Origin of the sequence: Sphingomonas sp. TDK1 (assembly GCF_001650735.1) — a bacterium.
Classification (GTDB): domain Bacteria; phylum Pseudomonadota; class Alphaproteobacteria; order Sphingomonadales; family Sphingomonadaceae; genus Sphingomonas.
This window is the reverse complement of sequence record NZ_LXVY01000034.1, coordinates 230687-344458: the sequence shown is the minus strand read 5'-3', so window position 1 is coordinate 344458 and position 113772 is coordinate 230687. Positions and strand designations below refer to the sequence as shown.

At 65.9% G+C, this 113772-nt stretch carries 104 protein-coding genes and 2 riboswitches (2 of these 106 only partly in view); of the genes, 59 read left to right on the top strand and 45 right to left on the bottom strand.

The window, feature by feature from the left end; translation table 11 throughout:
- The 5 genes from A7X12_RS18260 to hflX all read left to right on the top strand — a co-directional run.
- Positions 1-1930, top strand: the 3' portion of a protein-coding gene (locus A7X12_RS18260) for a sensor histidine kinase NtrY-like (RefSeq protein ID WP_064312865.1). Its footprint begins 338 nt before the window's first position; only the last 1930 of its 2268 coding nucleotides appear in the window; the start codon falls outside the window, past its left edge; it ends in the stop codon at positions 1928-1930.
- Positions 1927-3306, top strand: coding sequence for a nitrogen assimilation response regulator NtrX (ntrX, locus tag A7X12_RS18255; protein ID WP_064312864.1), 1380 nt, complete (start codon positions 1927-1929; stop codon positions 3304-3306). Before A7X12_RS18260 ends, ntrX begins: the two co-directional genes overlap by 4 nt.
- 142 nt (positions 3307-3448) lie before the next feature.
- Positions 3449-3613: a hypothetical protein gene (locus A7X12_RS25665; protein ID WP_157105640.1), complete on the top strand. Its 165-nt coding sequence runs from the start codon at positions 3449-3451 to the stop codon at positions 3611-3613.
- Positions 3614-3839: 226 nt separating this feature from the next.
- On the top strand, positions 3840-4331 hold the full coding sequence (gene hfq / locus A7X12_RS18250) for an RNA chaperone Hfq (protein WP_064312863.1): 492 nt from the start codon (positions 3840-3842) through the stop codon (positions 4329-4331).
- A 7-nt stretch (positions 4332-4338) separates the two neighbouring features.
- Positions 4339-5631: a GTPase HflX gene (gene hflX / locus A7X12_RS18245; protein WP_064312862.1), complete on the top strand. Its 1293-nt coding sequence runs from the start codon at positions 4339-4341 to the stop codon at positions 5629-5631.
- 97 nt (positions 5632-5728) lie between these two features.
- On the opposite strand, the gene mazG is transcribed toward hflX, so the two are convergent.
- Both mazG and A7X12_RS18235 read right to left on the bottom strand, forming a co-directional pair.
- Entirely contained in the window at positions 5729-6481 is a 753-nt protein-coding gene (gene mazG, locus A7X12_RS18240) for a nucleoside triphosphate pyrophosphohydrolase (protein ID WP_064312861.1), read from the bottom strand.
- A 75-nt stretch (positions 6482-6556) separates the two neighbouring features.
- Entirely contained in the window at positions 6557-7888 is a 1332-nt protein-coding gene (locus A7X12_RS18235) for an MFS transporter (protein WP_064312860.1), read from the bottom strand.
- A 134-nt stretch (positions 7889-8022) separates the two neighbouring features.
- Between A7X12_RS18235 and cyoA the strand changes: the two genes are divergently transcribed.
- Genes cyoA through A7X12_RS18200 form a run of 7 tightly spaced genes read left to right on the top strand, consistent with a single transcriptional unit; the run spans position 8023 to position 14642 of the window.
- Positions 8023-9150: a ubiquinol oxidase subunit II gene (gene cyoA / locus A7X12_RS18230; protein WP_064312859.1), complete on the top strand. Its 1128-nt coding sequence runs from the start codon at positions 8023-8025 to the stop codon at positions 9148-9150.
- Between the two features lie 8 nt (positions 9151-9158).
- Complete coding sequence (gene cyoB / locus A7X12_RS18225) at positions 9159-11156, top strand: cytochrome o ubiquinol oxidase subunit I (protein WP_064312858.1); 1998 nt, start codon at positions 9159-9161, stop codon at positions 11154-11156.
- Positions 11157-11160: 4 nt separating this feature from the next.
- Positions 11161-11787, top strand: coding sequence for a cytochrome o ubiquinol oxidase subunit III (cyoC, locus tag A7X12_RS18220; RefSeq protein WP_064313059.1), 627 nt, complete (start codon positions 11161-11163; stop codon positions 11785-11787).
- Entirely contained in the window at positions 11784-12161 is a 378-nt protein-coding gene (cyoD, locus tag A7X12_RS18215; RefSeq protein WP_064312857.1) for a cytochrome o ubiquinol oxidase subunit IV, read from the top strand. The genes cyoC and cyoD overlap by 4 nt, the downstream gene beginning before the upstream one ends.
- Positions 12162-12184: 23 nt before the next feature.
- The gene (locus A7X12_RS18210; RefSeq protein ID WP_064312856.1) at positions 12185-12850 is read left to right on the top strand and encodes an SURF1 family protein; all 666 of its coding nucleotides are present in this window, start codon (positions 12185-12187) and stop codon (positions 12848-12850) included.
- Entirely contained in the window at positions 12847-14118 is a 1272-nt protein-coding gene (locus tag A7X12_RS18205) for an ATP-binding protein (protein ID WP_064312855.1), read from the top strand. The genes A7X12_RS18210 and A7X12_RS18205 overlap by 4 nt, the downstream gene beginning before the upstream one ends.
- Positions 14115-14642 carry a response regulator transcription factor gene (locus tag A7X12_RS18200; protein ID WP_064312854.1) on the top strand — a complete coding sequence of 176 codons (528 nt, stop codon included), beginning with the start codon at positions 14115-14117 and terminating at the stop codon, positions 14640-14642. Before A7X12_RS18205 ends, A7X12_RS18200 begins: the two co-directional genes overlap by 4 nt.
- A 24-nt stretch (positions 14643-14666) precedes the next feature.
- On the opposite strand, the gene A7X12_RS18195 is transcribed toward A7X12_RS18200, so the two are convergent.
- Both A7X12_RS18195 and A7X12_RS18190 read right to left on the bottom strand, forming a co-directional pair.
- Positions 14667-15470 carry a fructosamine kinase family protein gene (locus tag A7X12_RS18195; protein ID WP_064312853.1) on the bottom strand — a complete coding sequence of 268 codons (804 nt, stop codon included), beginning with the start codon at positions 15468-15470 and terminating at the stop codon, positions 14667-14669.
- A 13-nt stretch (positions 15471-15483) separates the two neighbouring features.
- Positions 15484-15762 carry a metal/formaldehyde-sensitive transcriptional repressor gene (locus tag A7X12_RS18190; RefSeq protein WP_064312852.1) on the bottom strand — a complete coding sequence of 93 codons (279 nt, stop codon included), beginning with the start codon at positions 15760-15762 and terminating at the stop codon, positions 15484-15486.
- Between the two features lie 97 nt (positions 15763-15859).
- Here A7X12_RS18190 and A7X12_RS18185 point away from each other — a divergent pair, with 97 nt between their 5' ends.
- Positions 15860-17185 carry a carbohydrate porin gene (locus A7X12_RS18185; protein ID WP_064312851.1) on the top strand — a complete coding sequence of 442 codons (1326 nt, stop codon included), beginning with the start codon at positions 15860-15862 and terminating at the stop codon, positions 17183-17185.
- A 7-nt stretch (positions 17186-17192) separates the two neighbouring features.
- On the opposite strand, the gene A7X12_RS18180 is transcribed toward A7X12_RS18185, so the two are convergent.
- The 10 genes from A7X12_RS18180 to A7X12_RS18135 form a co-directional block, all read right to left on the bottom strand.
- The gene (locus A7X12_RS18180) at positions 17193-17957 is read right to left on the bottom strand and encodes a phosphoadenylyl-sulfate reductase (protein ID WP_064312850.1); all 765 of its coding nucleotides are present in this window, start codon (positions 17955-17957) and stop codon (positions 17193-17195) included.
- Positions 17950-18375, bottom strand: coding sequence for a DUF934 domain-containing protein (locus tag A7X12_RS18175; protein ID WP_064312849.1), 426 nt, complete (start codon positions 18373-18375; stop codon positions 17950-17952). Before A7X12_RS18175 ends, A7X12_RS18180 begins: the two co-directional genes overlap by 8 nt.
- Positions 18368-20002 (bottom strand): nitrite/sulfite reductase, encoded by a 1635-nt coding sequence (locus tag A7X12_RS18170; RefSeq protein ID WP_064312848.1) that lies wholly within the window; start codon positions 20000-20002, stop codon positions 18368-18370. The genes A7X12_RS18175 and A7X12_RS18170 overlap by 8 nt, the downstream gene beginning before the upstream one ends.
- Before the next feature lie 3 nt (positions 20003-20005).
- Positions 20006-20302, bottom strand: coding sequence for a DUF2849 domain-containing protein (locus tag A7X12_RS18165; protein ID WP_010542971.1), 297 nt, complete (start codon positions 20300-20302; stop codon positions 20006-20008).
- Positions 20299-21096: a uroporphyrinogen-III C-methyltransferase gene (cobA, locus tag A7X12_RS18160; RefSeq protein WP_064313058.1), complete on the bottom strand. Its 798-nt coding sequence runs from the start codon at positions 21094-21096 to the stop codon at positions 20299-20301. The genes A7X12_RS18165 and cobA overlap by 4 nt, the downstream gene beginning before the upstream one ends.
- 83 nt (positions 21097-21179) lie before the next feature.
- Positions 21180-21653: a cyclic pyranopterin monophosphate synthase MoaC gene (gene moaC / locus A7X12_RS18155; RefSeq protein WP_064312847.1), complete on the bottom strand. Its 474-nt coding sequence runs from the start codon at positions 21651-21653 to the stop codon at positions 21180-21182.
- Complete coding sequence (trpC, locus tag A7X12_RS18150; protein WP_064312846.1) at positions 21650-22420, bottom strand: indole-3-glycerol phosphate synthase TrpC; 771 nt, start codon at positions 22418-22420, stop codon at positions 21650-21652. The genes moaC and trpC overlap by 4 nt, the downstream gene beginning before the upstream one ends.
- Positions 22417-23412, bottom strand: a complete 996-nt coding sequence (gene trpD / locus A7X12_RS18145) for an anthranilate phosphoribosyltransferase (protein WP_064312845.1) — start codon at positions 23410-23412, stop codon at positions 22417-22419. Before trpD ends, trpC begins: the two co-directional genes overlap by 4 nt.
- Positions 23413-23467: 55 nt before the next feature.
- Positions 23468-23872, bottom strand: coding sequence for a hypothetical protein (locus A7X12_RS18140; RefSeq protein WP_064312844.1), 405 nt, complete (start codon positions 23870-23872; stop codon positions 23468-23470).
- A 45-nt stretch (positions 23873-23917) separates the two neighbouring features.
- Complete coding sequence (locus tag A7X12_RS18135; RefSeq protein ID WP_064312843.1) at positions 23918-24502, bottom strand: anthranilate synthase component II; 585 nt, start codon at positions 24500-24502, stop codon at positions 23918-23920.
- Between the two features lie 113 nt (positions 24503-24615).
- Between A7X12_RS18135 and A7X12_RS18130 the strand changes: the two genes are divergently transcribed.
- The gene (locus A7X12_RS18130) at positions 24616-25026 is read left to right on the top strand and encodes a hypothetical protein (RefSeq protein ID WP_064312842.1); all 411 of its coding nucleotides are present in this window, start codon (positions 24616-24618) and stop codon (positions 25024-25026) included.
- A gap of 165 nt (positions 25027-25191) precedes the next feature.
- Here A7X12_RS18130 and trpE read toward each other — a convergent pair whose 3' ends face one another.
- Together trpE and A7X12_RS18120 are read right to left on the bottom strand one after the other, a co-directional pair.
- Complete coding sequence (gene trpE, locus A7X12_RS18125) at positions 25192-26679, bottom strand: anthranilate synthase component I (protein WP_064312841.1); 1488 nt, start codon at positions 26677-26679, stop codon at positions 25192-25194.
- Positions 26676-28619 (bottom strand): SurA N-terminal domain-containing protein, encoded by a 1944-nt coding sequence (locus tag A7X12_RS18120; protein WP_064312840.1) that lies wholly within the window; start codon positions 28617-28619, stop codon positions 26676-26678. Before A7X12_RS18120 ends, trpE begins: the two co-directional genes overlap by 4 nt.
- 118 nt (positions 28620-28737) lie before the next feature.
- Between A7X12_RS18120 and tpiA the strand changes: the two genes are divergently transcribed.
- Positions 28738-29493 (top strand): triose-phosphate isomerase, encoded by a 756-nt coding sequence (gene tpiA, locus A7X12_RS18115; protein WP_064312839.1) that lies wholly within the window; start codon positions 28738-28740, stop codon positions 29491-29493.
- Between the two features lie 4 nt (positions 29494-29497).
- A complete protein-coding gene (locus A7X12_RS18110; protein WP_232318568.1) occupies positions 29498-31495 on the top strand; it encodes a putative bifunctional diguanylate cyclase/phosphodiesterase in 1998 nt (665 codons plus the stop codon).
- Here the strand turns inward: A7X12_RS18110 and A7X12_RS18105 are convergent.
- The 3 genes from A7X12_RS18105 to A7X12_RS18095 form a co-directional block, all read right to left on the bottom strand.
- Positions 31473-32867: a leucyl aminopeptidase family protein gene (locus A7X12_RS18105; RefSeq protein ID WP_064312838.1), complete on the bottom strand. Its 1395-nt coding sequence runs from the start codon at positions 32865-32867 to the stop codon at positions 31473-31475. The two genes, A7X12_RS18110 and A7X12_RS18105, sit on opposite strands and share 23 nt — an antisense overlap.
- 85 nt (positions 32868-32952) lie before the next feature.
- Positions 32953-33594 (bottom strand): hypothetical protein, encoded by a 642-nt coding sequence (locus A7X12_RS18100; protein WP_064312837.1) that lies wholly within the window; start codon positions 33592-33594, stop codon positions 32953-32955.
- The gene (locus A7X12_RS18095) at positions 33591-34988 is read right to left on the bottom strand and encodes a serine hydrolase domain-containing protein (protein WP_064312836.1); all 1398 of its coding nucleotides are present in this window, start codon (positions 34986-34988) and stop codon (positions 33591-33593) included. The genes A7X12_RS18100 and A7X12_RS18095 overlap by 4 nt, the downstream gene beginning before the upstream one ends.
- Before the next feature lie 108 nt (positions 34989-35096).
- Between A7X12_RS18095 and A7X12_RS18090 the strand changes: the two genes are divergently transcribed.
- Positions 35097-35888: a hypothetical protein gene (locus A7X12_RS18090; protein ID WP_064312835.1), complete on the top strand. Its 792-nt coding sequence runs from the start codon at positions 35097-35099 to the stop codon at positions 35886-35888.
- On the opposite strand, the gene rimO is transcribed toward A7X12_RS18090, so the two are convergent.
- Positions 35867-37198, bottom strand: a complete 1332-nt coding sequence (gene rimO / locus A7X12_RS18085; RefSeq protein WP_064312834.1) for a 30S ribosomal protein S12 methylthiotransferase RimO — start codon at positions 37196-37198, stop codon at positions 35867-35869. The genes A7X12_RS18090 and rimO overlap by 22 nt on opposite strands.
- 189 nt (positions 37199-37387) lie before the next feature.
- Here rimO and A7X12_RS18080 point away from each other — a divergent pair, with 189 nt between their 5' ends.
- Both A7X12_RS18080 and A7X12_RS18075 read left to right on the top strand, forming a co-directional pair.
- The gene (locus tag A7X12_RS18080) at positions 37388-38599 is read left to right on the top strand and encodes a GGDEF domain-containing protein (protein ID WP_198162072.1); all 1212 of its coding nucleotides are present in this window, start codon (positions 37388-37390) and stop codon (positions 38597-38599) included.
- Between the two features lie 67 nt (positions 38600-38666).
- Entirely contained in the window at positions 38667-39182 is a 516-nt protein-coding gene (locus tag A7X12_RS18075) for a GNAT family N-acetyltransferase (RefSeq protein ID WP_064312832.1), read from the top strand.
- A gap of 39 nt (positions 39183-39221) precedes the next feature.
- On the opposite strand, the gene A7X12_RS18070 is transcribed toward A7X12_RS18075, so the two are convergent.
- Together A7X12_RS18070 and A7X12_RS18065 are read right to left on the bottom strand one after the other, a co-directional pair.
- Positions 39222-40658 carry an AMP nucleosidase gene (locus tag A7X12_RS18070; protein WP_064312831.1) on the bottom strand — a complete coding sequence of 479 codons (1437 nt, stop codon included), beginning with the start codon at positions 40656-40658 and terminating at the stop codon, positions 39222-39224.
- A gap of 76 nt (positions 40659-40734) precedes the next feature.
- Entirely contained in the window at positions 40735-41217 is a 483-nt protein-coding gene (locus A7X12_RS18065; RefSeq protein ID WP_064312830.1) for a peroxiredoxin, read from the bottom strand.
- Between the two features lie 112 nt (positions 41218-41329).
- On the opposite strand from A7X12_RS18065, the gene A7X12_RS18060 reads away from it, so the two are divergent.
- Complete coding sequence (locus A7X12_RS18060; protein WP_064313056.1) at positions 41330-41890, top strand: YqgE/AlgH family protein; 561 nt, start codon at positions 41330-41332, stop codon at positions 41888-41890.
- A 120-nt stretch (positions 41891-42010) separates the two neighbouring features.
- The gene (gene ahcY / locus A7X12_RS18055) at positions 42011-43429 is read left to right on the top strand and encodes an adenosylhomocysteinase (protein WP_064312829.1); all 1419 of its coding nucleotides are present in this window, start codon (positions 42011-42013) and stop codon (positions 43427-43429) included.
- A gap of 233 nt (positions 43430-43662) precedes the next feature.
- On the opposite strand, the gene A7X12_RS18050 is transcribed toward ahcY, so the two are convergent.
- Entirely contained in the window at positions 43663-46581 is a 2919-nt protein-coding gene (locus tag A7X12_RS18050; RefSeq protein ID WP_084445687.1) for a TonB-dependent receptor domain-containing protein, read from the bottom strand.
- A 333-nt stretch (positions 46582-46914) separates the two neighbouring features.
- Between A7X12_RS18050 and A7X12_RS18045 the strand changes: the two genes are divergently transcribed.
- Genes A7X12_RS18045 through A7X12_RS18030 form a run of 4 tightly spaced genes read left to right on the top strand, consistent with a single transcriptional unit; the run spans position 46915 to position 51426 of the window.
- Positions 46915-49254, top strand: a complete 2340-nt coding sequence (locus A7X12_RS18045; RefSeq protein ID WP_064312828.1) for a sensor histidine kinase — start codon at positions 46915-46917, stop codon at positions 49252-49254.
- An 11-nt stretch (positions 49255-49265) separates the two neighbouring features.
- Positions 49266-49709: a tRNA (adenosine(37)-N6)-threonylcarbamoyltransferase complex ATPase subunit type 1 TsaE gene (tsaE, locus tag A7X12_RS18040; protein WP_064313054.1), complete on the top strand. Its 444-nt coding sequence runs from the start codon at positions 49266-49268 to the stop codon at positions 49707-49709.
- The gene (locus A7X12_RS18035) at positions 49706-50677 is read left to right on the top strand and encodes an aminoglycoside phosphotransferase family protein (protein ID WP_198162082.1); all 972 of its coding nucleotides are present in this window, start codon (positions 49706-49708) and stop codon (positions 50675-50677) included. The genes tsaE and A7X12_RS18035 overlap by 4 nt, the downstream gene beginning before the upstream one ends.
- Positions 50674-51426: a nucleotidyltransferase family protein gene (locus A7X12_RS18030; protein WP_064312826.1), complete on the top strand. Its 753-nt coding sequence runs from the start codon at positions 50674-50676 to the stop codon at positions 51424-51426. Before A7X12_RS18035 ends, A7X12_RS18030 begins: the two co-directional genes overlap by 4 nt.
- Positions 51427-51435: 9 nt before the next feature.
- Here the strand turns inward: A7X12_RS18030 and A7X12_RS18025 are convergent, their stop codons facing one another.
- The gene (locus A7X12_RS18025) at positions 51436-53280 is read right to left on the bottom strand and encodes a sensor domain-containing phosphodiesterase (protein WP_064312825.1); all 1845 of its coding nucleotides are present in this window, start codon (positions 53278-53280) and stop codon (positions 51436-51438) included.
- A gap of 212 nt (positions 53281-53492) precedes the next feature.
- Between A7X12_RS18025 and A7X12_RS18020 the strand changes: the two genes are divergently transcribed.
- From A7X12_RS18020 to cobJ, 9 genes are all read left to right on the top strand, one after another.
- Positions 53493-54251, top strand: a complete 759-nt coding sequence (locus A7X12_RS18020) for an acid phosphatase (protein WP_064312824.1) — start codon at positions 53493-53495, stop codon at positions 54249-54251.
- 74 nt (positions 54252-54325) lie between these two features.
- On the top strand, positions 54326-55630 hold the full coding sequence (locus tag A7X12_RS18015; protein WP_064312823.1) for a DUF5690 family protein: 1305 nt from the start codon (positions 54326-54328) through the stop codon (positions 55628-55630).
- Between the two features lie 29 nt (positions 55631-55659).
- Positions 55660-55875, top strand: a riboswitch (cobalamin riboswitch).
- 173 nt (positions 55876-56048) lie between these two features.
- Positions 56049-57071, top strand: coding sequence for a HoxN/HupN/NixA family nickel/cobalt transporter (locus A7X12_RS18010; RefSeq protein WP_232318567.1), 1023 nt, complete (start codon positions 56049-56051; stop codon positions 57069-57071).
- Between the two features lie 22 nt (positions 57072-57093).
- Positions 57094-57312, top strand: a riboswitch (cobalamin riboswitch).
- A gap of 182 nt (positions 57313-57494) precedes the next feature.
- Entirely contained in the window at positions 57495-58532 is a 1038-nt protein-coding gene (gene cobW / locus A7X12_RS18005) for a cobalamin biosynthesis protein CobW (RefSeq protein ID WP_064312821.1), read from the top strand.
- 12 nt (positions 58533-58544) lie between these two features.
- On the top strand, positions 58545-61817 hold the full coding sequence (cobN, locus tag A7X12_RS18000; RefSeq protein WP_064312820.1) for a cobaltochelatase subunit CobN: 3273 nt from the start codon (positions 58545-58547) through the stop codon (positions 61815-61817).
- Positions 61814-62938: a cobalamin biosynthesis protein CobG gene (locus A7X12_RS17995; RefSeq protein WP_064312819.1), complete on the top strand. Its 1125-nt coding sequence runs from the start codon at positions 61814-61816 to the stop codon at positions 62936-62938. Before cobN ends, A7X12_RS17995 begins: the two co-directional genes overlap by 4 nt.
- On the top strand, positions 62938-63567 hold the full coding sequence (locus A7X12_RS17990) for a precorrin-8X methylmutase (RefSeq protein WP_064312818.1): 630 nt from the start codon (positions 62938-62940) through the stop codon (positions 63565-63567). The genes A7X12_RS17995 and A7X12_RS17990 overlap by 1 nt, the downstream gene beginning before the upstream one ends.
- A complete protein-coding gene (gene cobI, locus A7X12_RS17985) occupies positions 63564-64289 on the top strand; it encodes a precorrin-2 C(20)-methyltransferase (RefSeq protein WP_064312817.1) in 726 nt (241 codons plus the stop codon). The genes A7X12_RS17990 and cobI overlap by 4 nt, the downstream gene beginning before the upstream one ends.
- Positions 64286-65044, top strand: a complete 759-nt coding sequence (gene cobJ / locus A7X12_RS17980; RefSeq protein ID WP_064312816.1) for a precorrin-3B C(17)-methyltransferase — start codon at positions 64286-64288, stop codon at positions 65042-65044. The genes cobI and cobJ overlap by 4 nt, the downstream gene beginning before the upstream one ends.
- Here the strand turns inward: cobJ and A7X12_RS17975 are convergent.
- The gene (locus A7X12_RS17975; protein ID WP_064312815.1) at positions 65011-65769 is read right to left on the bottom strand and encodes a cobalt-precorrin-6A reductase; all 759 of its coding nucleotides are present in this window, start codon (positions 65767-65769) and stop codon (positions 65011-65013) included. The two genes, cobJ and A7X12_RS17975, sit on opposite strands and share 34 nt — an antisense overlap.
- Between A7X12_RS17975 and A7X12_RS17970 the strand changes: the two genes are divergently transcribed.
- Genes A7X12_RS17970 through A7X12_RS17935 form a run of 8 tightly spaced genes read left to right on the top strand, consistent with a single transcriptional unit; the run spans position 65768 to position 71817 of the window.
- Positions 65768-66964: a bifunctional cobalt-precorrin-7 (C(5))-methyltransferase/cobalt-precorrin-6B (C(15))-methyltransferase gene (locus A7X12_RS17970; protein WP_064312814.1), complete on the top strand. Its 1197-nt coding sequence runs from the start codon at positions 65768-65770 to the stop codon at positions 66962-66964. The two genes, A7X12_RS17975 and A7X12_RS17970, sit on opposite strands and share 2 nt — an antisense overlap.
- Positions 66961-67308 carry a cobalamin biosynthesis protein gene (locus tag A7X12_RS17965; protein WP_064312813.1) on the top strand — a complete coding sequence of 116 codons (348 nt, stop codon included), beginning with the start codon at positions 66961-66963 and terminating at the stop codon, positions 67306-67308. The genes A7X12_RS17970 and A7X12_RS17965 overlap by 4 nt, the downstream gene beginning before the upstream one ends.
- Complete coding sequence (gene cobM / locus A7X12_RS17960) at positions 67305-68090, top strand: precorrin-4 C(11)-methyltransferase (RefSeq protein WP_064312812.1); 786 nt, start codon at positions 67305-67307, stop codon at positions 68088-68090. Before A7X12_RS17965 ends, cobM begins: the two co-directional genes overlap by 4 nt.
- Positions 68087-69409, top strand: a complete 1323-nt coding sequence (locus A7X12_RS17955; RefSeq protein ID WP_064312811.1) for a cobyrinate a,c-diamide synthase — start codon at positions 68087-68089, stop codon at positions 69407-69409. Before cobM ends, A7X12_RS17955 begins: the two co-directional genes overlap by 4 nt.
- Positions 69406-70146, top strand: coding sequence for a precorrin-6A synthase (deacetylating) (gene cobF, locus A7X12_RS17950; RefSeq protein WP_064312810.1), 741 nt, complete (start codon positions 69406-69408; stop codon positions 70144-70146). The genes A7X12_RS17955 and cobF overlap by 4 nt, the downstream gene beginning before the upstream one ends.
- Positions 70143-70745 carry a cob(I)yrinic acid a,c-diamide adenosyltransferase gene (gene cobO, locus A7X12_RS17945; RefSeq protein WP_064312809.1) on the top strand — a complete coding sequence of 201 codons (603 nt, stop codon included), beginning with the start codon at positions 70143-70145 and terminating at the stop codon, positions 70743-70745. The genes cobF and cobO overlap by 4 nt, the downstream gene beginning before the upstream one ends.
- Entirely contained in the window at positions 70742-71386 is a 645-nt protein-coding gene (gene bluB, locus A7X12_RS17940) for a 5,6-dimethylbenzimidazole synthase (RefSeq protein ID WP_064312808.1), read from the top strand. The genes cobO and bluB overlap by 4 nt, the downstream gene beginning before the upstream one ends.
- Before the next feature lie 20 nt (positions 71387-71406).
- Positions 71407-71817 (top strand): DUF1636 domain-containing protein, encoded by a 411-nt coding sequence (locus tag A7X12_RS17935; protein ID WP_064313053.1) that lies wholly within the window; start codon positions 71407-71409, stop codon positions 71815-71817.
- Here the strand turns inward: A7X12_RS17935 and A7X12_RS17930 are convergent.
- From A7X12_RS17930 to A7X12_RS17890, 9 genes are all read right to left on the bottom strand, one after another.
- Positions 71814-72632 (bottom strand): Cof-type HAD-IIB family hydrolase, encoded by an 819-nt coding sequence (locus A7X12_RS17930; protein ID WP_064312807.1) that lies wholly within the window; start codon positions 72630-72632, stop codon positions 71814-71816. The two genes, A7X12_RS17935 and A7X12_RS17930, sit on opposite strands and share 4 nt — an antisense overlap.
- On the bottom strand, positions 72629-74068 hold the full coding sequence (zwf, locus tag A7X12_RS17925) for a glucose-6-phosphate dehydrogenase (protein ID WP_064312806.1): 1440 nt from the start codon (positions 74066-74068) through the stop codon (positions 72629-72631). The genes A7X12_RS17930 and zwf overlap by 4 nt, the downstream gene beginning before the upstream one ends.
- Complete coding sequence (gene gnd / locus A7X12_RS17920) at positions 74065-75051, bottom strand: phosphogluconate dehydrogenase (NAD(+)-dependent, decarboxylating) (protein WP_064312805.1); 987 nt, start codon at positions 75049-75051, stop codon at positions 74065-74067. Before gnd ends, zwf begins: the two co-directional genes overlap by 4 nt.
- A 24-nt stretch (positions 75052-75075) precedes the next feature.
- Positions 75076-77880 (bottom strand): bifunctional transaldolase/phosoglucose isomerase, encoded by a 2805-nt coding sequence (locus A7X12_RS17915; protein WP_064312804.1) that lies wholly within the window; start codon positions 77878-77880, stop codon positions 75076-75078.
- Positions 77877-79952, bottom strand: coding sequence for a transketolase (gene tkt / locus A7X12_RS17910; RefSeq protein ID WP_064312803.1), 2076 nt, complete (start codon positions 79950-79952; stop codon positions 77877-77879). The genes A7X12_RS17915 and tkt overlap by 4 nt, the downstream gene beginning before the upstream one ends.
- A gap of 58 nt (positions 79953-80010) precedes the next feature.
- Positions 80011-80709: a ribose-5-phosphate isomerase RpiA gene (gene rpiA, locus A7X12_RS17905; protein WP_064312802.1), complete on the bottom strand. Its 699-nt coding sequence runs from the start codon at positions 80707-80709 to the stop codon at positions 80011-80013.
- Between the two features lie 126 nt (positions 80710-80835).
- Positions 80836-81564 (bottom strand): 2OG-Fe(II) oxygenase, encoded by a 729-nt coding sequence (locus A7X12_RS17900; RefSeq protein WP_064312801.1) that lies wholly within the window; start codon positions 81562-81564, stop codon positions 80836-80838.
- Positions 81565-81677: 113 nt separating this feature from the next.
- On the bottom strand, positions 81678-82574 hold the full coding sequence (locus A7X12_RS17895) for an RcnB family protein (RefSeq protein ID WP_332308560.1): 897 nt from the start codon (positions 82572-82574) through the stop codon (positions 81678-81680).
- Positions 82575-82695: 121 nt separating this feature from the next.
- Positions 82696-83169: a (2Fe-2S)-binding protein gene (locus A7X12_RS17890; protein WP_064312800.1), complete on the bottom strand. Its 474-nt coding sequence runs from the start codon at positions 83167-83169 to the stop codon at positions 82696-82698.
- 77 nt (positions 83170-83246) lie between these two features.
- Here A7X12_RS17890 and A7X12_RS17885 point away from each other — a divergent pair, with 77 nt between their 5' ends.
- Positions 83247-84047, top strand: coding sequence for a DODA-type extradiol aromatic ring-opening family dioxygenase (locus A7X12_RS17885; RefSeq protein ID WP_064312799.1), 801 nt, complete (start codon positions 83247-83249; stop codon positions 84045-84047).
- Here A7X12_RS17885 and A7X12_RS17880 read toward each other — a convergent pair.
- Entirely contained in the window at positions 84044-84805 is a 762-nt protein-coding gene (locus A7X12_RS17880; protein WP_064312798.1) for a class II aldolase/adducin family protein, read from the bottom strand. The two genes, A7X12_RS17885 and A7X12_RS17880, sit on opposite strands and share 4 nt — an antisense overlap.
- 66 nt (positions 84806-84871) lie before the next feature.
- Complete coding sequence (locus A7X12_RS17875; RefSeq protein WP_064312797.1) at positions 84872-86299, bottom strand: helix-turn-helix domain-containing protein; 1428 nt, start codon at positions 86297-86299, stop codon at positions 84872-84874.
- A 103-nt stretch (positions 86300-86402) separates the two neighbouring features.
- On the opposite strand from A7X12_RS17875, the gene A7X12_RS17870 reads away from it, so the two are divergent.
- From A7X12_RS17870 to A7X12_RS17835, 8 genes are all read left to right on the top strand, one after another.
- Entirely contained in the window at positions 86403-87929 is a 1527-nt protein-coding gene (locus A7X12_RS17870) for an acyl-CoA carboxylase subunit beta (RefSeq protein ID WP_064313051.1), read from the top strand.
- 23 nt (positions 87930-87952) lie between these two features.
- Positions 87953-88372 carry a methylmalonyl-CoA epimerase gene (mce, locus tag A7X12_RS17865; protein WP_064312796.1) on the top strand — a complete coding sequence of 140 codons (420 nt, stop codon included), beginning with the start codon at positions 87953-87955 and terminating at the stop codon, positions 88370-88372.
- An 87-nt stretch (positions 88373-88459) separates the two neighbouring features.
- Positions 88460-90598 carry a methylmalonyl-CoA mutase gene (gene scpA, locus A7X12_RS17860; RefSeq protein ID WP_064312795.1) on the top strand — a complete coding sequence of 713 codons (2139 nt, stop codon included), beginning with the start codon at positions 88460-88462 and terminating at the stop codon, positions 90596-90598.
- A complete protein-coding gene (locus A7X12_RS17855; protein WP_064312794.1) occupies positions 90595-91539 on the top strand; it encodes a heme-dependent oxidative N-demethylase family protein in 945 nt (314 codons plus the stop codon). Before scpA ends, A7X12_RS17855 begins: the two co-directional genes overlap by 4 nt.
- On the top strand, positions 91536-92546 hold the full coding sequence (bioB, locus tag A7X12_RS17850; protein ID WP_064312793.1) for a biotin synthase BioB: 1011 nt from the start codon (positions 91536-91538) through the stop codon (positions 92544-92546). Before A7X12_RS17855 ends, bioB begins: the two co-directional genes overlap by 4 nt.
- A 1-nt stretch (position 92547) precedes the next feature.
- Positions 92548-92742 (top strand): hypothetical protein, encoded by a 195-nt coding sequence (locus A7X12_RS26385; RefSeq protein WP_064312792.1) that lies wholly within the window; start codon positions 92548-92550, stop codon positions 92740-92742.
- The gene (locus A7X12_RS17840; protein WP_064312791.1) at positions 92742-94754 is read left to right on the top strand and encodes an acetyl-CoA carboxylase biotin carboxylase subunit; all 2013 of its coding nucleotides are present in this window, start codon (positions 92742-92744) and stop codon (positions 94752-94754) included. Before A7X12_RS26385 ends, A7X12_RS17840 begins: the two co-directional genes overlap by 1 nt.
- Positions 94755-94922: 168 nt before the next feature.
- On the top strand, positions 94923-95582 hold the full coding sequence (locus A7X12_RS17835; RefSeq protein WP_064312790.1) for a hypothetical protein: 660 nt from the start codon (positions 94923-94925) through the stop codon (positions 95580-95582).
- Positions 95583-95588: 6 nt separating this feature from the next.
- Here A7X12_RS17835 and A7X12_RS17830 read toward each other — a convergent pair whose 3' ends face one another.
- Entirely contained in the window at positions 95589-96068 is a 480-nt protein-coding gene (locus A7X12_RS17830) for an RNA pyrophosphohydrolase (protein ID WP_064312789.1), read from the bottom strand.
- A gap of 78 nt (positions 96069-96146) precedes the next feature.
- On the opposite strand from A7X12_RS17830, the gene A7X12_RS17825 reads away from it, so the two are divergent.
- From A7X12_RS17825 to A7X12_RS17805, 5 genes are read left to right on the top strand one after another with little or no spacing between them, the layout of a single operon-like run.
- Positions 96147-97088, top strand: coding sequence for a histone deacetylase family protein (locus tag A7X12_RS17825; RefSeq protein WP_064312788.1), 942 nt, complete (start codon positions 96147-96149; stop codon positions 97086-97088).
- A complete protein-coding gene (gene hemB / locus A7X12_RS17820; RefSeq protein WP_064312787.1) occupies positions 97085-98071 on the top strand; it encodes a porphobilinogen synthase in 987 nt (328 codons plus the stop codon). Before A7X12_RS17825 ends, hemB begins: the two co-directional genes overlap by 4 nt.
- Positions 98068-98592 carry a GNAT family N-acetyltransferase gene (locus A7X12_RS17815; RefSeq protein ID WP_064312786.1) on the top strand — a complete coding sequence of 175 codons (525 nt, stop codon included), beginning with the start codon at positions 98068-98070 and terminating at the stop codon, positions 98590-98592. The genes hemB and A7X12_RS17815 overlap by 4 nt, the downstream gene beginning before the upstream one ends.
- A complete protein-coding gene (locus A7X12_RS17810; RefSeq protein WP_064312785.1) occupies positions 98589-99113 on the top strand; it encodes a GNAT family N-acetyltransferase in 525 nt (174 codons plus the stop codon). The genes A7X12_RS17815 and A7X12_RS17810 overlap by 4 nt, the downstream gene beginning before the upstream one ends.
- Positions 99110-101329, top strand: a complete 2220-nt coding sequence (locus A7X12_RS17805) for a spermidine synthase (RefSeq protein WP_443029310.1) — start codon at positions 99110-99112, stop codon at positions 101327-101329. The genes A7X12_RS17810 and A7X12_RS17805 overlap by 4 nt, the downstream gene beginning before the upstream one ends.
- Before the next feature lie 4 nt (positions 101330-101333).
- On the opposite strand, the gene rsmA is transcribed toward A7X12_RS17805, so the two are convergent.
- From rsmA to A7X12_RS17785, 4 genes are all read right to left on the bottom strand, one after another.
- Complete coding sequence (rsmA, locus tag A7X12_RS17800; RefSeq protein WP_064312784.1) at positions 101334-102158, bottom strand: 16S rRNA (adenine(1518)-N(6)/adenine(1519)-N(6))-dimethyltransferase RsmA; 825 nt, start codon at positions 102156-102158, stop codon at positions 101334-101336.
- Positions 102155-103168: a 4-hydroxythreonine-4-phosphate dehydrogenase PdxA gene (gene pdxA, locus A7X12_RS17795; RefSeq protein ID WP_064312783.1), complete on the bottom strand. Its 1014-nt coding sequence runs from the start codon at positions 103166-103168 to the stop codon at positions 102155-102157. Before pdxA ends, rsmA begins: the two co-directional genes overlap by 4 nt.
- Before the next feature lies 1 nt (position 103169).
- On the bottom strand, positions 103170-104528 hold the full coding sequence (locus tag A7X12_RS17790) for a peptidylprolyl isomerase (RefSeq protein ID WP_064312782.1): 1359 nt from the start codon (positions 104526-104528) through the stop codon (positions 103170-103172).
- A 98-nt stretch (positions 104529-104626) separates the two neighbouring features.
- Positions 104627-106927 carry an LPS-assembly protein LptD gene (locus tag A7X12_RS17785; protein WP_232318584.1) on the bottom strand — a complete coding sequence of 767 codons (2301 nt, stop codon included), beginning with the start codon at positions 106925-106927 and terminating at the stop codon, positions 104627-104629.
- A 138-nt stretch (positions 106928-107065) separates the two neighbouring features.
- On the opposite strand from A7X12_RS17785, the gene A7X12_RS17780 reads away from it, so the two are divergent.
- Both A7X12_RS17780 and ndk read left to right on the top strand, forming a co-directional pair.
- Positions 107066-107506: a DNA polymerase III subunit chi gene (locus A7X12_RS17780; RefSeq protein ID WP_064312780.1), complete on the top strand. Its 441-nt coding sequence runs from the start codon at positions 107066-107068 to the stop codon at positions 107504-107506.
- Between the two features lie 74 nt (positions 107507-107580).
- On the top strand, positions 107581-108003 hold the full coding sequence (gene ndk / locus A7X12_RS17775) for a nucleoside-diphosphate kinase (RefSeq protein WP_064312779.1): 423 nt from the start codon (positions 107581-107583) through the stop codon (positions 108001-108003).
- A gap of 165 nt (positions 108004-108168) precedes the next feature.
- Here the strand turns inward: ndk and A7X12_RS17770 are convergent, their stop codons facing one another.
- From A7X12_RS17770 to A7X12_RS17755, 4 genes are all read right to left on the bottom strand, one after another.
- Positions 108169-109551, bottom strand: coding sequence for a sensor histidine kinase (locus tag A7X12_RS17770; protein WP_064312778.1), 1383 nt, complete (start codon positions 109549-109551; stop codon positions 108169-108171).
- Positions 109548-110267, bottom strand: a complete 720-nt coding sequence (locus A7X12_RS17765) for a response regulator (protein ID WP_064312777.1) — start codon at positions 110265-110267, stop codon at positions 109548-109550. The genes A7X12_RS17770 and A7X12_RS17765 overlap by 4 nt, the downstream gene beginning before the upstream one ends.
- A gap of 159 nt (positions 110268-110426) precedes the next feature.
- Positions 110427-110921 carry an EF-hand domain-containing protein gene (locus A7X12_RS17760; RefSeq protein ID WP_064312776.1) on the bottom strand — a complete coding sequence of 165 codons (495 nt, stop codon included), beginning with the start codon at positions 110919-110921 and terminating at the stop codon, positions 110427-110429.
- A gap of 126 nt (positions 110922-111047) precedes the next feature.
- Positions 111048-112262 (bottom strand): MFS transporter, encoded by a 1215-nt coding sequence (locus A7X12_RS17755; RefSeq protein WP_198162071.1) that lies wholly within the window; start codon positions 112260-112262, stop codon positions 111048-111050.
- 294 nt (positions 112263-112556) lie between these two features.
- On the opposite strand from A7X12_RS17755, the gene A7X12_RS17750 reads away from it, so the two are divergent.
- Positions 112557-113772, top strand: the 5' portion of a protein-coding gene (locus A7X12_RS17750; RefSeq protein ID WP_064312775.1) for a TonB-dependent receptor. Its footprint extends 1520 nt past the window's final position; only the first 1216 of its 2736 coding nucleotides appear in the window; it begins with the start codon at positions 112557-112559; the stop codon falls past the right edge of the window.

Genomic DNA, 113772 nt, shown 5'->3' with positions numbered 1-113772 from the left:
GCTGGCGGTGATTGCCGCCTCGATCATGTTCCAGTCGGGCATCCAGCTCTGGGGATCTGAGCGGGCCCGCAGCGCGCTCGCCTCCACCCAGGCGCTCGCCAATGAGGGCAAGGCGCTGGTGATCCAGCGATGGCGGCGCGAGGCGCTGCAGATGGTGAGCGACATGCTCCAAACGGCGCCCAAGGTGCCCGAGCGCTCGCCGGTGTTCGAAGACTGGTTTCTGCGCCAGACCTATTTCCGGCAATTCTTCCAGTCGGTGTTGTTCCGGGTGGTAGACGGCAAGCGGGTCGATGCGCTCTACGCCTATGAGCCGCCGTCCGCACCGACCTTCACGCGCCGTGTCTCGGGCAAGGTGCTGCAGGTGCTGCGGAACGAAGACACCTACATCAATTACGATGCCGAGATGGTGTGGGTGGTGACCCCGGTCGATCGCTCGGCGAACCTGTTTCTGTATGTCGCAACCCCGAACAATGTCGACTTTCTCAACCGCCAGAATCTCGCGTCGGATCGGATCGGCCATGAATATACCGCGCTGATCGCGCGTTCGCGCGCGCTTCAGTTGCAGTTCAACGCGGTGCTGTTCGGCGTCGCGCTGCTGATCGTCGGCATCGCGACGTGGATCGCGCTGGCGGTGGCGGACCGGCTGGTGCGGCCGGTGGATCAGCTCGTCCAGGCCGCCGGCCAGGTTGCGGATGGCGACCTGAGCGCCCGCGTGCCGACACCCGAGACCATCGACGAAATCGCCACGCTCGGTATCGCGTTCAACAGCATGACCGAGCGGCTGCAGGACCAGACCAACGCGCTCGTCACCGCCAATGCCCAGCTGGACAGCCGCCGCGCACTGATCGAGGCGGTGATGTCCGGCGTGTCGGCCGGCGTGATCGCGATCGGCGGCGATCACCGCGTGCGGCTGATCAATGCTTCCGCCAACGCGCTGCTGCGCCACAAGGCGGAGGACCCCGTGGGGCAGCCGCTGGAAGCGCTGGCGCCGGAACTGGAGGCGATGCTGATCAGCGGCGATCGGGAAGGGATCGTCCAGCTGGCCGCGGGCGGCGAGGCGCGCACGCTGGCGGTGAAGGTCACCTCGGATGAAGGCGGCCAGGTGCTTACCTTCGATGACATCACCCAGCAGCTGAACGATCAGCGCCGCGCTGCCTGGGCCGACGTCGCCCGCCGCATCGCCCATGAGATCAAGAACCCGCTGACCCCTATCCAGCTTGCGGCGGAACGGCTTCAGCGCCGCTATGGCAAGCAGGTCGACCAGAGCGACGGGGTGTTCGGGCGGCTGACGGAGACCATCATCCGGCAGGTGGGCGACCTGCGGCGGATGGTGGACGAGTTCTCGTCCTTCGCGCGCATGCCCAAGCCGATGTTCCGTCGCGAGTCGTTGCTCGATATCGCACGGCAGGCCATGTTCCTGCACGAGGTGGCGCATCCGGCGCTGCGGTTCACGCTCGACGCCCCCGACCCTGCGCCTTCGCTGGTCTGCGATCGCCGCCAGGTCGGCCAGGCGCTCACCAACGTCGTCAAAAATGCCGTAGAGGCGATCGAGGCGCGCAACGAAGCCGCCGGGCAGGGGGCCGACCTGCCGCAGGGTGAGGTCCACCTGACCATCCAGCCCGAGGCGGACGACAAGCTCATCCTGACGCTGTCCGACAATGGCGTCGGGCTCCCGGTCGAGCGCGACCGGATCGTCGAACCCTATATGACCACGCGCAGTCGGGGCACGGGCCTCGGTCTCGCGATCGTGAAGAAGATCGTCGAGGAGCATTGCGGAACGATCGGGTTTGCTGACCGCCCAGGCGGCGGCACGCTCGTGACGCTGTGCTTCGATACCGCGATGCTCGCCACCGTTGCCCTTACCGACACGCCGGATGACGCGAAGGACGCGCGTCCGGCGATGCTCACCCGAACCGGAAGCAGAACATGAGCCTGGATATTCTCGTCGTTGACGACGAACGCGACATTCGCGAACTGGTAGCCGGCGTGCTGGAGGACGAGGGGTACGCCACCCGCAACGCCGCAGACAGCGACTCGGCGCTCGAAGCGATTGCCGAACGGCGGCCGAGCCTGGTGCTGCTCGACGTGTGGCTGCAGGGCTCCCGGCTCGATGGCCTTGAACTCCTCGACGAGATCAAGCGGCGCGATCCATCGATACCGGTGCTGGTGATTTCCGGCCATGGCAATCTTGACACCGCGGTCGCTGCCATCCGGCGCGGCGCTTCCGACTTCATCGAGAAGCCGTTCGAGGCCGAGCGGTTGTTACTGATGGTAGCGCGTGCGACCGAAACCGAGCGACTGCGCCGCGAAGTCGCCTCGCTGCGTGCAGTGGCCGGGCGAGGCACGGACCTGCACGGCACGTCCACGGCCATCAACACCGTTCGCGCCACGCTCAAGCGCGTCGCGTCTACCGGCAGCCGCGTGCTGATCACCGGCGGCGCGGGCGTGGGCAAAGAAGTGGCGGCGCGACTGCTGCACGGCTGGAGCCAGCGCGCGGACGCCCCCTTCGTCATCGTCAGTGCCGCGCGGATGACGCCGGAGCGGGTGGACGAAGAACTGTTCGGCGTGGAGGAGGGTGGCGACCTCGTCCGGCCCGGTCTGCTCGAACAGGCGCATGGCGGCACGCTTTTCCTGGACGAGATCGCCGACATGCCGGTCGCGACCCAGGCGCGTATCCTGCGCGTGCTGACCGACCAGAGTTTCAGCCGCGTCGGCGGCACCCGGATCGTGAAGGTGGACGTGCGCGTGGTCTCCGCCACGGCGCGCGATCTGATGGAGGAAATCGCCGCGGGGCGTTTCCGCGAGGATCTCTATTATCGCCTGAACGTCGTTCCCGTGCCCATCCCGTCGCTTACCGACCGTCGTGAGGACATTCCGCCGCTCGTCGAACATTATGTCGCGCACTATGCGTCCGAGCGCCGCGTGCCGACCCCCGAGATCGCGTCCGACGCCATGGTCGCGCTGCAAAGCTATGACTGGCCCGGCAATGTCCGGCAGCTCCGCAACGTGGTCGAGCGCACGGTGATCCTCGCACCCGGCGACCGGATCGGCCGCATCGATGTCGACCTGCTGCCGCCCGAGGTGCTGGGCCGCCAGGGAGACAGCGGCGGCGGCATGGCATCGAACGCGATCATGGGCGCACCGCTCAAGGAAGCGCGGGAGAGCTTCGAACGCGAATATCTGCGCGTTCAGATCCGGCGCTTCTCGGGCAACATCTCGCGAACTGCCAGCTTCATCGGCATGGAGCGTTCGGCGCTGCATCGCAAATTGAAGCTGCTGGGCATCACCGACGCGCGCGACGACTGAGCCTAGCGATAGGCCAAGTGGATGCGCGCTTTGGGGGTATGGAAGTTGGGGTAGGTCGGCGTGCGAAGCGCGGTCTCGTGCCGTGCGGCAAACGAGGGGGAGCCGCCACAGGCAGAAACTTCGAGCCGTGGCGGACTCTTAAATGCGAAAGATGACCGGTATTTTTTCGAAAGCCCTTGGCGTCGCGGCAAACACGTTGCCGATACCCCTGCTGTACCGCGCGCCGCCGGTTACCACAATTTCGTTGTCGGCACTGGTGGTGTTCCATGCCGTCTATGGCGAAGCGTACAAGCTGTCGAAAGGGTGACTTCAATAATAGTGCGCATCAATTTCTCCCCGGGGTCTATTCCTTGCACCGGGGAGATTTGGTTAAAGTGCGACGCGAGCATGTCTCGAACCGATCACCGCGCGCCTATGGACGCGGACCGGCGAACGTCCTAGATTGGATCCCGGCGCCGGGGTGGCGCCGACCCTGACGCCGGGAACGGCGCATCGCGGGACAAATCCCGCCAAGAATAAATGGAGCCAACCATATGGCAGAGAAGCAGACCTCGCTTCAGGACCTGTTCCTCAACTCCCTGCGCCGGTCGAAGACGCCGGTGACGATGTTCCTTGTGAAGGGCGTGAAGCTCCAGGGCATCGTGACCTGGTTCGATAATTTTTCGGTGCTGCTCCGCCGCGACGGCCAGTCGCAGCTGATCTACAAGCATGCCATTTCCACCATCATGCCATCGGGCCCGATGGATCTCGCCGCGCTGCTCGATGCGGCGGGCGAATATCAGCACAAGAACCCGGTGCTGCAGGAAATCTTCCTCAATGCCGTGCGCAAGGCGCAGGAAAACGTCACGATGTTCCTGGTGAACGGCGTGATGCTGCAGGGCCAGATCGCCGCGTTCGACCTGTTCTGCATGCTGCTCCAGCGCGAGGGCATGGCACAGCTGGTGTACAAGCATGCGGTATCCACCATCCAGCCGATGCACCCGCTGAACCTCGCCGAGGAAACCAACGGCGGCGACGACGATTGACCTTCGCATGAGCACTGGTTTCGAGCGCGACCCCGACGAATTCGCGCGGGGCGCACGCGCGCTCGTCGTCTATCCCGACATGGGCGGAAGCTCGCGCGATTCCGAGGCGCGGCTGGAGGAAACCGCCGGCCTTGCGGCGGCGATCGGCGTGGACGTCGTTGAACGGGTAGCTGTTCGGCTGCGCCAGCCCAAGCCGGGCACGCTGATCGGCTCAGGCCAGGTGGAAGCCCTGGCCGAGACGGTCCGCGACGGCGAGCTTCAGCTTGCCGTATTCGACGCGGCACTCACACCGGTGCAACAGCGCAACCTCGAGACCGCGCTCGGCTGCAAGGTGATCGACCGTACCGGCCTGATCCTGGAGATCTTCGGGGAGCGGGCGCGCACCGCCGAAGGTCGGCTGCAGGTCGAGCTGGCACACTTGGATTATCAGGCGGGCCGGCTGGTGCGCAGCTGGACCCACCTTGAGCGCCAGCGTGGCGGCTTCGGCTTCCTCGGCGGTCCGGGCGAGACCCAGATCGAGGCGGACCGCCGGCTGATCCGCGACCGCATGGCGCGGCTGCGGCGCGAGTTGGATCAGGTCAGTCGCACCCGCACGCTCCACCGCGACCGGCGCCAGCGGGCGCCCTGGCCGGTGGTGGCGCTGGTCGGCTATACCAATGCGGGCAAATCCACACTGTTCAACCGGCTGACCGGTGCCGAAGTGATGGCGGAGAACCTGCTGTTCGCGACCCTTGATCCTACGCTTCGGCAGATTTCGCTGCCGGGTATCGACAAGGCGATCCTGTCGGACACCGTGGGCTTCGTGTCGGAATTGCCGACGCAGCTGGTCGCCGCGTTCAAGGCGACGCTGGAGGAAGTGGTTTCGGCCGATCTACTGATCCATGTCCGCGACATTGCGCATCCCGATACCGAGGCGCAGCGGGCGGATGTCGAGAAGGTGCTTCAGGAAATCGGCGTGTCCGAGCATACGCCGCGCTTCGAGGCGTGGAACAAGCTGGATCTGCTTGACGAGGAACAGCGTGACGAGGCCTTGGCGATGGCCGCGCGGCGCACCGATGATGTCCGGGTGATCTCCGCGTTAACCGGCGAGGGCGTCGACTCGCTGGTCGACGCCGTGGCGGCACGATTGACCGAGGGGCATCGTCGCTACACGCTGCGGCTGGATCCTGCCGATGGTGCGGCGGCGGCATGGCTGCATCAGCATGGCGACGTGATCGAGCAACATATCCAGGACGAGCAGGCGGTCTACGAAGTCCGGATGGCGCCGCGCGATTACGAGCGGTTCATGACGCGGGGGTAGGGGGTAGGCAGCGCCTGTCCCGCCGCCGGCCTCGCATCGAGCTTGAGTCGTGTCATCTGGACGAACGCGCGGGTGACGGCTGAGAAACGCTGGGTGCTCAACCGCGCTTCACCGCCTGCCACAGCGCTTCCTTGCCGTCGAGGTCGAGCCCCACGAACGCCTCGCCGGCCCGTTGCTCCATCGCCTTGAAGCGCCGTTCGAACTTGCCGTTTGCCGCCCGTAGTGCGGCTTCCGGCTCGATGCCCAGCTTGCGGGCATAGTTTACGACTGCGAACAGCAGGTCGCCGACTTCCTCGGTGCGATGCGCATCATTCTCGGCCTCATCGACTTCGACCAGCTCTTCCAGGATCTTCTCCCGCGCGCCGGACGGATCCGGCCAGTCGAAACCGGTACGCGCTGCGCGCTTCTGGAGCTTTTCGGCGCGCAGCAGGGCGGGCAGTCCGATGGCGACACCGTCGAGCGCGCTGGATGCGCCCTTGGCGCCGCGCTCTTCCGCCTTGATGGTTTCCCACAGGTGATGGCCGCCTTCCGCCACATCACCGAAGATATGCGGGTGGCGGCGCTCCATCTTGTCGCTGATCGACGTCACGACGTCCGCCAGCGCGAACTGACCCGCTTCCTCTGCGATGCGGCTGTGGAACACGACCTGGAGGAGCAGGTCTCCCAACTCGTCCTTGAGGTCGGATACGTCGCCGCGTTCGATCGCGTCCGCCACTTCATAGGCTTCCTCGATCGTGTACGGCGCGATCGTCGCGAAGGTCTGGGCAACGTCCCATTCGCAGCCGCGCTCGGGATCGCGCAGGCGCGCCATGATGGCCACGAGGCGATCGATTCCGGTGGGAGATGTCATGAAAAGGCCTCCTGGACGCGGGTGCGTGCAGGAGGCCATGGAGATACGCGGCGGCTTAGGCAAGCCGCGCGGTCGTCAATCGAGGCGTCGACCGAGTTCCTTGTTGTAGTAGAGCGCGATCAGCGTGCCCGCCGCACCGGAGAGCAAGTACAGCCCCGAGGCGATCACCCCCCAGTTCGCGGCCAGCAGCAGGGCAGCCAGCGGGGCGAAGCCTGCTCCGAACAGCCAGGCCAGGTCCGAGGTCAGCGCGGCCCCGGTATAGCGTGCGCGCTTCGGGAAGTTGCTGGCGACCGCACCCGAGGACTGGCCGAAGGCGAGGCCGAGCAGGATGAAGCCCAGGATCATGAACACGGCCTCGCCCGTGTTGCCCTGCTCCAGCAGCTGCGGCGCGAAGCCCGAATAGGCGGCGATCGCAGCGGCGGTATAGCCGAGCAGCGAGCGGCGCCCGATACGATCGGCCAGAATGCCGGAGATCACGATGGCGACAACGCCGCACGCCGCACCGCCCACCTCGATCCACAGGAAGCGGGTGAGGTCTTCCGTGGTGAACAGCGCTACCCACGAGAGCGGGAACACGGTGACCATGTGGAAGAGTGCGAAGCTTGCCAGCGGCGCGAAGGCACCGATGATGATGTTCCGCCACTGCGCTTTCACCGTAGCGGTGACGCGCGAAGGGGTGAGTTCGCGACTTTCGAACAGCTTCACATATTCGGGCGCGACCACCATGCGAAGCCGGGCGAACAGTGCGACCACATTGAGCGCGAACGCGACGAAGAACGGATAGCGCCAGCCCCAGCTCATGAAATCGGCAGAGTCGAGCGCGCCCAGGAAGTAGGCGAACAGGCCGCTCGCCACGATGAGGCCGAGCGGGGCGCCCAGCTGCGGCACCATCGCATACCAGCCACGACGATCCGCCGGCGCATTGAGCGCAAGCAGCGAGGCCAGACCGTCCCAGGCGCCGCCGAGCGCAATCCCTTGAAGAATGCGAAGCATTGCCAGCAGGATCGCCGACCACGTGCCGATCTGCGCGTAGCCGGGCAGGAACGCCATGGTCACGGTTGCGGTGCCGAGCAGGAACAGAGCCATCGCAAGCTTCGCGCCGCGGCCATGCCGACGGTCGACGCGCATGAAGATTTGGGTACCGATCGGACGGGCGATGAAGGCGAGGGGGAAGAGTGCGAACGACCAGAGCGTGCCAGTGACGCGATCCATGTACGGGAAGACCAGCGCCGGGAAGACCAGCACCGACGCTATCGCGTACACGAAGAAGTCGAAAAACTCGGATGTTCGGCCGATGATCACGCCGATGGCGATATCGCCGGGGCGGAGGTGATCTTCACCGTGCGAGGTGTTGATCAGGCGGGCGTCATGTTCGATCTGTGTCGAACCAAGCTGAGCATTGGCCATAGGATATGTCTACCGCAAAGCTTTGGGGAAAGCACCTAGAGAAAACCACGGGTTGTGACCATGGGACAAATTGTCCTATTTCGCACCCGCACAACCCCTCCTAACTCGCGGCCGCTATGTTTCGATCCATGCCCATGCTGCGTCGTGCCCTTAGGCCGACGGCCCTGATCGCATCTCTTGCCGCCCCGCTGATCCTCGGCGGGTGCGACCTTGTCGTGATGAATCCATCCGGCGATGTTGCACGGCAGCAGGCCGACCTGATCCTCTGGTCGGTCTTTTTGATGCTCCTCATCATCGTCCCGGTGATGGTCCTGATCGTGGTTTTCGCGATCAAGTACCGCGCCAGCAACACCGAGTCGGAGTACAAGCCGGACTGGGATCACTCGACGCGAATCGAGCTGGTGATCTGGTCGGCTCCGCTGCTGATCATCATCGCGCTGGGCGCGATGACTTGGTTGGCGACGCACCAGTTGGATCCCTATCGCCCGCTCGATCGCATCGCTCCGGGCAAGCCGATTCCTGCCGGCCAAAAGCCGCTCGAGATCCAGGTCGTGTCGCTCGACTGGAAGTGGCTGTTCATCTATCCGGAGCAGGGCATCGCGACGGTCAACGAGCTGGTGCTGCCGGCCGACCGCCAGGTGCGCTTCCGCATGACCTCGTCCAGCGTGATGAACACCTTCTATGTCCCGGCAATGGCGGGCATGGTCTACACCATGCCGGGCATGGAAACGAAACTCCATGCGGTGATGAACAAGGTTGGCACGTTCGAGGGCGTGAGCGCCAACTATAGCGGCGCGGGCTTCTCGGACATGCGTTTCCCGACCCTGTCGGTCGACTCGAACGGCTTCGACCAGTGGGTCGCCAAGACCAAGGCCGGCGGCGGTTCGCTGGATGCGACCCAGTATCTCACGCTGGAAAAGCCCAGCGAGAAGGTGCCGGCGATGCACTTCGGCGCGATCGAGAGCGGCCTGTTCGATCGCATCGTCCAGATGTGTGTGAAGCCTGGCACGCCATGCGGCGACCAGATGATGCACCATGGTGCGGGTGCCCAGGAAGTCGCGCCTGCGGTAAACAATCGTCCGGGCGAGGGCGCTGATGGCGCGCTGATGAAGTCGCCGGACGAAATGAAGACCAGTCCGCACCTGACCCATCCGCACGGCGCTCCCGCCGGCCACAGCGAACCCGGCGCGGATTCGAACCGTAACATGACCCGCTTGCATGCGCCGGCCTATCCCGGTCGCGCGGCGGCGGGCGAGGCTTGAGCACTGCCATGTCTGACACTTTGAAGATGATATTCGGTCGGCTCTCCATCGAGAGCCTGCCGATCCACGAGCCGATCGTCGTGGCGACCTTTGCGGGCGTCGCACTCGGCGGCATCGCGCTTCTCGGCGCGCTGACCTATTTCCGCCTGTGGGGCTATCTCTGGAAGGAGTGGTTCACCACCGTAGACCACAAGCGCATCGGCATCATGTACATGGTGCTGGGCCTGGTAATGCTGCTGCGCGGCTTCGCCGACGCGATCATGATGCGGCTCCAGCAGTCGATGGCGTTCGGCGCCAACGAAGGCTATCTCAACGCGCACCATTACGACCAGATCTTCACCGCGCACGGCGTGATCATGATCTTCTTCGTGGCGATGCCGTTCGTCACCGGCCTCATGAACTTCGTGGTGCCGCTGCAGATCGGCGCGCGCGACGTCAGCTTCCCGTTCCTGAACAATTTCAGCTTCTGGATGACGGCGGCGGGTGCAGCGCTGGTGATGGCCAGCCTGTTCATCGGCGAGTTCGCGCGGACCGGCTGGCTGGCGATGGCGCCGCTGTCGGGCCTCGACTATTCGCCGGATGTCGGCGTCGACTATTATATCTGGGCCCTGCAGATCGCGGGTGTGGGTACCTTGTTGTCGGGCGTCAACCTCGTCGCCACCATCGTCAAGATGCGCGCGCCGGGCATGGGCCTCATGAAGATGCCGGTCTTCACCTGGACCGCGCTTGCTACCAACATCCTGATCGTCGCCGCCTTCCCGGTGCTGACCGCGGTGCTCGCGCTGCTCAGCCTGGATCGTTATGTCGGCACGCACTTCTTCACGAACACCGCGGGCGGCAACCCGATGATGTACGTGAACATGATCTGGATCTGGGGTCACCCGGAGGTGTACATCCTGATCCTGCCGGCCTTCGGCGTCTTTTCTGAAGTCACCTCGACCTTCTCCGGCAAGCGCCTGTTCGGCTACACCTCGATGGTCTACGCCGTGCTGGTCATCACCATCCTGTCGTACCTCGTCTGGCTCCATCACTTCTTCACGATGGGCTCGGGCGCGAGCGTGAACAGCTTCTTCGGTATCACCACGATGATCATCTCGATCCCGACGGGTGCGAAGATTTTCAACTGGCTGTTCACCATGTACAAGGGCCGCATCCGCTACGAACTGCCGATGATGTGGACCATCGCGTTCATGCTCACCTTCGTCATCGGCGGCATGACCGGCGTGATGCTTGCAGTGCCGCCGGCCGACTTCGTGCTGCACAACTCGCTGTTCCTGGTCGCGCACTTCCACAACGTGATCATCGGCGGCGTGCTGTTCGGGATGTTCGCGGGCATCAACTACTGGTGGCCCAAGGCGTTCGGCTTCAAGCTCGACAAGAAGTGGGGCCTGGTTTCCTTCTGGTGCTGGGTCGTGGGCTTCTGGGTGGCGTTCATGCCGCTCTACGTGCTCGGCCTGATGGGTGTGACCCGCCGTCTGCGCCATTTCGAGGATCCCAGCCTGCAGATCTGGTTCGTCGTCGCCGCGATCGGCGCTGCGATCATCGCGGTCGGCATCGCCGCCTTCCTGCTCCAGATCTTCGTCAGCATCCGCAACCGCGAGGCGCTGAAGGACGATAGCGGCGATCCGTGGAACGCGCGTACGCTGGAATGGGCGACCTCGTCGCCGCCGCCGGCCTACAACTTCGCGTTCACGCCGATCGTCCACGATCTGGATGCCTGGTACGACATGAAGTCGCGCGGCGCGCAGCGTCCGGTCACCGGCTATCTGCCGATCCACATGCCGAAGAACACCGGCGCCGGCATCATCCTGGCGGGCCTCTCGCTGGTCGTCGGTTTCGCGATGATCTGGTACATCTGGTGGCTCGCGGCAGCGGCCTTCCTGGGCCTGATCGTCACCGCGATCGCCCATACCTTCAACTATGATCGCGACTTCTACATTCCTGCGGAAGAAGTGACCGAAACCGAGAATGCGCGCACCCAGGTGCTGGCGCGGCTGGGAGCTTGAGGCGATGAGCGCCACTACCGTACGCAAGGGTAAGACGCCCGTCTTCTACCAGCTCGAGGAGGAGCATCACGAACCCGGCGGCAGCACGCTGCTCGGCTTCTGGATGTACCTGATGAGCGACTGCCTCATCTTCGCGATGCTGTTCGCGGCCTGGGGCGTCTATGGAACCAGTTTCGCGGGAGGCCCGACCTCCCACGAACTGTTCGAGCTGCCTCTGGTGGCGGTGAACACGGCCATGCTGCTGTTCTCGTCGATCACCTACGGCTTCGCGATGATTGCAGTGCAGGAGCAGCGCAAGGGCGCGGTGCAGGTCTGGCTGCTTCTCACGGCGCTGTTCGGCGCCGCGTTCCTCGGCATCGAGCTCTACGAGTTCTCGAACCTCATCCATGAAGGTGCGGGTCCGTGGCGTTCGGCGTTCCTCTCCTCGTTCTTCACCCTGGTGGGCACGCACGGCCTGCACGTCACCTTTGGTCTGATCTGGCTGTTCACGCTGATGGTGCAGATCGGCCGCAAGGGCCTGATCCCGGCCAATGTCCGTCGCCTGCAATGCCTGTCGCTGTTCTGGCACTTCCTCGACGTGATCTGGATCGGCGTGTTCACCTTCGTCTATCTGTTTGGAGCCATGCGATGAGCGCGGACACCCACACCCACGCCCACGGGCATGATCATGGCCATGACGCGCCGCACTCGACCCGCGGCGGCTACATCACCGGCTTTCTGCTTTCGGTCGTTCTCACCGCGATCCCGTTCGGGATCGTGATGGGCGGATGGATCGCCGACACCACGCTGGCGGTCGGCATCTGTGCAGCACTGGCGATGGTGCAGATTGTCGTGCACATGATCTACTTCCTCCACATGAACAGCAAGTCGGAGCAGGGCTGGACCCTGATGGCGCTGGTGTTCACGATCATCATCATCGTCATCGCGCTGGCGGGGTCGTTGTGGGTGATGTTCAACATGAACCTCAACATGATGCCCGGGATGGCTTCCGGCGCCGGCATGTGAGCCGGCCGGCTTCCCGCTCGTGGATGGCGATCGCGCTGTTGCCGCTGATCGCCATCCTCCTCGGCCTCGGCATCTGGCAGGTCGAGCGGCGCGCCTGGAAGCTGGCATTGATCGACCGGGTAGAGAGGGGGCTGGCCGCAGCGCCGGTTCCCGCCCCCGGGCCCGCCGAATGGTCGGGTGTAACTGCCGAAGCGACCTATCGCCGCGTCCGCGTGACCGGTTATTTCCTGCCCTGCCGCACGAAACTCGCCCAGGCCGTCACCGAGATCGGTCCCGGCAAATGGGTGATGACGCCCCTCGTCACCTCGCGCGGCTTCAGCGTGTTCATCAATCGCGGCTTCTTGCCGGAGGGTCAGTCCCTGCCGGACTGCAGGACCGCTCGGCCGGCCGCGACCACGGTCACCGGCCTTTTGCGGCTCAGCGAGCCCAAGGGCGGGTTCCTGCGGGCCAATGATCCCGGCGCCGACCGCTGGTACTCCCGCGACGTGGCAGCGATGGGGCAGGGGATCGCCCATCTAGCCCCCTATTTCGTCGACGCCGATCGCAGCGGCGATGGCTGGCCGCGGGGCGGCATGACGGTCATCCGCTTCCCGAACAACCACCTCGTCTACGCGCTGACCTGGTTCGGGCTCGCGATACTGACGGCGTGGTTCGCCTGGCGCGCCTGGCGAGGCCGGTTCGGCGAATGAGGGTTTCCGGGCCGGACGAAGCTGCCCGCCGCAACCTCGTACTGCTCGCCCAACTGCGCTGGCTGGCGGTGCTGGGGCAGCTCACTACCATCCTGGGCGTACACCTGCTGCTCGGTGTCCGCCTGCCGCTGGTGCCGATGCTGGCGACGGTCGGCGTGCTCATTGCCCTAAATCTCGCAATGGTCCCCGCGCGGGCACTGCGCCCGGCAAGCAATGCGCAGGTGCTGGGCGGACTTCTGGTGGACGTCGCGTGTCTGACCGTGCTGCTCTATCTGAGCGGCGGCGCGACCAATCCCTTCATATCGTTATACCTCCTGCAGGTCGTTCTCGGCGCGGTGCTGCTGGAAACGGGGTCGAGCTGGGCGCTGGTGCTGGTGACCAGCGCGGCCTTCGCGCTGCTCGCGATCGTCCACCGGCCGCTGGCCTTGCCGCCGCTGCTGCAGACGACGCTGTCCGGCCCATTCCTGTTCGCCCTCTGGTTCAACTACACGCTCACCGCGACTCTGATCGTGCAGTTCGTCACCCGCATCGCCCGCAACCTGCGGGATCGCGACGCCCGGCTCGCGGAGCTGCGCCAGCGCGCGGCCGAGGAGGAGCATATCGTGCGCATGGGGCTGCTCGCCAGCGGCGCAGCGCATGAGCTGGGCACGCCGCTCGCCTCCATCTCCGTGGCGCTCGGCGACTGGCGGGCCGACCCGAAGATCGGCGGCGATCCCCAACTGGCGGCCGAGGTCGCCGACATGCAGGCCGAGGTGGCGCGCTGCAAGGCGATCGTCGCCGGCATCCTGTTCGCTGCGGGCGAGGTGAGCGGCGAAGCGCCCGAACGCACGACGTTGCGCCGCTTCATCACCGGTTTGATCGAACAATGGCCGCGCAACGACAGCGTGCTGCTCGACTATCGATTGGCGAGCGACCTGCCGATCGTGGCCGATCGGGCGCTGGCCCAGTCGATCGTCAATCTGCTCGACAATGCGGTGGAAGCCGGAGCCGCGCGCATCCGCCTGTCGGTCAGCGCCGAAGACGACGAGCTGGAAGTGGCGGTGCGGGACGACGGCCGCGGGTTCCCCGACGATATCCTCCCGCGCATCGGCAATCCGTACAACAGCAGCAAGGGCCGCCAGGGGGCGGGACTGGGCCTGTTCCTCGCGCACAACGTGCTGCGGACGCTGGGCGGCACGCTGGCGGCGACCAATTTCGAAAGCGGTGGCGCGGAGGTTCGGCTGCGCGTACCGGTGGCGGCGCTGGCACTGCAGGACGAGGCGGAATGACCGAGCACCGGTTGCTGATCATTGAGGACGACGTGGTGTTCGCGCGCACGCTTGCGCGTTCCTTCGAACGGCGCGGCTATACGGTGGAGGTGCTGAACGGCCCGGAGGAGGTGGAGACCCGCGCCAGAGCCTTTGTTCCGACCCGCGCCGTCGTGGATCTGCGGCTTGGCGGCAGTTCCGGGCTGGTCTGCGTGAAGCAGCTGCACGACATCGACCCGACGATCCGCATCGTGGTCCTTACCGGCTTCGCCAGTATCAGCACGGCGGTGGAAGCGGTGAAGCTTGGCGCTACCAACTATCTGATGAAGCCGGCCAATACCGACGACGTCGAAGCTGCCTTCGATCGCGTGGACGGCGATGTGGAAACGGAATTAAAGGCGCGACCGACGTCGATCAAGACGCTGGAGTGGGAGCACATCCACCAGACGCTGGCCGATACCAACTACAATCTCTCCGAAGCTGCACGGCGATTGGGTCTCCATCGTAGGACGCTGGCGCGCAAGCTCGACAAGAAACATCTTTGAGGCCGCGGGCGGCGTCGACGCCGCTCACTCGACCTCTTCCAGCGCCGCCTCCACCGATGCCGCATAACTGGCGCCGAACAGCCGGAGATGCACGAGTAGCGGCCACAGCCGGTATATAGGCTGCCGCGCCCGCCACCCCGGCGCGAGTGCGAGCGCATCGAACAGGCGGTCGGGGGGCGAATCGAAAAGGGTCAGCATCGCTGCATCCACTTCGCGGTCGCCATGATAGCAGGCCGGGTCGATCAAGGCGGTGAGGCGCCCGCCCAGCACCAAGATGTTTCCGCCCCACAGGTCGCCATGCAGCAGCGCCGGCGCAGGGTGCGCGGGCAGCAGATCGGGCAGCCTTGTGGCAAGCCGCTCCAGCCGGCGCGCAAGGGATGCGGGAATGTGCGGCATATGGCAGCACAGCCGTCGCTCAGCCCAGAAGCTTGGCCAATCCGGGAGCGCGCCATTGGGAATGGCGACCCGACCAAAGGCATAGTCGGCCTGCCAGCCATAGCCGGATCGCCGGGTGGCATGCAGCATGTTCAGCGTATCGGCGATGCTGTCCCAGCTGGCGGCAAGGCGGCCGTCATTGGGCATTTCCTCGATCAGCAGCAGGTCTTCGGTGACCGCCAGCACGGCAGGGGCCCGTGCGCCGCTTCGGGCGATGGCGGCGAGCATCTCGGCTTCCTGCGATACCAGGGGGCCCTGTTTGGCGATCGCGCTGCCGCCGTTGCCCAGGCGCAGCCGATGTACGGCCGAAAGATCACCGCCGGAAAGCGCCGCGGCGCCGACGACGGCGGTGCCGAGCAGCGCGGCGGCGCGGTCGGCGAGGCTGGTCTGCATGGGGAAACTCCGTTCAGAGGAGATAGCTGCGCAGGATGGCGACCAGTTCCTCGGCCGCCTGGACCTTGGGATCGTTCGGAGCGGCCTCCGGTTCCAACATGTGTTCGCGGATATGGTCCTCGATCACCTCGGCGATGAATCCGTCGAGCGCACCCCGGCACGCTGTCGCCTGCTGGAGCACGCGCGCGCACTCCGCATCCGCCTCCACCGCGCGTTCGATCGCCTCGACCTGTCCGCGCAATCTTTTCAGGCGGTTGAGCAGTTTCTGCTTCTCGCGGGCGACATGGCCCATTCCGGCATCTCCCAATAGGCTTGCAAGATACCCCCCTAGGGTATAGTGGCGCCGCCGTCGAGTCGGCGACCTCCGCCGCGCTTCGGGGTGACATTGCATGATCCACGCCTTCCCCAAGGCTGCCGCTGGTGCGGCGGCGCTGTTCCTGATGCTGCCGTTTGCAGCCCAGGCGCAGGACAGCGACGATCCGCAGACGCTGGCGGTACACGGGCAGGCGACGATGGTGGTGCAGGGCGTGGGCGGCTTTGCCGATCCATATCGCGGCACCAACAGCCTGGCGCCGCACCAGGTGCGTGAGACGATCGACGTTACCCTCTATGCCGGCGTGCGCCCATGGGACAGCGGCGAGCTCTGGGTGAATCCGGAGATCGACCAGGGCTTCGGCCTGTCGAACACGCTGGGCGTCGCGGGTTTTCCCAGCGCCGAGGCCTATAAGGTCGGCAGGGACGAGCCTTATCTGCGGCTCCAGCGGCTGTTCTTCCGCCAGACCATCGCGCTAGGCGGGGAAAGTGCAGTGGTCACGCCAGCGGCCAACCAGCTTGGCGCCCGCCAGACGGCAAATCGAGTGGTGCTGACGCTCGGCAAGTTCGGCGTCGGCGACGTGTTCGACACCAATCGCTATGCGCATGATCCGCGCGGCGATTTCCTGAACTGGTCGGCGGTGGATACCGGCAGCTTCGACTATGCCGCCGATGCGTGGGGCTATTCGACCGGCATCGCGGCCGAATGGTATCAGCGTAGCTGGACGCTTCGCGCAGGCCTGTTCAATCTCTCCAAGATACCCAATGGTGAGACCCTGGAGCGGGGTTTCCAGCAATATCAGATCGACGTCGAGGTCGAGCATCGCCACAGGATCGGCGGCCAGCCCGGGGCGATCCGCGTCACGGCGTTCCGCAACCGGGGCCGCTTCGGACGGTTCGACGATGCCTTGGCATTAGGTGCGGTACAAGGGCAGCCCGCGGATACCGCGCTTGTCCGCCAGCGCACGACGCGCATGGGGGTGGGCGTGAACATGGAGCAGGCCTTGACCTCGACGCTGGGCGTCTTCGCGCGTGCCGGCATCGCTGACGGGGCGATCGAACCCTATGACTTCACTGACATCGACCGCACCGCGCAGCTAGGCGTAGCGCTGAACGGTGCGGGATGGGGGCGCGCGAACGACCGCATCGGACTGGTCGGCATCGTCAACGGGATCTCGCACGACCATCAGCGGTATCTCGACGCGGGAGGCATCGGCGTGCTTGTGGGCGACGGTCGACTGCCGCATTCGGGCAGCGAGGCTATCGCCGAGGCCTATTATGACTGGCAGCCGCGCAAGAATTTGGATGTGACGCTCGACTATCAGTTCGTCGCCAATCCGGGATACAACCGCGATCGCGGGCCGGCCAACGTGTTCGCACTGCGATTGCACGGCGGCTTCTGAAGAGGAATCAGAATACCGGTTGATTGGCGTCGTCGTCGCCGGTCGGCGTGTGGATACCGCACTCCGTCTTGTCCCAGCCCCGCCAGCGGCCGGCGCGGGGATCCTCGCCCGGCTTGACCACGCTGGTGCAGGGCGCGCAGCCGATCGAGAGATAGCCTTGCGCGACCAGGGGATGCACCGGCAGATCGTGGGCGGCGAAATAGGTGGCGAGATCGTCCTTAGTCCAATCCGCCAGAGGATTGATCTTGAGCCGGTCGCCGTCGCGCTCGAAACGCGGCAGGGCGGCGCGGGTGCTCGCCTGGAACGCCTTGCGGCCGGTGATCGTCGCGTCGAAGCCGGCCAAGCCTGCTTCGAGCGGCAACACCTTGCGAATTTCGCAGCAACCGTCGGGATCGTAGGACCAGCGCAGCTCGGTGCCGTCGCGCTTGGCCAGCAGCTGGGGATCGGGGCGGAGGTTGCGGAAGTCGCTGAGGCCCAGTCGTTCGACCAGCAGGTCGCGATAGGCGAGCGTCTCGGGGAAATGCTTGCCGGTATCGAGGAACAGCACCGGCACCGACCGATCGACGCTGGCGACAAGGTGCAGCAGCGCCGCCGACTCCGCGCCGAAGGAGGAGACGATGGCTGTTTCGCCGGCAAGCTTTTCGGCCAACACCGCGCGCAGCATCTCCAGCGTGGGCACGCCGAGGAACCGCGTGTTCAGCCGCACGACGTCCGCGTCAGCGAAGCGTGGCGTGACGTCGATCCGGTCGATCTGGCGCGCCGGCTCAGCCATGGCGGAGTTTCCACACGGGCACGATGGCGTCGGCTGCCGCCTGGTAGCGGAAGTCGTAGCGGTTGAGCGCAGCCGCGAGCGTTTCCGCGTCGATAGGGGCGTCGGGCGCGAAGCTGTCAAAGCCGCAGCGGCGCATCAGCGGGATCTGGTCGACCAACACGTCGCCCTGCGCGCGCAACTCGCCCTTGTACCCGGACTCGCGCAGGATGCGGGCGGTGGAATAGCCGCGACCGTCGCGGAAGCTGGGGAAGCTCACCTCGACCAGCGCGATGCGGTCCAGATGCGGCAGCAACGCCCGGGCATCCTCGCCGGACTCGATCCGGACCGCGGTGGCATTGGACTGGCCGAAGAAGCTGTCGAGCGTCACGGCCGGCTCGTCATGCGCCTCGTCGTCGCGGTAGCGCAGGAACTCAACCATAAATGGCCTCCTTGAACGGTGCCATGCCGATGCGGCGATAGGTATCGACGAAGCGCTCGCCGGGGGTGCGCTCGCGGACATAGACGTCCGTGGCGCGCTCGATCGCGTCGACCACGCCGTCCTCGCTGAAGCCGGGGCCGGTGATGTCGGCCAGGCTGACATCCTCCGCGCCCGAGCCGCCGAGCAGCAGCTGGTAGTTCTCAGTGCCTTTCCGGTCGACGCCGAGGATGCCGATATGGCCGGCATGATGGTGGCCGCAGGCGTTGATGCAGCCCGAGATCTTGAGCTTGAGCTCGCCGAGATCGCGCTGGCGCGCCGGATCGGCGAAGCGTGCGCTGATCTTCTGCGCGAGCGGGATCGAACGCGCATTGGCGAGGCTGCAATAGTCGAGGCCCGGGCAGGCGATGATGTCGCTGATCAGGTCGAGATTGGCCTCGGCGAGACCAGCTTCGCGGAGCGCGGTCCAGACGGCGTACAGGTCGGCCTTGCGGACGTGCGGGAGCACGATGTTCTGGGCGTGGGTCACCCGCAGCTCGTCGAAGCTGTAGCGCGCGGCGAGGTCGGCCATCACGTCGATCTGGTCGGCCGAGGCGTCTCCGGGGATGCCGCCGATCGGCTTGAGGCTGATCGTGACGACAGCGTAGCCCGGGGCGTGGTGCGCATGGACGTTCTGGTCGAGCCAGACGGCGAAATCGGGATCGCTGCGGTCGACGGTGTCGGGGGCATCAGGCTCGAACGCCGGCGGCGCGAAATAGGCGGCGATGCGGTCGAATTCGGCCTGGGGTGGATCGATGCCCAGGGCCTTCACCGCCTGAAACTCCTCTTCCACCTGGCGCGCATATTCCGCCGCACCGATCGCATGGATGAGGATCTTGATCCGCGCCTTGTAGATGTTGTCGCGGCGGCCGTGACGATTGTAGACGCGCAGGCACGCCTCCAGATAGCTCACGAAATCGGCGAAGGGCACGAACTCCTTGATCAGCGAGCCGATCATCGGGGTGCGGCCCATGCCGCCGCCGGCATAGATGCGCGCACCGAGTTCGCCCGCATCGCTGCGGACGATCTGGATGCCGATATCGTGCAGCCGCATCGCCGCGCGATCGGTGTCGCTGGCGATTACAGCGATCTTGAACTTGCGCGGCAGGTAGCTGAATTCGGGGTGGAAGCTGCTCCACTGGCGGAGCAACTCCGCCCAGGGGCGCGGATCGGTGATCTCGTCGGCCGCAGCACCGGCGAACTGGTCCGAACTGATGTTGCGGATGCAGTTCCCGCTGGTCTGGATCGCGTGCATCTCCACCGTCGCCAGCTCGGCGAGGATGTCGGGTGCGTCCTCCAGCTTGATCCAGTTGTATTGGAGGTTCTGGCGGGTGGTGAAATGGCCATAGCCCCGGTCATACTTGCGGGCGATGTGCGCCAGCATGTGCATCTGCCGGCTGTCGAGCGTCCCATAGGGCACCGCCACGCGGAGCATATAGGCGTGCAGCTGGAGATAGAGCCCGTTCATTAGCCGCAGCGGCTTGAACTGGTCCTCGGTCAGGTGGCCGGCGAGGCGACGCTGCACCTGGTCGCGGAATTCCTCGACGCGCGCGGCGACGATCGAGGCGTCATATTCGTCATACTTGTACATGGTTCAGATCACCCAGCTTCCGGCCTGCGGATCGGCGGGCTTGAGGGTCAGGTCCGCGCGGACCGTCGGGCCCAGGGCGCGGATGCGGTCCTTGATATGCGCAGGGCGGGGGCCTTCCGGGGTCGCCTCGGCGTCGATCACATAGGGTACGTTAACCCGCCGTGCGGCCACTTCGGTGGCGGCGATCAGGTCGCCCTTGTCGCCCACGTCCACCGCCTCGGCGACATGGCGCGACCAGCCTTCGCCGGTCCACCAGACAACGTCGCCAGTGGGAAGATCATTGCCGGTCAACAGCTTCATGCCTGATCCTCGCCCAAAGTCTCAGCAGCGCGCGCCCAGCGGGCGAGCTTGTCCTCGGCATCGGCCAGCAGCGTCACTTCGCCGACGACGATGATCGCAGGGCTCTGCACGTCCTCGCGCTCGACCATCGGGCCGAGATCGGCGAGCAGCGTACGGATCGCCCGGTGGCCCTCCAGCGTGGCGCGCTCCAGCACGGCAACGGGCATATCCGGCGCGACGCCGTCGGCCATCAGCTTGTCGGCGATGGCGGAGGCGGTGGCGACGCCCATATAGATCACCAGCGTGCGGCCCTTGCCGGCGAGGCCCGACCAGTCCTGGTCGGTCAGCCCCTTGCACTGGCCGGCGACGAAGCTCACCGCGCTGGACCAGTCGCGATGGGTGAGCGGCAGCATCGCCTCGGCGGCGGCGCCGAGCGCGGCGGAGACGCCGGGGATGACTTCCACCGGCAGCCCGGCTTCGCGGACCGCTTCAACTTCCTCGCCACCGCGACCGAAGATGAACGGGTCACCGCCCTTCAGGCGGACGACGACGGCGCCGGTCTTCACATGCGCGACGATCAGGGCGTTGATCGCTTCCTGCGGCAGCGTGTGCTTGGAGCGCCGCTTGGCGACCGAGATACGGTGTGCCTGGGGAGCGAGATCGAGCACGCGATCGTCGACCAGCCCGTCATGGACGAGCACGTCGCAGATCTTCAACGCCTCGACGGCGCGAACGGTAAGGAGGCCGGGGTCACCAGGACCGGCGCCGACGAGGATCACGCGGCCGCGCGAAAGAGGGTCGAGAAGCGATGCCATGATGCCGCACATGGCCCGGTGGCCGCTGCGGGGCAATGGAGGATCGGTTTGGGGCGGCTAAGGGATTCTTTGCCGCCCCGGCCTCAGCCCCGGGCGCGCCAGTCGCCGGACTTGCCGCCGGTCTTGGCGAGCAGGCGGATGTCGCCGAGCACCATGCCCTTATCGAGCGCCTTGGCCATGTCGTAGAGCGTGAGCAGCGTGACCGACACGGCGGTAAGCGCCTCCATCTCCACGCCGGTTTTGCCCTCGGTCGCGGCGGTGGCGGTGGCGGTGACGCCGGTATCGTCCAGATCGAGGTCGATCGCGACGCGGGTGAGGGGCAGGGGATGGCAGAGCGGGATCAGCTCGGCAGTCTTCTTCGCCGCCATGATGCCGGCAATGCGCGCGGTGGCGAGTACGTCGCCCTTCTTCACGCTGCCGTCGCGAATCGCCGCAGCGGCCTCGGCCGACATGGTGATGCGACCCTGCGCCACGGCCTCGCGTGCGGTGACCGACTTGCCGCCGACATCGACCATGTGTGCCGCGCCGGTTTCGTCCAGATGGGTGAGGCCGCTCATCCGACCAGCGCCCGCGTCGCCGCCTCGACATCGGCCTGGCGCATCAGCGATTCGCCGATCAGGAAGCATCGAATGTCGTGCGCGGCCATCGCGTCGAGATCGGCGCGGTTGTTGAGGCCGGACTCCGCCACGAAGGTGCAGTCCTTGGGGGCATGGCGCACGAGGTCATACGTCTTCTGCACGTCCACCTCGAAGGTCTTGAGATTGCGGTTGTTTACGCCGATCAGCCGCGATCTAAGCTTAAGCGCGCGTTCCAGCTCGTCGGCGTCGTGCACCTCGACCAGCGCGTCCATGCCATGTTCGATCGCGGCAGCTTCGATCTCGCCCATCTGGCCGTCGTCGAGCGCCGAGACGATGATCAGGATCGCATCCGCCCCCATCGCCCGCGATTCCGCCACCTGCCACGGGTCGATCAGGAAGTCCTTGCGGATCACCGGCAGATCGCAGGCAGCGCGGGCGGCGACCAGATAGTCCTCGTGCCCCTGAAAATACTCATGGTCGGTCAGTACCGATAGGCAGGCCGCCCCACCGGCGGCATAGGCGCGGGCATGGGCGGGCGGGTCGAAGTCCGCGCGGATCAGGCCCTTGGACGGGCTCGCCTTCTTGATCTCGGCAATCAGGCCGTAGCCACCCGCCGAAGCACGCGCATCGAGTGCCGCCTTGAAACCGCGAGGGGCAGATGGTGTCGGCCAGGCGTGCGGGCTCGCCTTGCGGGCGGTGACCTCGCTGCGCTTGGTTTCGATAATCGTGTCGAGAATGGTGCTCATGCGAAGGCGATCCAGCAGTCGAGAAGGGCATTGGCAAGCCCGTTGTCGAGCATCTCGGCCGCTTCCTCCACCCCGTCCCGTAGGTCATCGGCGCGACCCGCGACCATCAGTGCGGCTGCCGCGTTGAGCAGCACCGCATCGCGATAGGCGCCGTGCTCGCCCTGGAGCAGGCGGCGCAGGGCAAGGGCGTTGTATTCGGGATCGCCACCGCGAATCGCCGCCAGCGGATGGCGCGGCAGTCCGGCGTCCTCGGGAGTGATGCGGGTGGGCAGCTTGGCGCGGCCGACATTGATGACGACGCTCGCCGCTTCGGTAGAAAGCTCGTCGAGCGAATCCTCGCCCGAGACGATCGCCGCCGCCTCGACGCCGAGCTGCTCCAGCGCCTCTGCATAGACGGGCGCGTAATCGGGCCGCGCGATGCCGATCAGCTGATAGCGGACATGCGCCGGGTTGGCGAGCGGCCCCATCAGGTTGAAGATCGTCCGCCGCGCAATCCGCCGCCGGATCGGCGCGATCCGGGCGAGCGAGGGATGATGGTGCTGGGCGAACAGAAAGGCGATGCCGATTTCGTGCAGGCTCTCCTCGGCCCGCGCCGCCGCCCGATCGAGGTCGAGGCCCAGTGCCTCCAGCGTATCCGCAGCGCCGGCCTTGGAGGAGGCGGCGCGGTTGCCGTGCTTGGCTACTGGAACGCCGGCGGCGGCCACCACCAGGCTGACCGCGGTCGAGACATTGAGCGTGTGGTGCCCGTCGCCACCGGTGCCGCACACATCGATCGCACCTTCGGGCGCCGTCACGGGGATCAGCCGATTGCGCAGCGCGCGGGCGGCCTCGGCGATTTCGATGCTGGTCTCGCCGCGCACCGAGAGCGCGATGAGGAACGCCTCGATCTCCGCCTCCGGCGCAGTGCCGTCGAGAATGTCGACGAACGCCTGCGCGGCGGTTTCGCGGGCAAGCGGGGAGGACGGATCGGGAAGCAGGCTGAGGCTGGTCACGCCGCCTCTATTCCGGGACGCGGCCAGACTGTCGAGCAAATCCTGCTTGCGCGGCTTAGTTGCTCTTCTTCGGCTTGGTATAGGGCACGAATTCGCCCAGCGAGACGAAGCCGCGCGGGAAATAGGAATTGCGGTCGATCAGCCGCACCGTATCGATGCTGCACAGCTGGGACCCGAAGGTGTTGGTCACCAGGATCGAATTGTCGTCCAGCTGATCGGCACCGCCACGCGGCTGGTTGACGTACAGCGTGTTGCCGACGGTGTAGACGATCGCCTTGCCGTCGATGATCTGGCTGGAACCGGTGCGGACCAGGCTGATGCAATCGACCGGCTTGCCGGCGACTCGGCCGTCGAGCAGCTTGGCGAGCTGCTGGTCCGGCGTATCGCGGTGACGAGCGTTGGCGACAGGTGCCGCAAGCAGCGCGGCACCGGCGAGCAGGGAGGCGAGGATCGGTTTCATGGTGTGGCTCCTGGCACGACTGCGATGAACCGAGGCTGAAGCAGGTCAGGCGGTGGCCGTCGCCTCGATACCGGCCAGGCGCAGGAAGTTGGCGAGCATGGCATGGCCGTGCTCGGTGGCAATGCTCTCCGGGTGAAACTGCACGCTGTGGATCGGCAGCGATGCGTGCCGGAAGCCCATCACCGATCCGTCCTCGGCGGTGGCATTCACCACCAGGCTGTCGGGGATGTCGGTGACGATCAGCGAGTGGTAGCGCGTCGCTGTGAAGGGTGAGGGGAGATCGGCGAATAATCCGGTGCCGTCGTGCGAAACCGGCGAGGTCTTGCCGTGCATCAGCCCACCGCGCACCACGCTGCCTCCGAAATGCTGGCCGATCGACTGATGGCCCAGACACACGCCGAGCAGCGGCTTGCCCAGATCGGCGCAGGCTGCCACCAGATCCAGGCTGATCCCGGCTTCGTTCGGCGTGCACGGGCCTGGCGAGATGAGAAAACCCTGTGCGTTCGTGGCGATCGCTTCGTTTGCGGTGAGGGCATCGTTGCGTACCACCTGCACCTCCACCCCTAATTCCATCAGATAATGGACGAGGTTCCAGGTGAAGCTATCGTAATTGTCGAGAACGAGGATCATGGGCGCAGACCTAGGCGCTCAGGCGCCGATGCACAATCCGGCCTTGCGCGCGCCACAGTGCGGCGGCACCGCGGCGGGGCAGGGACGTTGTGTCACCTCCAGGAGTATCCCCGATGCTTGCCCGTTTGATGATTGCCACCGCCCTGCTTGCCGCACCGGCGCTCGCCCAGCCCCAGGATCAGACCGCGCCGGACGGGCCGCCCAAGCGGGTGCGCAGCATCCTGCTCTATGGCGATCAGAGCTGTCCCAAGCCGGCGAATCCGGACGAGATCGTCGTCTGCTCGAACGCGGGCGAGTCACCGTATCGCATTCCGAAGCGCTTCCGCGATCAGCCGAAAGAGGACGCACCCTCGACCAGCTGGTCGCGCCGGATGGAAGTGGTGGAAGATTTCAACAGCGCTGGCCTGCCGAACAGCTGCTCGCCGGTTGGCTCCGGTGGCCAGACCGGATGCACGCGGCAGATGCTGCAGCAATGGTATCAGGACAAGCTGGACAAGGAAGCGAAGGCCTCGCGCGTGCCCTGATCGCGCCGCGCGCGCCGCAGTACGCAGCCGTCATCCCGGCGAAAGCCGGGACCCATTGGCACTTCCGCTCCGATTCTTGCCGAAGCCAAGCGGCCACCCGGTTTCGGCTTCGCCGGGATGACGATCAGGATCGAGGGTCGGCTTCGCAGGGGCTGGCGGACCGGCCTATTGCCCGAAGCCCGCCTCGCTGGCGCGCGCGATCGCCTCGCGCGCGGCGGCGAACAGTGCGCCCGATTTGGCTTCGCATTCGCGTTGTTCATAAACGGGATCGGAGTCGGCGACGATCCCGGCGCCGGCCTGCACGTGCATCACACCGTCCTTCACCAGGGCGGTGCGTAGCACGATGCACGAATCCATCGAACCATCCGGCGAAAAATAGCCGACGCCGCCCGCATATGGACCGCGCGTCTCCGCCTCCAGCTCGGCGATGATTTCGCAGGCGCGGACCTTCGGCGCGCCGCTCACCGTGCCTGCGGGAAAGCCCGCGAACAGCGCGTCGATCGCATCGGCATCGTCCCGCAGGCGGCCGACCACGTTCGATACGATGTGCATGACATGGCTGTAGAATTCGACCGTATAGCTGTCGGTCACCCGAACGCTGCCAGGGGCTGCGGCGCGGCCGACGTCGTTGCGGCCCAGATCGAGCAGCATCAGATGCTCGGCGCGCTCCTTGGGGTCGGCCAGCAGCGAGGCGCGGTTGGCCTCGTCCTCGGCGGCGGTGCGGCCGCGTGGACGGGTACCGGCGATCGGACGGATCGTAATCTCGCCATCGCGGGCACGGACGAGGATCTCGGGGCTCGATCCGGTGAGCGCAAAGCCCGGCAGGTCGAGATGATAGAGAAAGGGCGAGGGATTGATCCGCCGAAGGGCGCGATAGAGCTCGAACGGGGGCAGCGGAAACGGTGCGGTGAAGCGTTGGGCAAGCACCACCTGAAAGATGTCGCCAGCCGCGATATAGTCCTTCGCCGCGGCGACCATCTCGGCATAGCGCCCTTCCGCGAGCACCGGCGTCGGCTGGATGGCGCGTGGCTCCGCCCGGACCGGGGCGGGGAGGGGGGTGCTGGCGAGTTGCGCGGCGACCGCATCGATGCGCTCGGCCGCGGCTTCCGGGTCGGCGCCGGGCCAGACCGGCGCGACGAAGAACAATTTGTCCGCCAGCCGGTCGAACACGAGCAGCACCGTGGGCCGCACGAAGATCATGTCCGGCACCCCGACGGGGCTCTGCGGGGGGCGGGGCAATTTCTCGACCAGCCCGACGGTCTCGTAGCTGAAATAGCCTACCAGGCAGGCGAGCGCGCGCGGCAGCTCCGCCGGTACGTCCATACGGCAATCCGCGACCAGCGTGCGAAGCGCGGTAAGTGGATCGGCGGATAGCGGCTCGAACGCAGTGCGATCCGTCATCCAGTGGGGGTTCAGCTCCGCCTCCGTGCCGGTCGCACGGAACACGAGGTCCGGTGCCAGCCCGATCAGGCTGTGCCGCCCGCGCACCGAGCCGCCCTCGACCGACTCGAGCAGGAAGTCGCCCCGGCCCGGCTGTATCAGCTTGAGTGCGGCGGCGACCGGCGTCTCGGTATCCGCGACCTGCTGGCGCCAGACCAGCGCAGGCCGGCCAAGGGCGAGCGCTGCGCGGGCGGCGTCGAGACCCTGGATCACTGGGCGCCGTTGCGCTGCAGGTCGGCACGGAGCCGCGCGATGGCGGCTTCGTTGCGGCGGACCTTGAGCTCGCTCACCAGTGAGGCGGCGAACTGGCGCTCATATTCCTGCGCACCGACCTGTCCCAGCGCCTGGGTGATCGACTGCAGAATCTGCGGCCCCTGCGGGTCGCCCGCCACGTTGCCCGGCTGGATGGTATCGACATAGACGACATAATAGCCGGCACGGTTCGGTGCCTCGACCAGTCGCGCGGTCTTGGCGGGCATGTCGAACGCCAACTGGATGAAGTTCTCCTTGCCGCGCAGTTCGCTCCGCTTGAAGTCGAACGGCTTCGGCGGTGCGCCCTTGTTTGCGCCTACCTCCGCCAGCGCCTGCGCCATCGGCACGCCCTTCTGCAGCTTCGGGAGCATGGCGGTGGCGGCGGCACGCGCCTTGGCGAGGGCCTGATCCAGCAAATAGTCTGCCTTCACCTTTTCGGTAATCTGGGCGAGCGGACGCGGTGCGGCGGGCACGATCTTCTCGAGCGAGACGAGCGCGAAGCTGCCGTTCGCGCCGACGGGGATGACCTGGGGCTCGTCGCCCGCCTGTTCAAAGCCGAAGCCGGCCTTCATCACGGCGGTAACGGTGGCGTCGGGCTGATACGCGGCGTTGTCCGGGTCAGTGCCGTTGGCAATCAGCGCGGAGCTGCGGACGGCGGTCAGCTTGGCCTTGGCGACCGCTTCGTCAAAGGTCGCGCCGTCCCCGATCGCATCTTCGATCGCCTGGCGCGATTCGGCCAGCAGCGCGGCAAGCTTGCGCTTGCCTACTTCGTCGGTGAGTTCGGTGCGGACCTGCTCGAGCGTGCGGGCGGCGATCTTTTCGACCTTGGTCACGCGATAGACGAACCAGGCGCCGCCAAGCTGCACGGGACCCTGCAGGCCGGTGGCGGGGGCGGTGAAAGCGGCATCTGCAAAGGCAGCGGAAACCTGCTTCGCGAGCCCGGCCTTGTCGGTCGCATCGATCGTGCGGGCTTCCAGGCCGGCAGCCTTGGCGGCAGCGGCAAGGTCTCCGGCCTTGGCGGCCGTGGCAACCTTTGCGGCCACCGACTGGCTGATCGCCTGCACCAACTCTACACCGCGCTTTTCGCTTGCGGCGTACTTCGCGGCCTCTTTCTTGTAGGCGGCTGCAATCTCGGCGTCGGTCGGGGTGACCTGCGCCTTCAGCACATCGGGCTGGGCGACCGCATAGCGGACAATGCGGCGCTCGGGCACCTGATAGCGGCTGCGATTCTGGGCATAATAGCCGGCGAGGGTGTTCGCGTCCGGCGCAGGGCCCGGATCCATTGCCAGCGACTGGACGAAACCGACGATGCCGGTGCGGCGCTCCAGCAACGTCGCGACATAGGGCGTCACCACGCCGGCGGGGGCCGGTGCGCGAAGCGCGACCGGGCCGACGAGCCAGGCAGCATAGCGCTGCGTGGTCATGCCTTCGCGGAACTGCGCCGGGGTCAGGCGATTCTGCGCGAGCAACTGCTCGAACGTCTGCTGACTGAACTTGCCGTCCATGCCGGCGAACTGGGGATTATTCGCGATATCGGTGTCGATCAGCTTCTTGCCGACCGCCATGCCGTTCTTGTTGGCGAAGGCTTCGATCGCGGCGGTGTTGACGGCATCGTTCAGCGCGGCCTCGAACCCGCCCTGCGCCAGCAGCTGCGCCATGGTAATGTTCTGGCCCTGCGCCTGCGCATTGCGAACATAGCGTTCCAGCCGGTCGCGGACCTGCTGCTCGGTGACCTTCTGGCCGGCGACTGTCGCGAGCGTGCCGCTGTTCGCGCCGGTGATGCCGGCACGCATGCCGGTGACGTCACCTGCCGCAAAGGCGATCGCGAGCAGGCCCAGGAAGATAAAGACGATGATCAGGCCGTAGCGCGACTTGGTGAAGTTCCGGAAGGCGTTGAGCATGGAGAGCCGTTCGTTCGAGGAATTTGGGCCCGCTTTAGGGCCGGTGCGGCGCGCCTTCAAGCTTGTGCCGCGCGGCACAATCGGTATCGACTGTGCCGAAACATTCGGGGAGTGATGAATGCGCCGCAAGCTGGTCGCTGGAAACTGGAAGATGCACGGCACCCGTGCCCAACTGCCGGAGATCGCCGAAATCGCAGCGGCGGCGCGGGAACACCCGCAGGTCGATGCGCTGCTGTGCGTGCCGTTCACGCTGATTGCGCCGGCTGTCGAGATCGCCCGCGACTTCGTCATCGGTGCGCAGGACGTGCACGAGAATGATGCGGGGGCACATACCGGCAACGTCTCCGCCCCGATGCTGGTGGAGGCCGGCGCCAGGGTGGTAATCGTCGGCCATTCCGAGCGCCGCGCCGACCAGGCCGAGACGAGCCATCACGCCTGGGCCAAGGCTGCCGCCGCGCGACGGCACGGCCTGAACGTCATCCTGTGCTGCGGGGAAACCGAGGCGGAGCATGACGCAGGCCGCGCCGAGCGGATCGTGCAATCCCAGATCGAGAAATCGCTGCCGGACGGCGCCGCGCCTGATTGGCTGACCATCGCCTACGAACCGCGCTGGGCGATCGGCACCGGCAAGACGCCCACGCTTGACGAGATCGCGACCATGCACGCCATTCTCCGCGCCAAGCTGCGCGGGATGATCGGGCTTTCGGCCAATGATATGCGTATCCTGTATGGCGGTTCGGTAAGCGGCGCCAATGCCGCATCGATCCTCGCGGTAGACGATGTCGACGGGGCGCTGGTGGGCGGGGCGAGCCTCACCGCGGCCAAGTTCGTGCCGATTATCGAGGCGGCTGCCGAAATAGCGGCAGGGGATTAACCTGTTGTCGGGGGTCTATCGCTACAAGGCCTCCATGCTGCCGCAGATTCACCTTGTACGATCGGGAAGGACGAAGCTCGATAGAGCGATCCTGACCGAACAGTATCGGGTGCTCAGCCGCCAGATTCCGCTGATGTACACGCTCGTCTTCCTGGACGCGATGTTCCTCGGCTTTGCATCCTACGGATCGGTGCACCCGCGACTTAGCGTACTCGCCCCGAGTCTGCTGGGGATTGCGGCGGCGGTACGCAGCATCATGTGGGTGGCGCGGCGCGGCGACTCGATGCCCAACCTCCGTCGTATCCGTCGCTACCTGATAGGTACGATCGTTGCGGCCGCCGTGCTCAGCCTTGCCTTTGGCGGCTGGGCGCTCGTCCTGTTCGACCAAGCGGATCTGGCGCGGCGGACCTGCATCGCGCTGTATATCTTCATCGGCGCGGTGACCTGCTGTTACTGCCTGCAGACCTTCCCGATCGCGGCGTGGTTGGTCATGGCCTGTGGCGCCTCGCCGGTGATCTTCTGCCTTGTGGTCTCGGGAGACCGATTCCTGGTCGGTCTGGGCGTCAACATCATCCTCGTATCTGCCGTGGTTCTGCGAATGTTCGGCGCGACGCATGCCGGCTTTGTCGACGTGCTCGCCTCGCGTGCGGAAATGGCGGCAGGACAGCGGCGCGCGCGGCTGGCCGAGCAGCGGGCGCACCAGCTCGCCTATCACGATCCGCTTACCGGCCTGCCCAATCGGCGCGCGCTGACGGAATATCTTCGCCGAGCCGAACCCAATCAGTTCGGACTCATGCTTGTCGATCTGGATCGCTTCAAGTCGATCAACGACGTCCATGGCCACCCGGTGGGTGACCAGCTGCTCCGTGCGGTAGCCGGTCGGTTGAACTGGGTCGTGGGAGAGGGGGGCGGCAGCTATCGCCTGGGCGGCGACGAATTCGCCATCACGCTTCCTTATGCCGACGGAGAGGTCGATCGCGTCCGCAGCATCGCACATGCCATTGTCCGGGAAGTCGCGCGGCCGTTCCTGATCGACGAGCGCATGCACCATATCGGCGCCAGCGTCGGCATTGCGCTCTATCCCGATGATGCCACCGATGCAGACACGCTGATGCGCCGGGCGGACGTCGCGCTGTATCAGGCGAAGGAGGCCGGCCGCGGTTGCTATTGCGCTTTCGCATCGCAGATGGACGCGGAAATTCGCCGCCGTTCCACAATCGAGGCGGAGATGCGCGAGGGGCTGGAGCAGGGGCTGTTCTATCCCCGGTATCAACCCATCGTCGATCTGCGGTCGGGCTGTGTCACCGGGTTCGAGCTGCTCGCCCGCTGGCGTCGCGACGATATCGAAATAGGCCCCGATCAGTTCATCCCGATCGCGGAAGAATGCGGTTTGCTCAATACGCTGATGCTGGATCTGCTGGATCGCGCCTGTGCCGAGACGCGCGACTGGCCGGTTCCTGCCAGCATCGCGATCAACATTTCCCCGGGCCAGCTTCGCGATGACTGGCTGAGCCACAAGATCCTGTCGGTACTTGCCCGCACCGGCTTTCCACCCCAGCGGCTGACCGTGGAGATCACCGAGAACGCGCTGATCGTCGATGCCGAGAAAGCGCATCACGCGATCGAGTCGTTGAAGAACCAGGGCGTGCAACTGGCGCTGGACGATTTCGGCACCGGCTATGCCTCCATCCAGCATCTGCGCATGCTGCCGTTCGACAAGATCAAGATCGATCGGTCATTCATCGAAACGCTTGGAGAAAGCACCGAGGCGCTGCGAATTGTTCGCGCCATTCTCGGTCTCGCCGAGACGCTGGAACTCCCGGTCGTCGCCGAAGGCATCGAGACGGTGGAAATCGCACAGATGCTGCGCGCGCTGGGTTGCGCGCAGGGGCAGGGGTATCTCTTCGGTCGCCCCATGGCGAAGCAGGAAGTCGAACAATGGCTCGCCGGCGGCATCATACCGCCGGCGGCCGAGGTGCTTATCCGCCGTAGCGGTCCTTGAGTACTTTCCAGGTGGCGCGCAGGCTTACCGCTTCGGCGCCTTTGGGCCGACCCGGCTTCGAACTTCCGTTCCAGCAGAAGATGTCGAAATGCGCCCATTGCGCGTTGGCGGGCGCGAATTCCTTCAGGAACAGCGCAGCGGTGATCGCGCCGCCGAAGGGTCCCTCGGCCGCATTGACCATGTCCGCCACGTCGGACTTCAGCAGATCCTTGTACGGATCATAGAGCGGCATCCGCCAGATCGGGTCGGACTCTTCCTCGCCGGCTGCGAGGATTTCCGCTGCCAACGTATCGTCGTTCGAGAAGAGCGCCTGAAGATCTGCGCCCAGCGCCACCCGAGCTGCGCCTGTGAGGGTGGCGAAGTCGAACACGAGCTCGGGCTTCTTCTCTTCCGCCTTGGTCAGCGCGTCGCCGAGGATCAGGCGGCCCTCCGCGTCGGTGTTGCTGTTCTCGACCGTGATGCCCTTACGCGAGATCATCACATCGCCAGGGCGCGTCGCCTCGCCCGAGATTGAGTTCTCGACGGCCGGAACGAGCATGTGGAGACGCACCGGCAGCTTGTTCTGCATCACCAGTTCGGCAAGCGCGAGGGCATGGGCGGCGCCGCCCATATCCTTCTTCATCAGCCGCATGCCGGCCGCCGGCTTGATGTCCAGGCCGCCGCTGTCGAAGCACACGCCCTTGCCGATGATGGCGATGCGCGGATGCTCCGGATCGCCCCATTCCAGTTCGATGAGGCGCGGTTCGCGGCCCTTGCCGGCGGCCTGGCCGACGGCGTGCAGCATGCCATAGCCCTGCTGTAGCTCCTCGCCCTTCACCACGCTGAAGGTCGCGCCATAGGTCTTGGCGAGATCGGCACCTGCCGCCTCGAGATCGGCCGGGCTCATGTCGTTCGCGCCCGTGTTGATCCGGTCGCGCAGCTTGAAGGTGACGGCGGCCATCCGCACCGCATCGTCCATCTTCACCGGATCGCCGGTAAGCAGCACGCGCGGGCCCTGCGCCTTGGGGTCGGCCTTCTTGTAACGGTCGAACTTATACTGGGCGACCAGCCAGCCATAGATCGCCTTGCCGGGCTCCACGCCTTCGACGCGGTAGGTGCCCTCCGGCAAGGTCTCGGCGAGCTTCGCGAGGCACCAGGAGGTCAGCTTCTCGACATTCGCCACGACGCTGACGACGGACCAATCCTCCGGCGCATCGCCGGGGAGGATCGCGCTCGCCATGGCTGCGGCGCTGAGCTTCTGCGCGGCGGCGGCTGCGCGATGCCGCGGCGGTTGCGCCGTGAGCCAGGCGTCATAGCCCTTGGCATCAATCAGGTGGATGGTGCGAGCGGCCTGGCCGCGATCGGGCTGAACGAGCGTGTTTAGATCCGTCATGGTCCTGATCTAGGATGCCGCGCGGCCCGCGCCTAGTCCGTTCGGCGGTGGTTTTTTGGGCTGGTGCACGGCCGGGCAGCGGAGTTCACGTGCCCGCCGGGAGCAGCGACTTCCATCGAGCGTCAAGCTTCGTCTGAGCATCGGCGCGCTTCACCTTCGAGACCAGCGAGATGCCGCGCAGGCTGATGCTGTGCCCACCGAGGAACTTTCCCGAAATGGAATAGCCCAGGTCGTATAGCGCGACATCTTCGTGGGGTTCGCCATCGGCCAGGAATTGGGTAACGATCACCACCGGCAGCCGATCGTCGCCACGGCTGTTGTCGGGCAGCCCGGCGGTCTCGCGCGCCTTGACCAGCGCGTGCTCGAACCAACCACCTTCGATGCGCGGTTCGCCGGTGGTCGCGGCGGGGGAGACGCCGAGCGGGGTCGGGAACAGGATCGATTGGCTCTGCACAGATTGCTCGGCAGCGGCGGGCTTGAGCGTTAGCGTCTGCTTGCCGCGATCGGTCGCAACCAGCACGAGTTTTGCCACCTTGGCGGAGGCGCGCTGTTCGGTTGCCGCCTTCTCTGCCTTTGTTTCGCGCCGATCGGTCCAGTTGTTCCAGAGCGTCAGACCGGAGATCAGCACTGCCGCGACGCCCAGGATTTCGCCGAGCGTGATCCAGCGCCGCCGCACGGCAGCAGCTTCGGCGCGATCCTTCGCGCGGGAGACGGAGTCGTCACTCATCGCGGCATCACCAGGAACTGTTCGAACTTCCCGCCGGCGCCGGGCTCCGCATAGGTGACGGCGATGAGGCTGCGATCCTTGTAGCGAATGCGATAGTTGCGGTTGACGAAGCCGCCACGCAGCCGCGCCTTCCCGATCGGTTCGAACGCCAATGGTTCGCCCAACGGCAGGAGGCTCGCACGATAATCACCCAGCGCGGTGGCATCGAAGAAATAGTTCGCGTCCTCCGTCATCAGGCTGCGATCGGGCGTACCGGCGCGAAGCTGGTCGAACAGCTTGCGGGCCAACCGGTCCCGCTCCTGATCGAGCACTGCGGTTGCTGGCTTGGTGACCGGCAGGAGCAGATCGGTGATGCCCTCGGCAATCGCGTCGTGGGCACCGCCGAAATCGGCATTGACCAGCGAGACGACCGCGAAACGCTCCTCCGGGATCACGACGTTGCTGGAGAGAAAGCCCACAGCTTCCCCGCCATGGGACACTTCCTTCTTGCCGGCATGTTCGCCTAGCGAGACGCCGAGGCCGTAGTGGGTGGGCGAACCATCGGCGAGCTTCACCTCGGTTTCCTGCACTGCCCAGTCCCGCGCGGGCATGACGGTGCGTTCGATGCGCGCGATGTCCCACTTGGCGAGATCGGCAGCGCTCATCGCCAGTTCGCCGGCTGCCCATAGCCAGCCGTCCGCCGCGGGCTTGGCGGGACGTACCGGACCGAGTGCGTAGCGATGCGTTCCCTGCGGGAACCCCTTGCCGACCGCTTTGTCCTGATCGATCGCGTCCATCCCCAACGGCTTGAAGATCCTGGCCTGGAGATAGTCGAGCAGCTTCCTGCCCGAAGCCTTCTCGATAATCATACCGGCCACGACATAGCCGGTGTTCGAATATTGCCAGGCGGTGCCGGGGGCGAAGTCCAGCGGCTTTTTGGCCCAGCGATCGACGATCTGCTGCGGGGGCACCGCCGTCTCCATCGCCTTGAAGCTATAGTCCTGCGGCCAATAATCCTGCAGGCCCGCGGTGTGGCTCAGCAGCTGGCGAATCGTGATCGCATCGGCATCGGTGACGTCGGGAAGCCATTTCGACACCTTGTCGTCCAGGCTCAACTTGCCCTCGTCCGCCAAGAGCAGGATCGCCGCTGCCGTGAACTGCTTGGAAATCGACGCGATCTGGTACTTGGCATTGGCGTCGGGACCCTTGGCGATCCCCGGACCCTGGTCGCCATAAGCCTTGGTGAAGACGATCTTGCCGTCCCGCACGATCGCTACCGAGGCGGAGGGGACGCCGCTGCTTTTCAGCGCCTCGGCAACGATTGCGTCGACCTTGGCGGTCTGTTCAGCGGTAAGCTGCTGCGCGGCGGCAGGCGTAGCGATCAGCAGGGTGGCGGCAAAAGCGGTACGGAACATCGGGCCTCCGGATACGGTGCCAGAGGCTTAGCGCCGACGGCGCACCCTGCCAACGGATCGTTGCGGCCGCGTTCGCTGCGGGGTAGGGTTGTCTGCTTGGGGGTGCGCATGCGGGTATTAGTCGCGTTCGTTCTGTTGGTGCTGTCTGCCTGTTCCTATCAACAGCTGTTCGACAAGTTGAGCACGCCGCAAGAGCAGGCAATGGCCCTTCATGCTGCGCAGGCGGTGCAGAAGGGCGATCTGGGCTGGCTTTCCGCCCATGCCGGAGACCGGCTGCGGCAAGACCTGACGCCGGTGCTCGGACACCAGATGCAGGCACTGTCGCCGAGGGGCCAACCGGTACTCAGCGCCGTCAATGTCCAATGGCTGCAAAATGGCGGCAAGCCAATAACGCTGAAGCGGCTCACCTATGAAATCGGCGCGAACGATAGATGGGCGCTGCTCCAGGTTGTGCTCGAAACGGAGGGCCCGAAGCCGCTGGTGAACGGCGTCTTCGTCCAGCTCGTCGATCGATCGCCGAGGGCCGCCAATCGGCTGACCTTGACCGACAAGGGCTTCATCCATTTCCTGTGGCTTGTGCTCATGGCAGCCGCCGTCGGAACCTGCATTACCGCCTTCGTGCTCGTGCTGCGCACGAAGCGGCTGCGGTGGAAGTGGCTCTGGTGTGTCGGCGTCTTCCTGTCTTCGTTCGCGTTTCAGCTGAACTGGACGACGGGAGCCTGGGATTTCATGCCGATAAGCGTAACGCTTTTCGGCGCCGGAGCCCTTCAGCAAGGGCCTATGATGCCTTGGGTGATGACCTTTGCCATCCCCGTTGTCGCGATCACGTTCCTCGTCCTGCGGGCGCTCGGCAGGTTGCCGATCAAGCCCGCAGAGGATCAGTCCATCGGTACGCCGTAGAGATCGTGCTCGTCCGCGTCCTCGATCAGGACAGGCACGATATCGCCCTGCTCGAGATGTCCGGCGTCGCGCAGGAAGACCTCGCCGTCGATCTCCGGGGCGTCGGCCTGGCTGCGGCCGGTGGCGCCGCCTTCCGCGTCGACCGCGTCGATGATCACCGCGAGCTGGCGGCCGATCTTGGCCTGTAGCTTGGCCGCGCTGATCGCGGCAGTCTTTTCCATGATGCGGGCGTAGCGCTCTTCCTTGACTTCCTCGGGCACCGCGCCGGGGAGATCATTCGCCGAGGCGCCTTCGACCGGCTCGAAGCGGAACGCGCCGACCCGGTCGAGCTGGGCCTCGTCGAGCCAGTCGAGCAGATACTGGAAGTCCGCTTCGGTCTCGCCGGGGAAGCCGACGACGAAGGTCGAGCGGATCGCGATGTCCGGGCAGATGTCGCGCCATCCGCGCAGCCGCTCCAGCACCTTGGCTTCGTTGGCCGGGCGCTTCATCGCGCGCAGCACGTTGGGGGCGGCGTGCTGGAACGGGATGTCGAGATAGGGGAGCACCAGTCCCTCCGCCATCAGCGGGATCACCTGATCGACATGGGGGTACGGATAGACATAGTGCAGCCGCACCCAAGGCGCGATCTGGCCGAGCTCGCGGGCAAGGTCGGTCATGTGCGGCACAACCTCACGACCCTTCCAGGCGCGCGGCTCCTTGCGGATGTCGATGCCATAGGCCGAGGTGTCCTGGCTGATGACCAGTAGTTCCTTGGTGCCGGCGGCGACCAGCTTCTCCGCCTCGCGCAGGATCGCGTCCGGGCGGCGGCTGACCAGATCCCCGCGCAGCGACGGGATGATGCAGAAGCTGCAACGATGGTTGCAGCCTTCCGAGATCTTCAGATAGCTATAGTGCCGCGGGGTGAGCTTGAGCCCGCTGTCCGGCACCAGATTGACGAAGGGCGAGGGCGGCATCGGCGCCGCCTCGTGCACCGCGCCGACCACTTCCTCATATTGGTGCGCGCCGGTTACCGCGAGCACGTTAGGGAAGCGGGCGCGGATGACCTCGGCTTCCTTGCCCATGCAGCCGGTGACGATCACGCGACCGTTCTCGGCGATCGCCTCGCCGATCGCCTCAAGCGATTCCTCCTTGGCGCTATCCAAGAAGCCGCAGGTATTGACCAGCACGACGTCCGCGCCGGCATAGTCCGGTGACAGCGCATAGCCGTCCGAACGGAGCTTCGTGAGGATACGCTCGGAGTCGACCAGATTCTTGGGACAGCCGAGCGACACCATGCCCACCTTGGGGGCTTCGGGGAGTCGCGTTGCCATGATCGGGTGCGCACATAGGCGTGAACCCGCCCGATTGCTAGGGCAGGCAATGCCGGCGGCTCACGTGATTTTACCGAAATTGATTATCCGCTTTGCAACAAATATCGAGCAGAGAGCGCGCGAGTGTGAAGGACTGCGGACTCCGGCATGAGGCAATCGATCGAGCTCGTTCTAGAACCGGGAACGTTGATGGTCATCAACATCCTGATTTCATTGATTTCAGCGGTTGCGTTTCTCGCTGCAGCCCTTCGTCCCATTCGGGGGTCGGCACCAGCCGGCCTGATGTTGTGGAGCTTTGCCAACTTGGCCACGGCCGCGGGCTTCTTCGTGCTACTTTTGCCCGCGTTCATTTCTTTGCCGGTCCCTGCATTGCCCGGTAATCTGCTGATCGACGCTTGTGCGATTCTCAACTTCATCGCCGTCGTGCGATATCTCGGGCGGCCCCGCAGCGACTTCTGGGTCCTTGTTCCCGCGAGCGTGCTGGTCGCGGTTGAGATCGGCTATGTGCTTGCGGCCTATGAGAATATGCGCGTGATGGTAGCCTTGGGCGGATCGCTGCGCGGCCTGCTGACGATTGCTGCCGCGCGCGCGCTGTGGACGTGCGCCGACGCATCCCGACGATCGATCGCGCGTATCGCCGCAGCGGCCCATGGCGTGTGGGCGTGCGTACTCGTCGCCCGCATGCTTTGGTGGCTGGTCCATCCCGACGCATCGGCGCTGGACGATCCGACCACTGCCTTTGGCCTCATCGCTCGAGCCCTTCTCACCGCAACGATCACACCGTGCATCCTATGGATGCTGACCCGCGAACTCGATGCCCAGCTTTTCCACTACGCGACCCATGACGGACTGACTGGCCTGTGGAATCGCCGGGTGGTGTGGGAGCATGGCGCCCAGCGCGCAGAAGAGGCGCGAGCGTTCGGCGGATCGATGGCCGTGCTCATGATCGACGTGGATCACTTCAAGAAAATCAACGACCAATATGGCCACGCCGCCGGTGACCTCGTGCTGATGGCTGTGGCGAGGGAGATTGGCTGGGTCGTCGGGCAGGGTGATCTGGTCGGGCGCATCGGCGGCGAGGAGTTCCTGATCGTGCTTGCAGATCCCGACGATGCGATGCCTTTAGCCGAGCGCGTGCGCGCCGCGGTCGAACGACTGGAGGTTGTGGATGCGGTGGAACAAGCGCCGATCGGTTGTACCGTCAGCGTCGGTCTTGCCGTCGCGCGAGGCGCTGCACTCGGCTGGGAGCAGCTTGTCGGAGCGGCCGATCAGGCGCTCTACGCCGCGAAACGGGAGGGCCGGAATCGCGTTTGCACCTCTGCTGTCGACGCTCCCGTGCCTCCGGTCGCCGCAACCTCGGGCAAAAGGGAGGCCGAAACCCGATTGCACGCAGCTCTGTGAGGTTTACGGATAGGCCCGCGCGCGGGGCCGGCCTAGCGCGCCATCCATCGCTTCTGGAGATACCGTCATGACCGCGACCACCGCAGAGCCTGTGCAGCTGCCGACCCGCTCCGGACTCGTCATCGACGTGCGCACCGTGCGTCCGCAGGACGAAGCACTGCTCAAGGATTTTTTCGATCACGTCTCGAACGAGGATCGCCGCTTCCGCTTCTTCACGGCAAGCCCGCATCTCCAGCCGCATCAGGCGGCAGCGCTGATCCATGTCGATCACAAGCAGACCGAAAGCTACCTGGCGTTCACTGCGGAAGGGCAGCTGATCGCCTCGGCGATGCTCGCCTGCGACGCGGACATGGAGACGGCCGAGGTAGCAATCTCGATCCGTACCGACCGCAAGGGGCAGGGCGTGGGCTGGAGCCTGCTCAACTACATCACCACCGAGGCCAAGGCCCGTGGGGTGAAGCGGCTTCAGTCGATCGAGAGCCGCGAGAATCATCTGGCGATCGAGCTGGAGCGCGAAATGGGCTTCGTCGCGCGCGAGGTTGAGGGGGATCCCAGCGTGGTGCTGCTCGAAACGGTGTTCTGAACAAAGGCGCCCCGGCCCATCCCGGGGCGCCGTTTTGCTTCACCGGAACGGCGGCTCGTTGAACGCACGCAGCTTGCGGCTGTGCAGCTTGGCGCCCTCACGGCGCAGTTCCTCGCATGCTTCGATGCCGATCTTGAGATGCTCGGCGATCGCCCGCTCGTAGAAACGGTTGGCTTGGCCGGGCAGCTTGAGTTCGCCGTGGAGCGGCTTGTCCGAGACGCAGAGCAACGTCCCATAGGGCACGCGGAAGCGATAGCCCTGCGCCGCCAGCGTTGCCGACTCCATGTCGACGCCCACCGCACGGCTCAACGAGAAGCGCAGCGCGGACTGAGAATAGCGCAGCTCCCAATTGCGATCGTCGGTGGTGACGATCGTGCCGGTGCGCAGGCGCTGCTTGAGTTCGTCGCCCGACTGGCCGGAAACGGTTTCCGCCGCGCGGGCAAGCGCTTGCTGGACCTCGGCGATGGCGGGGATAGGGATTTCCGGCGGCAGCACGTCGTCCATGATATGGTCGTCGCGCAGATAGGCGTGGGCGAGCACATAGTCGCCGATACGTTGGCTGGGGCGCAGACCGCCGCAATGGCCGATCATCAGCCATGCCTCCGGGCGGATGACCGCCAGGTGATCGGTGATCGTCTTCGCGTTGGACGGGCCGACGCCGATATTGACCAGTGTGATGCCGGTGCGGCCCTCCGCCATCAGGTGATAGGCCGGCATCTGGTGGCGACGCCACGCGCCATCGCTCACCAATCGGTCCGCGTCTGCGGCATCCTCGATCACGATCCCGCCCGCACCCGACACGCCGGTGAACCGGCTGTCCGGTCCCAGCTGCGCACAGGCCCAGCGAACGAACTCGTCAACATAGCGGTGATAGTTGGTGAACAGGATATATTGCTGGAAATGTTCGACCGGTGTCCCGGTGTAATGCTTGAGCCGGGCCAGCGAGAAATCGGTACGAAGCGCATCGAACAGCGCCAGCGGCCGCGTCTCGTCATGGCTCAGCCAGATCCCGTCGGCGATCTCATCGCCAATGTGCGACAGCTCGGTGGCAGGGAAGTGCCGGCCAAGCTCGGTTGCGGAGACGTCGTCCAGGCTCAGGATCGTGTTGGGATCGAGGACATAGGGGAAGGGAATTTCCTGCCGCCCGGTAACCGCGTGCACCTCGACGTCGTAATCCTCGATGAGGAAGGTGAGTTGTTCGGTAAGATAGTCGGCGAACATCGCCGGGCGCGTGACGGTGATGCGATAGTCACCTGCTTCAACCAGTCGTCCGAACGAGCGGCGCGGAATGGGCCGGTTGATGCCGCCGCGATAGGTGACGCGCAGCTCCGGGTAAGCGAAGCTCCCATCGGTCCGCGTTTCGGGATCCGGCGTGGTGCCATCGGTGATATAGCGGTTGAGCGCCTGCTGCAGTCGTTCGACCGAGGCGCGATAGAGCCGATCCAGATCGGCGACGATATCGGAGGCTTGAGTCATCTTCCATCGCTAAGCGCGGAAGATGACTCTGGCAAGTCGTGCGCTTTAAATGCCCCCGCCGGGCGGGGGCACGGGATCAGAGCTTGCTCAGCACATAGTCCGCCGAGCTGACCTCGAAAGCGCCCGGCGCTTCAACGAACAGCTGCTCGACCACGCCGTCGTTGACGATCATCGCGAAGCGCTGGCCTCGGGTGCCCAGACCGAAGGCCGAGCCGTCCATGGTGAGACCCAGCGCTTCGACGAAGCCGCCATTGCCGTCCGCGAGCATCGTCACCTTGTCCGAAACACCGTTGGCGTCGCCCCAGGCCTTCATGACGAAGAAGTCGTTGACTGCGGTGCAGGCGATTTCGTCCACGCCCTTTGCCTTGATCTCCTCGGCCTTCTCCACGAAACCCGGCAGGTGCTTGGCCGAGCAGGTGGGCGTGAAAGCGCCGGGGACCGAGAACAGCGCGACCTTGCGGCCGGCGAAGTAGGCGGGGGCGTCGACCTGGTCCGGTCCCTCGGCGGTTACCTTGACGAGCTTGGCGTCGGGGATGCGATCGCCGGTCTGGATCGTCATGCTGTTCTCTCCTTACGAATCCCGCGGCCGCATGGCCGCGGCGCTTCCATCGCATTCCGCGCAACAAATTCAAGCGTGGCCCGTAGGGAGGGTGGACGATATGGTGAACCGCATGGATTCGACGCCTTCCCTTACCGGACAGTTTTTGCTGGCAATGCCGGGCATCGGCGATCCGCGCTTCGAGCGCGCCGTCATCGCCATGTGCGCGCACGATACCGAAGGCGCGCTCGGCATCGGCATCGGCGCGACGATCGACGGACTGGGACTGCACGACCTGCTTGGGCAATTTGAGATTGATCCGGGCGACGTCCCGGACGTGCCGGTGCATTTCGGCGGACCGGTAGAGCCACGTCGGGGCTTCGTGCTCCATTCATCGGACTGGAGCGGACAGGACACGATCGACGTGGCAGGCCGCTGGCAGCTTTCCGGCACGATCGACGTGCTGCGGGCGATCGCGGAAGGTCGCGGACCGAGCCGTTGGCTGGTCGCGCTGGGCTATGCGGGATGGGGCGAGGGGCAGCTCGAGGAGGAGCTGACCCGCCACGGCTGGTTCAACACGCCCGCCGATATCGCCCTGCTGTACGACACCGACGTCTATGAGCGTTGGGCCGAAGGGTTCGTCGGGGCGGGTATCGATCCGCGGCTGCTGGCAAATAGTACGGGCACCGCTTGAATCTGGGCGAACGGCATATAAAGATATCTTTATATTAACATTGCGCCCCTGATCCGGAGCGGCTAGGGGCGCACCCATGCGGCCGGGAGGATTCCCGGTGCGCCAGCATTTTGCCTGCAACTGGAGAAGCAGCCCGTGGCTAAAAACGACTATGTCATCAAGGACATCGCGCTCGCCGATTTCGGCCGTGCCGAGATCAACATCGCCGAGACCGAGATGCCCGGCCTGATGGCGCTCCGCAAGGAATTCGGCGCATCGCAGCCGCTCAAGGGCGCGCGCATCACCGGTTCGCTGCACATGACGATCCAGACCGCCGTGCTGATCGAGACGCTGACCGCGCTCGGCGCACAGGTCCGCTGGGCGACCTGCAACATCTTCTCGACGCAGGACCACGCTGCCGCCGCGATCGCCGCGACCGGCGTGCCGGTGTTCGCGGTAAAGGGCGAGAGCCTGGCCGAGTACTGGGATTATGTCGGCGACATCTTCAACTGGGGCGCCGATGGTGACGGCACCACCGCCAACATCATCCTCGACGACGGCGGCGACGCGACCATGTTCGCGCTGTGGGGCGCCAAGCTCGAGGCCGGTGCGACGCTCGGCGAGCCGGAGAATGACGAGGAAGTCGAGTTCCAGCGCGCGCTCAAGGCGTTCGTCGCCAAGTATCCGGGCTATCTCACCAAGACCGTGCAGAACCTGAAGGGCGTCTCGGAAGAGACCACCACCGGCGTGCACCGCCTGTACGAGATCGCCAAGAAGGGCGAGCTGCCGTTCCCGGCGATCAACGTCAACGACAGCGTCACCAAGTCGAAGTTCGACAACCTCTATGGCTGCAAGGAATCGCTGGTTGACGCGATCCGTCGCGCGACCGACGTGATGCTGGCCGGCAAGGTCGCCTGCGTCGCAGGCTTTGGTGACGTGGGCAAGGGCTCGGCGCAGTCGCTCCGCAACGGCGGCGCCCGCGTGATGGTCACCGAAATCGATCCGATCTGCGCGCTGCAGGCGGCGATGGAGGGCTTCGAGGTCGTCACCATGGACGAGGCCGTGAAGCGCGCCGACATCTTCGTGACCGCCACCGGCAATGCCGACGTGATCACCGCCGATCACATGAAGGCGATGAAGCCGATGTCGATCGTCTGCAACATCGGCCACTTCGACAGCGAGATCCAGATCGCCGCGCTGTCGAACTACAAATGGACCGAAGTGAAGCCGGGCACCGACCTGGTCGAGTTCCCGGACGGCAAGCAGATCATCGTGCTCGCCAAGGGCCGCCTGGTGAACCTGGGCTGCGCCACCGGCCACCCGAGCTTCGTGATGTCGGCCAGCTTCACCAACCAGACGCTGGCGCAGATCGAGCTCTGGACCAAGGGTGAGAACTACAAGAACGAAGTCTACGTCCTGCCGAAGCACCTCGACGAGAAGGTCGCCGCGCTCCACCTCGAGAAGCTGGGCGTGCACCTGTCGCAGCTGAGCGAGAAGCAGGCATCGTACATCGGCGTGCCGGTCGAAGGCCCGTTCAAGCCGGACCACTATCGCTACTGATCGTTCCGACGAACGAAGGACGAGGGCCGCGCTTCGAAGGGAGCGCGGCCCTTTTTCTATGTTCGGAGCGCGCCGCAGAACGGACCGACGACCGGCCAACCCTGCCTTGCGAGCGGGACTGTTACCGACCGAATGGGCGGCATGGACCGCATCCGCACCGACGCGATAATATTGGTGGACAAAAAAAGGGGGCCGTTGGCGGCCCCCTTTCAGGTCGGGTCTGAGCGCGTGGGTCAGAAGGCGAGGCGGACGCCTGCATAGAAGCGGCGGCCGATCGGGTCGTAGGTGCCTGCATCCGTATCCTGGCCGGCCGACGCGCCGATATCGGCGATGTAGGGCGGCTTGTTGTCGAGCAGGTTGTCGCCGCCGACGAAGAACTCGTACTGGCGGTTCACGCGGAAGCGCAGCTGGGAATCCAGGTAGAATTGCGGCCGCACGCGCACTGCCGGGTCCGAACCCGGACGCTCGCCGGTGAGCTGATCATCGATGCTCGACTGGCTGAGCCACGTGCCGGTGACCGCCAAGCCGACGCCCTTCACGTTGTACGTGCCGTTGATCGTGAACTTGTCACGCGGCGCGCCGATCTCGCCGGCGAAATAGTCGCGCTCGGCGCCCGGTACCGGCACCGTGTAACCGGTGAACAGGTGGGTGTACGATCCGCGAAGGCCGAAATTACCTGCGAGGCCCCAGTCGGACAGGTTCTGATTCCACGTGACGGTGGTGTCGATGCCCGAGGTCTTCTGGCCGCCGCTGTTGCGGAAGGTCGTGTTCACCTCGTCGATCGAGCCCACGCTGTTCGCGCCCACTGCCGCCGCACGCCGCACGATCTGCGAGCAATACGCCTGCACGCCGCCATTGTAGCACTGGGAGAGCGTGTACTGCAGCGGAGTGAAGACGATCGCATCCTTGATACGAATGTTGAAATAGTCGACCGTCACGACAAGGTTGCGCAGCGCATGCACCGAGCGCGGATTGATCACCACGCCGGCCGTGAACGAGTCACCCTTTTCTTCCTGCAGACCCAGATTGCCACCGCCGAAGCTGGTGATGCCCTGCTTGTCCGCCTGGCTGACCGCGAAAGCGCCGTTGGCGGCGATGTTCGCTGCGACGCCTGCCGCGGCGCGGCACTGGGTGCCGAGCGTGCCGCCAGTGGAGGCCGTCACGCCCAGGCAGGGATCCTGGAGGCCGCTCGGGAAGTCCTGCTGTGCAGGCTGGAACAGTTCGTTGATGTTCGGCGCACGCACCGAGCGCGCGGCGATCACACGGAAGCGGATATCCTCCACCGGCGCCCATTCGCCACCATAGTTGTAGCTGACCGTGGTGCCGACCGTCGAGTAGTCGGAAACGCGGATCGCGCCACGCACGTTGAGGCGGTGGAAGAACGGACGGTCCTGGAGCAGAGGCACGATCGCTTCGCCGAAGCCTTCCCAGACGTGGAAGCTGCCCGATGTAGACGGCAGCGCGTTGTTCCCGTTCAGACCCTGCTGCGTCAGCAGATCGAAGGTGTTGCTGCTGGTCTCGCGGCGATACTCGGTGCCGATGTTGATCCCGACCTCGTCCGCGCCAAACAGCGAGAAGAGCTTGCCGGTAACGTTGCCGCCGAACACCGTCTGGGTGACCTTGGCGTCGAGCGTGGTCGGCGCCTCGATATAGCCGGCAGCCGGCGCGAGCGTGCCAATGCCGTAGATGTTGGCGGGCACGCAACCCGCCGCACGCGCGGCGGGATCGGCGCAGACGATCTGGCCGGTTGCCGGATCGGTGTAGGCGTTCAGCGCCTGGGTGAACTTCGTGCTGTCGAACTGGCCCGAGCCGGTCTGGTGCTCCTTGCTTTGGCCGTAGATGCCATACACCTCGTAGTTCCAGCGATCCCCGCCGAACGAGCCGTTCAGGCCGCCCGCGATACGGAACAGGTCACGATCGGCCGAAGACGTGCGCGGGCCAAAATCGGCGAGACGACGATCGAAGTAGATGTCGCGCAGGCCGTCACCGTCCGTGTCCGTCGCCGCGTTGAAGATTGCTGTCGGAACGAACGGGTTTCGATAACGGGTGCCGCCAACGATCGTCTCGATCGGCACCTGGCCGCCCGTCGCAATGTCCACGAGATCCGAGCTGAGCGGGAAAGGCTCGATCACCGTCTGCACCTTAGTCTTGGCATAGTTGCCTTCGACCCACAGGTTGGCGGCCGGCGAGAACTCGAAATTGCCGCGTCCGGCAGCGACATAGCGTTCCACCGGAACCGCGAGGTAGCGATAGTCGGAACGGTTGAAACCCCCGCAGCTGATGTCGGAGCAATCCACCAGCGAACCGGTGTTGTAGCTGAAGATCTGGTCACCGGCGTAGATGCGCCCACCCGGCGTGAAACCGGACAAGTAGGGCCGCTCGGGATCGTTCGGGGTAAAGCTTGCGCTCGTCGAATCGATCGCGCTGGAACCAGCTTCGGTCGAGCGGTCGCGCTTGAGCACGGTGCCCTGCTTCGAATAGCTGCCGAACAGCATCACGTTGCCGCGGCCATCGGCAAAGTTCTTGCCGCCGAGCAGGCTGTACTGCTGATCGAAGCCGTCACCGCGACCGGTAATGCCGAGCTGTGCGTCGGCCTGCAGGCCCTCGAAGTTCTTCTTGTAGATGATGTTCACCACGCCCGCGACGGCGTCCGAACCGTAAACGGCCGAGGCGCCACCGGTGAGGGTGTCGATCCGCTCGATGAAGCCGGTCGGGATCACGTTCAGGTCGACGGCCTGACTGCCTGGCTGGCCCGACACGAAGCGGCGGCCGTTGACGAGCACCAGCGTGCGGTCTTCGCCGAGGTTGCGCAGATTAACGGTCGCGGCACCGGCGCCCTGCGTGGCGAAGCTGGAATTGGTGCGGCTGATGCCCGGCGTGCCGAAGGCCGGGTTCTGCAGCAGTACTTCCTGGACGTTGATCGCGCCCTGCTGCTGGATCTGCTCGGCGCTGATCACCTGCAGCGGAGACGCGGAAGCGGCGGCCGGCGAAGCGATGCGCGAACCGGTCACGACGATTTCGGTCGGTGCCTGATCCTGCGCGCCGGCCGTCTGCGCAGGCGCTGCCTGCTGCGCTGCGGCATGCGGGACGGCGATCATCGTGCTCGCCAGCAGCGTACTAGCGAGCAATTGGTGGCGACGCACAAGATACATAGAGAAACATCCTACTCACATGACGTATACCAGCGCGGATTTTTGCCGCGCGTGAAGGTTGATGCGGTTAGGGTCTGGGAATGGACAATGCCAGCGAGCGGTTGTCCGGCTAGGACGATCTGAAGAATACTGTAACCAATTTACAACTATTCATCGGTTTTGAAGTAATTCTGTTAAGTTTCGATAATATGTCTTATATTTCTGTGTGCGTGTTTTTGGTTTCAAAAATTTGCCACAGCCGTTCCGACTTGCGTGTCTGTCGCACGCAAAGGGCTTTTCGCCTCCCCCTCCATTGGCTTAAGGACGAAGGGTGGGCATGCCGGATGACCTTCGTTGATCGTACTCTCGCAGAGTAGCGCCGCTCTCGTCGGGGCGGTGCTCGCTTTTGTGCTGATCGTCGCCATCTGGGCGCTGTACGCGGGCCTCGCCGCACGCGCGGCGGCGCTGACGGCCTATGAGCAGAACCGCCGGCTCCTGCGTTTTGCCAGAACGTCGCCGGCGCTGCCGATGCTGGTACGCGCCGATGGCCGAATGGAAATGTCGCCGCGTCTTGCCGGCTGGCTCGGGCTAGACGGGCCGGTCGAATCGCTTCCCAGACTGTCGCAGAAGGACGCCGGGCTGGAGCCGGAAGATGTCGCGCTGCTCGCCGATCATGTCGAAGCTGCCCAGCGCGCCGGCCAGTCCTTCCGCCTGTCGCTGCCGGTGCGCGGGTCCGAACGGATGCTGCTGGTATTGGGGGAGCGTGCCTCCGAAGCGGTAGAGACGCCCGGGAGCGTCCTGCTCTGGGTGCTCGACGCGACCGACAGTCAGGCGGAATTGGGCGCGCTGGAGCGCGAGGCGGACCGGCTGCGTGCCGCGTTCGACGCGCTGACCGCGCTGATCGAGGCCGCACCGATGCCAATGTGGTATCGCGGGCCCGATCTTCGGCTGCTGATGGTCAACACCGCGTATGTCCGTGCCGTCGAGGGGCGCGATGCGGAAGATGTCGTGGCGCGGGGGCTGGAGCTGGTGGACGGCGCGGGGCTCGGCGGGCCGCTCGCCAATGCGGCGATCGCGCGCGACACGCAGGAGCCGCAATCGGCCTCGATGCCAGCGACGATCGCCGGCGCCCGGCGCATGCTGCGCTTGCACGACGTGCCGCTCCCAACCGGCGGCATTGCGGGCTTCGCGGTGGACATCGAGGAACTGGAGCGCGCCCGCGGCGGCCTGAAGCGGTTCGCCGAGGCGCAGCGGGCGATGCTGGACCGTATGTCCGCCGGCGTCGCGCAGTTCGGCTCGGATCGCAGCCTCGTCTTCTGCAATCAGCCCTTCCGCCGGCTGTTCGCGATGAAGAACGAGTGGCTGGCGGACCGGCCCGAATTCGATCGCGTGCTGGAGCGCATGCGCGAAGCGCGCAAGCTGCCGGACGTGCGGGACTTCCCGGCGTGGAAGGCGGAGCGCCGCGAATGGTTCACTGCGCCCGAAGCGGTGGAGGAGAGCTGGAGCATCGGCACCACCCACCTGCGCGTCGTGGCACAGCCGCTGCCCGAAGGCGGGCTGTTGCTGATCTTCGAGGATCAGACCCAGCAGTTTGAGCTGCAACGCGAACATGGCGAGATGCAGCAGGTGCGCACCGCGACGCTGGACAGCCTGGCAGAGGCCGTCGCAGTGTTCGGCAAGGGGCGCCTGCAGCTGTGGAACCGCAAGTTCCGACAGGTCTGGAGCTTCGACGACGGCTTCCTCGACAATCATCCTCAGATCGCCACCTTGGTGAAGGTTGCGGGCGGCAAGCTGGTCAATCCGGCGCGCGCGGAGATATTGGGCGATCTGATCCGCCTGGCCGCCAAGGACCGCCAGCAGCGCGGATCCAGCATCACCTTCGCCAATGGTCGACATTTCGACATTGCGGCGGTGCCCTTGCCGGACGGCAATGCGCTGGTGACGATGCTCGACACCACCGATCGCCAGCGGGTGGAACGCGCGCTGCGCGACCGCAACGAGGCGCTGGAGGCGGCGGATCGCGTGCGCACCGCCTTTGTCGCGAACATGAGCTACGAACTGCGGACGCCGCTGACCTCGATCAAGGGTTTCGGCGAGATGCTGCAGGGTGGTTTCGCCGGCAAACTGAGTGCCGACGGCAAGGAATATGTCGAGGCGATCCTGATGTCGGTCGATCGGCTAGGCGGGTTGATCGACGACGTGCTGGACCTGACGCAGAACGAAGGCCAGCCGATCGAGCGGGAAACGGTGGATATCGAGCTTGCCGCCACCGGTGCCGCCGAGGTCATCGCGCCGCTCGCCAAAGGCAAGGCGATCGAACTGGTGGTCGAGGACGCGGGTACGGCCGGGGTGGTCCAGGGCGACGCCAGGCGTATCCGGCAGACGGTCGAGCATCTGCTGCGCCATGCGGTATCGAATACGGGCGAGGGCGGCCGGGTACTGCTGCATCTGGACGGGAATGCGAGAGTAGCGCGCGTGATCGTGAGCGACGACGGCCCGGGCATGGCGCCGGAAGCGGTAGCGCGCGCCTTTGATCGGTTCGCGCAGGTCGGCACCTCTCGAGGCGGGGATCGCGCGCTCGGCCTGGGCCTGCCGCTCGCCAAGCAGTTCGTGGAGGCGCATGGCGGGCGGATCGAGCTGATTTCGGAACCTGGACAAGGAACGCTCGTGACGGTGGAACTGCCCCGCGGATGACCGAGGATCGCATGGTGTTGGCCTCTCTCGAGGCCGCGCTGGGACTGGGCGCGAAACTGGCCGCCATCGTGCGTGCCGGCGACGTCATTGCGCTTTCCGGTCCGCTCGGCGCAGGCAAGACGAGCATCGCGCGCGGGCTGCTCGCCGCGCTCGGGCTGGAGGGCGAGGCGCCGTCGCCGAGCTTCGCGATCGTCCAGCCCTATGACCCGCCCGAGGTGCGGCTGCCGGTTCTGCATGTCGATCTCTATCGCATCGACGATCCGTCGGAAGCCGAGGAACTCGGGCTCGACGATGCCCGCAGTGATTCGCTGCTGCTCGTCGAATGGCCGGAGCGGCTGGACGAGGGTGCCTGGCACGATGCCTTGTGGTTGACGCTGGAGGTCGCACCCGATGGCGTCCGCGCCTTGACAGCGCGCGTGCCGGCGGCATGGGAAGGCCGATGGCCGTTGATATGACACCGCCGCTTGCGGCACCCGCTTTTCTTGCATCCGCCGCCTGGGACGGGGCGCGCATCCTGCCCGTTGCCGGCGACGCATCGTTCCGCCGCTATTTCCGCGTCGTCGATGGTGACCGCAGCGCGATCCTGATGGACGCGCCGCCGCCGCACGAGGATCCGCGCCCTTTCCTCGCCGTCGCGCAGTGGCTGACGGACCATGGCTTCGCCGCGCCGGCGATCCTGCACGCGGATCTGGACCAGGGCCTGGTGCTGCTGGAGGATTTCGGCGACGTTCGCCTTCGCGAGACGGTGGACGCGGAACCCGCGCGGGAACGGGGCCTTTATGGGGCCGCGGTCGATCTGCTGGTTCGGCTCCACGCGGAAGAGGCCGGTGTGGACACGCCGTATGACCGCGCCGTGTATCAGCGCGAGGCTGGCCTGTTCGTCGAATGGTATTGCCCCGCGGTCGGGCTGAACGTCGATGCGGCCGGCTATGTCGCCGCCTGGGACGCGGTCCTTGCCCCGCTGCTCGACGGTCATCGTCCCGTCACGGTGCTGCGCGACTACCATGCCGAAAACCTGATGCTGATTGAGGGTGGCGAACGTTTGGGACTGCTCGACTTCCAGGACGCGCTTGCCGGACATCCCGCCTATGATCTCGTGTCGCTGCTTCAGGACGCGCGACGCGATGTTCCGGCGGCCGTGGAAGCGGCGATGCTCGCGCGTTACCGGGAGGCGACCGGGGCTGGGGAAGCGTTCGATATCGCCTATCACGTGCTGGGCGCGCAGCGGAATGCGAAGATCCTGGGCATTTTCACCCGGCTGTGGAAGCGGGACGGAAAGCCGCGCTACCCGGCGCTGTGCCCGCGCGTCTGGGCCTATCTGGAACGGGATCTTGCCCATCCGGCGCTGGCGCCGGTGGCAGACTGGTTTGCTGCCAATGTACCGGCAGACCGTCGCGGCGACCCGATGCAGGTGGCGGCATGACGATCTATTCGCTCCGCCCGCAGCCCGCCGCGCCCGTGCCGCATACGGCGATGGTGATGGCGGCCGGTCTCGGCAAGCGCATGCGGCCGCTCACCGTCGTGCGACCCAAGCCGCTGATCGAGGTGGCGGGCAAGCCGCTGATCGATCATGTGTTCGATCGGTTGAGCGCGGCGGGCGTCGCGCGCGCCGTGGTAAACGTCCATTATCTCGCGGACCAGCTCGAAGCGCATCTGCGCGCACGCGTCCGGGGCATGGAACTGCTGGTCTCCGACGAACGCCGGCAGCTGATGGAAACCGGCGGCGGTCTGGTGCAGGCGCGAGACATGCTGGGCGACCAGCCGTTCCTGTGCGTCAACAGCGACAATCTTTGGGTCGACGGTCCTAGCGACGCCATCCGCCTGCTCTCCGCCCAGTGGGACGAGACGAAGATGGACGCGCTGCTGCTTCTGGTGCCGCTCGCGCGCGCCACCTGCCATCGCGGTGCCGGCGACTTCCGGCTCGACGCCTTCGGCCGGATCACCGAGCGGCGCAAGCCCGGCCGTCTGGCGCCGTTCGTGTTCACCGGCGTGCAAATCCTAGCGCCCCGCGTGATTCGCGATTGGCCCGAGGGGCCGTTCTCCACCAATTTGTTCTGGGATCGCGCGATGGCAGCGGGGCGGCTCTGGGGCGCAGTCCATCAGGGCCTGTGGTTTGATGTGGGCTCCCCGCGCGCGATCGGCGAAACCGAAGTCGCACTCGCCGAACTCTGATCCCCCAGGTCAATGCAGCACGGCGGGGTCTGGTGGTGCAGCCCTGCCGTTGAGGACCGCCGGAAAATCGGTCTTGCGGGCCAGCTGCAGTATTTCGGTCGCACGCTCGACGCCGACGGCGGGGGAGAAAAGATGCCCTTGGCCGAAGGTGCAGCCGATACTGCGCAGGCGCTCGGCCTGGAGTTCCGTCTCGACGCCTTCGGCGATGACCCGCATGTCGAGTTCCTGGGCGATGTGCAGCACGCCCTCGACGATCGCGCGGCTCGCGCTGTTCTGCAGCAACTGATCGGTGAAGCTCTTGTCGATCTTGATGAAGTCGACCGGCATGGTGAGCAGGTGGGTTAGCGAGGCATAGCCCGTACCGAAATCGTCCAGTGCGACCAGCAGGCCCTGGGCTCGGAACCAGCGGAGCGTATCGGCTACTACGGTGTCGCCCTGGCCCAGATACACGGTCTCGGTGATCTCCAGCGTCAGATGATGCAGCGGGACGCCGTAGCGTTGCAGGGTCTCGGGGATCATTTCCCGAAGTCGCGACCCGTGGAAGTCGCTGGACGAAAAGTTCATGCCGATATGCGGCGGCGCGATACCGAGATCGCACCATTGCCGCAGATCGGCCGCCACGCGCTCCAGCATGCGTGCGGTTATAGCGCCGGCGACCTTGCCGTCAGTGGTTGCCTCGAAGAACTCGGCGGCGGACACGATCCGCTCGTCGGTGCGCATGCGGCAAAGCGCCTCAAAGCCGAGGATCGTGCCGGTGCGCAGGTCGATCAGCGGCTGGTAATGGGGCAGCAGCCGGTCTTCGGCGAGCGCGCGTTCGACTGCGCTGATGGCATCCAGCCGTCGCGCCATTCGCGTTGCGATACCGGGCACATAGCGCACATAGCTGCCGCGGGCGGTCTCCTTGGCGTGATACAGGGCGAGATCCGCATTGAGGCGCACCTGCTCGGCGGTTTCCCCTTCACCGATCAGTGCGCCGCCTGCCGTGGCGCGGGGAACGACGTTGCGTTCGCATCCTTCCAGGGGTTGCGCCAGCGCATCGAGGAGGCAACGGGCCGTCGCGGCAGGGTCGGCGAGCGCCGCCGGGCTCTGCAACAACACGGCGAACTCGTCTCCACCCAATCGATAGGCGCGGTCCGGCGCTGCGGCATCTGCCAGGCGACTGGCGGCCTGGATGATCAGGGCATCGCCCGCGACGTGGCCGAACGTGTCGTTGACGATCTTCAGATTGTCGAGATCGAGCAGGATCAATCCCCAGGCTCCCGGTTCGGAGCAGTCGAGATCGCCCAGCGAGGTGTTGAAGGCGGAACGATTGGGTAGCCCCGTGAGGCCGTCGAGCTGCGCGCGGCGTACGTGCTGCGCCCGCCAGATATCCTGTTCGATCGCAATAGCGCACAAATGCAGGCAAACGCGGATGATGCGCCGCTCCAACGGGGTAGGGCCGCGAGGCACCCGGTAATAGAATGCCACCACCCCGGTGACCTCGCCGCGACCGTTCTTGATCGGGTTGGACCAGCAACCGCGCATTTCGAGGGGGCGCGTCAGATCGAGAAACTTCGTCCAGTTGGGATCGCTCTCGATGTCGATGCTGGTATAGGGTTCGCCGAGATAGGCCGCGGCGCCGCAGGAGCCCACCTTCGGACCGATCATCAGCCCGTCGATGGACTGGAGATAATATTCCGGCAGGCTCGGGCCGGCGACGGGGTGCAGTCGGCCTGCGACGTCCACCCTGAGCACCGAACAGCGAACGTCCGGCAAGCGGATTTCGACTTCCCGACACAGGCGATCGGTTGCCGAGGCGAGGTCCACACCCTTGGCGACGAGCTCCAAAATGTTGTTCTGAAGCGAAATGTCCACGCGTGTCGTAACCTTCTGCAGTTGTTTGCAGGTTGCCGCGCGCGATCTTGCATGGGCGATAACGGGGGCTCCGGTAAATCTACGTAGAAATGTAAAAATGCAGCGGTAGGGGGAGGCATGAGCACTTCTATTCACGTTGGCTGCGATCACCCCGAACCGCGCCGGACCCCCGATCGCGTCGGCCGTCGCCGGGCCGCGCAAGAGGACATCGCATGATCCGCGGCGGCCTGGTTTCGGCACTGGCGCTGCTCTTCGCAACGCCGCAGACGGGCGATCTCCCGCCCTATCTGGCTCCCGATCAATATCCGGACGGGATGCGCATCCTGCCGCCGCCGCCCGCCGCCGGCAGCCCGGCGGCGGCGCTGGACATGGCGGTGTACCGGGCAACGCGAAGGCAGGCCGGCACGCCGCGCTGGACGATGGCGACGGAGGATGTGACCAACGATCCGCTACACCGAAACGCCTGCGCGATGGGCATGGTGCTGGATCCCAAGCAAGCGCCGGCCCTGACGCGGCTGCTGGATCGCGCCGGCACCGGTGCGGTGGTCGGCAAGGTCAAGGCAACCTATCAGGTGCCGCGCCCCTATCTTCGCGAGGAGGGGCCGATCTGCGAACCGAAGACAGCGCATCTGGCGAGCAACGGCGACTATCCTTCCGGTCATACCGCCAATGGCTGGCTGGAGGCGCTGATCCTGGCGCAGGTAATCCCGGACAGGGCGACACAGATCCTCGATCGAGGCCGCGCCTATGGCGAAAGCCGCGCGGTCTGCGGCTCGCACAGCAAGAGCGCCGTCGAGGCAGGCTATCTCGCCGGGTCGGCAGTATTCGCCGTGCTCCAGTCCTCGTCCCGCTTCCGCGAGGACGTTGCCGCTGCGCGCGCGGAAGTGGACCGACTGCGGGGGACTGCCTCGAAGCCGGACGGCCAGAGGTGTGCGGCGGAGACGGCTGCGCTGGCCGTCCGTCCCTGGTGATGTGCCGGTGACGGCGCTGTCATGAAGCCGTCGCCGTGCGGGGTCACAAGCGCGACGCTGCATGGGGAATCGGGATGGACGGTGAGAGAGCGACTGCGAAGCCGCAATCTCGTTCGGGGCCTACGCTGTTTCTCGGCGGCCTCGCGGCGTTCGGCGCGTATTTTGCGATGTATGCTTTCCGCAAACCATTCGCAGCGGCGACCTATGCGGATGTCCCGGGGTGGCACTTCGCGATGGATTACAAGAGCGTGCTGCTGATCGCGCAGGTGCTGGGCTATGCGCTTTCCAAGCTGATCGGCGTGCGCGTGATTGCGGAGACGGAGCGCCGCGGGCGGGCCCGCACGATCCTGGTACTCATTTGCGCCGCTTGGCTGGCTTTGCTGGCCTTCGCACGGGTGCCCGCGCCGTGGAACGTGGCCTGCCTGTTCTTCAATGGTCTGCCACTGGGGCTGATCTGGGGGCTGGTGTTCAGCTATGTCGAGGGGCGCCGCGTTTCGGAGCTGATGGGGTCGATGCTGTGTGCCAGCTTTATCCTGTCCTCCGGCGTCGTGAAATCGGTGGCGGTTCTGCTGATGGGCTGGGGCATTCCGGCGCTATGGATGCCGGCGGTGACGGGGCTCGTGTTCGTGCCGATCCTGCTGGTCGCGCTGTGGCAGCTGGAGCGCCTGCCGCCCCCCGATGCCCTGGATGAAGCGGAGCGCACGGTCCGCGTGGCGATGCATGCCGGCGATCGCATTGCCTTTCTGCGTGCGCATGGGGGCGCGCTGGCAATGCTGGTGGCAGGCTATGTGCTGCTCACCGCCTTGCGCGACGTGCGCGACAGTTTCGCGCCGGAGCTGTGGGGCGCGCTGGGTTTCGGCGGCGAGGCCACGGTGTTCGCGGCGAGCGAATTGCCGGTCGCGTTGCTGACTCTCGGCGCGCTGGCGCTGCTGATATTGGTGCGAGACAATCTGCGCGCATTGCTGGCGCTGCATGGGATGATCCTGGCGGGAGCGGCGCTGCTGGGCCTGTCCACCCTCGCGTTTCAAGCCGGGCTGCTGGGGCCGCTTCCCTGGATGATTGCGGCGGGCGCGGGGCTCTATCTTGCCTATACGCCGTTCAATGCCATGCTGTTCGATCGCATGATCGCCACGATCGGGACTGCAGCCAATGCCGGCTTCCTGATCTACATCGCGGATGCCTCGGGCTATGTCGGGAGCGTCGCGCTGTTGCTGTCCCATGCGATAGGCGCGCCGGAAATGCGATGGTTGCCGTTCTTCATTGCGTGCTGTTATCTGACCGCCGTCGCAGTGGCGGGGCTGACGCTGCTGTCCGCGCTGTATTTCCTCCATGGGCGATCCCGTTCGCAGATTGGCGAGATCTGCGAATGTGCTGCCTAGGTTGATCCCGCTTGCGCGTTCCACTAGCCTTAGCAAACGATCGCGCCGGTGCTCCGAAAGGAGCTTAATCGGGAATGCGGTGCGGGGAGCTTCCCCAAATCCGCGGCTGTCCCTGCAACTGTGAGCGGATAGCGCGATGCACTGGCCCCCTACGAGGGGGCGGCCACTGGGCCCGCGGGCCTGGGAAGGCGTGCAGCGTGCCGTGACCCGCAAGCCAGGAGACCTGCCGGCGTCCGGTCGCTCTTGCCCTGGCCCAGGGGATGGCCGAGGCACGGTGTACTCCGTCTGAGCGACGCAAGAGCGGCGGGGCCGCTCGCGGTTGCATGGTCCGGGCGCCTGAAGCGTCCGCTCGGGCCGTTCGACCGGCCGTTCGCGGTAGGGCCCGCCAAGTCGCACGACGCCCGCGGAGTATCGTCTGTTGCCCGTTTCGTCCTTGCGCGTGCGCTTGGTCCTGTTGTTCGCAGGGCTAGTCGCCGCGAACCTCGCTGCCTGGGGCTGGGCGTTCAGCCTGTTCCATGCCCAGCCGCTAATGCTCGGTACCGCGCTGCTCGCCTGGGGGCTTGGCCTGCGCCATGCGGTCGACGCCGATCACATCGCGGCTATCGACAATGTCACTCGCAAGCTCATGAACGATGGCCAGCGGCCGATCGCGACGGGCTTGTGGTTTGCGCTTGGCCATTCGGGCATCATTGCTATCGCCTCGGCCGGGATCGCGCTTACTACCAGCGCGCTGGCAGGGATGGGGGCGTTCAAGGAGGTCGGCGGGGTTGTCGCCACCGCGGTGTCGGCGCTGTTCCTGTTCGCGATCGCGGCGATGAACCTCATCATCCTCCGCTCGGTCTGGAAGACCTTCGCCCATGTGCGCGCGGGCGGCAGCTATGTGGAGGACGACCTCAACCTGCTGCTTGGCGCGCGCGGGCCCTTGTCGGGGCTGTTCCGGCCGATGTTCCGGCTGGTGCGCCACAGCTGGCACATGGCGCCGCTCGGTTTCCTGTTTGGCCTGGGGTTCGACACCGCCACCGAAGTGGCGATCCTCGGCATGTCAGCGGGGCAAGCGGCGCACGGCGTGTCGCTCGGCACGCTCCTCGTCCTGCCGGCGCTGTTCGCAGCCGGGATGGCGCTGATCGATACGCTGGACGGCGTGGTCATGCTCGGCGCCTATCAATGGGCGTTCGTGAAGCCGATCCGCAAGCTCTACTACAACGTCACGATCACGCTGATCTCTGCGTTGGTAGCCATCGTCATCGGCGGCATCGAAACGCTGGCGCTGATCGGAGACAAGATGGGATGGACCAGCGGGCCGTTCGGGCTGGCGGCTGATCTGGGAGCCCATTTCAACGGGCTGGGCTTTGCCATCATCGGGCTGTTCGTTGCCTGCTGGCTGATCAGCTTCGCCATCTATCGCTGGCAGAGGCTGGACGAGATCGAGGTGCGGGTCTAGAGGATGCAGGGAAGGCTTTTCAGCCTTCGAAGATCGCGCCGGTGCTCCGTAGAAGGAGCTTAATCGGGAATGCGGTGCGGGGGTTCACCCCCAAATCCGCGGCTGTCCCTGCAACTGTGAGCGGATAGCGCGATGCACTGGCTCCCCTGGAGGAGCAGCCACTGGGCCGATCGGGCCTGGGAAGGCGTGCAGCGTGCCGTGACCCGCAAGCCAGGAGACCTGCCGGCGCAACGGTCGCTCTTGCCTTGGTCCAGGGGATGGCCGCGGCACGGTCTTGCTTCCGTTCGAGCGACGAAGCTGTGCGGCTGGGGCTGCACGGTCGTGTGGTGATGGGTGCTCTTCGCGCCCGCCCGTCGTCGCGCGCTGACCGGAACCCGTTCCGGCAAGCCCCGCCTGTTCGCTCCGGCGCGGGGGAAGATATGCATGACCGACCTGGCCAAGGTTCCCGTTACCATCGTCACCGGTTTTCTCGGTGCAGGCAAGACGACGCTGATCCGTCATCTGATCCAGAACGCGGGCGGGCGCCGGCTCGCGGTGGTCGTCAACGAATTCGGGACGTTGGGCGTCGACGGCGAGATCCTGAAATCCTGCGCCATTCCCGACTGCCCCGCCGAGAATATCGTCGAGCTGGCCAATGGCTGCATCTGCTGCACCGTCGCGGACGACTTCATCCCAACGGTCGAGCGGCTGCTCGCCCTCGATCCCCGACCGGATCACATCCTGATCGAAACCTCGGGCCTCGCGCTGCCCAAGCCGTTGCTCAAGGCGTTCGACTGGCCGGCGATCCGCAGCCGTATCACGGTGGACGGGGTATTGGCCCTTGCCGATGCGGAAGCCGTGGCGGAGGGGCGGTTCGCGCCCGACCTCGTTGCGCTCGAGGCGCAGCGGGCAGCCGATCCCGGGATCGACCATGAGACGCCGCTTGCCGAGGTGTTCGAGGACCAACTCGCCTGCGCCGACATGGTGCTGCTGACCAAGGTCGACCTGGCGGGACCGGAAGGCGTCGCGGCAGCCCGCGCGGTGATCGCGGCTGAAGCGCCCCGTCCGGTGCCGGTGATCGAGATCCGCGAGGGCGCGATCGATCCGCGCGTGATCCTTGGGCTGGGTGCGGCGGCGGAAGACGATCTCGCCGCGCGTCCCTCGCATCATGACGGTGCCGACGATCACGAGCATGAGGATTTCGACAGCACCGTGGTGACGTTCGGCGAAATCGCGGACCCGGCCGATCTGGTCGTCCGCATCGAGCGTCTCGCCCGCGAGCATCACGTCCTGCGCGTAAAGGGCTATGCGGCCGTGATCGGCAAGCCGATGCGGCTGCTCGTACAGGCGGTCGGGGGGCGGGTGCGCCACCAATATGATCGCCCTTGGCGCCCCGGCGAGCCGCGCGGCACCGCATTGGTCGCGATCGCCGAGCATGACCATGTGCACCCGGAAGCGTTCCGCGCGGTGCTCGCCGGCTGAGGTACGCGGACGATGCATGTCCTTTTCCGCGAGACGCACGGGCTGGAGGAGAATGCGGTTCCCCAGGACCTCGGGCAGGCGCCCGCGGACCTGGTGGTTCTGTCTTTTTCCGACAGCGATCTCGGCGCGTTCGCGGCGGCATGGCACGGGGATTGCGACCGCTTGCCTTCGCTGCGCCTGGCGAACCTTGCGGCACTGATGCATCCGCTTTCGGTCGACACCTATGTCGAGCGGACGCTGGCGGGGGCCAAGGGGATCCTCATCCGGCTGATCGGAGGCATGCCCTATTGGAGCTATGGGCTGCAGCAGGTGGAGGCACTGGCGCGGGAGCGGGGGATCGCGCTTGCGGTGCTGCCGGCGGACGGGCGGCCGGATCCTCGGCTGGACGCGGCCTCCACGGTTTCGAGCGACGTGCTGCGGGAACTCGCCGGGCTGTGCGACGCAGGCGGGGCCGGTGCGGCCCGCGCGGCTCTGACGGTGCTCGCCGGGTCGGCAGGCATGGAGGGCGTCGGCGCTACGGACCATCTGCGATTGCCGTCCGCCGGGTTCTGGCATCCGCGTCATGGAGCCTTTGTTCCTTCCGATGCCCTCTCGGAAGGTGCGGGGAAGACGGGCGAAGAAGGCTGGTCGCCAAGCGGAAAGCCGTTGATCGCGATCGTCTTTTACCGATCCTATCTGGTCGCCTGTGACGTCGACCCGTTCGTAGCGCTGCATGAGGCGTTCGAGGCCAGAGGCTATGACGCAATCTCGATCTTCGCGCCGTCGCTGAAGGCGCCCGATGCCCGGAGGCAGATCGAGCGATGGCTTTCCGATCTCGCGCCGGTCGCCGTGGTCAACGCTACGGCATTTTCCGCCCGTGACGAGCAGGGCCGTACGCCGCTCGACGGTGCGGGCGTGCCCGTCTTCCAGCTTGCACTAGCGACATCCACCTACCAGGCTTGGGCCGAGGCCGATCGCGGCTTGTCGCCTGCCGACCTGGCGATGCACGTCGTCCTGCCCGAATTAGATGGGCGCGTGTTCGCGGGCGTCGCAAGTTTCAAGCAAGCGGAAGCGCGCGACGAAGCGCTCGGTTTCGCCCGCACGGTGCACCGTGCGGACCCGGATCGGATTGCCGCGATCGTCGGCCGGATCGCGGGCTGGATCGCGCTCGGTGCGCAGCCGGCGGATGCGCGGCACGTCGCGCTGGTCCTCTCCACCTATCCGGGCAAGTCGCATCAGATCGCTCATGCGGTTGGGCTGGACGCGATCGCCTCGGCAGAAGCGATCGCTGCAGATTTGGGGCAGTCGGTTCGGGATCTGCCTGCGCGATTGACGGCGGAAGCGCTCGAATGGCCGCTCGAGGAATATCGGGCCCGCCTGCTGGCACTTCCCGACACCTTGCGCGGCGCGGTTGATGCCGCGTGGGGCGCACCAGAACGGGACTCTCTGGTTCGCGACGGGGTCTTCCGCTTTCCAGCGTTTCGGAGTGGCAACCTGTTGATCGCCCTGCAACCGGAGCGGGGCGATCGAGTTGGTCGGGAGGACAGCTATCACGACGTCGGCCGGGTGCCGTGCCATGGCTATGTCGCCTTCTATCTATGGCTGCGTGCGCAAGGGATCGATGCGCTGGTCCATATCGGCGCACACGGCACGCTCGAATGGCTGCCGGGCAAGGCGGTGGCGCTGTCGGACAGATGCTGGCCCGAGATACTGACGACCGGGTTGCCGATCCTCTACCCCTTCATCGTCAACGATCCGGGCGAAGCGGCCCAGGCCAAGCGCCGCACGGGCGCGGTGACGATCGGGCATCTGCCGCCTCCGCTCAGGACCGCAGGCACCGGAGCCGGGCTGGAGCGGATCGAGGCACTGCTAGACGAATTTTCCAATGCGGTCGGGCTGGACCCCGCGCGGCGCGATCGGCTGCAGGGCGCGATCCGCGACGAGGCGCGGGCCGTTGGACTCGATGCCGAACTGGGCCTGGATGACGCCCTCGGCACGGCCGAGGCGATCCTGCGCATCGACCGCTTCGTCTGCGATGTGAAGGAAGGCCAGTTCGGGGACGGTCTGCATATCTTCGGCCGCGGCGCCTGCGGTGCTGCGGAGCGCGACGGGCTGCTTGCCGGGCTGGACGGAAGGCGGGTGCCGGCCGGACCTTCGGGGTCGCCGTTCCGCGGACGGACCGACGTGTTGCCGACCGGACGCAACCTCTATGCGATCGACCCGCGCGCCGTGCCGTCGCGCGCTGCCCATTCCCAAGGGATCGTGTTGGCCGACGAATTGATCCGGCGGCATTTGCAGGACCATGGCGACTATCCCAAGGGTCTGGTGGTGGACTTGTGGGGTTCCGCTACGATGCGAACCGCCGGCGAAGAATTCGCGATGGCGCTGCATCTGCTGGGCGCCGCGCCAGTCTGGGATGTTGCCTCGGAGCGCGTGTCCGGCGTCGAGATCCTGCCGATCGCGATGCTCGACCGCCCGCGAATCGACGTGACCCTGCGTGTCTCCGGCCTGTTCCGCGATGCCTTTCCGACGCTTCCGCAACTGTTCGGCCAAGCCGTACGGGCACTCGCGACGCGCGACGAACCTGCCGAATGGAATCCGTTCTACGGCAAGCAGACCGCTCCCAGGGTGTATGGGCCGCAGCCGGGCAGCTATGGGCTTGGGCTGGGGGATGCCGCCGAGACCTATGACGCCGAGGCCCGACGTGCGGCGGGAGAGGCGTGGTTCGCCGCCTCGGATCACGCGTTCGACGGAAGGGACGCACAGCATGATCCGGGGGGCATTCGCGAGCGGGTGGCACAGGCGGATGCCTTTGTTCATCTCCAGGACCTGCCCGAGACGGACCTGCTGCTCGCCGCCGATTACGCATCGCACGAGGCGGGCTTTGCTGCGGCCAAGACTGCGATCGGCGGGCGCGCCGCGCTGTACCATCTGGATTCCCGCGATGCTGACCGGCCGGTCGCACGGCCGTTGAGGGAGGAAATCGCCCGCGTCGTCCGGTCGCGTGCGGCACATCCAGGTTGGATCGAAGGCATGATGCGCCACGGCTTTCGCGGCGCGGCGGAGATCGCGGCCACGCTCGATCATCTCGGTGCCTTCGCCCATCTGGCGGGGGCGGTGCAGCCCCAGTTGTTCGATCTATATTATGATGCGACGCTCGGCAACGCGGATGTCCGGCGATTTCTGGCCCGCGAAAATGCAGCGGCGTTGCAGGCGATGGAAGCCCGCTTCGCGGCGCTCCATGCCGCCGGTCTCTGGCAGACCCGCCGCAATTCCATCCTCGCAGCGCTGGGGGGCGCTTCATGAGCGCGTTCGTGGTGCGCGGCTGGTGCCCCGATGCATGGCGTCCGATGGCGGCGGGGGATGGATTGCTGGTCCGCGTGAAGCCACGGCTCGGCCGCCTTACGCGTGCGCAATTGCTCGGGCTGTCCGATGCTGCGACGGCCTATGGCAACGGGCTGATCGACGTGACGAGCCGCGCCAACCTCCAGCTTCGCGGCGTCTCCGGGAGCGGTTGGCGGGTGCTGGTGGAGCGGCTGATCGCGCTCGATCTGGTCGATGCGGATCCGGTACGGGAAAAGCGGCGGACTCTGCTCGTCGCACCCGATTGGCAGGTGGGCGACGACACGCACCGGATCGCGACGGACCTGCTGAACATGCTGGAAGCGTTGCCGGATCTTCCCGGCAAGCTAGGGTTCGTGATCGATGCGGGCGCCGCGCCGCTGCTGGGCGACGCGCCGGGTGACTTTCGGATCGAGCGGGGCAGCACAGGTTCGTTGATCCTGCGTGCCGAAGGGCGGGCCTGCGGCGCAGCGCTTGTGCGCGGGGAGGAAGCCGCAAGCCTGGTCCGGCTGGCGCATTGGTTCGTCGAGAGCGGCGGAACTGCCGTCGGGCGAATGGGCCGGCACGGGGCGGCATTGCCGGCGTGGGCCGCCGGGGAAATCAAACCCGCTGCAGCCGGTACCCCGATCATGCCGGGGCCGCACCTGCTCGGCACGGCGGTGGGCGTCCCTTTCGGGCAAATCGACCCGCAGGCGATGGCCGCGCTTGCAGCGGATACGCTCGTCGCCCTGCGGATCACGCCGTGGCGCGTCCTGTTGGCGGAGGGGGCGACGATGGCCGATCCCCGGCTGATCACGGACGCGGCGGATCCCTTGCTTCGCACCGATGCGTGCGTCGGTGCGCCGGCTTGCCCGCAGGCGAGCATCGATACCCGTACGCTTGCCCGCACGCTCGCGCCTTTCGTCTCCGGCCGTCTCCATGTCTCGGGCTGCGCCAAGGGATGTGCGCGCGCCGGACGCGCCGAGGTCGTCGTGACCGGGCGGGACGGCATGCTCGATCTTGCCTTCGATGCGCGTGCCGGCGCGCCCGCCGCCCAGCGCGATCTGCACCCGTCCGCGCTGCTGTCCCTCTTCGGAACCGACTGATGCCCCATATCTACGAAACCGATGGCGCTGCCATCTATCGCCAATCCTTCGCGACGATCCGCGCCGAAGCCGATCTCGTACGCTTTTCGGCCGAGGAGGAGCCGGTGGCGGTACGGATGATCCATGCCGCCGGCATGGTCGAGCTGGCCGACCATATCCGCTTTTCGGGCGACTTCGCGGCTGCCGCACGCAGCGCGCTCGCTGCCGGTGCGCCGATTTTGTGCGACGCGCGAATGGTGTCCGAAGGGATTACGCGCGGCCGGTTGCCTGCAAACAACGCTGTTCTCTGTACCCTACACGAGGCCCAGGTGCCGGCCCTGGCGCAAACGATGGGCAATACGCGTTCGGCCGCAGCGCTCGAACTGTGGCGCCCCAACCTTGCCGGCGCGGTCGTGGCGATCGGCAATGCGCCGACGGCACTGTTCCACCTGCTGAACATGCTGGAAGACCCGGCATGTCCCCGGCCGGCTGCCGTCATCGGTTGTCCGGTCGGCTTCGTGGGCGCGGCCGAGTCCAAGGCCGCCTTGTGGGAGGCACCGCCCGTGCCCTGCTGCATCGTGGAGGGACGACTGGGCGGCAGCGCGATCACCGTCGCCGCGATCAATGCGCTCGCGAGCCGCGCCGAATGAGCCTCGGAACCGTTCACGGCGTCGGGCTCGGTCCCGGTGCGCCGGACCTGCTCAGCGTGCGCGCCGACCGGCTCGTGCGGAGTGCCCGGCACGTCGCCTATTTCCGCAAAGCGGGACGACCGGGCCAGGCCCGGCGCATCGCGGAAGGCATGTTGCGCGCCGACGCTGTCGAACTGCCGATGGAATATCCGGTGACGACCGAGATCCCGGTCGCCGACCCGCGCTACAACGCCTGCCTTTCCGTCTTCTATGCGGAATGCACCGATCGGCTGCTCGCCCTGACGCGGGCGGGCGAGGACGTGGTGGTACTTTGCGAAGGAGACCCCTTCTTCTACGGCTCGTTCATGCATCTGCATTCCCGTCTTTCGGGGCAGGTGCCGGTAGCGGTCGTGCCGGGGATCACCGGCATGGCCGGGGCGTGGAACGCGACCGGGCAGCCCATCACTTGGGGCGACGACGTGCTGACGATCGCGATGGCGACGCTGCCCGAGGAGGAACTCATTCGCCGCATCCGCGATACCGACGCGCTGGTGGTGATGAAGATCGGCCGTAATCTCGCCAAGCTGCGACGCGCCGTCGCTGCCGCCGGCCGCGAGGCGGAGGCGTGGCTGGTGGAGCACGCGGCGATGCCCGAACAGCGCGTGACGCCGCTGGCCGAGGCAACGCAGGTCACCCCCTATTTCTCGATCCTGCTGATCCACGGTAGAGGGCGCCGCCCGTGACCGGGTGGCTGGTCATTGCAGGGCTGGGGCCGGGAGATCCGGAACTGGTGACCCCGGAAGTCACCGCCGCGCTCGGCGAGGCGACGGACGTGGTCGGCTACTTCCCCTATGTCGCGCGTGTCGCGCCGCGCGAAGGTCTCGTGCTCCACGGGTCCGACAATCGGGTGGAGCTCGATCGGGCCGCGCTTGCGCTGGACCTAGCCGTGCAGGGACGACGCGTGGTGGTGGTTTCCTCCGGCGATCCCGGCGTCTTCGCCATGGCGGCTGCCGTGTTCGAGGCGCTGGAAACCGGGCCGTCGGCGTGGCGCGCCCTCGATATCCAGGTGCTTCCGGGGATTACCGCGATGCTGGCGGCAAGCGCGCGGGCAGGGGCACCGCTCGGGCATGATTTCTGCGCGATCAATCTTTCGGACAATCTCAAGCCTTGGGCACTGATCGAGAAAAGACTTCGGCTGGCGGCGGAGGCCGATTTCGCCATGGCCTTCTACAATCCCCGGTCCAAGGCGCGGCCGGAGGGTTTCGCGCGCGCGCTGGAGGTCCTGCGGGAAAGCTGCGGCGAGGATCGCCTCATCCTGTTTGCCCGCGCCGTCTCCATGCCGGAAGAGGAATTGCGGATCGTCCGCCTCGGTGATGCCACGCCGGCAATGGCCGACATGCGCACCATGGTGATCGTCGGGTCGAGCCGATCGAGGCTGGTAGCGCGGGAGGGCAGGCCGATCTTCTACACCCCGCGATTCGTGGAGGCGCAGGCATGAGCCAGCCACGCGAGCGCATCCGCTGGTTCCGTGACTTCGGTGCGCGGAGGGAGTGCCGGTCGATCAATCATTACGACAGGAACGTCGAGGGCCCGGGCGGCGAGCAGCTTTGCTTCGGCGCCGCGCCCGCCGGCATTCTTGCACACGACCAGATCGATCGCGTGCGCTTCCATGAGCGCCCGGTCGCCCTCCACCGTGAACGGACCGCGATCGACGACGAGGTGGTGATTGGGCAGTGCCGGGGCGGTGCCGGGGTGGTCCACGAAGCGCAGGACATAGTGGTGCTGCGGTTGCGCGGCAAAGTCTTCGACATGCATCCGGCCCAAGGCCAGCAGGATATTGCGGGGCGGACCGAAAAGCGCCGCGACGGCAGCCGCGATGTCCGGCACGCGCGTCCAGCGGTCGCCCCGAGCCGGCGACCAGGGCGGGCGGGTGAGGGCGAGCAGCGGCACGCCGGCTGCCTGCGAAGCGGCGACGGCGTTGGCGCTCATCGTTGCAGCGAACGGGTGGGTCGCGTCGATCAGGTGGGTCACCCCCTGCGCGCGCAGATACTGCGCCAGGCCCTCCATGCCGCCGAAACCGCCGATCCGTACCGGAATGGGCTGCCGGCGCGGCTTGTCCGTGCGGCCGGCATAGCTCAGCGTCGCCGCTATCCCCTGCTCGCCGAGCAGGCGCGCCAGTGCGCTGGCTTCGGTGGTACCGCCCAGCAACAGGACATTCGGCATGGCTGAGTTCCCCTGGCTGACGATCGTCGGGATCGGCGAAGATGGTTGGGATGGGCTTTCCCGCGCCGCGCGAACGGCGCTGGAAGCGGCGGAGCTGGTGATGGGATCTTCCCGCCATCTCGCGCTGGTGCCGGCGCTTACGGTCGAGACGCGCGAATGGCCAGTCCCCTTCGCAGCGGGGATTCCGCTGCTCTTGGAAGCCCGGGGACGTCGCGTCGTGATGCTTGCCTCGGGCGACCCTTTCTGGTTCGGGGCGGGGACCAGCGTGACGCGGCATCTCGCGCCGGGGGAATGGGTCGCACATCCGGCGCCGTCGAGCTTTGCGCTGGCTGCTGCACGTCTGGGGTGGTCGCTGCAGGACAGCATTTGCCTCGGACTGCATGCGGCACCATTCGGGCGCCTGCGCCCGCATCTTGCGCCCGCGTCTCGGTTGCTGTTGCTGATCCGCGACGGCGTGGCGGCATCGACACTGGCCAGCTATCTGGAGGGCGCTGGCTTCGGAGCCTCCGTTCTACACATATTGGAGGCGCTGGGCGGCCCGCGTGAGCGGATCCGGCAGTGCCTGGCGGAGGCGTTCGATCTCGAGGATGTCGCGCATCCCGTCCTGATTGGTGTCGAGGTGCGGGGCGTCGGTGAAGCTCTGCCCAGGGCTTCGGGGCTGGACGACGCATGGTTCGCGTCGGATGGACAGATGACCAAGCGCCCCGTCCGCGCGCTGACGCTCTCTGCGCTCGCGCCGCGGCCGGGGGAGTTATTGTGGGATCTTGGCGCCGGATCCGGCTCGGTCGGGATCGAATGGTTGCTCGCCCACCCTGCCATGCGCGCGGTGGCGGTCGAGGCGGATGCAACGCGGGCGGCGCGGGCGCAGGCGAACGCCGCTGCGTTGGGCGTGGACCGGTTGCAGCTCTGCATCGGTCGAGCGCCAGAGATCTTGCCGCGGGAAACGCCGGATGCCGTATTCATCGGTGGCGGGCTTTCGGCCGCGCTTCTGGAGGCGCTGTGGGCGCGACTGCCGACCGGTACGCGTATCGTGGCGAACGCCGTGACCCTCGAGTCCGAAGCGCTCCTGGCGGTCTGGCAGAGAGAGAGGGGCGGCACGCTGTTGCGGATCGAACTGGCGGATGCCGCGCCGCTCGGCAGCCGGACGGGCTGGCGCGCGCGCTATCCTGTGGTGCAGTGGAGTGTCACGCGATGATCGTCGCCGGCTTCGGCTATCGCAGCGGGGCTACCGTCGCGTCGCTGCGTGCAGCATTGGCGGCTGCCCAGGCGGAAGCGCCGCCGATCACCCATGTCGCTACGCTGGCGGACAAGCTCCCGCTTCTCGCCGAACTGGGGCTGCCCGCGATCGGACTGGACACGCTGGACGGGATCGACACGCCGACCCGCTCCGCCGCCAGTCTGGCCGCGCGCGGCTCTGGCAGCGTGGCCGAAGCCAGCGCGCTTGCCGCAGCCGGCATGGGCAGCCGCTTGCTGGCACGCCGCCACATCTCCCCCGATCGCCTGGCGACTTGCGCCATTGCCGAAGGAACCTGTTCATGACCGTCCATTTCATCGGTGCCGGCCCGGGTGCCCCGGACCTGCTGACCCTCCGCGGTCGCGACCTGATCGCAGCGAGCCCCGTCTGCCTCTATGCCGGCTCGCTGATCCCAGAGGCCATTCTCGCCCATTGCCCGCCCGGCGCCAGGATCGTGAATACCGCGCCGATGGATCTGGACGCCATCATTGCGGAAATCGCCGCCGCCCATGCCGCCGGACAGGATGTCGCGCGGCTACATTCGGGCGATCTCTCCGTGTGGTCGGCGATGGGGGAGCAACTGCGTCGCCTGCGAGCGCTCGGCATTCCCTTTACGGTCACGCCCGGTGTGCCGTCCTTCTCGGCTGCAGCCGCAGCGCTGGAGGCGGAGCTGACCCTTCCGGCGCTGGGCCAGTCGCTGGTCCTGACCCGTACGCCGGGACGCGCCAGCAGGATGCCCGAAAAGGAAAGCCTGACCAATTTCGCGGCTACCGGTGCCACGCTGGCCATCCACCTTTCCATCCACAATCTCGCGACCGTCGTGCGGGATCTGCTGCCCGCCTATGGCGCAGATTGCCCCGTCGCCGTCGTCTGGCGGGCGAGCTGGCCCGATCAGCGGATCGTGCGCGCGACCCTGGGGACGGTGGAGACGGCAGTCGCGGGTAGCATGGAGCGCACAGCGCTGATCTTGGTCGGGCGGGTTCTCGCTGCCGAGGATTTTGTCGAGAGCAGCCTGTATGCGCCCGGTTACGACCGGCGCTTCCGGCCGCAGGATGCACGTTCGCCCTTCGCGGGGGCGGGCGAATGACACCGCCCGGCCTGATCATTGCGGCTCCTGCGTCTGGCACCGGCAAGACAACGGTCATGCTCGGCCTGCTTCGCGCGCTGGCCGAGGACGGGGTGGTCGTACAGCCGTTCAAAAACGGCCCCGATTACATCGATCCGGCATTTCACCGGGCCGCGTGCGGACGTGCTTCGTTCAATCTCGACAGCTGGGCAATGGCTCGGGGCCTGCTGGAGGCCATAACCCTGCAGGCGCACGAAGCGGACCTGGTGGTCGCCGAAGGGTCGATGGGACTTTTCGACGGGGTCGCCACCACCGGCGCGAGCGGCACCGGCGCTACCGCAGAACTTGCGCGCCGCTGGGGGTGGCCGGTCGTGCTGGTCATCGACGTGTCCGGCCAGGCGCAGTCGGCAGCGGCGACAGCGCTCGGCTTTTCGCGCCTCGACCCGCGGATGCCCTTTGCGGGCGTCATTCTCAATCGCGTGGCCAGCCCGCGCCACGAGCGGCTGGTGCGGGCGGGCATGGCGGCGGCGGGCATTCCGGTGCTCGGGGCCTTGCCGCGCCGGGCGGATCTGGCGTTGCCCGAGCGGCATCTCGGGCTCGTGCAGGCTGTGGAGCATCCGGATCTCGATCGGTTGATCGCGGGCTACGCGGCATTCGTCCGGGAGCATCTGGATCTCGCTGCGATCCGGCGTGCAGCGGCCTCCCATTCGGCTCCAGAGGTTGAGCGGGGGACAGCCCGCCTCGCCAAGCCGCCCGCCCAGCGGATCGCGATTGCGCAGGATGCTGCCTTTTCGTTTCTTTACCCGCATCTTCTGCACGGGTGGCGAAACGCCGGCGCCGAGATTCGAACCTTTTCTCCGCTGGCGGATGAAGCGCCGGATGATGACGCCGACCTTGTCTGGCTGCCGGGGGGCTATCCCGAACTTCACGCCGGCACCCTTGCGGCAGCGGCCTGCTTTTTGGACGGGCTACGGCGCCACGCCGCGACCCGCCCGGTGCATGGCGAGTGCGGCGGCTACATGGTGCTGGGCGAGGCGCTGATCGACAAGTCCGGCGAGAGCCACCGGATGGCGGGCTTACTTGGGCTTGTCACCAGCCATGCGCAGCGCCGCATGCACCTCGGCTATCGGCGTGCTTTGCTGCTCGCGCCCATGGCGGGTATAGCCCCGGGGACCATGCTTTCGGGGCATGAATTCCATTACTCGACGATCGTCTCGCAGGCCGACGCCCCGCTGGCGGACGTGGTGGACGCCGAGGGGAAGGCTGTCGCTGAAACCGGATCGGTGCGCGGGAAGGTGACGGGCAGCTTCTTCCACCTGATCGCGGCAGGGGCCTCATGATCAGCCTCAAACTGATCGGTATCGGGACGGGCGATCCCGCGCATCTGACCGGCGAGGCCGTGCGCGTGCTGAACGCGGCGGACCTGATCCTGTTGCCGCGCAAGGACAATGCGGCCGAGCTCGCCGACCTGCGTCGCAGGGTATGTGATGCCGTGCTCACGCGGGACGTGCCGATGGTCGCGTTCGACATGCCGGTGCGATCCGGGGCCGGAGGGTATCTCCAGGCGGTCCGGGACTGGCATGACGCCATCGCGGTTGCCTGGCGCTCGACGATCGACGCCCATCTTCCCGATGGCGGCACGGTCGCGCTGCTCGTGTGGGGTGATCCCTCGCTCTACGACAGCACGTTGCGGATTGCGGCGCGGCTGCCCGGGATGGACGTGTCGGTGGTGCCGGGCATCACCAGCATCCAGTTGCTCACCGCCGCCCATGCGATCCCGCTCAATCCGCTGGCGGGCGCCGTCCTGATAACCACCGGCCGTTTGCTTCGCGCCCATGGCTGGCCCGCGGGTGCCGACACGATCGTAGTGATGCTCGACGGCGGCTGCGCGTTCGAGATGCTCGAACCCGGCGGGCTTCACATTTGGTGGGGCGCCTATCTCGGCATGCCGCAACAGGCGCTCGATCACGGCCCGCTGGCCGAGGCCGGCCCGCGCATCCTGGCTACCCGCGCGGACCTGCGCGCCCGCCATGGCTGGATCATGGACGTCTATCTGCTTCGAAAGGATTCCCAATGACCCGCGACGACGCTGCGCATGCGGAGAAGATGCGCAAGATCCAGGCCGCCCGCGCCACGATGATGGAGAGCAAGACCGAGGAAAAGGGCCTGCTGATCGTCCATACCGGCAAGGGCAAGGGCAAGAGCAGCGCCGCCATGGGCATGGTCGTCCGCGCGATCGGCCATGGCATGAAGGTCGGCGTCGTCCAGTTCATCAAGGGCGCCATGATGACCGGCGAGAAGGCGGTATTCGATGCCTTTCCGGAGCAGGTCGAGTTCAAGCCGATGGGCGAAGGCTTTACCTGGGACACGCAGGACCGCGCCCGGGACATCGCCGTGACGCGGACCGCTTGGGAGGAGGTGAAGCGGATGATCGCCGATCCTGCCTATGACATGGTGCTCGCGGACGAGCTCAACATCGCGCTCCGCTATGACTATCTGCCGCTCGACGAGGTGCTGGAAGTGTTCGCCGCGCGCCCGGCGATGCAGCACGTCGTCGTCACCGGCCGCAACGCGCCCGACGCGTTGATCGAGGCAGCCGACCTGGTGACCGAGATGACGCAGGTGAAGCATCCGTTCCGATCCGGCGTGAAGGCGCAGAAGGGTATCGAGTTCTGAACGCGCCGCCCGCCTTCGACGCCGCTTTTCTGCACGGCTTCGACACGTTGCTCCGTTGGCGGCGTGACGTGCGCCACTTCGCGACGCGTCCGATCGCTGAGGATGCGATGCGGGCGCTGCTGGAGACCGCTGCGTTGGCGCCATCGGTTGGCAACGCCCAGCCGTGGCGTTTCGTCCGTCTGCGATCCGCAGCCATTCGCGCTGCCCTGATCGAACATGTCGACGCCGAAAATATGCGTGCCGCCGAAGGCTATGCGGGCACGGACCGGCAATCTGCCTATCGCGCGCTCAAGCTTCACGGATTGCGCGAGGCGCCAGAATTGCTGGCCGTGTTCTGCGACGAGCATCCCGAGGCCGGGCATGGGCTGGGGATCGCGACGATGCCGGAGATGCTGCGCTATTCCTGCGTAACCGCCGTCCATACGATGTGGCTTGCCGCGCGCGCACGGGGAATCGGGCTCGGCTGGGTGTCGATCCTGGCACCCGAGCCGGTGACGAGGCTGCTCGGCGTCCCCGCAGACTGGACGCTGGTTGCGCTGCTCTGCCTTGGCTATCCCGCCGAGGCTTCCGAAACCCCCGAGCTGGAACGCCACGGCTGGCAGGCGCGCGAGCCCCTGGCCGACCGGTTGTTCGAACGCTGATTTCCAAGGAGACCCTCATGATGCTTACCCCCGTGGAAGACGGGCCCGCCATCGTCGTTTGCAGCACCTGCCGCTTCAGCAAGGATGCGCGCGAGAACCAGGAGGGACGTCGCGGCGGCGCGCTGCTGGCCGACGCACTGGTCGCCGCGCGCGACGCCGACCCGCGCTATGCGGGCGTCGCAATCCAACAGATGCCGTGCCTGTTCGCCTGCACCGAACATTGCGCCGTACATCTCCGCGCGCCGAACAAGGTCGGCTATGTCCTCGGCCGCTTCGCGCCGGACGCTGACGCGGCCGTCGCGATCCTCGACTATGCCGCGCATTATGTGGCGAGCGACCATGGGCGCGTGCCGTTCGCGCAATGGCCGCAGGGGGTGAAGGGCCATTTCATCGTCCGCGTGCCGCCGGCGGGGCAGGTGGTGGAGGGCTAATCGCCCTCCGCGCCGAGCAGCGGGAGCAGGATCGTCTCGATCGCCTGCGCGACACCGTCCGCTTCGTTGGATCCGGTGACCTTCGTCGCGGCAGCCCGCACCGCATCCGGCGCCTGTCCCATCGCAATGGACAGCCCCGCGCGCGCGAACATCGGCAGGTCGTTATACTGGTCGCCGATCACCGCGACCTCCGCAAGAGGCACGCCCATCGCCCGCGCGAGTGCCGCGATGCCGTCGCCCTTGTTGGCGGCGGGGGCGGTGACGTCGAGATAATAGGGCTGCGATCGCGCCACGTTCGCCGTTTCGCCCAGTTCGTCCGCTAACTCTGCTTCGAGCGCGGCGAGCATGGCATGCTCCGAGGAGACGGCGACGATCTTATCCGCGCCGTCGAGCAGCGGGCCGAAATCGCTGCACACCACCGGTTCCTGCGCAGAGGCGACCCGCTCCCGGGGGGTGTAATGATCGTCCAGCTTGTCGGTATGCCACTGGCCTTTGGCGAAGAGCCAGCGGATCACGTTCGGCCGGGCGAGGCGATCGAGTGTCCGCGCGGCGACATCCCGATCGAGGTGTGTTGCGGAAAGGATCTCACCATCGACCCGCACGATCGTACCACCGTTGAAAGCGCCGACCGGCGTAGTGAGGCCCAGCCGCTGTGCGATCCACAACAGACCGCTAGGTGGCCGGGCGCTGATCAGCGACACAGGGACACCCGCCGCGGTCAGCCGCCGCACCGCTGCCACCACCGGCTCGCCGAGGCTCTTGTCAGGCCGCACCAGCGTGCCATCGATGTCGGAAAGGAAAAGGCCCAGTTTCATGCTATCTCGTGCCAGCTGCGCCCGTCCCGCGCGAGCAGCGCGTCGGCGGATTGAGGGCCGGTGCTGCCGGCAGGATAGTCGTCCGGCGACCCCGAGCGCCAAGCGTCGAGCAGGGGCTGCACCGCCCGCCAGCCGCCCTCGATCTGGTCGGCACGCTGGAACAGGCTCTGGTCGCCGATCAGCACGTCATAGAGCAGCGTCTCGTACCCGGTCCGATGGCCCAGGTCGAACGCGTCAGCATAGGTGAAGGTAAGGCTGGCCGGCACCATCTTGACCAGCGGCCCGGGCAGCTTGACCGCCATTTCCATCGTGAGCGCCTCGCCCGGCTGGATCTGGAGGATCAGCCGATTGGGCGGAAGCTCCGTATTCGGCGTGTTGCGGAACAGGGTGGGCGGCACCTCGCGGAAATGGATCACGATCTCGGTGTCGCGGGCGGCCATCGCCTTGCCGGTGCGGAGGTAGAAGGGGACCCCGTGCCAGCGCCACGTCTCCACTGCGACCTTCAGCGCGACGAAGGTTTCGGTGTGGCTGTCCGGCGCGACATCGGGCGTGTCCGCATAGGCGGGCACGGCCTGGCCGCCGGCCTCGCCCGCCAGATAGCGTCCGCGTACGGCGTCCTCTGGCTGGATCGGCGCGACCGCAGCGATGACTTTGGCCTTTTCGGAACGGACCGCCTCGGCATCGAAGCTGTTCGGCGGTTCCATCGCCACGAGTGCGAGCAGCTGAAACAGGTGGTTCGGCACCATGTCTCGGAGCGCTCCGGTCTCGTCGTAGAACTTGCCCCGGTTTCCCACTGCGACGGTTTCGGCCGCCGTGATCTCCACATGGTCGACATAGCGGTTGTTCCAAACCGCTTCGGTCAACGCATTGCCGAACCGCGCAACGGTGATGTTCTGCACCGTTTCCTTGCCGAGAAAATGGTCGATCCGGTAGACCTGCGCCTCTTGCGCGTGCTCGAGCAGGCGCGCATTCAGCGCCTGTGCAGACGCCAGATCGGTGCCGAACGGCTTTTCGACGACTAGGCGTCGAAAGCCGTCGGTTTCGTCGAGCAAGCCGATGCTCCCCAGCTTCTCGCCGATCGGTCCGAAAAACGCGGGTGCGGTGGCGAGGTAGAAAATGGCGTTGCCGGCAAGCCGCTGTTTCAGCTCCCTATAGAGCGCATCATCGGTGAAATCGCCCTGCAGATACGCGATGCGGGGCGCCCAGCGCTCCCAGGCGTCCCCATCCGTGCCCGGTTCGACGAAGCTTTTCAGCTTCTCGCGCAGGGCATCGTCATCGCCTTTGCCATGGCTGATGCCGAGCAGTGTCGTCGCGCTGTCCAGCAACCCGTCGCGCTCGAGATGGACAAGCGCCGGCATCAACAGGCGACTGGCGAGATCGCCCATCGCCCCGAAGATGACCAGCGTCGCGGCGGGAGCCGGCGGCGCGTCGTTCATTGCGGCATCTCGACATGTCCGCCAAAGCCGAAGCGCATGGCGGAGAGCAGCTTGTCGCCGAAAGTATTCTCTACCCGACTGCGATAACGGGCGAACAGCGCAGCGGAGAGGACATAGACAGGCACGGCCTCTTCCATCGCCGCGTCGATCGTCCAGCGGCCTTCGCCGGAATCTGCCACCTTGCCGCTATAGCCGTCCAGCGTTCCGTCCTTGGCCAGCGCCTGCGCCGACAGGTCGAGCAGCCACGAGGAGATGACCGATCCGCGACGCCAGACTTCGGCGATGTCGGTCAGGTTGAGGTCGAAGCGTTCCTCCTCGGGCAGCTTGTCGGATGCCTTGCTCTTCAGCACGTCAAAGCCTTCGGCATAGGCCTGCATCAGGCCGTATTCGATGCCGTTATGAACCATCTTCACGAAATGCCCCGAACCGGCGGGGCCGCAATGGATATAGCCCTTTTCGGCACGCGGATCATACCCTTCGCGGTCGCCACGCTCGACCGTACGCGGGATCGTGCCGAGACCCGGCGCCAGCGCATCGAAGATCGGATCGAGCAGGTCGACCGCTTCCTTCTCGCCGCCGATCATCATGCAGAAGCCCCGCCGAAGCCCCCACACACCGCCCGAGGTGCCCACGTCCACATAATGGAGCTGGCGTGCGGCTGCCGTCTTCGCGCGGCGGATGTCGTCCTTGTAGAAGCTGTTGCCGCCGTCGATGATGATATCGCCCGGTTCAGCTGCTGCCATCAGCGCCTCTACGGTGCTCTCGGTCGGGTCACCGGCGGGCAGCATCACCCAGAAGATGCGCGGTGCCGTCATCTTGGCGACCACATCTTCCAATGAAGTGGCGGCAGTGGCGCCGTCCTTGGCGATCGCTTCGACGGCTTCGCTACTGCGGTCATAGGCCACGATCTCATGGCCGTGTTCCATCAGTCGGCGCCCGATCCCCGCACCCATGCGGCCGAGGCCGATCATCGCAAGACGCATCCGGTATATTCCTTTTCGCTAAATTCAGAGAGCCGCGCGTACGGCCGATACCAGCGCTTCTATTCCCCCGCCGCCGCGCTTCAAGTGGACACGCAGCACGCGACGTCCGCGTTCGGCCAGAACATCGGTATCGCCGCGTGCCTGCGCGATCTGAACGGTGCCGAAGCTCGCCTTGCGGCCGGGGACCGCAAGGTCCGGGTCCGGATCGCGGGTGATCGTGAGGAACACGCCGCTGTTCGGTCCGCCCTTATAGGCCTGCCCGGTCGAGTGGAGAAAGCGCGGGCCAAAGCCGACGACGGTAGCAGCGCGCGTCGCCTCGCGCACGGAGACCCGCATTGCGGTCAGCGCCGCGGCATCGGCCTCGTCGCGCTCGATATAGGCGAGGAAGCCGGCATAATCGCCCGGAACCAGCGCCGCGAAATGATCGCGAAGGAGGCTCGCAGGGCTGCCGGAGAGCGACTGCCCCTTGGCGGCATACAGTGCGAAGTCGGCATTTTCGGCAATAGGCTGTTCGGGATCGAGCGCCCCCGACGCTTCATAGGCATCCACCAGTTTGCGGGTGGCTACCTTCGCATCTTCGACATCCGGCTGATCGAACGGATCGATACCGATGACGGCGCCGGCGATTGCCGTGGCGACTTCCCAGCGGACGAATTCCTGTCCTATAAGCTGCGGCGTATCCAGCGTGATCCGCACGACCGGATGGCCGGCAGCGGCGAGGGCATCGAGCGTAGCCGCATCGTCCGCCGCCTGGTCTCCGGCGAGCGCGAACTGCACGAACAGGCGATCCTCGCCATAGCTATCCGGCGCGCCCAGCGGCTCCAGGTCGACAGGAACGATGCCCTTGCCCTGCTTGCCGGTCGATTCCGCCAGCAACTGCTCCAACCATGCGCCCAAGGGGGCGAGGGGAGGCGCGGCGAGAATCGTCACCTTGTCGCGGCCGGCATGAGCAGCCTCGCCAAGCAGGATCCCCAATCGTATCCCGGGATTGGCGGCCGGTGGTACATCCGCGCCGCATGCATAGACCATCGGCGCGATCGCGTCGAAAAAGGCGGGGACATCGAGGCCCATGGCGGCGGCTGGCACCATACCAAAGACCGACAGCACCGAATATCGCCCGCCGATTGCCGGGTCGCCGGGGAAGGTTGCGAGGAAGCTATCGGACGCAGCGGTCGCTTCCAGCTTCGATCCGGGATCGGTCACGGCGACGAAGTGCGCGCCTTTCTGCCCGCTTGCTGCGAAGAAATAGGCGCGGAGCAGTTCGGGTTCGAGCGTCGACCCCGACTTGGACGAGACAATGAACAGCGTTTGTGTGGCGTCGATCTGCGACTCCACGGCAGCGATCTGGCCAGGGTCGGTCGTGTCGAGGACATGCAGCTTCGGGCTGCCGGCTGCATTGCCGAGGATCAGCGCGAGCACTTCGGGTCCGAGGCTCGATCCACCCATGCCCAGCAACACCATATCGGGGAAGGCCTTGGCCTTCTCGCCCAGTTGCTGGAGCGTCGCCATGTCAACCTGCTCGCCCCGGGCGGCAGCCAGCCAACCAAGCCACTTGGCTTCGTCCTTGCCCGTCCACAGGGTCGCATCGTGCTGCCAGAGGCGCCGCGACCAAGCATCGGCGCGCGCCGTTTCGATCCGCTGCTCGACGGGTTTCGCCAGTGCCTCCGGGAGTTGAGCATCGAAGCTGTTCAGTCGCTTGCCGAGATGCGCGGTACGCTTCGCCGCGACAGCCCCCAGCAACGCATCGGCGGCATCGCCAAACTGTTGCACGCCGTCCCGTACCAGTGCGCGGGTCACCTCCTCCAGGCCGAGACCCAACCGGTCGGCTTCGGCGAGCACGTGGCGTGCCGCGTCCAGGTCATCGGTGAGGGTGTCCGCGACGGTACCATGGTCGCGATACGCATCCATGGTTTTGGGTGGCATGGTGTTGACCGTATCCGGCCCGATCAGCGTGTCGACATAGAGCGTGTCCGGATATGCAGGGTCCTTTACGCCGGTCGAGGCCCAAAGCAGCCGCTGAGCCATCGCGCCCTTGGCGGCGAGCGCCTGCCAGCGCGGGCTGGCTATCAGCTCAAGATACCAGGCATAAGCCAACTTCGCGTTGGCGATGGCGACCTTGCCGCGCAGCGCCTTGAGCGCCGCGCTTTCAGGGTCTCCCGCGGAAACGCGTGCATCGATCTTCTTGTCGATCTGGATGTCGATGCGGCTGACGAAGAAGCTGGCCACACTCGCGATCCGATCGATCGGCTCGCCGCGGGCGACACGCGCTTCCAGCCCACCCAGATAGGCTTCGGCGACCGCCTGATAGCTTTCCTGCGAAAACAGCAGCGTGACGTTGATGTTGATCCCGTCTTCGATCAGCTGCCGGATGGCGGGGGCGCCCGCTTCGGTGCCGGGGACCTTCACCATGAGGTTGGGCTCATTGACATGCGCCCAGAGCCGACGGCCCTCCTCGATCGTCGTCTGGGTGCCGTTGGCAAGATAAGGGGATACTTCCAGGCTGACATAGCCGTCGCGGCCGCCGAGCCGGTCGTACACCGGCCGCAGGTCGGCAGCCGCCGCCTTGATGTCGGCGATGGCCTGGCTTTCATACACGTCCTGCACGCTCGCGTCGCCGGTACCGAGGAAGCCCTCAAAGCCTTCGTCATACGCCGCGCCGTGGCCCATGGCCTTCTCGAAGATGGAGGGGTTCGAGGTAACGCCGGTCAAACCGTCCTGTTCGATGAGCTTGCGCAGCCCCCCCTCGCGCAGGAAGCTGCGATCGACGAAGTCGAGCCAGACTGCCTGGCCGGCCTCGTGTAACTGCTTGAGTTTGTTCCCGGCGCTCACTTGGCCTGCTCCATCACGTCGCGCGCGACCTTCATCACGTTGTCGACGGTGAAGCCGTATTTCTCTTGCAGTTTGGCAAGCGGCGCGGAGGCGCCGAAGGTCGACATGGTGATGGTCGCTCCGTAGCTGGTGACGTAGCGGTCCCAGCCCATCGATCCGGCCTGCTCGACCGCCACCCGCGCCATAACGCCGGGCGGCAGGACCGACTCGCGATAGGCGCGGTCCTGCTTCTCGAACAGATACCAGCTGGGCAGCGAAACGACGCGCGAGCGCACCCCTTCGGCCGTCAGCCTTTCATGCGCCTCCACGACCATCGGCAATTCCGAGCCTGTGCCGATCAGGATAACCTCGGGCGCGCCGCCTTCCGCGTCGGCAAGTATATAGCCACCACGCTCAAGCCCATCGGCCGAGGCATATTTGCTGCGATCTAGCGTCGGAATCGCCTGGCGCGAAAGGATCAGCGCGGTCGGCTCTTGGCTGTGCTCCAGCGCAACCCTCCACGCGACGGCAACTTCGTTGGCGTCACCCGGGCGGATGGTGTCGAGGCCGGGAATGGCACGAAGGGTGGCGAGATGCTCGATCGGTTGGTGGGTCGGTCCGTCCTCGCCGACGCCGATGGAATCGTGCGTGAACACGAATACCACGGGCAGCTCCATGATCGCCGCAAGGCGGATCGGCGCGCGCATATAGTCGGCAAACACCAGGAAGGTAGCCGTGTACGGACGCAAATAGCTGAGTGCCATGCCGTTGGCGATCGAGCCCATGGCATGTTCGCGCACGCCGAAATGCAGGTTCTTGCCGCCGTAATTGCCTGCCTCGAAGGAATCCGCGCCCTTGATGTCGGTCTTGGTCGAGGGCGAGAGGTCGGCGGCGCCGCCGAGCAGGGCAGGGAGATGCGGCGCAACTGCATTGATCACCTTGCCGCTGCTGTCCCGCGAGGCCAGGCCTTTGGCGTCGGCATCGAAGCTCGGGATGGCCTGCTGCCAGCCATTATGCAGTTTGCCGCGCCGCAACTCATCGATTTCGGCCGCCTCTTGCGGAAATGCCGTGCGGTATCGCGCGAAGAGTGCCTCCCATTCTTCGCGCGCCGGCTTGCCACGGTCCGCGACCGCCCCGCCGAAGCGCTCTGCGACGCCGTCTGGGACCAGAAACTGCGCATCCTCGGGCCAGCCATAGGCCTTCTTGGTCGCGCGGACATTATCCTCGCCAAGCGCCTCGCCATGCGCTTTCTCGCTGCCGGCGCGCGGCGACCCCCAGCCGATCACGGAATGAACGATGATGAAGGTCGGCGCGTCGTTGGTCGCGCGAAATGTCTCAAGCGCCTGTGCCAGGGCCTCGATGTCGTTCGCATCATCCACGTGCAGGACGTTCCAGCCATAGGCTTGGAATCGCTGACCGACATCCTCATCGAAAGCGAGATCGGTGCTGCCTTCGATCGAGATATGATTGCTGTCGTAGATCCAGCAAAGGTTCGACAACTTCAAATGGCCGGCGATGGATGCCGCCTCTCCGGAAACACCCTCCATCATATCGCCATCGCCACACAGGACGTAGACGTCGTGGTGGAACAGGTCGAACCCGTCTCGATTGTAACGCGCACCAAGCGCGCGCTCGGCCACAGCCATGCCGACGGAGTTGCCGCAACCCTGGCCCAGGGGGCCGGTCGTGGTTTCGACGCCTGTGGTCATGCGATATTCGGGATGTCCGGGCGTCTTGGACGAAAGTTGCCGGAACTGCTTGATATCGTCCAGGCTTACTGCCGGTTTACCGGTCGGTTGGCCATCCGCATCGATCTCGCGCACGCCAGCGAGGTGCAGCACGGCATATAGCAGCATCGAGGCGTGGCCGACCGACAGGACGAAGCGATCGCGATTGGGCCAATCCGGCGCCGTGGGATCGTAACGAAGGAAGCGGCTCCACACGGTATGGGCAACCGGCGCCAGCGCCATGGGGGTGCCGGGGTGACCGCTATTGGCCTTCTGCACCGCATCCATGGCCAAGGTGCGGATAGTGTCGATGGCGAGGCGATCGGGCGAGCCGTCTTCGCGGGCGTTCTGGTCGAGTTCGGGCATGGGTCAAGCAACTCCGTTCGTTGCAGTGCAACGGGTGGGCGCGAAAATGGCTGCGAATTTATTCATCTATCGGTCGCTCCTCACGGATCACTCCATCTGGTTCCGCGAGATACAGGGCGTCGATTTCGGTGAGAAACAGCCCATGCCCGAGAGCACCCGGGATCGATGAGAGGGTACGGGCAAGTGCTGCTGCGTCTCGAATTTCTCCGAAGTCCGCATCGAGAATCCGATGGCCGGAATCCGTAATGAAAGGCGTATCCCCAGCTATCCGCAAAGAGGCAGCGCCGCCCAGGCGCGCAATCTCGGCCGTGACCAGGCCCTGGGCGGCTGCGAGCACCTCGATGGGCACCGGGCGCGTGCCGAGCCGCGCAACCCGCTTCGAAGCATCTGCAACGGCGATGTTGCGGCGCGCGAGGGTGGCGACGACCTTCTCCAGCAGCATCGCGCCGCCGCCGCCCTTGATCGCTCGAAACCCTGAGTCAATTTCGTCAACGCCGTCGATGCAGACGTCGATGGACGTCAGCGCATCCGGCGCCAGCAGGGGGATGCGCAAGTCCTGTGCCGCGATCCAGGTTGCGCGCGAAGTCGGCACTCCGGTGATTCGCAATCCTTGCGCTACCCGCGCGCCCAGCAGTCGCAGGACATGCGCCGCGGTGCTGCCGGTGCCAAGGCCGACGATCATCCCATCCCGCACCTCCGCGATGGCGGCAGCAGCGGCTGCGTGTTTCAAATGCTCGACATCGGGTGGTGGGACCATGGCCGTCGAACGGTAGAGCAGCGCGCCCGTTCCGCCTGCTATACGCGAGTGTACCGTGCTGCTCGTGTAGAGCGCTGCGCGAAAGGCGATGGGCGACAGCGTTAGGCTGCCCGTCCGGTGCAGCGATCAGTCCGCGTCGGCGTCGACCACGCCCGAGCGATAGGTCTGGATCGGCGCCTTGATCCAGGCTTCCTCGCGGAACCACTTAGTGATGATATACTTGGTGCCCTCGACGACGCGCATGCCTTCATGCAGCGTATCGTAATTCGGGCTGCCATCCGGGAGCATGTTGTTCCAGATCACGAGTAACCCGCGCTTCGGCTTGAAGCGAATGCCGGCGCGCGGAAACCAGGTGGCGCCGCCTTCTTCGACATCGTTGAGATAGGCCATGGCCGTCCAGGTGCGCTGGCCGCCCGTTTCCAGCATCTTGTCCCAATAGCCGCTGTCTTCGTGGAAATAGTCGCAATGGGCGCGGAACTGCTGGTTGGGGGCGTAGCGCTGGCCTTGCATGGTTTCGGCATTTTCCACCGGGATGCCCAGCAGATCGGCAATGCGATTGTCGATCGCCTGCACGTCTGGCGACCAGCGATACAGGTCCGAACTGTGGCTGGTGCGGTAATCGGGATCATCGGTCGCCGCGAGGAGCGTCGAAGGGCGGGCATTGCTGTCGATAAGCCCGATCAGCAGATCGCAATCCGCATCGCTGAAAAAACCGGGATAGGTGTAGACTTGCGCCAGATCCACCTTGGCGCGGCGCACATCGGGATGGGCATCCAGTCGCGCCGCCACGTCCAAACCGATCTGGGCCCGCCGCGCGGAGGGCGACCCCTTGCTGTTGCCGTTCGTCTTGCTCACCCGAAAACTCTTTGCCGGGCAGCGGCGCGATTGCAAGACCAAGCGCGGACAAGAAAGAAGCCGGCATCGCTGCCGGCTCCAGGTGCGTGCAGTCGTGCGACCGTGCGAACGAGTTACCAGAAGATGCCGTGGATCACGTCGACCACTTCACCGGTGTCGACGTCGACCAGCAGGGCGTCGTCATAGTAGCGGACCCACCGATAGGGGCCCCAGACTTCAGGCAGGCGATAGGAATAGGGGTCGCTGATCCAATATTGTTGGGCGAACAGGAACGTATCGAGGCGGTAGCCGATCGAGAAGCGACGATAGCCGTAGCTCCAGCGCGCGGGCGGGTAATAGCGCGGCAGGCGGTACAGGCCGCGATTATAGTCGCGATAGCTTCGCCAGTCGTAGCGCTGATCGTGGCGCCAGCCATTGTTCCACACGCCGCGGTCGCCGCGCCAGCGATCGCCGCGATCCCAGTCTCGGCGGTCGTTCCAGCGGTGGTCGCCATCGCGGCGTCCCCAGTCGCGGCCGTTGTTCCACTGCGCACGGGAGCGATCGTCCCAGCGGCGGTCCTGCCACCCCTGGTTGCTGCGGATGTCGCCGCGGTTCTGCCAGTCCTGTCGCTGTCCGCCGCGCCAGTCGCGCTGCGGCTGCACCGCAGGCGGGCCGCCCTGCGGCTGCTGGAACCCGGGGCGGGGTTGGCCATCGGGGCGACGCCAGTCGCCGCGATCCTGCGCGCGAGGGCCGCCCTGCCACCCTTGCGCGCCATCGGGCCGCTGCCAAGCGCCGCGATCCTGCTGCTGGAGTTGTTGCGGCTGCGGTGTGCCCTGGGGGCGCTGCCAGCCGGGGCCTCCTTGTGTCCGCTGCCCGCCATCACGATCCTGCGCCTGGGGCTGTCCGCCACCCCAGCGCGGACCATCGCCGCGCGGGCCCTCGGGCCGACTCCAGCCGCCGCGATGCTCGCCGCGCTCCTGCGCAAGCGCGGCGGCGGGGACCAGCGCAGCCGCGGCCGCAACGGCCGCCATCAGCATCCTTTTCATTGAACCATTCTCCGGCGGCAACGGCCAATCGCCTTGCCGATGCTGCACTGGTACGCGATGGATACTGAGCAGCTTCTGAATTGCGCCGTCAGCAGATTGAAAGAATTCATTCTTCTTGGGCGGGGTCTCCGCGCGCGATGCGGGCGGCGTCCTGGATCGCGGCAACCAGACGCGGATAAATACCGCAGCGGCAGATATTGGGAATGCCATCGCGAATATCTTCCTCGGACGGATTGCGATTGGTCCGGATCAACACCGAAGCCGCCATCACCATTCCGGGTATGCAATAGCCGCATTGTACGAGATTGGCTGCGAGGAAGGCTTGCTGCACCGGGTGGCTGCGATCGGACGACAGGCCCTCGATCGTGGTGACGAAGGTGCCTTCGATCGCGCCGATCGTCTCGCGGCACGCGAGACGCGCCGCACCGTCGATATCCACGGTACAGGCGCCGCAATCGCCGGTGCCGCAGCCATATTTCGTCCCGGTGAGGTTGGACGCATCCCGCAGCGCCCAGAGCAACGGTGTCTGCGGATCCATATCATACTGGACCGGCTGGTTGTTGACGGTGAACCGAGTCATCCCGCGACCCTAGCGGGAAACGACGGGTTTCCGAAACCGGCATTGTCGGCGCGCCGTGCGGGCGCGACATTCCCCCGATGACCTTGCCCACGCTCTTCGTGCCCCATGGCGGCGGCCCCTGCTTCTTCATGGATCCAGCAGGCGGCCCTGCTGATCCGATGTGGCAGCCGATGCAGGCATATCTTGCAGGGCTGATCGAACGCCTGCCGCAGCGACCACGAGCGATCCTGCTGGTGTCCGGGCATTGGGAGGAGCCCGACGTTACCGTGCATGTCGGAGCAGGGCAGCCGCTGCTGTTCGACTATTACGGCTTCCCCGAACACACGTATCATCTGCGTTGGGATGCTCCCGGCGCGCCAGAGGTAGCGTTGCGGGCAAAGGCGCTGCTCGACACCGCAGGCTTCCCGACGGGAGTCGAACGCGAGCGTGGCTGGGATCACGGCGTTTTCATCCCGATGAAGGTCGCGGTGCCTGAAGCCGATATTCCGCTGACGCAATTGTCGTTGCGGGCGGACCTCAATCCCGCAGCTCATGTCGCAATCGGCAAGGCGCTGGCACCGTTGCGCGACGAGGGCGTGCTGATCGTCGGCTCCGGCATGAGCTTCCACAATCTGCGCGTCCGCGGGCCGCAGGCGACGCCCGGTGCCGATGCATGGGACGAGGCACTGGTCGAGGCCGCCACGGACCCCGATCCCCTGCGTCGGGAAGCCCGAATCATCGCATGGCGGGACCTGCCCTATGCCGAATTCGCGCATCCCCGCGAGGAGCACCTCTTGCCACTGATGGTCGCGCTCGGCGCGGGCGGCGACGGCCCTGCCATCTGCGACTATCGCGATCACGTCTTCGGGTGGGCGGTGAGCGGCTTCCGCTTCGGCTAATCGCGCCAGCTGCGGTCGATCCGGTCGACCAGCCTGACCATCGCCGCGAAGTCCGCAGCACCCGGGCCGCCGGGGACCTGCGCGATGTGGACGTCGCGTTGGTGGACGGAGACCACTTCCGGCGAAATCTCGATCGGCTGGCCCATGCTCATCGTTGCGACCTGGATTTCGCAGGCGCGCTGCAATGCCCAGTGCTTGACGAACGCCTCGGGCAGGGTGCGCCCCATGGCGAGGATGCCGTGGTTGCGGAGCAGCATCACGCGCTTGTCCCCCAAATGGGCCAGCAAGCGTTCGCCTTCCTCGTCGCGCACGGTGACGCCTTCGAAATCATGGTAGGCGATTTGGCCGATGAAGTTGCACGCGTAGAAATTGGTCGGCCGCAGCCCGCCTTCCAACGATGCGACCGCCATACCGGCAGTGGTGTGGCTGTGCATGATGCAATGCGCGTCGGGCAGGTGCCGGTGGAATAGCGAGTGCTGAACGAAGCCGGCGCGGTTCACCGGATAGGGCGAGTCGTCGAGCTTGTTGCCGTCGATGTCGATCTTGACGAGGTTCGATGCCTTCACTTCGCTGAAGTGCAGCCCGAAGGGATTGATGAGAAAGGCGCCTTCCTGGTCCGGCAGCTTCACCGTGATGTGGTTGTAGATCATCTCGGACCAGCCGAGCATGTCGAACACGCGGTAGCAGGCGGCGAGCTGTTGGCGCGCCTCCCATTCGGCGTCGCTGGCCTGAGACGTGGGGGCGAGCGCGGTTGCCATGACACCTCTCCAAATTTCTGTTTTCGAGCTTTGGGTATGCCATGAAGCGGGGAAGCCCCGCAAGCATCAGCGGAAACCGTAGGGCACCGCCCGCCGGCGATCGGGGTCGATCTCGATCATCGATCCGGCGGGCGGGAAGGCGCGCTGGTCGCAGTCGAGGCGCGGGCAGATGCGGCACGAGGCGCCAATCGGCGTCGCGGCGCCGCCGGTTCGCAGCGCGTCGGCATAGACGAAGTCCGCGGCATGCGTCTCCTCGCACCCCAGCGCCACCGCATAGCGACGGGGCGGGCGGCTGAAACTACCCGAGGGCTTCACCAGCCCTTTGGCCATCGAGACATAGCGGGTGCCGTCCGGCATCTCGGCGAGCTGGACCAGAATGCGATCGGGAATCGCCACAGCCTCATGCACGATCCACAGCGGACAGGCACCGCCGAGTGCCGCAAATTGCAGTCGGGTGGCTGAGTGGCGCTTGGTGATGTTGCCCGCCATGTCGACCCGGCAGAAGAACACCGGCAGCCCTTGCGCCCCGGGGCGCTGGAGCGTCGAAAGCCGATGGCACGCCTGTTCGAAGCTCACCGCGAAGCGCTGACGGAGGCGATCGATATCATGGCGAACTTCGTAGGCCGCTGCACGAAAGCGGCCATAGGGCATCAGCAGCGCCCCCGCCGCGTAATTGGCGAGGCCGACGCTCAGCAGTTCGCGTGCGGCCGGTGAGGCGAGCCCGGCGCGGTCGATCACCAGCCGCATCTCGTTGGCGAATTCGTAGCGTACCAGTCGGTGGGCGAGCAGGAAGGCGCGGCTTTCCGGTGGCAGAGCGTGGTTGAGCGCCAAGGTACGCGCGTTTTCGTCGAACCGGCTAAGCTCGCTGCCGTCGCCCTGCGCACCGATGACCCGGACCCCGTGCCAAAGCCGCAGCCGGTCCTCGAAGGCGCGCACCACATTGTCGTCGTCGAGTGCGAGGGCATCGGCGAGCAGCTCGGCCGATCGATCGATCGCGTCGATGTAATTGCCTTCGGCCTGAAACCAGTCGCGCACCTCCTCCCAAGGCAGCGGCGCGGCGTCGCCCGAGCCGGTATCGAACCGGTCGTCGAGCACGCGAAGCTGCTCCTGGCTTCGGCGATAGGCGTCGTGCAGTGCCACCATCCTTCGGGCGAGCAGGGGCTGCTGTTCGATGCCGCGGCGGATATCGGCCTCGTCGATCCGGTCGGCGCCCACGCTGCTGTCGGTCGCCGCGTCGATCGCGCGGAGCAGCGCGGCGGTCCCGCCCTCGCCGTTGATCTCGGCCGCCTCCACCGGGAATTCGCGGGCGAGCGCCAGCAGCACCCCGTCGGTGATCGGCCGGTCGTTGTTCTCGATCTGCGAGAGATAGGAGACGGAGATGCCCAGCCGCTGCGCCATCCCGGCCTGGGGGATGCTCAGGCGGCGGCGCAACTCGCGCAGCCGAAAGCCTTCGAACAGGCGGCGGCGGGGCGGGGGCGGAAGCTGGGTAGTCATGGGTTCGCATAGTCTGCAAACCGCTGCCCCGCAACTTTGCAACATTGCATTTGCGAGTGTCCCATGGCCCGGTGCACAAGCCGCGTTCACGGAGAGAATGCCGATGTCGTCGACGATCGAGGAACTGGAACGCCGTCGTGCCGCTGCCCGTTTGGGCGGCGGCCAGAAGCGGATCGACGCTCAGCACGCCAAGGGAAAGCTGACGGCGCGCGAGCGGCTTGAGGTGCTGCTAGACCAAGGCAGCTTCGAGGAGCTCGACATGTATGTCGAGCACAACTGCACCGATTTCGGCATGCAGGATCAAGTTATCCCCGGCGACGGCGTGGTCACGGGGTCGGGCACGATCAACGGTCGCCTCGTCTTCGTATTCAGCCAGGATTTCACCGTGTTCGGCGGCTCGCTTTCAGAGCGGCATGCGCAGAAGATCTGCAAGATCATGGACATGGCGATGAAGGTCGGCGCGCCCGTGATCGGCCTCAACGACAGCGGCGGCGCGCGGATTCAGGAGGGCGTCGCGTCGCTCGGCGGCTATGCCGAGGTGTTCCAGCGCAACGTGCTGGCCTCGGGCGTGGTGCCCCAGCTTTCGCTCATCATGGGGCCGTGCGCCGGCGGCGCGGTCTACAGCCCCGCAATGACGGACTTCATCTTCATGGTGAAGGATTCGTCCTATATGTTCGTCACCGGCCCGGATGTAGTGAAGACCGTTACCAACGAGATCGTCACGCAGGAGGAGCTGGGTGGAGCGGTGACGCATACCACGAAGTCGGGGGTCGCTGACGTCGCCTTCGAGAACGATATCGAGGTGCTGCTCGCGGCCCGCGACTTCGTGGACTTCCTTCCGGCCTCGAACCGCGAGGCCCCGCCCGAGCGGCCCTGCGACGATCCCTGGGATCGCATCGACGAGAGCCTAGACACACTGATACCGCCCAACGCCAACCAGCCGTACGACATGCACGAGCTGATCCGGAAGACTCTGGACGAGGGCGAGTTTTTCGAGCTGCAGCCCGCGCATGCCGGTAACATCCTGATCGGTTTCGGCCGAATGGAGGGGCGCACGGTGGGCGTGGTGGCCAACCAGCCGATGGTGCTGGCGGGCTGCCTCGATATCAATGCTTCCAAGAAGGCTGCACGCTTCGTTCGATTCTGCGACGCGTTCGAGATCCCGATCGTCACCTTCGTCGACGTACCCGGTTTCCTGCCCGGTGTCGGCCAGGAGCATTCGGGCATCATCAAGCATGGCGCCAAACTGCTCTTCGCCTATGCGGAAGCCACGGTCCCGAAGATCACCGTGATCACCCGCAAGGCCTATGGCGGCGCCTATGACGTCATGGCGTCCAAGCATCTGCGCGGCGACCTCAACTATGCCTGGCCGACCGCCGAGATTGCGGTGATGGGGGCCAAGGGCGCGGTGGAGATCATCTTCCGGGGGCGTACACCGGAGGAGATCGCCGAGCGCACCGCCGAGTACGAGGCGCGCTTCGCCAACCCGTTCGTGGCGGCGAGCAAGGGCTTTGTCGACGAGGTAATCATGCCGCACTCGACGCGGCGGCGGATCGCGCTGGGCTTGCGCAAGCTGCGGAACAAGCAGCTCGAAAACCCCTGGAAGAAGCACGACAACATCCCGCTGTGACGCGGCACTGATCGAGGAACGCGATGAAACTCGGCCGTCTCAACCATGTCGGCGTTGCGACGCCGTCGATCGAAGCCTCGATCGCCTTTTATCGCGACGTGATGGGCGCAGAGGTGATCCGCGCGCCGTTTGACCTGCCCGCGCAGGGGGTGAAGGTGTGCTTCGTCGATACGCCGAACAGCCAGATCGAGCTGATCGAACCGCTGGGCGAGGCGTCTCCGATCCATGGTTTCCTCGCGAAGAACCCGGCCGGGGGCCAGCATCACCTCTGCTACGAGGTGCCAGATATTCACGAAGCCAAGGCCTGGTTCGAGGCCAAGGGCTGCAAGGTGCTCGGCGAACCGCGCATCGGGGCGCATGGCACGCCGATCTTCTTCGTCCACCCCAAGGATATGGGCGGGATCTTGACGGAAATTATGGAGAGTCCCCGTGCGCAGCACTGACCCCCGTGCTCCTGCGAACGCAGGAGCCCAGAGCCACGGGCGATGCGCTTGCAATCCTGGACTCCTGCTTTCGCAGGAACACTCGGCATGACTAAACCCACGCTCGATCAATGGTCCGCCGCCGCTTCGAAGGAAGTGAAGGGCAAGGATCTCACCTGGCAAACGCCCGAAGGTATCGCGGTCAAGCCGCTCTATACCCAGGACGATGTGGCAGGTGTCGATCCCGGCCTACCGGGCTTCGCCCCGTTTACCCGTGGCGTGCGCGCGTCGATGTATGCAGGCCGGCCGTGGACCGTGCGCCAATATGCCGGCTTCTCCACCGCCGAGGAATCGAACGCTTTTTACCGCCGCAACCTGGCCGCGGGGCAGAAGGGCCTGTCGGTCGCGTTCGATCTTGCCACGCATCGGGGCTATGACAGCGATCATCCGCGCGTGGTCGGCGATGTCGGCAAGGCCGGCGTGGCGATCGATACGGTCGAGGACATGAAGATCCTGTTCGACGGCATCCCGCTCGACCAGATGTCGGTTTCGATGACGATGAACGGCGCGGTGATCCCGGTGCTGGCCTTCTTCATCGTCGCGGGTGAGGAGCAGGGCGTTCCGCAGGAGAAGCTCGAAGGCACGATCCAGAACGACATCCTCAAGGAGTTCATGGTTCGGAACACCTATATCTACCCGCCCGAACCGAGCATGCGGATCATTTCAGACATTTTCGCCTATACCAGCGCGAAGATGCCGAAATTCAACAGCATTTCGATCTCCGGCTACCATATGCAGGAAGCCGGCGCGACCCAGGTGCAGGAACTGGCCTTCACGATCGCCGATGGCATGGAATATGTGAAGTACGGTGTTGCCAGCGGGCTGGATATCGACAAGTTCGCAGGGCGTCTGAGCTTCTTCTTCGCAATCGGTATGAACTTCTTCATGGAAGTGGCGAAGCTGCGGGCCGCACGGGTGCTGTGGCACCGGGTGATGACGGAAGCGGGCGCGCAGGACGAGCGCTCGAAGATACTGCGCACCCACTGCCAGACCTCGGGCGTGTCGCTCACCGAGCAGGACCCCTACAACAACGTCATCCGCACCACGATCGAGGCGATGGCGGCAATGCTCGGCGGTACCCAGAGCCTCCACACCAACGCGCTCGACGAAGCGATCGCGCTGCCGACCGACTTCTCCGCCCGCATCGCCCGCAACACGCAGATCGTGCTGCAGGAAGAAACGGGGATGACCAAGGTCGTCGATCCGCTGGGCGGCAGCTATTATGTCGAGAGCTTGACCCAGCAGCTGGTCGACAAGGCCTGGGAGATCATCGAGCGAGTCGAAGCCGAGGGCGGCATGGCCAAGGCGGTCGCCGCCGGCTGGCCCAAGGCCATGATCGAGGAGGCTGCCGCAGCACGGCAAGCGCGGGTGGATCGCGGCGAGGATGTGATCGTCGGTGTCAACAAGTACCGGCCGGCGAGCGAGGACCTGCTCGAAACGCTCGAGGTGGACAATGCCGCCGTACGCGAGGGCCAGATCGCCCGCATCCAGCGGGTGAAGGCATCGCGAGACGAAGCGGCCTGCAAGGCGGCGCTCGATGCGTTGCGCGAGGGCGCGAAGGCTCGCGGCAATCTGCTGGAACTGGCCGTGGTCGCGGCGCGGGCGCGGGCGACGCTGGGCGAAATCAGCGCGGCGATGGAAGACGTGTTCGGCCGCTACGCCACGCAGCCGACGCCGGTGAAGGGTGTCTATGCGGCACCCTATGCGGAAGACAGTCGTTGGGCGGAAGTCCTGCGGGGCGTCGAGGCCGTGGAGCGCCGGCTCGGGCGCAAGCCACGGCTGCTCGTCGCCAAGATGGGCCAGGACGGGCATGATCGCGGCGCCAACGTGATCGCCTCGGCCTTTTCGGACATGGGCTTCGAGGTGGTCAGCGGGCCCTTGTTCCAGACCCCGGAGGAAACCGTAGTGCTGGCGCTCGACAGCGGTGTCGACGTCGTCGGCGCGTCCAGCCTTGCGGCCGGGCACAAGACGCTGATCCCCGAGTTAATCCGCGGTCTGCGCGAGGCGGGGCGCAGCGACATCAAGGTCATCGCTGGCGGGGTGATCCCGCCGCAGGATTACGAGATGCTGCGCGCCGCGGGCGTGCAGGGAATCTACGGGCCGGGCTCGAACGTCGTCGAGTGCGCGGCGGACGTGCTGCGCCTACTCGGCCACAACATGCCGCCGCTCGAGGCCGCCGCCGAATGAGCCTGGGCTTCTCCGTCGAGGCGCTGATCCCGCGCACTCGCGGCGGAGGGGCGCTGCGCATGGGGCTGGTTCGAGTGCCCGAAGCCGAGTGGCTTACGCCGGGGGCGGATCTGGCGGCGCGCGCGGCAACGTTCGCGGCCGAGCCCGGCTGCGTGCAGGTGTTGCCGGAGGCGGAGACCGCTGTGAACGAGGTCGTGGGGATGCTCTCGCACCGCGACCTTCACAGCCGTCATCCCGGCGAAAGCCGGGATCCATTCGCCACAACCTTTGGGGCAGGAGTCGAACCGGAGCGGGCAATGGATCCCGGCTTTCGCCGGGATGACGGCTTGGAGGGAAGGACCGCTCGCGCCGCCGCCGCGCTCCGCAGCGCCGCTGCAGGCGTGTGGGAGGATCTGTGCATCCTCACACCGGATGCGAACGGCCAGTACCGCCTCACCGCCGCCGCACTGGCTTTCCCGACCGATTGGCACCTGCACGAAAAGCTCGGTCACGCGCTTACCCCCATCCACGCGCCGATCCATGGCTATGCCGAGCAGTTGGCCGCGGGCGTCGACCATTTCTTCGCCACGCTCCAGCCGGGCGCGATCTTCGGTCGTACCAACTGGTTCGTCGTGGCGAGCGATGCCTGGCGCTACCTGCCGCAGGACGAACCCGACGTCCGCTTTGCGCATGTGACCGCCGAATATGCAGGCGAGACCCTGTTCGTCCGCTGCGAACGCCAGACGCTCCGCCGCCTGCCCCAAAGCGGGGCAGTGCTGTTCACCATCGGCATCCATGTCGAGCCGCTCGATCGCCTGAGCGACGGTGCCGTCGCGCGCGTCGCTCAGTCCGTCGCGGGGATCGGCAGCGGCGAACACGAACGCCGCGCTGCGCCCTTTTACGCCGAAGCCCTCACCCGCTATGCCGAGCGGCGTAACCGTTCACCGGAGTTGCTTGCTTGACCCTCGAATCCTCCCCCGTCCGCACCGACTGGACCCGCGACGAGATCGCCGCGCTGTTCGACCTGCCGTTCACCGAGCTCGTGTTCCGCGCGGCCGAAGTCCACCGCGCCAACCATCCGGCGAACCAGGTCCAGCGCTCGACGCTGCTCTCGATCAAGACGGGCGGCTGCCCCGAGGATTGCGGCTATTGCAGCCAGTCGGTGCATGCCGATACCGGCCTCAAGGCGACCAAGCTGATGGATCCGCGCGCGGTGCTGCAGGCGGCGGCGCAGGCCAAGGACCATGGCTCGACCCGCTTCTGCATGGGCGCCGCTTGGCGCAACCCCAAGGACCGCGACATGGGCGCCATCGTCGAGATGGTGAAGGGCGTGCGCGCGATGGGCATGGAAACCTGCATGACGCTGGGGATGCTCACCGACGACCAGGCGAAGACGCTCGCCGATGCCGGGCTCGATTACTACAACCACAATATCGATACCTCGCCCGAACGCTATGGCGAGGTGATCACCACCCGCAGCTTCGAGGAACGGCTGGAGACGCTGGAGCATGTCCGCGAGGCGGGCATCAACGTGTGCTGCGGCGGCATCGTCGGCATGGGCGAGACGCGCGGCGACCGGGTGGGCTTCATCCACGCCCTGGCGACGCTGCCGGTGCATCCGGGGAGCGTGCCGGTCAACGCGCTGGTGCCGGTGAAGGGCACGGTGCTGGGCGACATGCTGGCCGACACCCCGCTTGCCAAGATCGACGATATCGAATTCGTCCGCACCGTGGCGGTGGCGCGCATCACCATGCCGCGCTCGATGGTCCGCCTTTCGGCCGGCCGCGAGAGCATGAGCGATGCGACCCAGGCACTCTGCTTCCTCGCGGGCGCCAATTCGATCTTCACCGGCGACAAGCTGCTGACCGCAGGCAATGCCGGCGACGACAAGGACGCCGCGCTGTTCGCGCGCCTCGGCATCACGCCGATGGCCGCGGAGTGCAAGGTGGAGCTGGAGGCGGCGGAGTAACGTGCCGCACGAGCTCGATTGGCTTTGGCGGGCGATTGCCTTCCCCTTCGTCGATTGGGCGAACAGCCCCTCCATGCTCCGGCTCGAACTGCGGCGGCCTTGGCTCTACCGCGCCATCGTCTGGCCGCCGCTTATTCTTCTGATTGCCGCCCTGGCTGTCGTCAGCCTTTGGCTACTAGGGGTACTAAAGCTCTGATGTTCAATAAAATCCTCGTCGCCAACCGTGGCGAAATCGCGTGCCGGGTGATGCGCACCGCCAAGAAAATGGGCATCGCCACGGTCGCGGTCTATTCGGATGCGGATGCCCGCGCGCCGCATGTGCGGATGGCGGACGAGGCGGTGCGGCTCGGGCCCGCGCCGGCGGCGGAGAGCTATCTCAAGGCGGACCTGATCCTGCTCGCCGCCAAGGAGACCGGCGCCGACGCGATCCACCCCGGTTATGGCTTCCTCTCCGAGCGCGAGAGCTTCGCCAAGGCCTGCGCCGAGGCGGGCATCGCGTTCGTCGGCCCGCCGCCGGGGGCGATCGCGGCGATGGGGGACAAGATCGAGTCGAAGAAGCTCGCCAAGGAAGCGGGGGTCAATGTCGTGCCCGGCTACCTGGGCGAGATCGACGATACCGAGCATGCGGTGCGCATCGCATCCGAGATCGGCTATCCGGTGATGATGAAGGCCTCGGCCGGCGGCGGCGGCAAGGGCATGCGCCTCGCCTGGAGCGAGCAGGACGTCCGCGAAGGCTTCGAGGCGACCAAGCGCGAGGGGCTGGCGAGCTTCGGCGACGACCGCGTGTTCATCGAGAAGTTCATCGAGAGCCCGCGCCATATCGAGATCCAGCTGCTGGGCGACCAGCACGGCAACATCGTCTATCTCAACGAGCGTGAATGCTCGATCCAGCGCCGCCACCAGAAGGTGGTCGAGGAGGCCCCGTCGCCCTTCGTCACGCCCGCAATGCGCAAGGCGATGGGCGAGCAGGCAGTCGCGCTTGCGCGGGCCGTCGGCTATTACAGCGCGGGCACGGTCGAGCTGATCGTATCGGGCGCCGACAAGACCGGGCAGGGCTTCTACTTCCTCGAGATGAACACCCGACTCCAGGTGGAGCATCCGGTGACCGAGGCGATCACCGGGCTCGATCTGGTCGAGCAGATGATCCGCGTCGCAGCGGGGGAGAAGCTCGCCTTCACGCAGGACGAGGTGAAGCTAGACGGCTGGGCGATCGAGAACCGCGTCTATGCCGAGGATCCGTATCGCGGTTTCCTGCCGAGTACCGGCCGGCTGGTGCGCTATCGGCCACCAACGGCCGAGACCGCAGGCGAGGGCTATATCCGCGTCGACGACGGCGTGACCGAAGGCTCCGAGATCAGCATGTTCTACGATCCGATGATCGCCAAGCTGATCACCTGGGCGCCGACCCGCGACGAGGCGGCGGCGCTGCAGGTGCAGGCGCTCGACCGCTTCCGCATCGACGGCATCGGCCACAATATCGATTTCCTCTCGGCGATCATGCAGCACCCGCGTTTCCGCTCGGGCGAGCTCACCACCGGCTTCATCGCCGAGGAATATCCTGATGGCTTCCACGGTGCGCCTGCGGAAGAAGATCTGGTGCGCAGGCTTGCGGCTGTTGCCGTGCTGCTGGATCTGGATAGATCCGGCCGGGCCGCGGAGATTTCTGGCCAGCTCGGCACGCCTGCGCAAACTTCAACCGCGCGGACGATCCAGATCGGTGAGCGCCGTTTTGACGTGACCGTCGACGGCTGCGATTCCGGCGCGTTGGTCAACCTCTCGCCGGACGAGCCGCCGCTGGAAGTTTCCGGGCGCTGGCGTGCGGGCGACCCGCAGTTCATCGCGCGACTCAACGGTGTGGAGTTTGCTGCCGGCGTGGACCGCACGCGGACCGGGTGGAAACTCACCGCGCACGGTGCGGCACATCTGGTGGAAGTGTTACCGCCCCACGTCGCGCAATATCGCGATCACATGATCGAGAAGATTCCTCCGGATATGAGCAAATATCTGCTTGCGCCGATGCCGGGGCTGCTCACCCGCCTCCACGTCCAGCCCGGCGACAAGGTCGAAGCGGGGCAGGCGCTCGCGGTCATCGAAGCGATGAAAATGGAAAATATCCTTAGGGCCGAGCGCGCGGGTACGGTGAAGCATGCGCATTTCGAACCGGGAGAGAGTCTCTCGGTCGACGCAGCTATCCTGGAATTCGAATGACCTGCGTACGATAAGTCCCAAATCGATACGAGTACGCAACGATAGCTGGATTGCGCTTTCCTTGATTCTGGGGTTGTCGCCTTTGGCAAACTCGTGTCTCAATCGCGATACGAGGAACACGCTCGACGGTTCCTAAATCAAGGCCGCGCGCCCGCAGAGGAAGGCAACGTGCAGGAAGACGATGGCTTCACCCGCTGGATCGAAGCGTGCGCGGCGGGCGAATTGCTTGGCATCGCAACAGCGGCTTTGTGGTGGGTAACGGTGGACCGGTTCGATCCAGTGCCGATCGGGGCGGTTTCCGAATGGTTCATTTTCTTTGCGAAAGCGTCCAGTGGGCTGATCCAGGGTATGGTGCTCGGCCTGTTGCAGGGTTGGGCACTGCGTCGCCAGTTCCCTGCGCTCGACCTTCGCGCCTGGGTGATCGCGACGACCATCGTCGGTATCTTCGTATGGTCGGTTGCCGCCTGGTATGCCGTCTTCCCGTCGCTCGACGGTGACCCGCTGTTGCCTGCCGTCGCAACGCTTTTCCAGACGGCGGTGGCGGCCGCGGGTTTCGGACTGGGCCTGGGGCTGTTGTTCGGGATCGCGCAGGCGCTGATCCTGCGCCGTGCCGCAGGACAGGCGCACTGGTGGATTGCCGTCAACGCTGTTGGCTGGGGCGCGGCGCTTCCTTGCATCTACGTTGCGGCTTCGGTGGGCAGCGCATCGCCCACCAGCCTTGAAATCGCCTTCCGGGGACTGGTAGGCGGCGTGGTTTCCGGTGTGGTGCTTGGCACCATTACCGGCCTGTCCTTCGCCGTGATGCCGGCGCGCCGCCCCGCGGCCTGAGCGCAATCAGCCCAGGTGGGGGGCGAACAGCTCCAGGAGTCTTTCGTACAGCGCACGCTTGAACGGCACGATCAGCTCGGGAAGGTCGGCAGGCTCCGCCCAGCGCCATGCCCGGAATTCGGGGTGAGCGGTAACGATATCGATATCGCCGTCCTCCCCCAGGAAGCGGAGAAGGAACCAGCGTTGACGCTGGCCGCGCCATTTACCCTTCCAGACCTTGCCGACCAGATCCTCCGGCAGGTCATATCGCAGTTCCTCCGGGGCTTCGGCGATCAGCTCCACATGATGGCGGGCGACGCCCGTTTCCTCCCAAAGCTCGCGGAACGCGGCGTCCAGCGCATCCTCGCCAGGATCAATACCTCCTTGCGGCATCTGCCACGCATCCAGCGTCGAATCGAGCCGCTGGCCAACGAACACGTGCCCTTCGCGATTGAGCAACATGACGCCGGCGCAGGGCCGGTAGGGGAGCAAAGCGGGATCGGTCATATGGCGCTCCTAAGGCGAAGCGGGACATGGCGGAAGGGCCGTCTTTCGCAGCGCTGCCCCGCTTCCTAAATTCCGGATGTGATCCAAGTCGTTCATCACCCCGACTATGTTGCGCCTGCACCGGCCGGCAGCGCCTATCTCTGGAACAAGAACGGTCTTGTCCGTGACCTGCTGCAGGCTGAAGGCGCGAATATTCGCTGGCACACGCCGGACGTGATGCCCTCTCGCTGGCTGGAAGCGGTGCACGATCCCGACTATGTCACCGAGGTTATCGAGGCCCGCGTGCCGCCGCACAAGACCCGCCGGATCGGTTTCCCGGTGACCCCCGCGGTCGCGCGTCGATCGGAGCGGGTGCCTGGCGGCACCTTCCTCGCGGCACTGCTTGCCCAGCAGGAAGGCTATGCCGCCAACAGTGCTGGTGGGAGCCATCACGCGCTGGCCGATACGGGCGCGGGCTATTGTGTGTTCAACGATCTCGCCATCGCCGCCGTGCGATTGACGGAAGAGGGGCATGCCCGCCGCGTGCTGATCGTCGATTGCGATGTTCACCAGGGCGACGGCACCGCGGCGCTGACTGCCGGTCGGTCCGACATCGCAACCTACTCGATCCACGCCGAGAAGAACTTTCCCGTCCGCAAGGCGCGCTCGACCCTCGACGTCGGTCTGCCGGACGGCACCGGGGACGACACCTATCTCGAAACGCTGGCGCAGACGCTGTTACCGCTTCTTGTTCAGTTCGATCCCGATCTCATCCTGTACCAAGCCGGCGTCGATCCCTTCGCGGCCGATCGGCTGGGGCGGCTCAGCCTGAGCGGGGAGGGGCTTGTCGCCCGCGATCGCTGGATTGCGGAGACGCTGCGCGGGCGCGGCATCCCCTTCGCGAGCACGCTGGGGGGCGGCTATGGCAGCGACGCGCTGGAGGTGGCCGGGCGGCATGCCACGTCCATCCTTACCCTCGGCGCGGCGGCACTCGGCGACACTTGCAACCTGCGCAATCGAGGCGCATCTGGCGCGGCATGAGTCAGTATCCCGCGCTCCGCCTCCGCCGCTCCCGGGCTTCGGCCTGGAGCCGTCGATTGCATGCCGAAACGGTGCTCACCCCTGCCGATCTGATCTGGCCGGTGTTCGTGACCGAAGGCGAGGACGAGGAGCCGATCGCGGCCCTCCCCGGCGTTTCGCGCTGGAGCCTGAAAGGCATCGTCGAACGAGCACGGGAGGCGCGCGATCTCGGAATTCCGTGCCTGGCGCTGTTCCCAAACACGCCGCATGCGTTGCGGACGGAAGATGGTCGGGAAGCGGTCAACCCTGACAATCTGATGTGCCGCGCCATTCGTGCGATCAAGAATGCGGTGCCGGAAGTGGGTGTTCTGACCGACGTCGCACTCGACCCCTATACCAGCCATGGCCATGACGGAATCGTCGATGCGGCCGGCTATGTGCTCAACGACGAAACGTCTGCGGTGCTGACCGAGCAGGCGTTGGTCCAGGCACAGGCGGGCGCGGACATCGTGGCGCCGAGCGACATGATGGACGGCCGCGTCGGCCAGATCCGGGGCGCGCTGGAGGCCAACGGTCACGTCAATGTGCAGATCATGGCCTATGCGGCCAAATATGCCAGCGCTTTCTATGGCCCCTTCCGCGACGCGGTTGGGAGCCGTGGCCTTTTGAAGGGTGACAAGAAGACCTATCAGATGGACCCCGCCAATGCTGAGGAAGCGCTGCGCGAAGTCGCGCTCGATCTCGCCGAGGGCGCGGATAGCGTCATGGTGAAGCCCGGCCTGCCTTATCTCGACATCGTTGCGCGTGTGAAGAACGCATTCGAAGTACCTGTTTTTGCTTATCAAGTGTCCGGCGAGTATGCCATGATCGAAGCCGCTGCCGCAGTAGGTGCAGGTGATCGGGAGGCACTCGTGCTGGAAACCTTGATGGCGTTCAAGCGAGCCGGGTGTTCGGGCGTGCTCACCTATCATGCGCCCCTGGCGGCACGGCTGCTCGGCGCGTGATCGAGACGGCGCGGCTGCTGCTGCGGTCGCCCAAGCCGCGCGATTTCGAGGCACTTCACGCGATGTGGAGCGATCCCGAAGTAATGCGCGACCTGGGGCCGGTGAAGTCGACGGCACATAGCCGGGCGACGATCGCGCGGCATCTCGGCTATGGTGACAGCCATGGCCTTGGCTTTCAGGTCGTCGAGCGGCGCGCCGACGGCGTCGTGCTAGGCTTTTGCGGGCTCAAGCCCGGTGCGCCGGATACGCCGATCGAGGGGGAGCTGGAGATCGGCTGGATGTTCGCGCGTTCGCATTGGGGGCAGGGCTATGCGCGCGAGGCAGCCATTGCGAGCCTGGGCTGGGCCTGGCGCCACCGCGCAGAGCCGCGCGTGGTGGCGATTACTTCCGCCTGCAATCTGGCGAGCCGGGCGCTGATGGAACGACTCGGCATGACATGGTTCACCGATTTCGAGCACCCCGTGCATCCAGAAGGACATCGCTTGCGCCCAACCGTCGCTTTCGCGATCCGGCGACCATGATCGAAACCGAACGGCTTCTACTTCGCGGCTGGACGGATGCCGACCGCGATCCATTCCATGCGATGTGCCGCGATCCGCAGGTGATGGCCTTTATTGGTCCTTTGCAAACCCGTGAAGAAAGCGACGCAGGAATAGACCGGCAGATCGAATTCTTGCACAGCCATGGCCATTGTTTCTGGGCCATGGAACGCCGCGAGGATGCCCAATTTTTGGGGTTCTGCGGAATCAAACCGGGGGCCGCCGGCACGCCGGTCGAAGGGGAGATCGAGATCGGCTGGCGTCTAGCCGTTCCCCATTGGGGCCATGGCTATGCGCGCGAAGCAGCGCGCGCAACCCTCGCCTGGACTTGGCAGCATAGCGACGCCGCCAGCGTCGCGGCGATCACCGTCGAGGGCAATGTGCGGAGCTGGGGTCTGATGGAACGGCTGGGCATGCAGCGCGCGCTGGACCAGGACTTTGACCATCCCGGCGCCATTCCGGAACTTCTGCGCCACCGCACCTATCGCATCGCGCGTCCGTGAAGAAGGCCACGGCGGCTCTTGCCGGGCAAGACGGCGTGACGCGCGGCTGGTTCGTCAGTGCGATCCTGGGCGGATCGTTCCTGCTCTTCCTGGTGCAGCCGATGGTTGCGCGCATGGCGCTGCCCCGTCTGGGTGGCGCGCCTGCCGTGTGGAACTCGGCGATGCTGGTGTACCAGGCGTTGCTGCTGGTCGGCTACGGCTATGCGCATTGGCTCAGCCGATTTCCCGTGCGGATGCAGGCGGCATTGCATCTCGGGCTGCTTGCCGTTGCCGCGCTGTGGCTGCCGATCGGGCTGGGGACGATGCAGGTGCCAATCGGCGCCCAGCCCGCGATTTGGGTGCCGTGGCTGCTGGTCGCTGCGATCGGGCCGCTGTTCGTCGCCATCTCGGCACAGGCACCGTTGCTCCAACGCTGGTATGCAGTCTCAAGCCATGGGCGCGACCCGTACGCGCTCTATGCCGCGTCCAATATCGGCAGCTTTACAGGATTGCTGGCGTATCCGCTGCTCGTGGAGCCGCTCCTGCGGCTTCGCAGCCAAAGCTGGTTGTGGACCGCCGGCTATGTCATGGTCGCCCTGCTGGTCCTGGCTTGCATGAGCCGTTTGCCTCATGAGGACATCGTCCCTGCACGAAGAGCCGGGGCGCCTGCTGTCGTAGGGCGCGACTGGCTGCGCTGGATCGTTCTCGCCTTGGTGCCCTCGGGCCTCATGCTCGCGACGACGACGTTTCTCACGACCGACATCGTCGCGGTGCCGCTGCTGTGGGTCCTGCCGCTCGGCCTATACCTGCTGAGCTTCCCGGTTGCATTTCGAAGCTCGGCGCTGCTGGACGATTTGTTGCAGCGCTGCGTGCCGCTCGTATTGCTGCTGTTCGGTGCGACGCTCGTCGCCGGAGACTCACAGCTGGCCTACGTCAACGCGCTGATCGGGCTGGTGCTGCTCTTCGCGGTCTCGGTCGCCTGCCACGCGCGCCTTTATGCAGTGCGCCCGGCACCGGAGCGACTGACCGGCTTCTACTTGGCCATGGCGGTCGGCGGCGCGCTGGGCGGCGTCTTCTCGGGCCTTGTCGCTCCGGTGCTGTTCGACTGGACCTATGAGTACCCGCTCCTGATCCTTGCCGCGGGTGTTCTGATCCCGCAACGGCCGCTGACCGCACCGTTCGCCGCGCTATGGTGGGGGAAATATCGCCATATCGCGGGCATGGTGCTGAGCATCGCGGTGGTCGGGATCGTACTCGTCGGGCTCAACGAGCATCTGCTCGGCTCGATGCACGTCCAACTCGCATTTGTGATGGTGGCAGTGTTGGGGCTGATCGCCATCGGTGCGCGCTGGCCCTTTGCCGTGGCGCTGGCGGGCGGTCTGTTCCTGTTCGGCGGCCACAACGCCCTCCAGACGTCGCTCAGCGGCGCACGTACCCGCAGCTATTTCGGAGTCTATACAGTCAACGACCAGCCGGACGAGCGACGCCTAGCCCATGGCACGACATTGCACGGCGTGCAGCTCAAGGGCGACCGCGCCCGCAACCCTACGACCTATTACCAGGCCGGCTCTGGCGTGGGACAGGCAATGCAGGCTGCACCGTCGCTCTACGGCGCACATGCCCGAATTGGCGTGGTCGGGCTGGGGACGGGTACGCTCGCCTGCTATGCCCAGCCCGGACAATCCTGGCGCTTCTTCGAGATCGATCCGGCGGTAGTCCATCTCGCGCGCGATTCCGGTGACTTCAGCTTCCTCCGCCTCTGTGCTCCGCGGGCGAAGATCTTGATCGGCGATGCGCGGCTGAGATTGAGCGAACTGCCCGCCGCCAGCTTCGACCTGCTGGCGCTGGACGCCTTTTCCTCGGATGCCGTTCCGATGCACCTGATGACGGCAGAGGCCTTCGAAGCCTATGGCCGCGTCGTCGCACCGGAAGGTCTGTTGCTCGTGCACATTTCCAACCGCTTTCTGGCGCTGGGGCCGGTAGTTGCCGGTGCGGCGAAGGCGACGGGCTGGCAGGGGTTGCGTCTCGTCCATGTGCCGGGCGCACTGGAGCGAGCGGACGAGGGCACTACCTCCGACTGGATCGCGCTCAGCCGATCCCCGCGCGCGCTGGCGGCCCTGAAGGTGCGAGATCCCGAGTGGCGGCCGCTGGCCGCTCAACCGGGCTTTGCCGGCTGGACAGACGATCATGCCTCACTGGTGCCTGTGTTGCGACCGTTCCGCCCCCGCGCTGAATAGCGGCTCAGGTCGAGCGATCGAGTTCCCGCGCGATGGCGACGAACTCGTCGACGCTGACCGTTTCCGCACGGCGGCTTGCATCGATGCCAAGCGTCTCCAGCGCTGCCAGCGCGCCGGGCACGGGCTTGAGGCTCTGCCGTAGCATTTTGCGACGCTGGCCGAACGCAGCAGCGGTCACCGCTTCCAACTGACGGAGCCGAACGCCTTCCGGCGCCTCGGCGGGTACGATGTGGACCACCGCCGACATGACCTTTGGCGGCGGCGTGAAAGCGGAGCGATGGACGTTCATCGCGATCCGCGGGGTGCTCCGCCATTGGGCAAGCACGGCGAGGCGGCCATAATGTTCGGTTCCGGCCTGCGCAACGATCCGTTCGGCAACTTCCTTCTGGAACATCAATGTCAGGCTGGACCACCAGGGATGCCATTCGGCCGAAAGCCAACCGACAAGCAGGGCGGTGCCGACATTATAGGGCAAGTTGGCGACAACATGCGGCTTGCCCGCGAACAGTGCAGGCGCGTCCACCTCCAGCGCATCGCCTTCGATGACTCGAAGCCTCTCGGGGAAATAGCCGCCCAGCTCTTCCAGCGCGGGGATGCACCGGTGATCGCGTTCGACGGCTGTCACCCTCGCGCCAGCCTGCAGCAGCGCGCGGGTCAGGCCGCCGGGGCCGGGGCCGACCTCGAACACCTCGGCATCGGCGATATCCCCCGGCACCTTGGCAATGCGCCCGAGCAACTGGCCATCGAACAGAAAATTCTGGCCCAGCGCCTTGCTGGCACTGAGTCCATATTTCGAGATGATATCGCGGAGCGGGGGCAGGGTGGTCACGCTGCGGCTTCGGCCCTGCGTTGCGCCGCGCTTGCGGCCATGCGGATGGCGGCGATCATGGCGCCCGGATGCGCGACATTGCGCCCTGCGATGCCGAATGCGGTACCATGATCGGGCGAAGTGCGCACGATCGGCAGCCCCAGCGTCATGTTCACCCCGTCGTCGAAATGGAGTGTCTTGATCGGAATCAGCGCCTGATCATGGTAGAGGCAAAGCGCCGCGTCATAGGTTTCGCGTGCACGGGCATGGAACAGCGTATCGGCCGCGAAGGGCCCCGTCGCGTCAATGCCCTCGGCGCGGAGCTGCTCAATCGCGGGGATCAGCACCTCGATCTCCTCCCGGCCGATCGCACCGCCTTCGCCGGCGTGCGGGTTGAGACCGGCAAATGCGAGCCGGGGTGCGCCGATCCCGAAATTGCGCTGCAAACCGCGTGCGGTGACGCGGCCCTTGGCGATCACGAGTTCCGGACTGATCAGAGAGGGGACGTGGGCCAGCGGCACATGTACGGTCATCGGCACGACCCGGAGCGTGGGGCCCGCCAGCATCATCACTGCATTCTCGGCGGTGATGCCGCAACGTTCCGCCACGAACTCCGTCTGTCCGGGATGGCTGAAGCCGACGGCATAAAGCTGCGCCTTGGAAACCGGGCCCGTCACCAGCGCACCCGCGGCGCCGGCATTGGCCAGCCCGGTCGCGACTTCCAGCGACTGGAGCGCGATGTGCGCCGTGCCCATGTTGGGCGCGCCGGGCAGTACCGGCCCGGTATCGCCGAGCGGCAATACCGGCAACGCCTCGCCAAACACCGCGAAGGCTTCACGCGGATCACCGATCGGTGCGATCGGTCCGGCCCACACGGCGCGGACGGCGGCGGGATCGCCCACGGCGAAGAAAGGCGCGAGCCTCTCGGTCTCGCGCGCTTCCCAGGCCTTGGCGGTAATTTCCGGCCCGATCCCCGCGGAGTCGCCCATGGAGATGGCGAGCGGAGGCAGGGTGGCGCCCCCGGCCGTCATCTCAGCGATATTCGATCAGCGCGTCGCGGCGCAGATCGCGCAGCATGCGCTCGGCACGCAGGTTGACGCGCTGGTCTTCCAGCTGTTCCTGCACCTGTTCTACCGACGGCGTGTAAGCTGCAGGCGGATCGTCGCGGCCGCAGATCACCAGCACACGGACGCCGTCCTCGATCGAGCCGAAAGGCTGGGTCGACTGGCCGACCTGCAGCGGCAGGATCAGGTTCTGAAGCGCAGGCGGGAGGTCTTTGATGACGATGTTGTCGCGATCGACGACCTCGGCACCCTCCGCCGCCGCGACCTTGCTCACGTCACCGCAACCGCGGATCGTCTGCGTAGCCTTGGCGAAAGCGGCCGCGCGGGTGCTGGCTTGCGCCTCGGTCGTGCCCTTGGCGAAGGTAAGCGACAGCTGACGAAGGCTCAGTTTCGCGTCGCGCGGATCGGCGACGCCGACCTTGTGCTTGTCCGCCAGATACACGATCGAGAAGCCCGCCGAGAGCGGGATCGGGCCGGCGACCTGGCCGGGTTGCATATCCTGGACGGCCTGCGACAACGCCTCGGGCAGCATGGCGGGCTGGATCCAGCCAAGATCGCCGCCGCGCGCGCGGGTCGAGCTCTGCGAATAGGTACGGGCGAGATAGTCGAACGGGGTGCCCTGCCGCATCTGCTCGATCATCTTCTGCATGCTGGCAGAGACCTCCTTCGCGCGATCCGGCGTCGCGTTCTGATAGATCTCGTACACGTGATATTCGTCGGTGCCCTTCTGGGCGGTCAGACGATCGATCATCGCCTTCACTTCGGCTTCGCCGACATTCACGTTGACGCGTCGGCGGAGCAGGCGGCTCCACGCCAGTTCCGCCTCGATCTGGCGCTTGATCGAGCGTTCCGACGAACCAATTTCGCGCAGCCAGGCACGCATCTGGTCCGGCGATTTCTGAAAGCGCGCGCCGACACGGCTGAAGCTGCTTTCGATCTCGCGCGCATCGACCTTGATCTCGTTGGCCTTGGCCTCCTGGATCTCCAGCGTCTCGTCGATCAGCTGGCGGAGCATGGCGAGCTTGAGCTGCTCGCGCTCTTCCGGCTTCAGCGTCAGTTTCTGCATGCCGGTAACCAGCGCCACGCGCTGATCCACATCGGTGCCGGTGATGACATAGTCGTTGACTATCGCGGTAGGCTTGCGGACGTTCGGATCGGCCTTGCCGAAAATCTCGAGCGTGCTGGGCAGGTCGAGCCCGTTATTTACGCCCGACTGACCGTCCTGGGCCGGGGTCGTCTGCGCAATCGCCATCGTCGCCAGAGCAGCAACCCCCGCGCCCGTCAGCCACTTAGCACCCGTGCCCGCAATCCTGCCCAAACCCATCATCACTTCAGAACGACCCTTATCCTCAAACGGGAAGCAGCGCTTACTGCGCAATTGTGCCTGAACCAAGGCTTAGCGCCGAATCCCTCAAGCGATCGGTTCTAGCGGCCGAGGTTCTTGAAGGCGAGGGTAAGCAGATAGGAGTTGCCGCGCTGTGCGTCGCCGGTGGTGGCATAGTCGCGCCGCCAGGTAGTGCCGATGCGCAGGCAGTCATCCTCGTAGAACAGACCGATGCGGTGACGGATCGGCTGGAATCCGTTGGCCAGCGAAAGCGGATCTTCCTGCTTGTCGGTCAGGTCGATCAGCGTCGAGCCCGACAACGACCAGAAGCGCGCGAACTGCACACGAGCGCCGAGACGAAGTTCCTCGCGATCCTGCAGATCCTCCAGCGTCGGGTCGACATTCCGGTTCAGGCGAAGATAGCCGATCTGGACATAGGTCGCGCGCGAGCCGAGCGACATATCGATTTCGTTGCGGCGCACCGCCAGGCCGTCCTTGTCCAACCGGTAGCGGTGGGTAAGGCTGAGGAAATCGTGGAAGCGGATGACCGTCCGGCCCACGATGTCCGAGAGGCGATCGGTGAGGCCCGTCCCGTTCGGGAACAGCGTCGGGCGGTTGGTGAGGCGGTAGCTTTGCCCGACATTCGCCTCGATACTAAACCCGGGCAAATAGAGCGCATAGTCGAGGCCGTAGGTGAAGCGCGTCGAGTCTTCGAAACGGTCATAGCCGGCGAAGCGGTTGAGCGCGAAGAGGTTCGAATCCTCCAGATCGACGGCACGGGCGTCCTCATTCGGGACGTCCATGTTCTCGAGGTGCGGCGCGGCAACCACCTGCACGCGCGGCGTGATGCGCTGGCTGCCGCCCAGGAAGTCGCCGACAAACGCCCATTTCACGTCGACAGCACCCGCGGCGATGCCACGAAAGCGGAAGCCGTCCTGACCGCGGTAGCTGACGACGCTCGTGGCCAGCGTATCCGAGGTGTTGTAGATGTCGCCGCGCGTATAGGCGGTAAAGGTGACTTCCTGGCCCCAATTGGTCAGCCTGCGCAGGCTCCACTGCGCACTGGTGAAGGCGCGTTGAGTGTCCTGACCGCCGGTGCGGGTAAGCGCGAGGGTGTTGACCTGGAAGTCGAACTTGCCGCCGAGCAGGCCGTCGTCGAGACGGCGGCGATATTCGAGCTCGGGCAGCGCGACCGGCTGCAGCCCCTGGCGGTCGCCGACGCGCAGGGTCTGCACGGCCCAGGCGTTGATCACGAAATAGCTGTCGGCATCAATCCGCTCGATGGCGACATTGTTGCGCAATCGGTCGTCACGAGAGATGTCATAGCGGCGCAGGAAGGTGCGGTCGCTGGCCACCCGCAGCGAGGCATGGACATTCCAGCTCGGGTCCAGCTGATAGCGCCCAACCAAGTCGAGATAGCCGCGGAAATCGTTGCGGAGCGTATCCGGCGTCGGCGCGACCGTCAGGTCGTCCGAGCGGCGGCTATAGGTGCCATAGGCCTGCACGCGGAACGAACCGAGGCTGTTCAGCTCGCGATAATCGGCCTGCAGCATCGGCAGCGTGCTGGTAAACACGCGCGGGGTGACCGTCAGATCGCGATTGGGCGCGAGGCTGAAGAAATAGGGCAGGGCGATCTGAAAGCCATTGGTACGGCTGTAGCGCGCATCGGGCGTGAGGAAGCCCGAATCGCTTTGTCCGCCCGCCGGATGCGAGAAGGCCGGTAGCGGAATGGTCGCAAAGCCAAAGACCGAGATGCGCGCGCCCTTGTAGCGCAGTCGGTGCTTCGCGGGATCATAGACGACGCGGTCGGCCGTGATCTTCCAGGAAGGCTCCTTCGGGCAGCCCGAACTGTCGGTAACGGTGCAGGGCGTATAGGCGGCGTTCTCGACAGTGATGACGCCGCCGTCGCTGCGTGAGCCGCGCTGGGCAGCGATGCGGCCGCCGGCTTCCAGCACCACCAGCATGTTGTCGACCACGCCGTCCTTCAGCGTATCGGTCAGTTCGATGCTGTCGCCATAGGCGGCGTCGCCCTGCGGGTTGGCGACGACGATGTTACCCGTCGCCATCACCTTGCCGGTACGGCGATCCCAGGTGACCTTATCCGCGCGGAGCCGGTTGCTCTCGCGATAGAGACGTACATCGCCACTCGCGGTCACGACATCGGTGTTCATGTCGTAATCGAGCTGATCGGCGGTGAACTGCACTTGGTTGGGATCGTCCGGCAGGCCGTTGGGCGGCGGCGGCGCGGGCTCTGCCGGGCGATCCTGCAGATTGGCCGCGGGCACGTTCGCCGCAGGCGCGGCGGTGCCGGCCGGATCGGCGGGCAGGGGCCGCGACTCGGGCACCTGCTGGGCACGTGCCTGCGCCGAGAGGCACAGACCGAGCGCGGCCGGAAAGAACATGGCCTTGCGCTTCACGAAAACTCCCACCTTTATCGTCACTCCCCGGCAACGGGCATTCTCGTGCCCTATCGCAGCGATTGCGCCTCCGCAACGGCAGGCGCGTTGGCCCAAACGCGCATCCGGGCTAAGGAGCCCCGCATGCAGGTCGATTTCTATCACCTTACCATGGCGCCGCTGGATCGCGTGCTTCCATCCATCGCCGAAAAGGTGCTGGGCAGCGGCGGGCGGCTGCTGATCGTGGCCGAGGACGCAGGGCTCAGGGCCCGGATCGACCAGCTGCTGTGGAGCTACAACGCTGCGAGCTTCCTGCCCCACGCACAGGCAGGCGGCGCATGGGATTCCGATCAGCCGGCGTTGATCGCCGATGCCGTGGCGCCGGCGAACGGTGCGCGAAACGTCGCGCTGGTCGATGGCTTATGGCGCGACGAGGCGCTCGGGTTCGAGCGCGCCTTCCACCTGTTCGATGAAGACAGCATCGGTGCCGCGCGCGTGGCTTGGCGGGCTCTGGGCGATCGCGAGAGCGTCGAGCGCCGTTATTGGCGGCAGGACGAAAATGGCCGCTGGGCACAAGTCGCCTGAGCTTGCAAAGGAGACGCGGCAGGACTAGGGAGCCGCGACTTCCTTTCATCACCAACTACAGGAGCCGCACGGCCATGGCCGCGACCCGGACCTTTTCGATCATCAAGCCCGATGCCACCCGCCGCAACCTGACCGGCGCCGTCACCAAGATGCTGGAAGAGGCTGGCCTGCGCGTCGTCGCTTCCAAGCGCATCCAGATGACCCGTGAGCAGGCTGAAGGCTTTTACGGCGTTCACAAGGAGCGTCCCTTCTTCAATGACCTGGTGTCGTTCATGATCTCCGGCCCGGTCGTCGTGCAGGTGCTCGAGGGTGAGAACGCCGTGCAGCGCAACCGCGACATCATGGGCGCGACCAATCCGGCGAACGCCGAGCCGGGCACGATCCGCAAGGAACTGGCCGAATCGATCGAAGCAAACTCGGTCCATGGTTCGGATTCGGAAGAGAACGCCGCGACCGAGATCGCCTTCTTCTTCAAGCCGGAAGAAATCGTCGGCTGATCAGCCGGGGTTTTCAGGCAGACAAAGGCCGCGCTCCTCATCGGGAACGCGGCCTTTTTCTTTTGTCTAAAGCCCGGCCCTTCAAGGTTGGGGATGGAGTCTGACCTAGAGCAACGATCCCTCCACACCAGCCCCTTCCTCCGACGGGAGGAGCTTAGAACGCGTTTACCGCGGCAAGGTAATCGTTGCGGTCAGCCCGCCGCCGTCGCGATTACCCAGCGCAATGGTCCCGCCCGCATCGTTGACGATCGCCCGGGCGAGCGCCAGCCCTAGTCCGATCCCGCCAGTGTCGCGATTGCGTGATTGCTCCAGTCGGGTGAAGGGGTTGAAGACCAGGTCAAGCTTCTCGGGCGGAATGCCGGGGCCGCGATCGCACACCTCGATCGTGACCCGTTCGGTTTCAGCGATCAGCCGCACTTCCGCGCCGCCGCCATATTTCACGGCGTTCTCGATCAGGTTACGAACCGCGCGCCGCATCAACGTCGGCCGCAGACGCATTTTTAGTCGCTCCGGCTCCTCGAACCGGACGTCGTGATCGAGATCGCGAAAATCCTCGACCACGGCGTCGACCAGCGCACCAAGATCCACATCGGTATTCGGCTCGCTCGGCCGACCCAATCGGGCGAGTGAAAGAATGTCGTCCAGCGTGCGGCTCATTTCGTCCACCGTGTCGGCCATGCGCGCACGATCGTCCTCATCCTCGACGGATTCGATCCGCACGCGCAGGGCCTGAAGCGGCGTGCGCAGATCGTGGCCGATCGCGCCTAGCATACGGTCCTTCTCGTCCAGCATCGAAGTGACGCGGCGGCTCAGCGCGTTGTAGGCGGCAATCAGCGCGCGCACGTCGCTGGGCCCGCGCTCGCGGATGGGCGCGGTGTCGTCACCCGGTCGGAAGGTACGCGCGGCGTCGGTGAGGGTGCGCAGCGGCCGCGCGATCCTGCCGCCGACGAGCAGCACCGGCACGAGCACCACCACATAGAGAATAAGCGTCTGCGCCGCGAGCTGCCAGATCAGGTCGAACTCGCTGCGCGGCCATGGCGTGGCGAGCGTCAGCCAGCCTTTCCCGGGCAGCTCGACAGCGACGAGCATTTCCGCGCCCATGCGCCGAAGCCGCTCCGCACGCAGCGGGTCGAGTTTCGGATCGAGCAAGCGCTCGGGCTTTACGGGGCGAAGGGCCGCCATGATCGACCCGGCATGCAGCCCTGCGTCCTCAAGGCCGCGGCGGAGGTCGCGCTCGACATCGGGCCGGCGGCGATCGGTTTCCCCTGCAAAGGGGTTCTGCGTGTGAAGGCGCACATGCGTTCGAGGATCGGAAAGAAACTGGTTCTTCGCCGCACCCGGCTGCCGGGGCATCTCGCGCTGGAGGATCAGCAGCCGCTCTGCGGCGTCGGCCAGGCGAGTGGTCGCCGGCGCGATCACCAGCGCGAACCGAGCCTTTTGCCGTTCGTGCAGCAGCAGGCCAAAGTTGATCGCCTGCGCTACGAACAGTGCCGCCGCGACAAGCAAGGCGATTCGCGCGATCAAGCTGGTGGGCAGGAACCGCTTCAAAGCCGGGTGACCTCGGCCGCGAGCGTATAGCCCCCGCCCCAAACCGTCTTGATGATCGACGGATTCTTGGCGTCGGGCTCGATCTTCTTGCGAAGGCGGCTGACCTGATTGTCGATCGCCCGATCGAAGGCCGCAGCCTCCCGGCCTTGCGTCAGGTCGAGCAACTGGTCGCGGGTGAGGACCTGCCGCGGTCGCGTCACCAGCGCGTGGAGAAGGTTATACTCACCGGTCGAGAGCGGCACCGAGACACCTTCACGATCGACCAGCGTGCGCTCGCCGGTGCGCAGCACCCAACCTGCAAAGGCGAAGGAGCCGGTCTCCGGCGCGTGCTGCTTGGCGCCGCCCGCCGACCAGCGCCGCAGCACAACCTTGATCCGGGCGGAGAGTTCGCGGGGACTGAACGGCTTCACCACGTAATCGTCGGCACCCATTTCGAGCCCGACAATCCGGTCCGTCTCCTCGCTGCGCGCGGTTAGCAGGATGACCGGCGTCTCGCTGGTTTCCCGGATATGGCGACACAGGCTCAGGCCGTCCTCGCCCGGCATCATGATGTCGAGCACCACCAGATCGATCGCATAGGCATTGAGCCGTGCCCGCGCGCTCTCGGCATCGCCGGACTGGGTGACGCGAAAGCCTTGCTTGGTCAGATATTGCGCGAGCGGCTCGCGTATCGAACGCTCGTCGTCGACGAGTAGCAGGTGGGGAACCTCGGACATGGTCAACAGACTAGCGCCTTTGCCGACGGGGGAAAGAGCCGGACGGGAGGGAGGAGATCCGCAGACGTCGCGGTGAAGCGCCAGGGGAAGCGCTTGCGATCCCGACGGGGACAGGATCAGCGATGTCGACGGCCTCCCGCCCGGCTGCTCCGGCTGGCGTCAGTTGCCGCCGGCCGGAGGAGGCGGAGGCGTGTCGCCGGTCGGCGCGCCCTGATGGCCGCGCCAGCCGCCGGCACGACGCATGTTCATCATCCGCTGGGTCGCCGCCTGGCGTTCGGTTGCGTCGATCTTGCCGTCATGATTGGTGTCGACCATGTCGAACATGCGGGTTGCGCGCGCCTGCTCGTCGGCGAGGGTGAGGTCGCGCTTCGGCTTCATCCGGCCGCCCATGCGCGCGCGCATCTGAGCCTGATAGGCTTCCCGCTCTTCCGGCGTGACCTTGCCGTCATGGTTCGCGTCCATCGCGTTGAACCGGGTGGTGACGCTGGCGAGCATCTCCTCCCGCGTCACGACGCCGTCCTTGTTCTGATCGACCATGGCCAGCGGATCACGGTGGGGAATCCGCGGCCCGTCCTCCGACGCGGTCTGAGCGGCGAGCGCCGAACCGGCGAGCAGCGAGGCCCCGAGCGCGGCGAGGGTGACACGTTTCAGCATCCGAAACTCCTGAAGAAGAAGGGATGCCGGGGGCGGGGGCTGACCCCCGGCACGCCCTTCGTTTCGCATCGGGCTGTCGCATGGATTTGTCATTGCCGCCGCCAAAGTGTCGCAAATTGTCTTTCGTCAGACGGCGGGTGCCCGCTGAACGCGTGGCACGACCTTCCATTCAATAAGCAGGAGCGCGCTGATCGCCAGCACCGCGGCAACGGCGAAATTTCCACCGCGAAAGCCGCGCTCGGTCCCGAACGCCAGCGCCTGGCTGAGGAGCAGGGGCCCCAGGATGAGCGCGGTGCTGCCCAGCGCCGACATCCCGCCCTGCAGCGCGCCTTGCCGAGAGGGATCGGTCATACGGGACAGCAGGGCATTGATCGACGGGAAGGCGAGACCTTGAAAGGCCGCGAAGGGGATGATCGCAAACACCATCCAGGTCTCGCGAACGAAGCAATAAGCGGTGAAGGCTGCGCCGCCCGCCAGCATGCCCAGGACGACGGTACGCTCCTCGCCCCATGCCGCGATCGCACGTCCGGTGACGAAGGTCTGTATCAGCGCCATGCAAACGCCCGATGCCGCCAGAGACCAGCCGATCATCTGCTCGTTCCAGCCGAGCGCGATCTCGCCGAAAAAGGCCCAGGTGGCGGGATATACCATATGCGCGAGCTGCCACAGAAAGGCGGCGAGCAGCAGCGGCTTGGCGTTGCCGGCCTGGAAAAGCGGTGCGAAGGCAGCAAAGACATGGGCATCGCGCAAGCGGAAGATGCGGCGGCGTGCAGGCACGATCGTCTCCGGCAGCAGGATAAGGATCCAGACGGCATTGATGCCCGCCAGCAAAGCCGCAGCGATGAACGGCGCGCGCGGACCGAATCCGGCCAACAAACCACCCATGGCCGGCCCCAGGATAAAGCCGATACCGAATGCCGCGCCCATCATCCCGAAGGTGGCGCCGCGCTTTTCGGGCGGGGTAACGTCTGCCAGTACCGCGTTGGCGGGACCGTAGACGGCGCCTGCGACCCCGGCGACCACCCGCCCGACGAACAGCCATCCGATGGTGGGCGCCGCCGCCATCAGCAGATAGTCGATCGCGAACGCCGCCATCGACAACAGCAACACCGGACGCCGCCCGATACTGTCGCCCAGATTGCCCAGCACAGGGCCAGCGAAAAACTGCGCGGCGGCGAACGCCACCAGCATCCAGCCGCCGATCCTTGCCGCGTCATCCAGGCTGGCACCGGAAAGCGTGACGATAAGCTTCGGAAGAACCGGCAAGATGATCCCGAAGCCGATGGAATCGATCAGTACCGCTGCCAGCACGATCGGCACGGCGCGATGATGAAATGGCATGACGTCCCCTCCCCAGAGTTGGGGCGACTGTAGCGCAACTGGCGGTCTTCCGCCATGTTCGACACATGTCGTCGCCTCGGCAGCGGAAGACCGCCCCGCTGGACGATGGAGACTTAGCAGCGGACCGTCGCATGCCAATCCGGTTATCGCGACACTGTGCTTTCTCCGCAACGATTGCATTCTAGTGGCATTTTGAAACTTTAGTTTTGCTTGACGCCGCTGGCGGCAAGGCGTGTATTCGAGCTTCGGGTATGGAGCGGGCAAACAGCTCCAACCTCGGTGGAGAGGATAGATATGCGGCTACGCCTTATGTCGGCCTGCGCGGTCCCGGCACTCGTGATGGCGCTCGCAGCGCCCGCTTATGCGCAAGATACCAGCAATGAGCCACAGGATGCTGCGGCGCCTCGCGGAACGCAGTCGGACAACGAGATCATCGTGACGGCTCAGGGGCGCGCCCAGGCACTCGCCGACGTGCCGCTTGCGGTATCCGCGGTAAGCGCCGAGACCCTCCAGCAGACCGGCGCCAACGACATCCGCGCGCTCAATCAGGTCGCGCCCTCGCTGCTGGTGTCGTCGACAGGCAGCGAAGCTAATGGCTCTGCGAGAATTCGTGGCATCGGTACGGTCGGCGACAACCCCGGTCTGGAAAGCTCGGTGGCGGTGTTCATCGACGGCGTCTACCGTTCCCGCTCCGGCATTGGCCTGAACGAGCTGGGTGAGATTGAGCGGATCGAAGTGCTGCGCGGCCCACAGGGCACGCTGTTCGGCCGCAATGCCTCAGCCGGTATCATCAGCATAACCTCCAAGGCGCCGTCTCCGACCTTCTCGGCAGGAGCGGAGGCAACCTACGGCAATTATGATACGATCCGCCTTCAGGGATATGTGAACATTCCGCTCAGCACAACCGTGTCGGGGCGCGTAGACGGCGTCTACATGAAGCGCGACGGCTTCTACCACGACGTGACCAACAATCGCGACGTCAACAATCGCGATCGCTATTTCGTCCGTGGCCAGTTGCTGTTCGAGCCTTCGAACGATTTGCGCATCCGGCTGATCGGCGACTATACTCGCCGCAAGGAAGACTGCTGCGCGGCAATTTATGTCGACCAGTCGATGAACCCGAACATCGGCGACCTGAACAACCCGGGCGCCAACAACATCGTTCGCGTGCTGCGTGATCTAGGCCAGCCTATGGCTGCATTCAGCAACCCTTACAGCCGGAATATCTACACCAATGCGGGCCGTAGCTACGGCGGTGTCACGAAGGATTGGGGTGGGTCTGCCCAAGTCGATTGGACGCTGGGCGATGTTAAATTGACCTCTATCACGGCGTATCGCAACTACTTTGCAAGCCAGGGCGCGGATACAGACTATAGTGCGATCGATATCCTCTATCGCGCACCAAATGCCGATTCCTCCCGCAAGTTTGAGACGTTCAGCCAGGAACTGCGACTGAACGGCACCGCATTCAACGACAAGCTGGACTGGTTGGTTGGCGGCTATTTTGCGA

What these genes read in the sequence shown, in the direction of transcription:
- A7X12_RS17975 (WP_064312815.1), bottom strand. Translation starts at nt 65,769, where the DNA reads ATGCCGAATGTCCTGTTGCTGGGCGGTACCACCGAAGCCAGCGCACTG.
- gnd (WP_064312805.1), bottom strand. Translation starts at nt 75,051, where the DNA reads ATGCGTCTTGCGATGATCGGCCTCGGCCGCATGGGTGCGGGGATCGGG.
- A7X12_RS18095 (WP_064312836.1), bottom strand. Translation starts at nt 34,988, where the DNA reads ATGTTCCGTACCGCTTTTGCCGCCACCCTGCTGATCGCTACGCCTGCC.
- A7X12_RS18030 (WP_064312826.1), top strand. Translation starts at nt 50,674, where the DNA reads ATGACGATCTATTCGCTCCGCCCGCAGCCCGCCGCGCCCGTGCCGCAT.
- mazG (WP_064312861.1), bottom strand. Translation starts at nt 6,481, where the DNA reads ATGACATCTCCCACCGGAATCGATCGCCTCGTGGCCATCATGGCGCGC.
- A7X12_RS17955 (WP_064312811.1), top strand. Translation starts at nt 68,087, where the DNA reads ATGACACCGCCCGGCCTGATCATTGCGGCTCCTGCGTCTGGCACCGGC.
- A7X12_RS18185 (WP_064312851.1), top strand. Translation starts at nt 15,860, where the DNA reads ATGATCCACGCCTTCCCCAAGGCTGCCGCTGGTGCGGCGGCGCTGTTC.
- tsaE (WP_064313054.1), top strand. Translation starts at nt 49,266, where the DNA reads ATGGTGTTGGCCTCTCTCGAGGCCGCGCTGGGACTGGGCGCGAAACTG.
- A7X12_RS18135 (WP_064312843.1), bottom strand. Translation starts at nt 24,502, where the DNA reads ATGATCCTCGTTCTCGACAATTACGATAGCTTCACCTGGAACCTCGTC.
- A7X12_RS18205 (WP_064312855.1), top strand. Translation starts at nt 12,847, where the DNA reads ATGAGGGTTTCCGGGCCGGACGAAGCTGCCCGCCGCAACCTCGTACTG.
- scpA (WP_064312795.1), top strand. Translation starts at nt 88,460, where the DNA reads ATGACTAAACCCACGCTCGATCAATGGTCCGCCGCCGCTTCGAAGGAA.
- cobA (WP_064313058.1), bottom strand. Translation starts at nt 21,096, where the DNA reads ATGGCATCGCTTCTCGACCCTCTTTCGCGCGGCCGCGTGATCCTCGTC.
- hflX (WP_064312862.1), top strand. Translation starts at nt 4,339, where the DNA reads ATGAGCACTGGTTTCGAGCGCGACCCCGACGAATTCGCGCGGGGCGCA.
- rpiA (WP_064312802.1), bottom strand. Translation starts at nt 80,709, where the DNA reads ATGGTCCCACCACCCGATGTCGAGCATTTGAAACACGCAGCCGCTGCT.
- A7X12_RS25665 (WP_157105640.1), top strand. Translation starts at nt 3,449, where the DNA reads ATGCGAAAGATGACCGGTATTTTTTCGAAAGCCCTTGGCGTCGCGGCA.
- cyoA (WP_064312859.1), top strand. Translation starts at nt 8,023, where the DNA reads ATGCTGCGTCGTGCCCTTAGGCCGACGGCCCTGATCGCATCTCTTGCC.
- rimO (WP_064312834.1), bottom strand. Translation starts at nt 37,198, where the DNA reads ATGGCAACGCGACTCCCCGAAGCCCCCAAGGTGGGCATGGTGTCGCTC.
- A7X12_RS18190 (WP_064312852.1), bottom strand. Translation starts at nt 15,762, where the DNA reads ATGGGCCATGTCGCCCGCGAGAAGCAGAAACTGCTCAACCGCCTGAAA.
- A7X12_RS18200 (WP_064312854.1), top strand. Translation starts at nt 14,115, where the DNA reads ATGACCGAGCACCGGTTGCTGATCATTGAGGACGACGTGGTGTTCGCG.
- A7X12_RS18065 (WP_064312830.1), bottom strand. Translation starts at nt 41,217, where the DNA reads ATGACGATCCAGACCGGCGATCGCATCCCCGACGCCAAGCTCGTCAAG.
- A7X12_RS17875 (WP_064312797.1), bottom strand. Translation starts at nt 86,299, where the DNA reads ATGACTACCCAGCTTCCGCCCCCGCCCCGCCGCCGCCTGTTCGAAGGC.
- cyoB (WP_064312858.1), top strand. Translation starts at nt 9,159, where the DNA reads ATGTCTGACACTTTGAAGATGATATTCGGTCGGCTCTCCATCGAGAGC.
- hfq (WP_064312863.1), top strand. Translation starts at nt 3,840, where the DNA reads ATGGCAGAGAAGCAGACCTCGCTTCAGGACCTGTTCCTCAACTCCCTG.
- A7X12_RS17855 (WP_064312794.1), top strand. Translation starts at nt 90,595, where the DNA reads ATGAGCCTGGGCTTCTCCGTCGAGGCGCTGATCCCGCGCACTCGCGGC.
- A7X12_RS17885 (WP_064312799.1), top strand. Translation starts at nt 83,247, where the DNA reads ATGACCTTGCCCACGCTCTTCGTGCCCCATGGCGGCGGCCCCTGCTTC.
- A7X12_RS17765 (WP_064312777.1), bottom strand. Translation starts at nt 110,267, where the DNA reads ATGTCCGAGGTTCCCCACCTGCTACTCGTCGACGACGAGCGTTCGATA.
- moaC (WP_064312847.1), bottom strand. Translation starts at nt 21,653, where the DNA reads ATGAGCGGCCTCACCCATCTGGACGAAACCGGCGCGGCACACATGGTC.
- A7X12_RS18060 (WP_064313056.1), top strand. Translation starts at nt 41,330, where the DNA reads ATGGATTCGACGCCTTCCCTTACCGGACAGTTTTTGCTGGCAATGCCG.
- ntrX (WP_064312864.1), top strand. Translation starts at nt 1,927, where the DNA reads ATGAGCCTGGATATTCTCGTCGTTGACGACGAACGCGACATTCGCGAA.
- A7X12_RS17760 (WP_064312776.1), bottom strand. Translation starts at nt 110,921, where the DNA reads ATGCTGAAACGTGTCACCCTCGCCGCGCTCGGGGCCTCGCTGCTCGCC.
- A7X12_RS17970 (WP_064312814.1), top strand. Translation starts at nt 65,768, where the DNA reads ATGGCTGAGTTCCCCTGGCTGACGATCGTCGGGATCGGCGAAGATGGT.
- tpiA (WP_064312839.1), top strand. Translation starts at nt 28,738, where the DNA reads ATGCGCCGCAAGCTGGTCGCTGGAAACTGGAAGATGCACGGCACCCGT.
- trpC (WP_064312846.1), bottom strand. Translation starts at nt 22,420, where the DNA reads ATGAGCACCATTCTCGACACGATTATCGAAACCAAGCGCAGCGAGGTC.
- cyoD (WP_064312857.1), top strand. Translation starts at nt 11,784, where the DNA reads ATGAGCGCGGACACCCACACCCACGCCCACGGGCATGATCATGGCCAT.
- A7X12_RS17890 (WP_064312800.1), bottom strand. Translation starts at nt 83,169, where the DNA reads ATGACTCGGTTCACCGTCAACAACCAGCCGGTCCAGTATGATATGGAT.
- cobN (WP_064312820.1), top strand. Translation starts at nt 58,545, where the DNA reads ATGCATGTCCTTTTCCGCGAGACGCACGGGCTGGAGGAGAATGCGGTT.
- A7X12_RS18015 (WP_064312823.1), top strand. Translation starts at nt 54,326, where the DNA reads ATGGACGGTGAGAGAGCGACTGCGAAGCCGCAATCTCGTTCGGGGCCT.
- A7X12_RS18080 (WP_198162072.1), top strand. Translation starts at nt 37,388, where the DNA reads ATGGTCATCAACATCCTGATTTCATTGATTTCAGCGGTTGCGTTTCTC.
- A7X12_RS17810 (WP_064312785.1), top strand. Translation starts at nt 98,589, where the DNA reads ATGATCGAAACCGAACGGCTTCTACTTCGCGGCTGGACGGATGCCGAC.
- A7X12_RS18210 (WP_064312856.1), top strand. Translation starts at nt 12,185, where the DNA reads ATGGCGATCGCGCTGTTGCCGCTGATCGCCATCCTCCTCGGCCTCGGC.
- A7X12_RS18070 (WP_064312831.1), bottom strand. Translation starts at nt 40,658, where the DNA reads ATGACTCAAGCCTCCGATATCGTCGCCGATCTGGATCGGCTCTATCGC.
- A7X12_RS18050 (WP_084445687.1), bottom strand. Translation starts at nt 46,581, where the DNA reads ATGTATCTTGTGCGTCGCCACCAATTGCTCGCTAGTACGCTGCTGGCG.
- A7X12_RS18195 (WP_064312853.1), bottom strand. Translation starts at nt 15,470, where the DNA reads ATGCAGACCAGCCTCGCCGACCGCGCCGCCGCGCTGCTCGGCACCGCC.
- A7X12_RS18170 (WP_064312848.1), bottom strand. Translation starts at nt 20,002, where the DNA reads ATGTACAAGTATGACGAATATGACGCCTCGATCGTCGCCGCGCGCGTC.
- A7X12_RS18100 (WP_064312837.1), bottom strand. Translation starts at nt 33,594, where the DNA reads ATGAGTGACGACTCCGTCTCCCGCGCGAAGGATCGCGCCGAAGCTGCT.
- cobF (WP_064312810.1), top strand. Translation starts at nt 69,406, where the DNA reads ATGATCAGCCTCAAACTGATCGGTATCGGGACGGGCGATCCCGCGCAT.
- A7X12_RS17995 (WP_064312819.1), top strand. Translation starts at nt 61,814, where the DNA reads ATGAGCGCGTTCGTGGTGCGCGGCTGGTGCCCCGATGCATGGCGTCCG.
- A7X12_RS18120 (WP_064312840.1), bottom strand. Translation starts at nt 28,619, where the DNA reads ATGCTCAACGCCTTCCGGAACTTCACCAAGTCGCGCTACGGCCTGATC.
- A7X12_RS17880 (WP_064312798.1), bottom strand. Translation starts at nt 84,805, where the DNA reads ATGGCAACCGCGCTCGCCCCCACGTCTCAGGCCAGCGACGCCGAATGG.
- A7X12_RS17755 (WP_198162071.1), bottom strand. Translation starts at nt 112,262, where the DNA reads ATGCCATTTCATCATCGCGCCGTGCCGATCGTGCTGGCAGCGGTACTG.
- A7X12_RS18235 (WP_064312860.1), bottom strand. Translation starts at nt 7,888, where the DNA reads ATGGCCAATGCTCAGCTTGGTTCGACACAGATCGAACATGACGCCCGC.
- A7X12_RS18035 (WP_198162082.1), top strand. Translation starts at nt 49,706, where the DNA reads ATGACACCGCCGCTTGCGGCACCCGCTTTTCTTGCATCCGCCGCCTGG.
- cobW (WP_064312821.1), top strand. Translation starts at nt 57,495, where the DNA reads ATGACCGACCTGGCCAAGGTTCCCGTTACCATCGTCACCGGTTTTCTC.
- tkt (WP_064312803.1), bottom strand. Translation starts at nt 79,952, where the DNA reads ATGCCCGAACTCGACCAGAACGCCCGCGAAGACGGCTCGCCCGATCGC.
- A7X12_RS18105 (WP_064312838.1), bottom strand. Translation starts at nt 32,867, where the DNA reads ATGACGGATCTAAACACGCTCGTTCAGCCCGATCGCGGCCAGGCCGCT.
- hemB (WP_064312787.1), top strand. Translation starts at nt 97,085, where the DNA reads ATGAGTCAGTATCCCGCGCTCCGCCTCCGCCGCTCCCGGGCTTCGGCC.
- A7X12_RS17785 (WP_232318584.1), bottom strand. Translation starts at nt 106,927, where the DNA reads ATGTTCTTTCCGGCCGCGCTCGGTCTGTGCCTCTCGGCGCAGGCACGT.
- A7X12_RS17930 (WP_064312807.1), bottom strand. Translation starts at nt 72,632, where the DNA reads ATGAAACTGGGCCTTTTCCTTTCCGACATCGATGGCACGCTGGTGCGG.
- A7X12_RS18020 (WP_064312824.1), top strand. Translation starts at nt 53,493, where the DNA reads ATGATCCGCGGCGGCCTGGTTTCGGCACTGGCGCTGCTCTTCGCAACG.
- cobM (WP_064312812.1), top strand. Translation starts at nt 67,305, where the DNA reads ATGACCGTCCATTTCATCGGTGCCGGCCCGGGTGCCCCGGACCTGCTG.
- zwf (WP_064312806.1), bottom strand. Translation starts at nt 74,068, where the DNA reads ATGAACGACGCGCCGCCGGCTCCCGCCGCGACGCTGGTCATCTTCGGG.
- pdxA (WP_064312783.1), bottom strand. Translation starts at nt 103,168, where the DNA reads ATGACGGCCGGGGGCGCCACCCTGCCTCCGCTCGCCATCTCCATGGGC.
- A7X12_RS17965 (WP_064312813.1), top strand. Translation starts at nt 66,961, where the DNA reads ATGATCGTCGCCGGCTTCGGCTATCGCAGCGGGGCTACCGTCGCGTCG.
- A7X12_RS17830 (WP_064312789.1), bottom strand. Translation starts at nt 96,068, where the DNA reads ATGACCGATCCCGCTTTGCTCCCCTACCGGCCCTGCGCCGGCGTCATG.
- A7X12_RS18130 (WP_064312842.1), top strand. Translation starts at nt 24,616, where the DNA reads ATGCTTGCCCGTTTGATGATTGCCACCGCCCTGCTTGCCGCACCGGCG.
- A7X12_RS17895 (WP_332308560.1), bottom strand. Translation starts at nt 82,574, where the DNA reads ATGGCGGCCGTTGCGGCCGCGGCTGCGCTGGTCCCCGCCGCCGCGCTT.
- A7X12_RS17780 (WP_064312780.1), top strand. Translation starts at nt 107,066, where the DNA reads ATGCAGGTCGATTTCTATCACCTTACCATGGCGCCGCTGGATCGCGTG.
- A7X12_RS17935 (WP_064313053.1), top strand. Translation starts at nt 71,407, where the DNA reads ATGCTTACCCCCGTGGAAGACGGGCCCGCCATCGTCGTTTGCAGCACC.
- A7X12_RS18075 (WP_064312832.1), top strand. Translation starts at nt 38,667, where the DNA reads ATGACCGCGACCACCGCAGAGCCTGTGCAGCTGCCGACCCGCTCCGGA.
- A7X12_RS18090 (WP_064312835.1), top strand. Translation starts at nt 35,097, where the DNA reads ATGCGGGTATTAGTCGCGTTCGTTCTGTTGGTGCTGTCTGCCTGTTCC.
- A7X12_RS17790 (WP_064312782.1), bottom strand. Translation starts at nt 104,528, where the DNA reads ATGATGGGTTTGGGCAGGATTGCGGGCACGGGTGCTAAGTGGCTGACG.
- A7X12_RS17870 (WP_064313051.1), top strand. Translation starts at nt 86,403, where the DNA reads ATGTCGTCGACGATCGAGGAACTGGAACGCCGTCGTGCCGCTGCCCGT.
- A7X12_RS18165 (WP_010542971.1), bottom strand. Translation starts at nt 20,302, where the DNA reads ATGAAGCTGTTGACCGGCAATGATCTTCCCACTGGCGACGTTGTCTGG.
- A7X12_RS18140 (WP_064312844.1), bottom strand. Translation starts at nt 23,872, where the DNA reads ATGAAACCGATCCTCGCCTCCCTGCTCGCCGGTGCCGCGCTGCTTGCG.
- cobO (WP_064312809.1), top strand. Translation starts at nt 70,143, where the DNA reads ATGACCCGCGACGACGCTGCGCATGCGGAGAAGATGCGCAAGATCCAG.
- A7X12_RS18175 (WP_064312849.1), bottom strand. Translation starts at nt 18,375, where the DNA reads ATGGTTGAGTTCCTGCGCTACCGCGACGACGAGGCGCATGACGAGCCG.
- A7X12_RS17840 (WP_064312791.1), top strand. Translation starts at nt 92,742, where the DNA reads ATGTTCAATAAAATCCTCGTCGCCAACCGTGGCGAAATCGCGTGCCGG.
- cyoC (WP_064313059.1), top strand. Translation starts at nt 11,161, where the DNA reads ATGAGCGCCACTACCGTACGCAAGGGTAAGACGCCCGTCTTCTACCAG.
- A7X12_RS18180 (WP_064312850.1), bottom strand. Translation starts at nt 17,957, where the DNA reads ATGGCTGAGCCGGCGCGCCAGATCGACCGGATCGACGTCACGCCACGC.
- ndk (WP_064312779.1), top strand. Translation starts at nt 107,581, where the DNA reads ATGGCCGCGACCCGGACCTTTTCGATCATCAAGCCCGATGCCACCCGC.
- cobI (WP_064312817.1), top strand. Translation starts at nt 63,564, where the DNA reads ATGAGCCTCGGAACCGTTCACGGCGTCGGGCTCGGTCCCGGTGCGCCG.
- mce (WP_064312796.1), top strand. Translation starts at nt 87,953, where the DNA reads ATGAAACTCGGCCGTCTCAACCATGTCGGCGTTGCGACGCCGTCGATC.
- A7X12_RS17990 (WP_064312818.1), top strand. Translation starts at nt 62,938, where the DNA reads ATGCCCCATATCTACGAAACCGATGGCGCTGCCATCTATCGCCAATCC.